Origin of the sequence: Bradyrhizobium sp. G127, assembly GCF_021502575.1 — a bacterium.
In the GTDB taxonomy this organism is placed as follows: domain Bacteria; phylum Pseudomonadota; class Alphaproteobacteria; order Rhizobiales; family Xanthobacteraceae; genus Afipia.
In genome coordinates, this window is the sequence record NZ_JAKFGN010000001.1 from 2,160,789 (window position 1) to 2,276,131 (window position 115,343).

General features: G+C 60.5%; 100 protein-coding genes and 1 pseudogene (1 of these 101 only partly in view). 62 read left to right on the top strand and 39 right to left on the bottom strand.

Annotated elements, in window-relative coordinates; genetic code table 11:
* From LVY71_RS10190 to LVY71_RS10200, 3 genes are all read left to right on the top strand, one after another.
* On the top strand, window positions 1-323 hold the 3' end of the coding sequence (locus tag LVY71_RS10190) for a formate dehydrogenase subunit gamma (protein WP_235100079.1). Its footprint begins 682 nt before the window's first position; the window shows 323 of its 1,005 coding nt (coding positions 683-1,005); its start codon lies beyond the left edge, outside the window; the stop codon is at window positions 321-323.
* Window positions 324-407: 84 nt separating this feature from the next.
* Window positions 408-935 (top strand): molybdopterin-guanine dinucleotide biosynthesis protein B, encoded by a 528-nt coding sequence (mobB, locus tag LVY71_RS10195; RefSeq protein ID WP_235099673.1) that lies wholly within the window; start codon window positions 408-410, stop codon window positions 933-935.
* Between the two features lie 5 nt (window positions 936-940).
* Window positions 941-2,197, top strand: coding sequence for a molybdopterin molybdotransferase MoeA (locus LVY71_RS10200; protein WP_235099674.1), 1,257 nt, complete (start codon window positions 941-943; stop codon window positions 2,195-2,197).
* 6 nt (window positions 2,198-2,203) lie between these two features.
* Here LVY71_RS10200 and LVY71_RS10205 read toward each other — a convergent pair whose 3' ends face one another.
* Window positions 2,204-2,359: a hypothetical protein gene (locus tag LVY71_RS10205; RefSeq protein WP_235099675.1), complete on the bottom strand. Its 156-nt coding sequence runs from the start codon at window positions 2,357-2,359 to the stop codon at window positions 2,204-2,206.
* A gap of 184 nt (window positions 2,360-2,543) precedes the next feature.
* On the opposite strand from LVY71_RS10205, the gene LVY71_RS10210 reads away from it, so the two are divergent.
* The 11 genes from LVY71_RS10210 to LVY71_RS10260 all read left to right on the top strand — a co-directional run bounded on the left by LVY71_RS10210 (window position 2,544) and on the right by LVY71_RS10260 (window position 15,650).
* A complete protein-coding gene (locus LVY71_RS10210; protein WP_235099676.1) occupies window positions 2,544-2,783 on the top strand; it encodes a sulfurtransferase TusA family protein in 240 nt (79 codons plus the stop codon).
* Window positions 2,780-3,157, top strand: coding sequence for a gamma-butyrobetaine hydroxylase family protein (locus tag LVY71_RS10215; RefSeq protein WP_235099677.1), 378 nt, complete (start codon window positions 2,780-2,782; stop codon window positions 3,155-3,157). The genes LVY71_RS10210 and LVY71_RS10215 overlap by 4 nt, the downstream gene beginning before the upstream one ends.
* 179 nt (window positions 3,158-3,336) lie before the next feature.
* Window positions 3,337-5,046, top strand: a complete 1,710-nt coding sequence (locus LVY71_RS10220; protein WP_235099678.1) for an NADH-ubiquinone oxidoreductase-F iron-sulfur binding region domain-containing protein — start codon at window positions 3,337-3,339, stop codon at window positions 5,044-5,046.
* The gene (gene fdhF, locus LVY71_RS10225) at window positions 5,043-7,808 is read left to right on the top strand and encodes a formate dehydrogenase subunit alpha (protein ID WP_235099679.1); all 2,766 of its coding nucleotides are present in this window, start codon (window positions 5,043-5,045) and stop codon (window positions 7,806-7,808) included. Before LVY71_RS10220 ends, fdhF begins: the two co-directional genes overlap by 4 nt.
* Before the next feature lie 418 nt (window positions 7,809-8,226).
* Window positions 8,227-9,000: a FadR/GntR family transcriptional regulator gene (locus tag LVY71_RS10230; protein ID WP_235099680.1), complete on the top strand. Its 774-nt coding sequence runs from the start codon at window positions 8,227-8,229 to the stop codon at window positions 8,998-9,000.
* A gap of 101 nt (window positions 9,001-9,101) precedes the next feature.
* Window positions 9,102-9,902, top strand: a complete 801-nt coding sequence (locus LVY71_RS10235; protein WP_235099681.1) for an ABC transporter ATP-binding protein — start codon at window positions 9,102-9,104, stop codon at window positions 9,900-9,902.
* Window positions 9,902-10,780, top strand: coding sequence for a branched-chain amino acid ABC transporter permease (locus LVY71_RS10240; protein ID WP_235099682.1), 879 nt, complete (start codon window positions 9,902-9,904; stop codon window positions 10,778-10,780). The genes LVY71_RS10235 and LVY71_RS10240 overlap by 1 nt, the downstream gene beginning before the upstream one ends.
* Window positions 10,780-11,820 (top strand): branched-chain amino acid ABC transporter permease, encoded by a 1,041-nt coding sequence (locus LVY71_RS10245; RefSeq protein WP_235099683.1) that lies wholly within the window; start codon window positions 10,780-10,782, stop codon window positions 11,818-11,820. Before LVY71_RS10240 ends, LVY71_RS10245 begins: the two co-directional genes overlap by 1 nt.
* 19 nt (window positions 11,821-11,839) lie before the next feature.
* Window positions 11,840-13,018 (top strand): ABC transporter substrate-binding protein, encoded by a 1,179-nt coding sequence (locus tag LVY71_RS10250; RefSeq protein WP_235099684.1) that lies wholly within the window; start codon window positions 11,840-11,842, stop codon window positions 13,016-13,018.
* 5 nt (window positions 13,019-13,023) lie between these two features.
* Window positions 13,024-13,836, top strand: a complete 813-nt coding sequence (locus LVY71_RS10255) for an ABC transporter ATP-binding protein (RefSeq protein ID WP_235099685.1) — start codon at window positions 13,024-13,026, stop codon at window positions 13,834-13,836.
* 11 nt (window positions 13,837-13,847) lie between these two features.
* Window positions 13,848-15,650 (top strand): AMP-dependent synthetase/ligase, encoded by a 1,803-nt coding sequence (locus LVY71_RS10260; protein ID WP_235099686.1) that lies wholly within the window; start codon window positions 13,848-13,850, stop codon window positions 15,648-15,650.
* 74 nt (window positions 15,651-15,724) lie between these two features.
* On the opposite strand, the gene LVY71_RS10265 is transcribed toward LVY71_RS10260, so the two are convergent.
* Complete coding sequence (locus LVY71_RS10265; RefSeq protein ID WP_235099687.1) at window positions 15,725-16,465, bottom strand: SDR family oxidoreductase; 741 nt, start codon at window positions 16,463-16,465, stop codon at window positions 15,725-15,727.
* A 259-nt stretch (window positions 16,466-16,724) separates the two neighbouring features.
* Here LVY71_RS10265 and pqqA point away from each other — a divergent pair, with 259 nt between their 5' ends.
* The 6 genes from pqqA (at window position 16,725) to pip (ending at window position 21,175) form a co-directional block, all read left to right on the top strand.
* A complete protein-coding gene (gene pqqA, locus LVY71_RS10270) occupies window positions 16,725-16,805 on the top strand; it encodes a pyrroloquinoline quinone precursor peptide PqqA (protein ID WP_100380386.1) in 81 nt (26 codons plus the stop codon).
* A 157-nt stretch (window positions 16,806-16,962) separates the two neighbouring features.
* Window positions 16,963-17,892: a pyrroloquinoline quinone biosynthesis protein PqqB gene (gene pqqB, locus LVY71_RS10275; protein WP_235099688.1), complete on the top strand. Its 930-nt coding sequence runs from the start codon at window positions 16,963-16,965 to the stop codon at window positions 17,890-17,892.
* Window positions 17,889-18,653 (top strand): pyrroloquinoline-quinone synthase PqqC, encoded by a 765-nt coding sequence (pqqC, locus tag LVY71_RS10280; RefSeq protein WP_235099689.1) that lies wholly within the window; start codon window positions 17,889-17,891, stop codon window positions 18,651-18,653. Before pqqB ends, pqqC begins: the two co-directional genes overlap by 4 nt.
* Before the next feature lie 5 nt (window positions 18,654-18,658).
* Entirely contained in the window at window positions 18,659-18,967 is a 309-nt protein-coding gene (gene pqqD / locus LVY71_RS10285) for a pyrroloquinoline quinone biosynthesis peptide chaperone PqqD (protein WP_235100080.1), read from the top strand.
* The gene (pqqE, locus tag LVY71_RS10290) at window positions 18,964-20,181 is read left to right on the top strand and encodes a pyrroloquinoline quinone biosynthesis protein PqqE (RefSeq protein ID WP_235099690.1); all 1,218 of its coding nucleotides are present in this window, start codon (window positions 18,964-18,966) and stop codon (window positions 20,179-20,181) included. Before pqqD ends, pqqE begins: the two co-directional genes overlap by 4 nt.
* The gene (gene pip / locus LVY71_RS10295) at window positions 20,171-21,175 is read left to right on the top strand and encodes a prolyl aminopeptidase (RefSeq protein WP_235099691.1); all 1,005 of its coding nucleotides are present in this window, start codon (window positions 20,171-20,173) and stop codon (window positions 21,173-21,175) included. Before pqqE ends, pip begins: the two co-directional genes overlap by 11 nt.
* Here pip and LVY71_RS10300 read toward each other — a convergent pair.
* The 3 genes from LVY71_RS10300 to otnC all read right to left on the bottom strand — a co-directional run bounded on the left by LVY71_RS10300 (window position 21,159) and on the right by otnC (window position 23,889).
* Window positions 21,159-21,491, bottom strand: a complete 333-nt coding sequence (locus LVY71_RS10300; protein ID WP_235099692.1) for a c-type cytochrome — start codon at window positions 21,489-21,491, stop codon at window positions 21,159-21,161. The two genes, pip and LVY71_RS10300, sit on opposite strands and share 17 nt — an antisense overlap.
* A gap of 104 nt (window positions 21,492-21,595) precedes the next feature.
* Complete coding sequence (locus tag LVY71_RS10305; protein ID WP_235099693.1) at window positions 21,596-22,873, bottom strand: PQQ-dependent sugar dehydrogenase; 1,278 nt, start codon at window positions 22,871-22,873, stop codon at window positions 21,596-21,598.
* Between the two features lie 344 nt (window positions 22,874-23,217).
* Entirely contained in the window at window positions 23,218-23,889 is a 672-nt protein-coding gene (otnC, locus tag LVY71_RS10310; protein WP_235099694.1) for a 3-oxo-tetronate 4-phosphate decarboxylase, read from the bottom strand.
* Between the two features lie 128 nt (window positions 23,890-24,017).
* Here otnC and ltnD point away from each other — a divergent pair, with 128 nt between their 5' ends.
* From ltnD to otnK, 3 genes are read left to right on the top strand one after another with little or no spacing between them, the layout of a single operon-like run.
* Complete coding sequence (ltnD, locus tag LVY71_RS10315) at window positions 24,018-24,929, top strand: L-threonate dehydrogenase (protein WP_502797574.1); 912 nt, start codon at window positions 24,018-24,020, stop codon at window positions 24,927-24,929.
* 28 nt (window positions 24,930-24,957) lie between these two features.
* Window positions 24,958-25,755 carry a 2-oxo-tetronate isomerase gene (gene otnI, locus LVY71_RS10320; RefSeq protein ID WP_235099696.1) on the top strand — a complete coding sequence of 266 codons (798 nt, stop codon included), beginning with the start codon at window positions 24,958-24,960 and terminating at the stop codon, window positions 25,753-25,755.
* The gene (otnK, locus tag LVY71_RS10325; protein WP_235099697.1) at window positions 25,752-27,026 is read left to right on the top strand and encodes a 3-oxo-tetronate kinase; all 1,275 of its coding nucleotides are present in this window, start codon (window positions 25,752-25,754) and stop codon (window positions 27,024-27,026) included. The genes otnI and otnK overlap by 4 nt, the downstream gene beginning before the upstream one ends.
* Window position 27,027: 1 nt before the next feature.
* Here otnK and cynS read toward each other — a convergent pair whose 3' ends face one another.
* From cynS to LVY71_RS10345, 4 genes are read right to left on the bottom strand one after another with little or no spacing between them, the layout of a single operon-like run.
* Complete coding sequence (gene cynS, locus LVY71_RS10330) at window positions 27,028-27,516, bottom strand: cyanase (RefSeq protein WP_235099698.1); 489 nt, start codon at window positions 27,514-27,516, stop codon at window positions 27,028-27,030.
* Window positions 27,517-27,539: 23 nt separating this feature from the next.
* Complete coding sequence (locus tag LVY71_RS10335) at window positions 27,540-28,454, bottom strand: ABC transporter ATP-binding protein (RefSeq protein ID WP_235099699.1); 915 nt, start codon at window positions 28,452-28,454, stop codon at window positions 27,540-27,542.
* A 4-nt stretch (window positions 28,455-28,458) separates the two neighbouring features.
* Window positions 28,459-29,295 (bottom strand): nitrate ABC transporter permease, encoded by an 837-nt coding sequence (gene ntrB, locus LVY71_RS10340; RefSeq protein ID WP_235099700.1) that lies wholly within the window; start codon window positions 29,293-29,295, stop codon window positions 28,459-28,461.
* A 3-nt stretch (window positions 29,296-29,298) separates the two neighbouring features.
* Window positions 29,299-30,681, bottom strand: a complete 1,383-nt coding sequence (locus LVY71_RS10345) for a CmpA/NrtA family ABC transporter substrate-binding protein (protein WP_235099701.1) — start codon at window positions 30,679-30,681, stop codon at window positions 29,299-29,301.
* Between the two features lie 167 nt (window positions 30,682-30,848).
* On the opposite strand from LVY71_RS10345, the gene LVY71_RS10350 reads away from it, so the two are divergent.
* The 4 genes from LVY71_RS10350 to LVY71_RS10365 all read left to right on the top strand — a co-directional run bounded on the left by LVY71_RS10350 (window position 30,849) and on the right by LVY71_RS10365 (window position 39,625).
* On the top strand, window positions 30,849-32,777 hold the full coding sequence (locus LVY71_RS10350) for a sigma 54-interacting transcriptional regulator (RefSeq protein WP_235099702.1): 1,929 nt from the start codon (window positions 30,849-30,851) through the stop codon (window positions 32,775-32,777).
* Window positions 32,778-32,860: 83 nt separating this feature from the next.
* A complete protein-coding gene (locus LVY71_RS10355) occupies window positions 32,861-36,190 on the top strand; it encodes a transglutaminase family protein (RefSeq protein WP_235099703.1) in 3,330 nt (1,109 codons plus the stop codon).
* A 52-nt stretch (window positions 36,191-36,242) separates the two neighbouring features.
* The gene (locus LVY71_RS10360; protein ID WP_235099704.1) at window positions 36,243-38,750 is read left to right on the top strand and encodes a circularly permuted type 2 ATP-grasp protein; all 2,508 of its coding nucleotides are present in this window, start codon (window positions 36,243-36,245) and stop codon (window positions 38,748-38,750) included.
* Window positions 38,747-39,625 carry a transglutaminase family protein gene (locus LVY71_RS10365; protein WP_235099705.1) on the top strand — a complete coding sequence of 293 codons (879 nt, stop codon included), beginning with the start codon at window positions 38,747-38,749 and terminating at the stop codon, window positions 39,623-39,625. Before LVY71_RS10360 ends, LVY71_RS10365 begins: the two co-directional genes overlap by 4 nt.
* Window positions 39,626-39,647: 22 nt before the next feature.
* Here LVY71_RS10365 and LVY71_RS10370 read toward each other — a convergent pair whose 3' ends face one another.
* The 3 genes from LVY71_RS10370 to LVY71_RS10380 all read right to left on the bottom strand — a co-directional run bounded on the left by LVY71_RS10370 (window position 39,648) and on the right by LVY71_RS10380 (window position 41,557).
* Window positions 39,648-40,211: a DUF4189 domain-containing protein gene (locus LVY71_RS10370; RefSeq protein WP_235099706.1), complete on the bottom strand. Its 564-nt coding sequence runs from the start codon at window positions 40,209-40,211 to the stop codon at window positions 39,648-39,650.
* A 151-nt stretch (window positions 40,212-40,362) separates the two neighbouring features.
* On the bottom strand, window positions 40,363-40,599 hold the full coding sequence (locus LVY71_RS10375; RefSeq protein WP_235099707.1) for a DUF6496 domain-containing protein: 237 nt from the start codon (window positions 40,597-40,599) through the stop codon (window positions 40,363-40,365).
* 94 nt (window positions 40,600-40,693) lie between these two features.
* On the bottom strand, window positions 40,694-41,557 hold the full coding sequence (locus LVY71_RS10380) for a class I SAM-dependent methyltransferase (RefSeq protein ID WP_235099708.1): 864 nt from the start codon (window positions 41,555-41,557) through the stop codon (window positions 40,694-40,696).
* 218 nt (window positions 41,558-41,775) lie between these two features.
* Here LVY71_RS10380 and LVY71_RS10385 point away from each other — a divergent pair, with 218 nt between their 5' ends.
* A complete protein-coding gene (locus tag LVY71_RS10385) occupies window positions 41,776-44,601 on the top strand; it encodes a hybrid sensor histidine kinase/response regulator (protein WP_235099709.1) in 2,826 nt (941 codons plus the stop codon).
* A gap of 8 nt (window positions 44,602-44,609) precedes the next feature.
* Here the strand turns inward: LVY71_RS10385 and LVY71_RS22950 are convergent, their stop codons facing one another.
* On the bottom strand, window positions 44,610-45,587 hold the full coding sequence (locus tag LVY71_RS22950; RefSeq protein ID WP_235099710.1) for a zinc-dependent alcohol dehydrogenase family protein: 978 nt from the start codon (window positions 45,585-45,587) through the stop codon (window positions 44,610-44,612).
* Window positions 45,588-45,694: 107 nt separating this feature from the next.
* Between LVY71_RS22950 and LVY71_RS10395 the strand changes: the two genes are divergently transcribed.
* Entirely contained in the window at window positions 45,695-46,204 is a 510-nt protein-coding gene (locus LVY71_RS10395; RefSeq protein WP_235099711.1) for a winged helix-turn-helix transcriptional regulator, read from the top strand.
* Window positions 46,205-46,219: 15 nt separating this feature from the next.
* Here LVY71_RS10395 and fabF read toward each other — a convergent pair whose 3' ends face one another.
* From fabF to LVY71_RS10410, 3 genes are all read right to left on the bottom strand, one after another.
* Window positions 46,220-47,482 carry a beta-ketoacyl-ACP synthase II gene (gene fabF / locus LVY71_RS10400; RefSeq protein WP_349629886.1) on the bottom strand — a complete coding sequence of 421 codons (1,263 nt, stop codon included), beginning with the start codon at window positions 47,480-47,482 and terminating at the stop codon, window positions 46,220-46,222.
* 122 nt (window positions 47,483-47,604) lie between these two features.
* Window positions 47,605-48,798 carry an acetyl-CoA C-acyltransferase gene (locus tag LVY71_RS10405; RefSeq protein WP_235099712.1) on the bottom strand — a complete coding sequence of 398 codons (1,194 nt, stop codon included), beginning with the start codon at window positions 48,796-48,798 and terminating at the stop codon, window positions 47,605-47,607.
* A 186-nt stretch (window positions 48,799-48,984) separates the two neighbouring features.
* A complete protein-coding gene (locus tag LVY71_RS10410) occupies window positions 48,985-49,755 on the bottom strand; it encodes an enoyl-CoA hydratase (protein WP_235099713.1) in 771 nt (256 codons plus the stop codon).
* 165 nt (window positions 49,756-49,920) lie between these two features.
* Here LVY71_RS10410 and LVY71_RS10415 point away from each other — a divergent pair, with 165 nt between their 5' ends.
* The 9 genes from LVY71_RS10415 (at window position 49,921) to LVY71_RS10455 (ending at window position 59,819) form a co-directional block, all read left to right on the top strand.
* Window positions 49,921-50,547 (top strand): TetR/AcrR family transcriptional regulator, encoded by a 627-nt coding sequence (locus LVY71_RS10415; protein ID WP_235099714.1) that lies wholly within the window; start codon window positions 49,921-49,923, stop codon window positions 50,545-50,547.
* A 130-nt stretch (window positions 50,548-50,677) separates the two neighbouring features.
* Window positions 50,678-52,174, top strand: coding sequence for a CoA-acylating methylmalonate-semialdehyde dehydrogenase (locus LVY71_RS10420; RefSeq protein WP_235099715.1), 1,497 nt, complete (start codon window positions 50,678-50,680; stop codon window positions 52,172-52,174).
* Between the two features lie 23 nt (window positions 52,175-52,197).
* Window positions 52,198-53,343: an isobutyryl-CoA dehydrogenase gene (locus LVY71_RS10425; RefSeq protein ID WP_235099716.1), complete on the top strand. Its 1,146-nt coding sequence runs from the start codon at window positions 52,198-52,200 to the stop codon at window positions 53,341-53,343.
* On the top strand, window positions 53,340-54,428 hold the full coding sequence (locus tag LVY71_RS10430) for an enoyl-CoA hydratase/isomerase family protein (protein WP_235099717.1): 1,089 nt from the start codon (window positions 53,340-53,342) through the stop codon (window positions 54,426-54,428). Before LVY71_RS10425 ends, LVY71_RS10430 begins: the two co-directional genes overlap by 4 nt.
* 32 nt (window positions 54,429-54,460) lie before the next feature.
* Window positions 54,461-55,345, top strand: coding sequence for a 3-hydroxyisobutyrate dehydrogenase (mmsB, locus tag LVY71_RS10435; RefSeq protein ID WP_235099718.1), 885 nt, complete (start codon window positions 54,461-54,463; stop codon window positions 55,343-55,345).
* A 9-nt stretch (window positions 55,346-55,354) separates the two neighbouring features.
* A complete protein-coding gene (locus LVY71_RS10440; RefSeq protein WP_235099719.1) occupies window positions 55,355-57,073 on the top strand; it encodes an AMP-binding protein in 1,719 nt (572 codons plus the stop codon).
* A gap of 113 nt (window positions 57,074-57,186) precedes the next feature.
* Entirely contained in the window at window positions 57,187-57,651 is a 465-nt protein-coding gene (locus LVY71_RS10445) for a MaoC family dehydratase (RefSeq protein WP_235099720.1), read from the top strand.
* 15 nt (window positions 57,652-57,666) lie between these two features.
* The gene (locus LVY71_RS10450) at window positions 57,667-58,599 is read left to right on the top strand and encodes an SDR family NAD(P)-dependent oxidoreductase (protein WP_235099721.1); all 933 of its coding nucleotides are present in this window, start codon (window positions 57,667-57,669) and stop codon (window positions 58,597-58,599) included.
* A 5-nt stretch (window positions 58,600-58,604) separates the two neighbouring features.
* Window positions 58,605-59,819 (top strand): TIGR03862 family flavoprotein, encoded by a 1,215-nt coding sequence (locus LVY71_RS10455; RefSeq protein ID WP_235099722.1) that lies wholly within the window; start codon window positions 58,605-58,607, stop codon window positions 59,817-59,819.
* On the opposite strand, the gene LVY71_RS10460 is transcribed toward LVY71_RS10455, so the two are convergent.
* Window positions 59,816-61,636 carry an ABC-F family ATP-binding cassette domain-containing protein gene (locus LVY71_RS10460; RefSeq protein ID WP_235099723.1) on the bottom strand — a complete coding sequence of 607 codons (1,821 nt, stop codon included), beginning with the start codon at window positions 61,634-61,636 and terminating at the stop codon, window positions 59,816-59,818. The genes LVY71_RS10455 and LVY71_RS10460 overlap by 4 nt on opposite strands.
* A gap of 20 nt (window positions 61,637-61,656) precedes the next feature.
* Entirely contained in the window at window positions 61,657-62,124 is a 468-nt protein-coding gene (locus LVY71_RS10465; RefSeq protein WP_235099724.1) for a YaiI/YqxD family protein, read from the bottom strand.
* A gap of 161 nt (window positions 62,125-62,285) precedes the next feature.
* On the opposite strand from LVY71_RS10465, the gene LVY71_RS10470 reads away from it, so the two are divergent.
* Window positions 62,286-63,083: a hypothetical protein gene (locus tag LVY71_RS10470; protein ID WP_235099725.1), complete on the top strand. Its 798-nt coding sequence runs from the start codon at window positions 62,286-62,288 to the stop codon at window positions 63,081-63,083.
* 992 nt (window positions 63,084-64,075) lie between these two features.
* Here LVY71_RS10470 and LVY71_RS10475 read toward each other — a convergent pair.
* Entirely contained in the window at window positions 64,076-66,457 is a 2,382-nt protein-coding gene (locus tag LVY71_RS10475) for a xanthine dehydrogenase family protein molybdopterin-binding subunit (RefSeq protein WP_235099726.1), read from the bottom strand.
* A 206-nt stretch (window positions 66,458-66,663) separates the two neighbouring features.
* On the opposite strand from LVY71_RS10475, the gene LVY71_RS10480 reads away from it, so the two are divergent.
* Together LVY71_RS10480 and LVY71_RS10485 are read left to right on the top strand one after the other, a co-directional pair.
* Complete coding sequence (locus LVY71_RS10480) at window positions 66,664-67,737, top strand: Ppx/GppA phosphatase family protein (RefSeq protein WP_235099727.1); 1,074 nt, start codon at window positions 66,664-66,666, stop codon at window positions 67,735-67,737.
* A gap of 139 nt (window positions 67,738-67,876) precedes the next feature.
* Window positions 67,877-68,566, top strand: coding sequence for an RlmE family RNA methyltransferase (locus tag LVY71_RS10485; RefSeq protein WP_235099728.1), 690 nt, complete (start codon window positions 67,877-67,879; stop codon window positions 68,564-68,566).
* Between the two features lie 6 nt (window positions 68,567-68,572).
* Here LVY71_RS10485 and LVY71_RS10490 read toward each other — a convergent pair whose 3' ends face one another.
* The gene (locus LVY71_RS10490; protein WP_235099729.1) at window positions 68,573-70,036 is read right to left on the bottom strand and encodes a DHA2 family efflux MFS transporter permease subunit; all 1,464 of its coding nucleotides are present in this window, start codon (window positions 70,034-70,036) and stop codon (window positions 68,573-68,575) included.
* Window positions 70,037-70,369: 333 nt separating this feature from the next.
* Here LVY71_RS10490 and guaB point away from each other — a divergent pair, with 333 nt between their 5' ends.
* The 3 genes from guaB to curA all read left to right on the top strand — a co-directional run bounded on the left by guaB (window position 70,370) and on the right by curA (window position 73,846).
* Entirely contained in the window at window positions 70,370-71,866 is a 1,497-nt protein-coding gene (gene guaB / locus LVY71_RS10495; RefSeq protein ID WP_235099730.1) for an IMP dehydrogenase, read from the top strand.
* A gap of 174 nt (window positions 71,867-72,040) precedes the next feature.
* Window positions 72,041-72,664 (top strand): hypothetical protein, encoded by a 624-nt coding sequence (locus tag LVY71_RS10500; protein ID WP_235099731.1) that lies wholly within the window; start codon window positions 72,041-72,043, stop codon window positions 72,662-72,664.
* A 147-nt stretch (window positions 72,665-72,811) separates the two neighbouring features.
* A complete protein-coding gene (gene curA / locus LVY71_RS10505) occupies window positions 72,812-73,846 on the top strand; it encodes an NADPH-dependent curcumin/dihydrocurcumin reductase (RefSeq protein ID WP_235099732.1) in 1,035 nt (344 codons plus the stop codon).
* A gap of 121 nt (window positions 73,847-73,967) precedes the next feature.
* Here the strand turns inward: curA and LVY71_RS10510 are convergent, their stop codons facing one another.
* Window positions 73,968-74,492, bottom strand: coding sequence for a hypothetical protein (locus LVY71_RS10510; RefSeq protein ID WP_235099733.1), 525 nt, complete (start codon window positions 74,490-74,492; stop codon window positions 73,968-73,970).
* Window positions 74,493-74,640: 148 nt separating this feature from the next.
* On the opposite strand from LVY71_RS10510, the gene LVY71_RS10515 reads away from it, so the two are divergent.
* From LVY71_RS10515 to LVY71_RS10530, 4 genes are all read left to right on the top strand, one after another.
* Complete coding sequence (locus LVY71_RS10515; protein ID WP_235099734.1) at window positions 74,641-74,988, top strand: hypothetical protein; 348 nt, start codon at window positions 74,641-74,643, stop codon at window positions 74,986-74,988.
* Between the two features lie 55 nt (window positions 74,989-75,043).
* Window positions 75,044-76,339 carry an RsmB/NOP family class I SAM-dependent RNA methyltransferase gene (locus LVY71_RS10520; protein WP_235099735.1) on the top strand — a complete coding sequence of 432 codons (1,296 nt, stop codon included), beginning with the start codon at window positions 75,044-75,046 and terminating at the stop codon, window positions 76,337-76,339.
* 222 nt (window positions 76,340-76,561) lie between these two features.
* The gene (gene guaA, locus LVY71_RS10525; protein WP_235099736.1) at window positions 76,562-78,157 is read left to right on the top strand and encodes a glutamine-hydrolyzing GMP synthase; all 1,596 of its coding nucleotides are present in this window, start codon (window positions 76,562-76,564) and stop codon (window positions 78,155-78,157) included.
* A 313-nt stretch (window positions 78,158-78,470) separates the two neighbouring features.
* On the top strand, window positions 78,471-79,775 hold the full coding sequence (locus LVY71_RS10530) for a tyrosine-type recombinase/integrase (RefSeq protein ID WP_235099737.1): 1,305 nt from the start codon (window positions 78,471-78,473) through the stop codon (window positions 79,773-79,775).
* Here LVY71_RS10530 and LVY71_RS23040 read toward each other — a convergent pair.
* Window positions 79,705-80,145: a helix-turn-helix transcriptional regulator gene (locus tag LVY71_RS23040; RefSeq protein ID WP_502797554.1), complete on the bottom strand. Its 441-nt coding sequence runs from the start codon at window positions 80,143-80,145 to the stop codon at window positions 79,705-79,707. The two genes, LVY71_RS10530 and LVY71_RS23040, sit on opposite strands and share 71 nt — an antisense overlap.
* Window positions 80,146-80,452: 307 nt before the next feature.
* Here LVY71_RS23040 and LVY71_RS10540 point away from each other — a divergent pair, with 307 nt between their 5' ends.
* Window positions 80,453-80,773, top strand: a complete 321-nt coding sequence (locus LVY71_RS10540; protein WP_235099738.1) for a hypothetical protein — start codon at window positions 80,453-80,455, stop codon at window positions 80,771-80,773.
* A 26-nt stretch (window positions 80,774-80,799) separates the two neighbouring features.
* Here the strand turns inward: LVY71_RS10540 and LVY71_RS10545 are convergent, their stop codons facing one another.
* The 13 genes from LVY71_RS10545 to LVY71_RS10605 form a co-directional block, all read right to left on the bottom strand.
* The gene (locus LVY71_RS10545) at window positions 80,800-82,170 is read right to left on the bottom strand and encodes a BilD N-terminal domain-containing protein (protein ID WP_235099739.1); all 1,371 of its coding nucleotides are present in this window, start codon (window positions 82,168-82,170) and stop codon (window positions 80,800-80,802) included.
* Between the two features lie 7 nt (window positions 82,171-82,177).
* Window positions 82,178-82,696 (bottom strand): hypothetical protein, encoded by a 519-nt coding sequence (locus tag LVY71_RS10550; RefSeq protein ID WP_235099740.1) that lies wholly within the window; start codon window positions 82,694-82,696, stop codon window positions 82,178-82,180.
* Window positions 82,644-83,060 (bottom strand): DUF7665 family protein, encoded by a 417-nt coding sequence (locus tag LVY71_RS10555; RefSeq protein ID WP_235099741.1) that lies wholly within the window; start codon window positions 83,058-83,060, stop codon window positions 82,644-82,646. Before LVY71_RS10555 ends, LVY71_RS10550 begins: the two co-directional genes overlap by 53 nt.
* Window positions 83,061-83,113: 53 nt before the next feature.
* Window positions 83,114-83,632, bottom strand: a complete 519-nt coding sequence (locus LVY71_RS10560; RefSeq protein ID WP_235099742.1) for a hypothetical protein — start codon at window positions 83,630-83,632, stop codon at window positions 83,114-83,116.
* Window positions 83,633-83,745: 113 nt separating this feature from the next.
* On the bottom strand, window positions 83,746-87,168 hold the full coding sequence (locus LVY71_RS10565; protein WP_235099743.1) for an ATP-dependent helicase: 3,423 nt from the start codon (window positions 87,166-87,168) through the stop codon (window positions 83,746-83,748).
* A 2-nt stretch (window positions 87,169-87,170) separates the two neighbouring features.
* Window positions 87,171-87,824 (bottom strand): hypothetical protein, encoded by a 654-nt coding sequence (locus LVY71_RS10570; RefSeq protein WP_235099744.1) that lies wholly within the window; start codon window positions 87,822-87,824, stop codon window positions 87,171-87,173.
* Window positions 87,821-88,606, bottom strand: a complete 786-nt coding sequence (locus LVY71_RS10575) for a hypothetical protein (protein ID WP_235099745.1) — start codon at window positions 88,604-88,606, stop codon at window positions 87,821-87,823. Before LVY71_RS10575 ends, LVY71_RS10570 begins: the two co-directional genes overlap by 4 nt.
* A gap of 213 nt (window positions 88,607-88,819) precedes the next feature.
* The gene (locus LVY71_RS10580; RefSeq protein WP_235099746.1) at window positions 88,820-92,407 is read right to left on the bottom strand and encodes a YhaN family protein; all 3,588 of its coding nucleotides are present in this window, start codon (window positions 92,405-92,407) and stop codon (window positions 88,820-88,822) included.
* A gap of 3 nt (window positions 92,408-92,410) precedes the next feature.
* Window positions 92,411-93,676, bottom strand: coding sequence for a metallophosphoesterase family protein (locus LVY71_RS10585; RefSeq protein ID WP_235099747.1), 1,266 nt, complete (start codon window positions 93,674-93,676; stop codon window positions 92,411-92,413).
* Between the two features lie 28 nt (window positions 93,677-93,704).
* Window positions 93,705-96,314, bottom strand: a complete 2,610-nt coding sequence (locus LVY71_RS10590; RefSeq protein ID WP_235099748.1) for an AAA family ATPase — start codon at window positions 96,312-96,314, stop codon at window positions 93,705-93,707.
* A gap of 206 nt (window positions 96,315-96,520) precedes the next feature.
* Window positions 96,521-100,663, bottom strand: a complete 4,143-nt coding sequence (locus LVY71_RS10595) for an Eco57I restriction-modification methylase domain-containing protein (protein WP_235099749.1) — start codon at window positions 100,661-100,663, stop codon at window positions 96,521-96,523.
* A 49-nt stretch (window positions 100,664-100,712) separates the two neighbouring features.
* Window positions 100,713-101,015, bottom strand: a complete 303-nt coding sequence (locus LVY71_RS10600; RefSeq protein ID WP_235099750.1) for a helix-turn-helix domain-containing protein — start codon at window positions 101,013-101,015, stop codon at window positions 100,713-100,715.
* A gap of 11 nt (window positions 101,016-101,026) precedes the next feature.
* On the bottom strand, window positions 101,027-101,248 hold the full coding sequence (locus tag LVY71_RS10605; protein ID WP_349629881.1) for a type II toxin-antitoxin system RelE/ParE family toxin: 222 nt from the start codon (window positions 101,246-101,248) through the stop codon (window positions 101,027-101,029).
* A 368-nt stretch (window positions 101,249-101,616) separates the two neighbouring features.
* Here LVY71_RS10605 and abiEi point away from each other — a divergent pair, with 368 nt between their 5' ends.
* Together abiEi and LVY71_RS10615 are read left to right on the top strand one after the other, a co-directional pair.
* Window positions 101,617-102,192, top strand: coding sequence for a type IV toxin-antitoxin system AbiEi family antitoxin (gene abiEi, locus LVY71_RS10610; protein WP_235099751.1), 576 nt, complete (start codon window positions 101,617-101,619; stop codon window positions 102,190-102,192).
* Window positions 102,167-103,066, top strand: coding sequence for a nucleotidyl transferase AbiEii/AbiGii toxin family protein (locus LVY71_RS10615; protein WP_235099752.1), 900 nt, complete (start codon window positions 102,167-102,169; stop codon window positions 103,064-103,066). The genes abiEi and LVY71_RS10615 overlap by 26 nt, the downstream gene beginning before the upstream one ends.
* A 198-nt stretch (window positions 103,067-103,264) precedes the next feature.
* On the opposite strand, the gene LVY71_RS10620 is transcribed toward LVY71_RS10615, so the two are convergent.
* The gene (locus tag LVY71_RS10620) at window positions 103,265-103,564 is read right to left on the bottom strand and encodes an HU family DNA-binding protein (RefSeq protein ID WP_235099753.1); all 300 of its coding nucleotides are present in this window, start codon (window positions 103,562-103,564) and stop codon (window positions 103,265-103,267) included.
* Between the two features lie 474 nt (window positions 103,565-104,038).
* Here LVY71_RS10620 and LVY71_RS10625 point away from each other — a divergent pair, with 474 nt between their 5' ends.
* On the top strand, window positions 104,039-106,072 hold the full coding sequence (locus LVY71_RS10625) for a ParB/RepB/Spo0J family partition protein (protein ID WP_235099754.1): 2,034 nt from the start codon (window positions 104,039-104,041) through the stop codon (window positions 106,070-106,072).
* 198 nt (window positions 106,073-106,270) lie between these two features.
* Here the strand turns inward: LVY71_RS10625 and LVY71_RS10630 are convergent, their stop codons facing one another.
* Entirely contained in the window at window positions 106,271-107,146 is an 876-nt protein-coding gene (locus tag LVY71_RS10630) for a hypothetical protein (RefSeq protein ID WP_235099755.1), read from the bottom strand.
* Between the two features lie 580 nt (window positions 107,147-107,726).
* On the opposite strand from LVY71_RS10630, the gene LVY71_RS10635 reads away from it, so the two are divergent.
* Window positions 107,727-108,038, top strand: a complete 312-nt coding sequence (locus tag LVY71_RS10635; protein WP_235099756.1) for a DUF736 domain-containing protein — start codon at window positions 107,727-107,729, stop codon at window positions 108,036-108,038.
* A 66-nt stretch (window positions 108,039-108,104) separates the two neighbouring features.
* Here the strand turns inward: LVY71_RS10635 and LVY71_RS10640 are convergent, their stop codons facing one another.
* Entirely contained in the window at window positions 108,105-108,467 is a 363-nt protein-coding gene (locus LVY71_RS10640; RefSeq protein ID WP_235099757.1) for a hypothetical protein, read from the bottom strand.
* Window positions 108,468-108,876: 409 nt separating this feature from the next.
* Between LVY71_RS10640 and LVY71_RS10645 the strand changes: the two genes are divergently transcribed.
* Window positions 108,877-110,067, top strand: a complete 1,191-nt coding sequence (locus LVY71_RS10645; protein WP_235100084.1) for a DUF932 domain-containing protein — start codon at window positions 108,877-108,879, stop codon at window positions 110,065-110,067.
* A 227-nt stretch (window positions 110,068-110,294) separates the two neighbouring features.
* Here the strand turns inward: LVY71_RS10645 and LVY71_RS10650 are convergent, their stop codons facing one another.
* Window positions 110,295-110,528, bottom strand: a complete 234-nt coding sequence (locus LVY71_RS10650) for a helix-turn-helix domain-containing protein (protein ID WP_235099758.1) — start codon at window positions 110,526-110,528, stop codon at window positions 110,295-110,297.
* Window positions 110,529-110,762: 234 nt separating this feature from the next.
* On the opposite strand from LVY71_RS10650, the gene LVY71_RS10655 reads away from it, so the two are divergent.
* From LVY71_RS10655 to LVY71_RS10685, 8 genes and pseudogenes are all read left to right on the top strand, one after another.
* Window positions 110,763-111,026: a DNA -binding domain-containing protein gene (locus LVY71_RS10655; protein ID WP_235099759.1), complete on the top strand. Its 264-nt coding sequence runs from the start codon at window positions 110,763-110,765 to the stop codon at window positions 111,024-111,026.
* 175 nt (window positions 111,027-111,201) lie between these two features.
* Window positions 111,202-111,396: pseudogene (locus LVY71_RS23045) on the top strand (transcriptional regulator domain-containing protein); the annotation flags it as partial.
* A gap of 82 nt (window positions 111,397-111,478) precedes the next feature.
* Window positions 111,479-111,979 carry a DUF2285 domain-containing protein gene (locus LVY71_RS10660; protein ID WP_235099760.1) on the top strand — a complete coding sequence of 167 codons (501 nt, stop codon included), beginning with the start codon at window positions 111,479-111,481 and terminating at the stop codon, window positions 111,977-111,979.
* 207 nt (window positions 111,980-112,186) lie between these two features.
* Entirely contained in the window at window positions 112,187-112,480 is a 294-nt protein-coding gene (locus LVY71_RS10665; protein ID WP_235099761.1) for a helix-turn-helix transcriptional regulator, read from the top strand.
* A 107-nt stretch (window positions 112,481-112,587) separates the two neighbouring features.
* A complete protein-coding gene (locus tag LVY71_RS10670; protein WP_235100085.1) occupies window positions 112,588-113,052 on the top strand; it encodes a DUF2840 domain-containing protein in 465 nt (154 codons plus the stop codon).
* Window positions 113,049-113,597, top strand: coding sequence for a S26 family signal peptidase (locus LVY71_RS10675; RefSeq protein WP_235099762.1), 549 nt, complete (start codon window positions 113,049-113,051; stop codon window positions 113,595-113,597). The genes LVY71_RS10670 and LVY71_RS10675 overlap by 4 nt, the downstream gene beginning before the upstream one ends.
* Before the next feature lie 35 nt (window positions 113,598-113,632).
* Window positions 113,633-113,962, top strand: coding sequence for a DUF736 domain-containing protein (locus LVY71_RS10680; RefSeq protein WP_235099763.1), 330 nt, complete (start codon window positions 113,633-113,635; stop codon window positions 113,960-113,962).
* A gap of 4 nt (window positions 113,963-113,966) precedes the next feature.
* Entirely contained in the window at window positions 113,967-114,695 is a 729-nt protein-coding gene (locus LVY71_RS10685; RefSeq protein WP_235099764.1) for a lytic transglycosylase domain-containing protein, read from the top strand.
* Window positions 114,696-115,343 lie beyond the last annotated feature (648 nt).

Genomic DNA, 115,343 nt, shown 5'->3' on the forward strand with positions numbered 1-115,343 from the left:
AGGGTATCTTCTGGATCGTGATGATCGGCGGCTTTCTGATGTCCCTGTCCGGCTGGTTCCTGTTGTTTCCCTATATCCCGGCCAATGTTACGGCTCTGCAGTTCTGGACGGTCATCCACGCTGTGATTGCTATGCTCTTTATCGCGGCAATGCTCGCCCACATCTACATCGGCTCGATCGGTATGGAAGGGGCCTTTGATGCGATGGGGACCGGAGAAGTAGATATTAACTGGGCCAAGGAGCATCACGCGCTCTGGGTCGCGGAGGAGCAGGCCAAGGGTCATGTGCCTGCCGGCAATCCGCGGGCCATGCCCGCAGAATAATTGAAGCTTTCGACCAGACGCATATCCCTATAAAGGGGACTGTCCAGCATGGCTGGACAGTCCCTTTGAGTTTCGGAGCGCGACATGAGGGTGATAGGTCTCTCGGGATGGAGCGGGGCAGGAAAGACGACGCTGCTTGCCCGCCTTATTCCGCATCTGACCGCCAAGGGCCTGCTTGTGTCTACGATGAAGCATGCCCACAGTAATTTCGATGTCGATGTTCCCGGTAAGGATTCCTGGCTACATCGGCAAGCCGGAGCCACCGAGGTTCTGGTTTCCTCGGGACGCCGCTGGGCCTTGATGCACGAATTGCGGGGGGCGCCGGAGCCGCCATTCGCCGAGTTGCTGCTGAAGATGTCGCGGGTCGATATCCTGATCGTTGAGGGGTTCAAGGCTAATCCGCATCCCAAGATCGAAGTCCATCGCGCCGCGAATGGCAAGCCGCTGATGTTTCCGAATGATTCAACCATCATCGGTGTGACGGCCGATATTCCGGTTGAAACCGCGTTGCCCTTTGCGTATCTCGACGACATCCCGGCTATCGCACAAATGATAAGCGCGTTAGCGGTGAGGATCGAGGACGTCCTTGCGCATGAGGCCGCAGGAGCCTGACTGCAATGGCGCAGCTTTCGGATGACTGTTTTGCGTTCGGTGGGCCGATGATGTCGGTCGACGAGGCCGTGGCCACCATAGCAGCCCGCGTCAGCGCCGTGACTGAGACCGAATGGGTGGACCTTGCCGAGGCCGATGGCCGCGTTCTAGCGTCCGATGTGAGGGCGCCGCTCGCGTTGCCGCCATTTACCAACTCGGCCGTTGACGGATATGCGGTGCGGAGCGCCGACTTGCCGCGCGAGACGGAGCAGGCGTTTCCAGTGTCGGGCCGTGTTCAGGCAGGATCATTGAGTTCGACGGCGATTGCTCCGGGTGAAGCGATCCGGATTTTCACCGGCGCACCGATGCCTGTCGACGCGGATACCGTCTTCATGCAGGAAGATGTGAGGACGGATGAGACGGGCAAGGTCGTGCTGCCGCCGGGTCTCAAGACTGGCGCCAATGTTCGGCCCGCGGGCGAGGACATTCCGGAAGGTCATTCCGCGCTACTCGCAGGGCGGCAGTTGCGGCCGCAGGACATCGCGCTGATTGCGGCGCTGGGACTGACCCGGATCAGGGCGAAGCGCCGGTTGCACGTTGCCGTATTTTCGACAGGCAATGAGGTGGTGTCGCCCGGCACGCCACGCGGGGCGGCACAACTGTTCGATTCCAATCGCTTCATGCTCACGGCAATGCTGAAGCGTCTCGGATGCGAGGTTCGTGATCTCGGTATTTTGCGCGACGATCGCACATCACTCGCGCTGGCGCTGATGGATGCTGCCGCCCATCACGATCTCATTCTGACATCGGGCGGCGTTTCCACCGGCGAGGAGGATCATGTCAAGGCAGCGGTCGAGAGCGTCGGCACCTTGGTGCTCTGGCGTATGGCGATCAAGCCCGGCCGTCCCGTCGCAATGGGCATCATTGGCGGCACGCCGTTTATCGGGTTGCCCGGCAATCCTGTGGCAAGTTTTGTCACTTTCGCCTACGTCGTCCGTCCGACTGTCCTGGCGCTGACCGGTACCGCTCAGAGAAGGCCGGTGCCGATGCCTGTGCGCGCCGCCTTCAGTTACGCGAAGAAGATCGGCCGCCGCGAGTATGTCAGGGTCAGTTTGCGTGAGGGCGGTGAGGGCATCCTGGAGGCGGTGAAGTTTCCGCGTGAGGGTGCTGGCCTCCTCTCGTCGCTGGTCGATACCGACGGATTGGTGGAACTCGGCGAGGAGGTGGCCACGGTCAAGCCGGGCCAGATGGTGGGATTTCTGGACTATTCGGTTCTGCTCTAACGCAGATCAGCTCGGTCCGATCAGATTATGGCCGGGATCGCCGACGCGAGCTCCACTCGTCGAGAACGCGACGTAGCCAGGCTCCTGGAATTTATTGAGCAGCATGGACACCGCAACGGCCGAGAGCCCGGCGAAGACCAGTGCGACAACAAAAACCCTCATGGCATTCCCCCAGATCATCTGTTCCTGTTACATTTTATGGGCGTTGGAACAGGGCAAGGCAAGCTATCCAGTGTCGCGCTTTAGTCGCACGTATGCGCGTTCCAAAAGACCGTCGATGATGCGCTGCAAAAGACGCCACGAGGGATGCCATTGACGTTGCACAGAGCCTCCGCCATTGAGAGGCATGGCCATGACTAAACTCGATCTGACGGGGCTTAAATGCCCGCTTCCGGTGCTGAAGACACGCAAGGCGCTCAAGACGTTGACCGCAGGCGACCGGCTGGAGGTGCATTGCACGGACCCGCTGTCCGTCATCGACATCCCGAACCTGATCCGCGAGACCGGAGATCACGTCGAAATCATTGAACGCTCCGATAAGCGCATCGTGTTCATGATCGAAAAGACGGATGGAGCACCCGCTTGAGCGGCCCCGCGATCTGGCCAATTGAAATCCGGCTTGCGAAAGACAGACGTTCGCTGACCATCGTGTTCGATGACAATGCGAGTTTCACTCTGTCCGCAGAGATGCTTCGTGTCACCAGCCCCTCGGCTGAGGTGCAGGGCCATTCTGAGGCAGAGCGGAAGACCGTCGGCGGCAAGCGCAACGTCGCAATTTTATCTGTCGATCCTGTCGGAAACTACGCGGTGCGGATCAATTTCGACGACATGCACAATTCCGGAATCTACTCTTGGACCTTTCTGCATGATCTCGGGACCAATGCTGAACGGCGCTTTCAAAATTATCTCGACGATCTCGCCGCCAAGAATCTGAACCGGGACAAGCCCGGCATTCGCTAGCCGCTGTGGCGTCCGGCACCCCGTTTGAGCCGCAGCTGGCGATCCTCTATCGGAACTCCGTTTCATATTGCTAGGAGCCGCGGCAGTCGGTTGTTCTGAGCTAAGACATTGGAATAATTCTTGGCATACTAAATGCCAGAAGCTATCGTAGCTCGAAGCACCGGGAATGAGACATTTGAATGAGCCATAGCGTCCAAAAAGTTCAGCCGTTCGAACATCCGGGCGAGGGTCGCCGGCGCGCAAAATCGACGCCGAAAGGCAGGCAGATCGATCCGCAAGCGGCTGAAGAGATTGAATTTTTGCTTGGCGACCGTCCCCGGTGGCGCGATTTGCTGATTGAGCACCTCCACCTTATTCAGGACAAGTACAACCAGATTTCAGCGGCTCATCTCGCGGCGCTGGCCGACTCGATGAAGCTGGCCTTCGCAGAGGTGTTTGAAACCGCGACCTTTTACGCGCATTTCGACGTGGTCAAAGAGGGCCAGCTGGACCTTCCTCCGCTGACCATCAGGGTTTGCGATTCTCTTACCTGCGCCATGCTCGGCGCGGAAACTCTGTTAAGTGAGTTGCAGAAGAGTGCCGGACCGGGGGTCCGCGTCGTGCGCGCGCCCTGCGTTGGCCGTTGCGATACGGCACCCGCTGCGGAGGTCGGACATAACTTCGTCGATCACGCAAGTGTTGAGAACGTTCTGGCCGCGGCGAACGGCGGTGATACGCACGTGCATCTGCCGAAGTACGCCGACTACGATTCCTATGTGGCCAACGGTGGCTACGCGCTGCTTACGAAGTTGCGTTCCGGTGCGATGACCAAGGAAGATCTGCTGAAGGCGCTCGACGATGCGTCGCTGCGCGGCCTCGGCGGCGCAGGTTTCCCCACGGGCCGCAAGTGGCGTGCCGTGCTGGGGGAACCCGGTCCGCGCCTGATGGCGATCAATGGTGACGAAGGCGAGCCGGGGACGTTCAAGGATCGCTACTATCTCGAAACCGATCCACATCGTTTCATCGAAGGCATGCTGATCGGTGCCCATGTCGTCGAAGCGCCCGATGTCTACATCTACCTGCGCGATGAATATCCGGCGTCGCGCGAGATCATCGAACGAGAGATCGCCAAGCTGCCGCCGGGTGGGCCGGCGCTGCATTTGCGCCGCGGTGCGGGGGCGTACATCTGCGGCGAAGAATCCGCATTGCTCGAGAGCATCGAAGGCAAGCGCGGGCTTCCCCGGCACAAGCCGCCATATCCGTTTCAGGTTGGCTTGTTCGGATTGCCGACATTGATCAACAATGTCGAGACATTGTTCTGGGTGCGTGACATCGTTGAAAAGGGAGCGGACTGGTGGAAGTCGCACGGCCGCAATGAACGTCAGGGCCTGCGCAGCTACTCGGTCTCCGGTCGCGTGAGAAATCCCGGCGTGAAACTCGCCCCGGCCGGTGTCACGGTGCGTGAACTGATCGACGAGTTCTGCGGTGGAATGGCTGAAGGGCATACGTTCCACGCCTATCTGCCGGGTGGTGCCTCGGGCGGCATTCTGCCGGCATCGATGGACAACATCCCTCTTGATTTCGGTACCCTGGAAAAATACGGCTGCTTTATCGGCTCCGCGGCAGTTGTCGTCCTGTCTGACAAGGACGAGGTCAAAGATGCCGCGCTAAATCTAATGCGCTTCTTCGAAGACGAGAGCTGCGGCCAATGCACGCCATGCCGCGTCGGAACGCAAAAGGCTGCGGTACTGATGCAGCAACGAAACTGGAACCGCGACCTGCTCGACGAATTGAGTCAGGCGATGCGTGATGCATCGATTTGCGGTCTGGGGCAGGCAGCTTCGAACCCGCTGACCACGGTTATCAAATACTTCCCTGAGGAATTCGCGCCCAAGGAGGCCGCAGAATGACCAAGATTCAATTCGAGCTCGACGGGAAGATGGTTGAGGCGCAGCCGGGCGAGTCGATCTGGCAGATCGCTAAGCGTGAAGGCACCGAAATTCCGCATCTTTGTTACTTGCCGAAGCCGGATTACCGAGCCGATGGCAATTGCCGCGCCTGTATGGTTGAGATTGAAGGCGAGCGCGTGCTAGCCGCTTCCTGCAAGCGCATGCCGAATGTCGGCATGAAGGTGAAGTCCGCGAGCGCCCGGGCCGTCTCCGCCCGCAAGATGGTGATGGAACTGCTCGTCGCCGACCAACCTGCGCGCGCGACGTCGCACGATCCCGATTCCAAGTTCTGGAACTGGGCTGACAAGATCAATGTCACTGAAAGCCGCTTTCCGGCAAACGAGCGCTGGCAGGGTGATAGCAGCCATCCTGCCATGAGCGTCAATCTCGATGCCTGCATTCAATGCGGACTTTGCGTGCGCGCCTGCCGTGAAGTACAGGTCAACGACGTCATCGGCATGGCGTACCGCAACCATGACGCCAAAATCGTGTTCGACTTCGACGATCCGATGGGCGAGTCCACCTGCGTCGCATGTGGGGAATGCGTGCAGGCGTGTCCGACCGGCGCGCTGATGCCGTCCGCATACCTCGATGCCAATCAGACGCGCGCGGTCTATCCGGACAAGACAGTAGATTCACTTTGTCCATTCTGCGGCGTCGGTTGTCAGGTGACGTATCAGATTAAGGAAGAGAAGATCGTCTACGCCGAGGGGCGCGACGGTCCCGCGAACCACAATCGCCTCTGCGTGAAAGGCCGATTCGGTTTCGACTATATTCATCATCCTCACCGGATCATAAAGCCGCTGGTGCGATTGCCGAATGCCAAGAAGGATGCCAGCGATCAGGTCGATCCGGCCAATCCATTCACGCATTTTCGCGAGGCGTCATGGGAAGAAGCTCTCGATATTGCCGCGAATGGTCTTGCGAAAATTCGCGATACTAAGGGTGTCAAGGCGCTTGCCGGCTTCGGATCGGCAAAGGGCTCGAACGAGGAAGCCTATCTGTTTCAGAAGCTGGTACGCACCGGATTCGGCTCGAACAACGTCGATCACTGTACGCGGCTGTGTCACGCGTCGTCGGTTGCAGCCTTGATGGAAGGTCTGAACTCCGGCGCGGTGTCGGCGCCGTTCGCGGCAGCAGCGGATGCGGAAGTTATTATTGTCATCGGGGCAAATCCGACTGTCAATCATCCCGTCGCTGCGACCTTCATCAAGAATGCGGTGAAGAAAGGCGCGAAGCTGATCGTGATGGATCCGCGCCGGCAGACACTGTCGCGTCACGCTACCATGCATCTTCAGTTCAAGCCGGGCAGCGATGTCGCGATGCTGAACGCAATGCTGCACACGATCATCACCGAGGGATTGACCGACGCGCAATATATCGCCGGTTACACCGAGGGATTTGACGATCTCAAGGAAAAGATCAAAGAATTTCCGCCAGAGAAGATGGAACAGATCTGCGGCATTCCGGCCGAGACTCTGAAAGAAGTCGCCCGCATATATGCGAAGGCAAAATCCTCGATCATCTTCTGGGGTATGGGTATCAGCCAGCACGTCCATGGAACAGACAACGCGCGCTGCCTTATCGCACTGGCGTTAACCACAGGACAGATCGGACGTCCCGGAACGGGCCTTCACCCGCTGCGCGGACAGAACAACGTGCAAGGGGCATCGGATGCGGGTCTCATTCCGATGTTTCTGCCCGATTATCAGCCGGTCGGGCGCACGGATCTTCGCAAACCGTTCGAAAATCTCTGGCACCAGGAAATCGATCCGGTTCGCGGATTGACGGTCGTCGAGATCATGAACGCGGTCCATGCCGGCGAGATTACCGGCATGTACATCGAGGGAGAAAACCCTGCGATGTCTGACCCTGATTTGCAGCATGCCCGCCAGGCTCTCGCCATGCTTGAGCACCTGGTGGTCCAGGATCTCTTCGTGACTGAAACCGCGTTCCACGCCGACGTGATCCTGCCAGCCTCCGCATTCGCTGAAAAGGAAGGCTCGTTCACAAATACCGATCGGCGTGTGCAGATCGCACGTCAGGTAGTCAAGCCGCCGGGTGATGCCCGTCAGGATCTTTGGATTATTCAGGAAATTGCCAAACGAATGGGGCTCGACTGGAATTACGCTGGCCCCGCGGATGTCTTCACCGAGATGACGTATGTGATGCCCTCGCTGAAGAATATCACGTGGGAGCGCTTGGAGCGGGAAGGGGCAGTGACTTATCCGGTCGATGATCCATTCAAGCCAGGCAACGAGATCATTTTCACCACCTGTTTTCCCACTGAAAGCGGCCGAGGCAAGATCGTACCCGCCCGCGTTACGGCGCCGGACGAGATTCCTGACGATGAATACCCGATGGTGCTTTCGACTGGTCGTGTTCTCGAACACTGGCACACAGGCTCAATGACGCGCCGGTCTGAGGTGCTCGACAACATTGAACCTGAAGCAGTTGCTTTCATGTCCCCGAAGGATATGCGGCGTCTCAAGGTATGGCCCGGCGATGTTATTCGGTTGGAAACCCGCCGCGGCGCGATCGAAGTCAAGGTTCGCTCAGACCGGGACGTGCCGGAGAACATGGTTTTCATGCCGTTCTGTTACGCGGAGGCGGCCGCGAATCTGCTCACCAATCCCGCGCTTGATCCGTTCGGCAAGATTCCTGAGTTCAAGTTCTGCGCAGTGCGTGTAGACCGCGCCGAACTTCGCTCTGCTGCAGAATGACATTGCTCGCCCTGCCAGCGAAGTGCGCCATCTCCTTTTCGTAGCAGCACCCTTCCTATTCGGGTGGTGAACCTGGCGATCGCGCTGAGGATTACGTCGGTAATCAGTTCTGCCCAAGCGAAGTTCGTCGGGTAAGCTAGCCGTTCGCGATGCGCGAGGTTGGCAGGTCCTTCTTCCTGCTGACCGTCCGCGACTCAGATCATCGCTGCCGTATAAGCGGGCCGCGCCTGCCGCGGCCGTTAGCGCGGTGTTGCCAGCTAAGGCGGAGCGTGCTTCACCCCATTTGTCGGACAAAGTACCAATTGGGTCTGAATTTGTGCGTCGCACCAGAATTATGCTGCATATCAATTATTTCGGGGCAATTGACGAGGTGATTTTTCACCTCTAGCAATTGTCCGACAAACGACGTCGAGACTTCATGACAGCCGCGTTGCCGAGTTTCACACGTATCGAGGTTGCGCCCGCCTATCAAAAGGTGGCCGACGCGATCGAGCGTGAGATCGTCAACGGCCGGATCAAGCCCAACGACCCCATCGGAACGGAATCCGAACTGGTCCAGCAATTCGGGGTCAATCGCTCCACGGTGCGCGAGGGCATTCGCGTTCTTGAGGAAAGCGGATTGATCCGGCGCGATTCCAGCCGCCGCCTGTATGCGTGCTTGCCGCGCTACAATAAGCTCGCCAGCCGCCTTAGTCGCGCGCTGGTGCTGCATGAAGTGACATTCCGGGAATTGTACGAAACCGCGATCATTCTCGAGATTGCGGCAATGGAATATGCGGTCGATCACGCCACCGACGATGACATCGCGGAGATCGCACTCAATATTGAGAAGACCGAGCAATCCGTCGGCAATCCTGCGGCGTTCGCCGAACTGGACGCGGATTTTCATATCCTGATTGCGAAGGCGTCCCATAACCGCGTGCTGCTGCTCGCGCGGGAGCCTGCGGGTCTGCTGTTTTTCCCGACCACCGAGATGGTGGTCCGCAATGTAGCCGAGGGCATGCCGCGTCTGATCGCCGCACACCATCATCTTCTGGACGCCATTCGAAAGCGCGACAAGGAAGCGGGTCAGGTGTGGATGCGGCGGCATGTCGAGGACTGGCGTCGCGGTTTTGAGCGCGCCGGCAATTCGCTCGATCGTCCGGTCGAGCGCATGTACATGGAACACGCATTGGTGGCGCAGAAGCGATAGGCGCAGGAGCTAAAGAACAAGACCGCAAGAGCGCGAAAAGCGCCGGCAGGGTCAAGGGGGAGTGTCAATTGTCGGGTCTTGCGAAGCCGGATTCTGCCGGCTTGAATATCAGCAGTCTCTCGCTTGCGTTCGGGGGCCTGAAGGCACTGACGAATGTATCGTTCTCGGTCGCGCCGGGAGCGATCACGGCGGTGATCGGTCCGAACGGCGCCGGCAAGACCTCACTGTTCAATTGCATTTCCGGCTTCTATCGCCCTTCGACCGGCGCGATCGAATTCGGCGGCGACGACATCAGCAAATTGCATCCGCCGGCGCGGGCTAAGATGGGGTTGGCACGCACGTTCCAGAACATCGCGCTGTTTCGCGGCATGACCGTGCTCGACAATATCAAGCTCGGCCGCCACGCCCACATGCACACCAATGTGTTCGATGCGTTGTGGTACTTCGGCCGCGCGAAACGCGAAGAGCTTGAGCTTCGCTCCGAGATTGAGCGGCGAGTCCTTGATTTTCTTGAGATGGAACACATTCGAGACCAGCCGGTGGCCTCATTATCCTACGGCTTGCGCAAGCGCGTCGAGCTTGCGCGCGCACTCGCCATGAAGCCGCGCATTCTGATGCTGGATGAGCCGGTGGCGGGCATGAACCGCGAAGAGACCGAAGACATGGCGCGCTTCATCCTTGATGTGAAGGAGGAGTGGGGCGTCACCATCCTGATGGTCGAGCACGACATGGGCCTTGTGATGGATATTTCCGACCATGTCGTTGTATTGAATTTCGGTCAGGTGATCGCGGCCGGAAAGCCTGTGGAGATCCAGAACAATCCGGACGTCATCGCGGCTTATCTCGGCTCCGGCGATGTGGGCGATCTGTCGCGGCGAATCGCCGGCGAGAGGGCGGCGTGATGGATTGGTTGTTCCTGTTCGAAATCGTTCTGTCGGGTCTTGGCTCGGGCGCGCTGCTGGCGCTGACCGGCATCGCTTTCGTGCTGATCTACAAGGCCACCAAGGTATTGAACCTTGCGGTCGGCGAAATGCTGATGCTGTGCGCCTATTTTTTTTTCGGAATGACCGCCGCGCTGGCGTTGCCGGTCTGGCTTGCGATCATCCTGACGGTGATCGGCGGCGGTATTCTCGGCGGCGTCATCGAGCGCATTCTGATCCGCCCGATGCTCGGCGAAAGCCCGATCTCGGTGTTCATGGTCACGGTGGGTCTGAGTTCGGTCCTCATCGGTTTCGTCGAATTCTTCTGGGGCAGCGATCCAGCAACCTTGCCGAACTTCCTGCCGTCGAAGCCCGTCTTCATCGGAAGTGCTTATATCTCGCCGAAGATCGCGGTGAGTTTCGTGGTGGCGACCGTCCTTATTGCGGCGTTCCTTGTGATCTTTCGCACATGGCGCGGCGGCGTGGCGTTGCGCGCCACGGCGACCGATCAGGGCGCGGCGTTTTCCTGCGGCATTAATGTGCCTGCGGTGTTCTCGGTGTCGTGGATCGTTGCCGGCATGGCGGCGGCGGGATCGGGCATTCTGATCGGCTCCATCGGCGGCATCTCGCCGACCATGGGTGTGTTTGGCCTGTCGGTGCTGGTCGCGGTGATCGTCGGCGGTCTGGACTCGATTGCCGGCGCTCTGGTTGCGGGCCTCGCGATCGGCGTCGTCGAAGCACTCGTCGGCACCTATCTCGGCGGTGAATTCAAGCTACTCGTCACCTTCTGTATCCTTGTGGTCGCATTGATGATCCGTCCCTACGGATTATTCGGCACTGTTGAAATCGAGCGACTCTGATGCGTATCGGTGCCGTCCATCAAACCTACGCCCAGGCAGAAGCGCTGCTCGACACCAATTTCCAGCGCGTGATGCTGGCTGCGCTGTTCGCGGCGCTGGTGCTGTTCCCGTTCTTTGCAGATCAATACTGGATCTATCTCGCGTGTCTGGTTCTCATTCACATCGTCAGCACGACTGGCCTCAATATTTTGACCGGCTACACCGGGCTTGTGAGTCTGGGGCAGGCGGCTTTCATGTCGGTGGGCGCGTACACGGTCGCCATTCTGGAAATCCGCGTCGGCACGCCGTTTATCATCAACCTCATCCTAGCCGGTTTCGTCTCGGCGGCTGTCGGCCTCGTCGTTGGCGTGCCGAGTCTGCGGGTGAAGGGGCTTTATCTGGCGATCGCGACCATCGCCGCGTCCTTTATCCTGCATTTCCTGTTCGCCAACGGTCCGGCGTTCCTCGGAGGGACTCAAGGGTTGAGCATGCCGCCAGCACGGCTGTTCGGCTATGATCTTGCGCGGCCATTTCAGCTCTACTGGCTGTTCATGCCGCTGACGGCGCTGTCGGTGGTCGCGGCAGCGAACCTGTTCCGCACCCGGATCGGCCGCGCCTTCATCGCCATCCGCGACCGTGACATTTCGGCGGAGGTGCTCGGCATTCCGCTGCTGAAATACAAGCTGCTCTCGTTCGCACTGTCATCGTTCTACGCAGGCGTCGCGGGCGGCATGTGGGCGTACTTCTTCAGGGTGGTGACGCCGGAAAGTTTCCCGCTGATCTATTCGGTGTTCTTCCTCGCCGCCGTCATTGTCGGCGGCATGGGGACCATTCTCGGCGCGATCCTCGGCGCAATCTTCATGACCATGGTGCCGGAGTTCCTGAAGATTGCGGTATCCTATTTGACTTTCATTCCGAATGCGACGGCGCAATTGTCGCCGATCCGGACGATCGTTTTCGGCGCGCTCATTATCGGGTTCCTGCTGTTCGAGCCGCAGGGCCTAGCCGAAATCTGGCGCCGCGTGCGGCGTTTCTTTCATATATGGCCGTTCAAAAAATGACAAACAGGGAGAAACACCAATGAGAGTCTTTCCAACGCGCCGCAAGGTGCTGTCTTATGCAGCCGCTGGCTGCCTCGCTCTAGGTCTTCAAGCTCCGGCACAGGCCGCCGACGATATCGTCATCGGCGCTTCAATGCCGATGACCGGCGTGTTCGCATTCGCCGGCATCGCGCTCAACAATGCGTTCCAGGACTATGTGAAGATCGTCAATGACGCCGGCGGCATCAACGGCCGCAAGATCAAGTATGTCGCTGAAGACACCGGCTACAAGGTCGACAATTCGGTGGCAGTGTTCAACCGCATCACTAGCCAGGAGAAGGTGAGCCTTTATTACGGCGACTCGACAGCTTTCTCGAAGACCATCAATGCCGAACTGAACCGCCGCGGCGACATCGTTCTCGCGGGGGCATCTTTTGCGTCCGAACTGAACGATCCGAAGAACTTTCCATATCAGTTCATCGCTGGTCCGGATTATTCGGAAATGATCGGCATCCTGCTGGAGTACATCGCCAAGACCAAGCCGGGCGCCAAGATCGCTCTCGTCAACTCCGACACCGAATTCGGGCGCGATCCGATCGTGCCGACCGAGAAGCGTGCGGCTGAACTCGGCTTGAAGATCGTAGAGAAGATCGCAACGCCCCCGACCAGCGTTGACGTGTCCACCGAAGTGCTCAAGCTGCGTCGCGCCGATCCGGACTACACGATCTTCCACGGCTACATTCTGGCGCCTCTGCCGGAATTCATGACGCAGGCCAAGCAGCTTGGCCTCAAGACCAAGTTCATGGGGACGTTCTGGTCGATGGACAACGCCATCTGGGCGAAGTCCGCCGAGGTGGCCGACGGCTTCATGGGCGTGATGCCGTATCGCTATTACTTCGACACCGAAGGCAAATCGCCGATGCTGGAGAAGATCCGGCAGATCCGCCCCGAGTATCAGTCGACCGGCTACATGCAGGGCTTTCTCACCGCGATGCTGATGACCGAAGCTGCCAAGCGCACGCTTGACGCCAAGAAGGATCTCACAGCGGCCAACATGAAGGCCTCGCTGAATTCCATCAAGGATTTCGACACCGGTGGCATCATTGGCGTGCCGATTTCGATTCCCGGAAACACCGTTCCTGTCGGCCGCGTCTATCAATATGACGGCGCTAACAAGACCATGAAGCCGGTCTCCGACTGGATCAAGATCGCGAAGTAACGACAATGACCGCGGAAGCACTTCTCTCCGTCAACAACATCGAGGTCGTCTATAACAAGACGGTCCAGGTGCTCCGCGGCCTGTCGCTGAAAGTCGACAAGGGAGCGGTGGTCGCATTGCTCGGCTCCAACGGGGCGGGCAAGTCGACCACGCTCAAGGCTATCTCCAATCTTCTCGAACTGGAAGACGGCAAGGTCACCACCGGCGAAATCCTGTTCAAGGGAGGCGCCATCTCGCGCTTCGCTCCGCATCAACTGGTGCGGAGCGGACTTTTCCATGTGATGGAAGGGCGCAGGATTTTCGAAGACCTGACGGTGGAGGAAAATCTCACCGCCGCGACCTATGCGATGACGGCGCGCGCGGGCGGCAGGACGCCGTTCGATCTGGTCTACACCTATTTCCCGCGTCTCTTTGAGCGCCGAACCGGACGCGCGGGTTATCTGTCTGGCGGCGAACAACAGATGCTAGCCATCGGTCGTGCGCTGATCGCGCAGCCCGAACTGATGCTGCTGGACGAGCCGTCGCTCGGTCTTTCTCCCAAGCTGGTGGAAGAAATCTTCACCATCATCGCGCGGATCAACCGCGAGCAGGGGGTCTCGATGCTGCTGGTGGAGCAGAACGCGGCAGTGGCATTCGCAGTCTCGACTTACGGCTACATCATGGAGTCGGGCAAGATCGTCACCGACGGGCCGACCGAGCAATTGATCCGCGATCAGGACGTGCGGGAGTTCTATCTCGGCGTTGGTGCCGCCAATGCCGAGACCAAGGGCTTCCGCGGCATCAAGCACTACAAGCGCCGCAAGCGCTGGCTCTCATGAACGAGGTCACCATGACCGAGAGATTTCCGGAACACACGCTGTCGCAGATGCTGCGCGAAAACGCACGCCGCCATCCGGATCGCGTGGCGATCCGGCAGAAAGAGTTTGGCATCTGGAATCCATGTACGTGGCGGGGCTATTACGAGCGCGCCTGCCATATCGGCCTCGGCTTTCGTGCGCTTGGTCTGAGTGCGGGCGGCCACGTGGCCATCCTGTCTGAGAATCGCATCGAATGGGTGCTGGCGCAACTCGGCGCCAACATCATGGACGGCATCGCGGTCGGCGTTTATCCGACCAGCCCGTCGAACGAAGTCGCCTACGTGCTGGCGCATTCGGAATCCGAAATCATTGTCTGCGAAGATCAGGAGCAGGTCGACAAAGTTCTGGAGCGTCGCGACGAATTGCCGAAGCTGCAGCAGATCGTGGTGATCGAAACCAAGGGCATCAGGGATTATCCGCCCGATCAGGTGATATCGTTCGAAACGCTGGAAGCCTTGGGCACGGATTATGAGACGAGCCACGCGGCTTTGGCCGGTGAGATACTCGACCGGCAGTTGCTCTCGCAGATCGCGCTCATCATCTACACGTCTGGTTCGACCGGAAAGCCGAAAGGTGCGATGCTGAGCTACAACAACATTCGCGCGCAGGCCCTCGCCGCCACGGAGCGGCTCGGCCTCGATCAATCGGAAAGCCTGCTGTCCTATCTGCCGCTCTGCCATGTCGCCGAACAGATGACGACGGTGATGGTGCCGGTCTATCTCGGCTCGCTGGTCAATTTCGGGGAATCGATCCGTACCGTGCAGGAAGACCTGCGCGAGGTGGCACCGAGCATGTTCCTTGGCGTGCCGCGCATCTGGGAAAAGCTGCATTCGTCGATCCACATCAAGCTTCTGGAAGCGGGACGCGTCCGGCGCACGCTGTTCGAGCGTGCCTATGCAGCTTGCGAGTCGTTCGCCGAAAAAAATCCCGCCGACAGAACGCTGTCCGAGCGTGTAAAGTTCGGACTGTCCTATTGGCTGATTTTCCGCGCCTTGCAGAACTTCATCGGCCTGCGCGAAACCCGCATCGCCATGACGGGGGCCGCGCCGATCTCGTCGGCGATTGTGCATTTCTTCCGCACCATCGGCGTGCCGCTGATCGAGGTCTATGGACTAACAGAAAGCTCGGGGATTGCGCTCGGGCAGGTGCTGTCCGACCGGCGGGTGGGCACGGTCGGCAGCGGCATTGCCCGCATGGAGACCAGGCTCGGCGCCTCGAATGAGTTGCTCATTCGCGGCGATACTGTGTTTTCAGGATATTATCGCAACGAAGAAGCGACCAAAGCCTCCATCCGCGATGGTTGGCTGCATACCGGCGATGTGGCGGAGTTCTCCGACGGTCACTTCCGCATCGTCGACCGTCTGAAGGACATCATGATCACCGCGGGCGGAAAAAATCTGAGTCCGTCCGAAATCGAGAATACCGTCAAGGCCAGTCCCTTTATTAAAGAATGCATCGTTATTGCCGAGGCGCGGAAATATGTCTCCGCGCTGATCCAGATCGACTACGATCTTGCCGGGAAGTGGGCCGAGGAAAAGGGGCTTGCTTATACCAATTTCAAAAATCTTACCGAGAACGCCAGCCTACGCGATCTGATCCAGTCTGAAATCGACGCGGCGAATGCGCAGCTCGCTCAGGTCGCGCAGATCCGAAAATTTTATCTGCTGACCAAGGAACTCGACCACGACGACGACGAGGTCACGGCGACGATGAAGGTCCGCCGGGCCAATGTTCAGGTCAAGTATCGGGCTGAAATCGAGAGTCTTTACAGGTGAGCCGGGCGGAATCCGCCCGCACTATTACAAGAAGCATGACGGCTGAAAACCATCATGCTTCTTCTTGATGGCATTCAGACGAGGCCCCCATTGGCGCGTAGCACCTGGCCGTTAATCCATCCGCCGTCGGGGCCCGCGAGAAACGACACTGTGCCAGCGATGTCGGCGGGCTGAGCGAGACGTTCGAGCGGCGCCGTTTTCGCCATGCGCTCGATCAGCTCGGGTGATTTGCCGTTGAGAAACAGATCGGTGGCGGTAGGGCCGGGTGCCACGGCGTTGACGGTGATGTTGCGGCCCCGCATTTCCTTCGCAAGGATCGCGGTCATCGTCTCGACGGCGGCCTTGGTCGCGGCATAGATTCCGTAGTTCTCCAGCTTTGTTCCCACAACGCTCGTTGAGAAGTTGATGACGCGGCCGCCCTTGCGCAAATGCCTGGCCGCTTCGCGCAAACCGTTGAACGTGCCTTTCAGGTTAATGGCGATCATGCGGTCGAATGCAGCATCATCGGCATCGGCGAAACTTGCAAGCTGCATGACGCCTGCGTTGTTCACCAGCACGTCCACGCCGCCAAAGGCTGTTTCTGTCACGTTGAACATGCGGCGAACCGCCTCCGGATCGCTGACGTCAGCCTTGACGGAGAGGGCGCGACCACCTGCAGCCTCGATCTTTGCGACAAGGGCCTCAGCTTCAGGCTGGCTGCCGGCATAGTTGATGACAACGGTGAAGCCGTCCTTGGCGAGGCGTTCGGCAATCGCCGCGCCTATTCCGCGCGAAGCCCCAGTCACGATTGCTACCCTGTTGGATTGGTTGGTCATCTTGTTCTCCATGGCCGCTTTGTTCCCCACCGGCTTGCGGGCGCTCAGTTGCCGCAAGACCGCGGCGCTTGCGGCGTTCGTGATGCCCGGTGCGAAGGTGAACGACGCCCTAGTTCCGAGTCTTTTGCGTTGCAGCGAAGTCACGCTTTTGTGGCAGCCGCGCGCGAACTTTACATGACAGGTAAATAGAACTCCGTGTTAGTTTAGGTGTTGATGAGGACATAAGAATCCCATCATCAAAAGGGTAAGGAGACCAACAATGGCCTGGAAGACCCCCAAGATTGTCGAAGTACCGGTCGGCATGGAAATCAACATGTACGCCTGCGCGGTGCGCAAGTAAGCGACACCGTTATCACGCTCGTAGTGGAGTGATCCGGTTTGCGTCAGGAATTCCTCGATCCTAAGAGGTATTCCTGCGCGATGCCGGGTTTGTCTGCGTCTGCGATAAATTCGGCCAATCAATTATCCTCAGCTGGAATCGAGGGCGGAGCCTTCGTATGCGCGTTGTCGTTCTAGGAGCTGCGGCAGGAGGCGGCGTTCCTCAATGGAATTGCAACTGCGGTATCTGCCGAGCGGCGCGCGGTGCGCGGCCGGAGTTGCAGGCGACCCAGGCGTCGATCGCCGTCAGTGCGGACAATGAGAACTGGTTTCTCGTCAACGCGTCGCCCGACCTACGCCAGCAATTCATCGCGACACCGCAGCTTCATCCACGCGCTGGCCACCTGCGCCATAGCCCCATTGCCGGGGTCATCCTGACAAACGGCGAGGTGGATGCCGTGGCGGGTCTGCTGTCGCTTCGCGAGGGCTGGCCCTTCACGATCTATGCTCACCAGCGCGTGCTTTCCATTTTGAAGTCGAATAGCATTTTTAACGTGCTTGATGAGAAGCGGGTGCGCCGGATGCCGATCGAATTCGGAGTGGCGTTCGAGCCCGTGCTGCCGGACGGTTCGCCCTCCGGCCTGGAAATTCTTCCCTTCGCGGCTCCCGGAAAACGCGCGTGGTATCTGGAAGGAATCGCGCATCCGGACGGAGGAGATGGCGACCATGGCGATACCCTCGGGCTGCGGATCGCCGACAAGCGAAGCGGCCAGCATCTGTATTTTCTTGCGGCCTGCGCGGCACTGACGCCCGATCTCAGGCAGCGCCTGCGAGGCGCGCCGCTGATTTTCTTCGACGGGACGCTCTGGAGTGACGACGAAATGATTGCGGCTGGTCTCGGGGCCAAGACCGGGCAGCGAATGGGCCACATGGCGATGTCCGGGGAGGAAGGGGCAATGGCCGCGCTTGCGGACCTAGGGATCGCGCGAAAAATCTTTCTCCATATCAATAATTCCAATCCAGCCCTGCTGCCGGACTCGGACGAGCGCGCTGCTGTCGAGCGGGCGGGCTGGCAAATTCCTTCGGACGGGACGGAGATCGCCTTTTGATTGCAACTAGCGTGTTTGCATTAAAGAAGGGGACGCCGCTCGGCAATGCGGATGAGCTTGAGACGGCCTTGCGTGGCATCGGCGCAACGCGTTATCACAACCTGCATCCATTTCATAAATTGTTGCACGGCGGCAAGCTCAACAAGGGCCAGGTTCAGGCGTGGGCGCTGAACCGCTACTACTATCAGAGTTCCATCCCGATCAAGGATGCGGTGGTGATCTCGCGTTTCCGCGATCGTAACGTTCGCCTGGAATGGCGGCACCGCATTGAGGATCACGACGGCGATGTCGGCACCGAGGGCGGTATCGAGCGCTGGTTGAAACTGACCGAAGGGCTCGGCCTCGACAGTGCCTACGTAGAATCTGCTGACGGCATTTTGCCCGCGACGCGCTTTGCGGTGGATGCTTATGTTCATTTCGTCCGCGACCGGACTCCGCTGGAGGCCATTGCGTCGTCGCTGACGGAACTGTTCGCGCCGAACCTCCACGAGGAACGGATCTCGGGCATGCTGGCGCATTACGATTTCGTTAATCCGAACATCATGAGCTACTTCAAGCGGCGGCTGGAACAAGCCCCTCGGGACGCCAATTTCGCGCTCGATTTCGTCAAACGGAACGCCAAAGCGCCGGAAGAGCGCGAAGCCGTATGCAATGCGCTGATCTTCAAGACCAACGTGCTCTGGGTCCAGCTTGACGCGCTGTATCACGCTTATGTTGATGGCCATGTGCCGCCGGGCGCTTTCGTGCCGGAGCGCGACTGATGGCATTGCGAAGCCGCCGGATCGACATAACTAAGGAAAGTCGGCCGGTGCTAGCGCGGCACGCCAGGCTGAAATTCGATGAGAAGCGGCAAGTCTGGGTGATCCTCGTGCCCGAGAGGGTGCTTGCACCGGACGAGATCGCGGTCGAGATTCTACAACTCTGCGATGGGATTCGCGATGTCGATCAGATCGTCGATGTGCTTGCCGCAAAGTATACCGCCGATCGCGAGATGATTGGCACAGACGTCATGGCGATGCTGCGGGATCTTGCCGAGAAAGGATTTCTCGCAGAGGCACAGGACACGAAGTTATGAGTCCGACGCTAACCGACGCTTCTCCGGTTCATGCCGATTCAGCCGACGGGCTGACGGTGCTTGAGCAGCGCAAATCTCAAGCTGAGACCTTCGGTATTCCACTCGCCGTTCTGGCGGAACTGACGCATCGGTGTCCGCTGCAATGTCCGTATTGCTCGAATCCTGTCGATCTTGAGCGCGGCGGTGAGGAACTGACGACCGATGAGTGGAAGCGCGTGCTGAGCGAACTCGCCGAGATCGGTGTGCTGCAGATTCATTTTTCCGGCGGCGAGCCCACGGCGCGCAAGGATCTGGCCGCGTTGGTCCGGCATGCGACCGATGCTGGTCTGTACACCAACCTCATCACGTCCGGGGTGCTGCTGACAAAAGACAAGCTCGCCGCACTGGCCGATGCCGGGCTTTGCCATGTGCAGATCAGCTTCCAGGGCAGCGAACAGGGCCTCGCCGATCGCGTTGCCGGTTTGAAAAATGCACACGCAAAGAAGATCGAAGCCGCAGGCTGGGCGAGGGAGTTGGGCCTGCCGCTGACAGTCAACGCGGTGATGCATCGCCAGAACCTGTTTCAGCTTGCGGATATCATTCAGATGGCCGTGGATCTGGATGCCGACCGGCTCGAAGTCGCGAACGTGCAGTATTATGGCTGGGCGCTAAAGAACCGCGCAGCGTTGATGCCGACTGTGGAGCAGATCGACGATACATCCCGTATCGTCGAGAAAGCTGAAATACGGCTGAAGGGCATTCTCGCCATCGACTATGTGGTGCCGGATTACTATGCACTGCGCCCGAAGAAGTGCATGGGCGGATGGGGCAGGCAGTTCTTCAATATATCGCCGTCCGGCAAGGTTTTGCCGTGTCACGCTGCCGAAACTATCACCGGCCTTGAATTTGAATCCGTGCGGGATCATTCCATCGCATGGATCTGGCAGAATTCAGAAGCGTTCAATCGCTATCGCGGGACGAAGTGGATGCTGGAGCCTTGCCAGAGCTGTGAATACAGAGAGATGGATTACGGCGGTTGCCGCTGTCAGGCCTTTGCGCTGACCGGAAATGCCGGCAACACTGACCCGGCCTGCGTACTCTCGCCCGCACATGAGCGGATATTCAAAACAGCGATGAGCGAGTCCGAAGGGGACAGCCGCCGGTTCATCTACCGCAATTTTTCTGGCGGCACGCTTGAGTCGGACACATGCGAGGCCGGTCCGCATGGCGCCTGACGCCGCCGATATTGCGACATCCGGCAAGCCAGGGGATCGCTTTGCGCCCCTCACTGCGCAACATCTTGCGGTGGGCGACGGCCACGAAATTTACGTAGAAACTGCCGGCCGCCCTGACGGCATTCCTGCTGTCTATCTGCACGGCGGCCCCGGCAGCGGCTGCCAGCCCGATCATCGGCGTCTGTTCGATCCACTGCGCTTTCATGCGGTGCTGTTCGATCAGCGCGGAGCGGGAAGGAGCCGTCCGAAAGGATCGCTTGAAGCAAACACCCTGCCGCATCTGATCGCGGACATGGAGGTGATTCGCGAAAGCCTTGGCTTCGAGCGATGGCTGGTGGTGGGCGGATCGTGGGGAGCGACGCTGGCGCTTGCTTACGCGCAGGCACATCCGCAACGCGTCAGCGGCATCGTTCTGCGTTCGACATTTCTCGGGACGCGTGAGGAACTGGAAGGCGCATTTCTTGTCAATCTGCCGCGTATTTATCCCGAACTGAGCGATGACTTTCTTGGCTTGCTTCCGGTCACAGAAAGGGACCTGCCACTTGATGCCTATTGGCGGCGTATTCTCGATGCCGATCCGGCGGCGCATGGACCGGCGGCCCGCGCATGGCACGATACCGAGCGCATCCTGTCGGAGCACAAACCCTCGAAAACGCGGCTCGATCTTGCCGCTGTAAACAATGCCTCGCGAGGACTTCCATCGACGCCGTTTATGGAGGCGCATTACTTCCGGAACAACTGCTTCATGAGGCCCGGACAGCTTCTGGACAACGCCGCCCGTTTGAAAGGCATTCCCGGAATTGTAGTTCAGGGCCGTTACGATTTGCTCTGCCCCCCATCGACCGCGCAAGCGCTACTGGCAAGATGGCCCGATGCGAAACTGAAAATGGTCGAGGCCGCTGGCCACTCGCTTTACGATACCGGTGTGAGGGATGCGGTGATCGCAGCCATGGACGATATATCGCAAGCATTCCCGATTAATTCGGTAAAGTGACATCGACCGTCAATCCTGAATACCAAGCGGCCAGATCGGCGATGTCCGCATCGGACAGCGGCTTTGCCACGACGTTCATGGTCTCGTCCTTGCGCTCCTCGGAGCGGAAGGCTTTGAGCTGTTTCTCGAGATACATCGCAGGCGAACCGGCGATATTGGGCGCGACCGGCATTTTGGAAAGGCCGTCGATTCCATGACAGGCCGCACACATCTGCGCCTTCTTGCGGCCTGCCCTGGCATCGGCGGCGTGAACCGCGCCTGTAGAGACAACCAGCACACTGAGGATCAACAAACTGGCAACGCCACGCACGATCATTTCTATTTCCCTTGCGCCATCACGCGACGAAGCCTTGAAGGCAACCGCCGCGAGACGGGTTTGTAACCTGTCTCGCGGCGCGTTCTGAAAAGTCTAGTCGGGATTTACTTGCCGTCGTAGGTGATCCGGTAAAGCGCGCCGGCGAGATCATCTGAGACGAGTAGGGAGCCATCCCTCAGCGTCGCGATATCGACCGGTCGCCCGGTGTATTCTCCGTCCGGCGTCAGCCATCCTGAAGCAAAGACTTCGGTCTTGTCGGCGCTGCCATCTGCCTTGAGCGAAGTGAACATTACGCGCGCGCCGACAGGATCGGTGCGATTCCAAGACCCATGCTGGGCCGAGAAAATGCCGCCACGATATTTGGCCGGGAAAGACTTGCCGTTATAGAACGTCATGCCGAGGTCGGCGGCATGAGCATCCATCTCCACTTCGGGATAGACCACATTGGCGGGTGGCGTATCGGTCTTGTATTCGACAGTGCGGACCTTGCCGCCACCGAAATAGGGAAAGCCAAAGTTCTGTCCCATTTGCGTCGCGCGATTCAGTTCGCCGGGCGGGATGTTGTCGCCCATGCCATCGACCTGGTTATCCGTGAACCAAAGCTGGTTGTTTTTCGGATTGAAGTCCATGCCGACCGAATTGCGAACGCCGCCGGCATAAACCTCGCGGTTCTTGCCGTCCTGATCCATCCGGATGATGCCCCCGATGCCGTATTTCGCAAAGCCGTCGAGCTTGTCCTTTGCCGGCACGTTGAAGGGTTGGCCGAGGGAGATATACAGCTTGTTGTCCGCACCGACGCGACACACCCGCGCAGTGTGATTGAAGCTTTCGTCATCTTTCGGAATCAGCTCGCCTTGCGGAACGACGACCGCCACGGCGATGTCGGGGCTTTCGTAGAAGAATTCGGCCGCGGGGAAGTTCAGAACGCGATTCTGTTCAGCAACGAACAGGAAACCGTCTTTGGAGAAGCAGACGCCATTGGGAATGGTGAAGTTGACCGACGGTGCGAACTCTTTGACCTCTTCCGCAAAGCCGGCCTTGCCGCGGTCCGTAACAGCATAGACCTTACTCTTGCGCGTGCCGACAAACGTTACGACACCCTGCGGCCCCACGGCAATGTGACGAGCATCAGGGACAAGGGCATAAAGGCTGATCTTGAAGCCCGGCGGAAGCTTGATCTTGGCGAGATTGGCCTTGATCGCATCTACTTTGCGGCCAGTCTGCGGCACGGTCGGAATTTCCGTGACGCCGGTTTTCTGAAAGTTGCCGAGTTTGTCGAGATTGTTGTTAGGTGACTGGGCTGACGCCGACATTGCCGATGCGCAGAAAAATGCTGCAACAGCGACCGAATTCAGAGCATGGCGTTTGAAAGCGTAAAACATAGTCTTACTCCTCCCGGGGGGTTAGGCTTTTTGACGTTTTACGAGCCAGAGCCTATCGCAGGTTTGCGCGGACGCAAGACGATCCGGGCGCAAATCATTCTGGCGGCGCAGCATTGAAAAATTTTATCGCGCAATCGTGATTTGCGAGTGCGAAGTAACGAAATCAGCGCATCGCATGCGGCGAGCCGTTCTACCTCATCGGTGTCGTCGGTCGTGTTACTATTGAAGCCGCGAAGCGGGCCTTTCCACGGTCCAACTCGTGGAGTCTCGAGCGTCCAATATGCAGCCATGACGTTTCGTTGATCGCGACCGCCCGTCCCGTGTTCAATTGTCGGGTGTGTTTGTCATTCGGGACTTTTGCCGCCGCCGGAAATCGGCACGGAAACTTGAAACGTTGAAACCAGATCGGCGACCTGTTCTGGCGTGAGCGTGCGCGGGTTCGTGCCCCGCAGCATCAGATAGAGCTTCGCCGTTTCTTCCAGCTCTTCGGTGGCAAAGACGGCCGCTTCCAGCGTGTCACCGGCGACCACCGGACCATGATTTGACAGCAGCACGCAGGAATACTGGCCCGCCAATCCGCGAATGGCGTCGCCCACCGCTGCGTCGCCCGGACGATAATAGGGAAGCAGCGCCGTCGCGCCGCAACGCATCACGTAGTAGGGCGTCAGAGGCGGCAATGCGGCGCGCGGATCGATCTCGGGCAGCATCGACAGCGCGACACAGTGGGCGCAGTGCAAGTGCACAATGGCGCGTGCGGTGCGCCGCGTTTCGTAAAGAGCCGCATGCAGCGGGATTTCCTTGGTAGGCGCATCTCCCGATAACAGCCGATCTGAGGCATCCAGCCGGGAAATCTGTGCCGGGTCGAGGAAGCCCAGCGAGGCGTTGGTCGGCGTGACCAGCCAACCGCCGTCGTCGAGCCGGACGCTGATGTTTCCGGACGATCCCGGGGTCAGTCCCCGCTCGAATAGCGAGCGTCCATAGAGGCAAATCTGCTCGCGGAGCCTGGTTTCGGTCATTCGGCCATCCTTTTGCGGTCGCTTTTCCCACGGTTTCGGGCCTCGCTCAAACGCCATTTTGGCGACGCCGCAAGCCATGCTACCAAGCGGTTAACCGCCCGCCGTCGAATGCGCGGGCACGCAACAAACTGGGGAGTGGCATGCCCGCGGGACGTATTGGAGTTATCGGCCTCGGTTCGATGGGCTTCGGCATGGCGCTGTCGCTGAAGCGAGCCGGGTTCGATGTGGCGGGCTGCGATGTCGCGCCAGATACGGTCGCCAAATGGGTGGCCCAAGGCGGGCGCGGGGCCGCGACTCCGGCGGAAGCTGCCCGCGACGCTGATGCTGTTGTTAGTGTCGTGGTCAATGCAGCGCAGACTGAAACAATCCTGTTCGGCCAGGACGGCGTTGCCGAAATCCTGCCGAAGGATGCCGTCTTCATCTCCTCCGCCACCATGGACCCCGACATTGCGAGGCGTCTGTCGAAGCAGCTTGAAGCGACCGGGCGACATTATCTCGATGCGCCGATCAGCGGCGGGGCGCAACGCGCCGCGCAGGGAGAATTGACCATTCTCGCGTCCGGCAGCAAGGCCGCGTTCGCGAAAGCGCGGTCTGCGCTCGATGCGATGTCGGCGAAGCTCTACGAACTCGGCGACGACGCCGGGCAGGGCGCAGCCTTCAAGATGATCAATCAGCTTCTGGCCGGCGTGCATATCGCCGCCGCCAGCGAGGCGATTGCCTTCGCGGCCAAACAGGGTCTCGACATCCGCAAGGTCTATGAGGTCATCACTGCATCCGCCGGCAACTCGTGGATGTTCGAGAACCGCATGCCGCATGTACTCGACGGCGATTACACTCCGCGTAGCGCGGTGGATATTTTCGTGAAGGATCTCGGCATCATTCAGGACATGGCGCGCACCGCGAAATTCCCGGTGCCGGTCTCGGCGGCGGCGTTGCAGATGTTTCTGATGACATCGGCGGCGGGGATGGGCCGCGATGACGATGCCTCTGTCGCGCGGATGTATGCCAGTGTCACCGGAACCAAGCTGCCCGGCCAATAATCAATCAACAAGAACAGGGAAACGTCCGATGCCCCGCTTTGCCGCCAATCTCAGCATGATGTTCAACGAGGTGCCTTTCCTGGATCGCTTCGATGAGGCGGCGAAAGCGGGCTTCAACGCTGTCGAATTTCTGTTTCCTTACGACTATCCGGCGGAAGAGGTCGGCGAACGGCTGCATCGCAACGGCCTGACGCAGGCGCTGTTCAACCTGTTTCCGGGCGACTGGAGCAAAGGCGAACGTGGTTTCGCCGCTTTGCCGGATCGATTTGCGGATTTGCAGGCCAGCGTGAAGCAGGCGCTGCCTTATGCGAAAGCAACCGGCGTCAAACGCTTGCATCTGATGGCGGGTATCGCGGATCGCGGTGATCCGAAGGCAGTCGAGTCGTTTCGCCGTGGTGTGGCATGGACCGCCGAGGCGCTGGGCAAGGAAGGCCTCGATCTGGTCATCGAACCAATCAATCCGCGCGATGTGCCGGGATATTTCCTCAACGATTTCGATTTCGCCGCCGAAGTGATTGACGACTTGAAGCTGCCTAACCTGAAATTGCAGTTCGACATCTATCACCGGCAGATTGTCCGCGGCGACGTGACCATGGCGCTGCGCAAGATGATGCCGATGATCGGTCATATCCAGATCGCGAGCGTGCCCTCGCGTAACGAACCGGCTGGTGAGGAACTGAACTATCCATTCCTGTTCGATGAATTGGACCGGTTGGGCTACAACGGCTTTATCGGCTGTGAATACAGGCCGAAGGGGAATACCGTCGAAGGCCTCGGCTGGTTCGCGCCCTACGCGGCCAAGGGAAAAGCCGGAGTGCGCGCATGACGCTGGCGCTCGGCTGCATCGCGGACGACTACACCGGCGCGTCCGATCTCGCCAACATGCTAACCCGCTGCGGGTTGCGCACCGTGCAGACCATCGGAGTACCGGACGACGCGCTGGCGATGCCGGAGGTCGATGCCGTTGTGGTGTCGCTGAAAAGCCGCTCCATCGACGCATCGAAGGCGGTAGTGCGATCGCGGGAGGCGGACAAGTGGCTACGGGCGCGCGGCGCGTCGCACGTTCTGTTCAAGATATGCTCGACTTTCGATTCCACCGATGCAGGCAATATCGGCCCGGTGATGGATGCACTGCAGGCGGACTCCCGCGACCCCATCGTGCTGGTGACGCCAGCGTTTCCCGGCACCGAACGCACGGTCTATCAGGGTAATTTGTTTGTAGGTAGCGTACCGCTGAACGAAAGCCCGTTGAAGGATCATCCGCTCAATCCGATGCACGATTCCAATCTGGTGCGGGTTTTGGCGCGGCAGAGCAAGTCCAGGGTCGGTCTTGTCGATCTTGCGACCGTTGCGAAGGGCCCGGACGCGATCCGCGCGCGTCTTACGAAGCTTGCGAAACAGGGCGTCAGTGCCGCCATCATCGACTCGGTGTTCGATCCCGAGCTTGAAACCATTGGCAAGGTGGCGCTCGGTCATCGCTTGTCGGTTGGCGCATCCGGAATGGGGCTTGGTCTTGCGCGCGGTCTCGTCGCATCGGGCAGGGTGAAGGCGATTTCATCCAGCATCGACCAAAAGGCGATCGGCGGCCCGGTGGCCTGTCTCGCCGGAAGCTGCTCGCAGGCAACACTGGCGCAGGTAACGCAGGCCGAGAAATCGATGCCGGTGCTGCGGCTCGATCCAGAAAAGATTGTGTCAGGTGCAGGCGGTGCAGAACGCGCGCTGGCCTGGGCGCGCGAGCACCTTGGCAAAGGGCCGATTCTCATCGCCAGCAGTTCGACGCCCGATCAGGTGGCAACACTTCAGGCCAAGCACGGCCGCGACGCGACGGGTCACGCCATCGAGCAGGCGATGGCCGCGATCAGCGAAGGGCTTGTTGTAGCCGGCGTGCGGCGTCTGGTGATTGCCGGCGGCGAGACGTCGGGTGCCGTGGTCGATCGCCTTGGCATCCCGGCGTTTCTGGTTGGGCCGGAAATCGCCACCGGCGTGCCGGCGCTTCGCTGTGTCGGCTGGAGCCGGGGCGAGGCGGTGATGGCGTTGAAGTCCGGAAATTTCGGCGGTCCGGACTTCTTCAACGACGCCATCCGCCTGATGCCGTGAGCTAGCCTTCCTTGAAGCCGTATTCCTGGTGGTTGCCGGTCGCGCCGTAGTATTTGTACGGCAGGAATTTGCCCGACATTGTGATCTTGACGCGGTCGCCTTTCGGATTGGCCAGGCGTTCCATGTCCATGTCGAAATCGATTGCGGACATGATGCCGTCGCCGAATTCCTCCTCGATCAGCGCCTTCCACGCCGGACCGTTAACCATTACCAACTCATACAAGCGATAGATCAACGGGTCGGTCGGCGGCATCTGCACGCCTTCGCCCCGCATCGGAACTTCGTTGATCATCGCCTGTTCGACCTTGGATAGACCGAACAGTTTGGCGGCGTTCTCCGCCTGCGGCTTGGTGAGTTTCATCTGGCCGAGGATCGCGCCGACCACCAGGACCTCGGAGTGCCCGCCGATCTGTTCGCAGATGTGTTTCCACGTCCAGCCCTTCTCACGCTTGATGTCGAGCAGCTTTTCGGTGAGGTCGGATCGCTTCATTCTCATTCTCCAGTTTTAACAATTTATCGTGCGCTGGCTTGACCGGCTTGCGGCTTGTCCATGGGGGTGTTTGTGGCGACGATCGCCGGTTCTGCGAAGCCCGGACGCACCACCGGCACGTTGCGGGGATCGTGATTATTTGCCGTCTGGGCGAACGTCTTGCTGCGCGTGACCAGGAAATCGATGATGTGGTTGCGCAGTGCATAGTAGTGCGGATGCCGGTGCAGATCGATGCGACCGCGATTCTTCGGCAGGGGATTTTCCAAAACTTCAGCGAGCACCGCGCCGGGACCGTTGGTCATCAGGAAGATCTTGTCAGCGAGATAGATCGCCTCGTCGACGTCATGGGTGATCATGAAGGCGGTCTGGCCGGTCTCCAGGCAGATGCGGCGGACTTCATCCTGCAGCGTGCCACGCGTCAGCGCATCGAGTGCGGAAAATGGCTCGTCCATCAGCATGATCTTCGGCATGATGGAAAGCGCGCGGGCAATGCCGACGCGCTGCTTCATACCGCCGGACAGTTCGGACGGACGCTTGTGCTCGGAGCCGGTGAGGCCGACGATGTCGATGAACTTTTGCGCGTGGGCACGGACCCGCACCTTGTCCCATTTGCGCCATTTTGACGTCACTGCGTAAGCGACGTTGCCCATCACCGTGCGCCACGGCAGCAGCGCGTGGCTTTGAAAGATCACGGCGCGGTCGAGGCTGGTGCCTTCGATGGCTTGGCCATCGACGATGACGGTGCCCTCAGACGGTTCATCGAGCCCGGCAAGGATGTTCAGCACTGTGGTCTTGCCGCACCCGGAATGACCGATCACGCAGCCGAATTCGCCGCGCGGCATCGACAACCATAGGTCTTCGAAAATGCTGGTCGCTACGCCATTCGGTGCGGGATAACGCTTGGCGATGCCTTCGATGGAGATGAATTTCTCGACCATCATCTCACTCCGGGAACGTGACCATGCGCGTGAATCGCGCGAGTATCTGGTCAAGGATCATACCGACAAGACCGATGACGAAGATGGCAATGATCACATTCGTGATCGACAGGTTGTTCCATTCGTTCCAGACGAAATAGCCGATGCCGGTGCCGCCCACGAGCATTTCGGCGGCGACGATGACGAGCCAGGCGATGCCGATGGAGATGCGCATACCGGTCAGGATCGTCGGCGCGGCTGCGGGCAGGATCACGGTAAAGGCACGGCGGATATTGCCGACTTCAAGCGTGCGGGCGACGTTGATCCATTCCTTGCGCACGGCTGAGACGCCAAACGCAGTGTTGACCAGCATCGGCCACACCGAACAGATGAAGATGACAAAGATCGCCGACAGGCTGGAATCCTTGATGGTGTAAAGCGCCAGCGGCATCCATGCGAGCGGGGAGATCGGCTTCAGGATCTGGATAAAGGGATCGAGCGCCTTGCTGAGTAGCGGCGACATGCCGATCAGAAATCCGAGCGGGATGGCGACCAGTACAGCAAGCAGATAGCCGAGCATCACCCGCGCAATGGAATAGCCGAGCTGGATGCCGAGACCCTTGTCATTCGGTCCGTTGTCATAGAACGGACGCCTGATATGTTCCCAGAGCTTTGCTCCGACATCGAGCGGCCCCGGCATCGCCGATTTGCCCTGCGTGGCATTGAGACCCATCAGCTTGGCGTATTCCGGACTCATCGTTGCAACAGCGGATGTGCTGCGCGTGGCGAGATGCCACGCGCCGATGAAGGCCAGGAATATTGCGACCGACACCACCGCGGCGCGGAGCCTTAACGAGGACATGCGTCAGTTCGCCTTCTTGATCTTGAAGCTGCCGAGATACTCTTCTGGCTTGGCCGGATCGAAGGTCTTGCCCATCACGGCGAAGCTCTTTGTCGTGGTGGCCGGCGGCGACATGCCGACATCCTTCATCAGCCTGGCGGTGTCGGTGGAGAGATAGACCTGCTCGGCGACGCCTTTGTAATCCACGTCTCCCTTGATCTGACCCCAGCGCTTCATCTGCGTCATGATCCAGATCGCGAACGATTGCCAAGGGAACGGATCGAAATCGACACGGTTCGGCTGCTGGACGATGTTGCCGAGACCGTCCGCGAAGGTGCCGGTGAGAATTTGCTCAAGCACGATCTGAGGCTGGTTGAGGTAGTTCGCCGGCGCGATGGCTTCGGCGATCTGTTTGCGGTTCTCGGCCTTGTGGGCGAAAGCGGTGGCGTCAATGATCGACTTCAACAACGCGGCGTAGGTGTTCGGCATCGTGGTGACGAACTCCTTCGAGGCTGCGAAGGCGCAGCACGGATGGCCTTCCCAGATATCCTTCGTCAGGATGTGGATGAAGCCGACGTTGTCGTAGACCGCACGCTGGTTCATCGGATCGGGGCCGAGGAAGCCGTCGATATTGTCGGCGCGCAGGTTGGCGACCATTTCCGGCGGCGGCACGGCGCGGATCTGCACATCGGTATCCGGATCGAGACCGTGCTCGGCAAGATAGTAGCGCAAGAGATAGTTGTGCATCGAGTAGTCGAATGGCACCGCGAACTTGAATCCCTTCCAGTCCTTAGGATCACGTTTGTCCTTGTGCTTGAGGGACAATGTGATGGCCTGGCCGTTGATATTCTCGACCGCCGGCATTGTGTAGGGAACCGGGTTCGATCCCGCGCCAAGGGTCAGCGCCAGCGGCATCGGAGACAGCATATGCGCAGCGTCGTACTCCTTGTTGACGGTCTTGTCGCGGATCACCGCCCAGCCGGCGGTCTTGATGACTTCGACGTTCAGGCCGTTCTTGGCGTAGAAGCCCATCGGCGCGGCCATGATGATCGGTGTGGCGCAGGTGATAGGAATGAAGCCGACCTTGAGATCCTTCTTTTCCAGCGGCGCGCCTTGGGCGAAAACTTCGGTCGCGGTCTTCAGCGGGAAGAATTGCGAGACTGCCGCGACGGCGGTGGCCGCACCGACCGATTTCAGGAAGGCGCGGCGCGCGGCATCCTGCGGAAACATTGCGCGCATGACAGCTGAGGCGACTACGCCTTCGTAGCGCTGTTCGTCGCTCTGTGAGCACGCGGGCTGCACCTGAAGCGCGGCCTCGTGTTCCGCTCCACTGGCATGTTGGCCGCACGTGCAGCCGAAAGAGGAAAGCCGGCGGTTGGGATCGAACGGATTGTCGAAGGTGGACATGGAAGCCTCCAGCGTGATGTTTGTGCTCACTACGCAAAGGCTGTGCCACGTCGAATTTTGCTGGATTTCCTGATGTCTTTGCGCCACAGCGGTAACATTGCCGGTTACGAAAATTCGTGGTATACGAAAAATCGTAAGTTAATTACGATATTTCGTAGTGAGGGATGATGGACGCTGCCTTATCCACTGCGCCCCCGAGCGATCCTGGCATGTGGGGCGCGGCCTTCGATTTTGCGGCGGATCCGATGATGCTCGTGGACCCGCACATGGATCGCATCGTCGATACCAACGCTGCAGCTTGCAAGTTACTTGGTTATGACCGCGCGCTGCTGCGGCAGATGAAGATCAGCGCGCTGCACGCCGGGCAGGTGCCGGCGCTGATCGTTTTCACCCAGGCTGTATTCGACAAGGGCTCGTTCTGGACGGCCTCCCTGACGCCCCGCCATGCCGCAGGCAATGAACTCCGTCTGGAATACACCGGCTCGCTGATCCCGCGTGATGGTACGCCGCTGGTGCTGCTGGCGATGAACGATCTCGACCAGCGCCGGCGGCGGCTGGTCGATGCGACGGCGGAGGATCACATGCGCGGCGGAATCGCTGCTTGGCAGCGGGTCGAGCGCGTGTTCCGCGACATCGAACGCGAGAACCAGTTGATTCTGCGTGCGGCGGGCGAGGGAATCTACGGCGTCAATGCGGAGGGAAAAACTACATTCGTCAATCCGGTGGCGGAGCGCATCCTCGGCTGGTCGGCGGAGGAACTGGTCGGCACCGATATTCACTCGACTGTGCATCACACCCATCACGACGGGCGGCACTATCCGCACGAGGATTGCCCGATCTACGCGGCGTTCCGCGACGGCGCGGTGCATCAAGTGAATGACGAAGTGTTCTGGCGCAAGGACGGCACGCCGGTCTGGGTTGAATATACCTCTACGCCTATCCGCGATCGCGGTGTTGTGGTTGGCGCGGTCATCGTATTCCGCGATGTCAGCCAGCGGCGCGAGGCGGACGAGAAGTTGCGTGCGGCACTGTCCGAAGTTGACCAGTTGCGCGAGCGGCTGGAGCAGGAAAACGCTTATTTGCAGGAGGAAATCCGCACCGAGACCAATCCGCGCGGCATCATCGGCCGCACCGCGGCGGTACAGAAGACGCTGCGGCAGGTCAGTCTCGTCGCTCCTACCGACGCCACCGTGATGATTACCGGCGAATCGGGCACCGGCAAGGAACTAATCGCACGCGCCATTCACGAAGCGAGCCAGCGCAGTGATCGTCCGCTGATCCGCGTCAACTGCGCGGCGATCCCGCGCGAACTGTTCGAGAGCGAGTTCTTCGGTCATGTGAAGGGCGCATTCACCGGCGCGCTGCGCGATCGCATCGGCCGGTTTGAACTGGCCGACGGCGGCACGCTGTTTCTGGACGAGGTCGGCGAAATCCCGCTGGAGCTTCAAGGCAAACTGCTGCGTGTGTTGCAGGAGGGGCATTTCGAACGCGTGGGTGAGGAGCGCACGCGCGCCGTCAACGTCCGTGTCATTGCTGCGACCAATCGCGAGTTGAAACAGGAGGTGAGGCAGGGGCGCTTCCGCGAAGATCTCTATTTCCGGCTCAATGTGTTTCCAGTCGAGACCGTGCCGCTGCGCGACCGCCGCGAGGATATTCCGCTCTTGGCGCAGCACTTCCTCACCAGCGAGAGCAAATCCTTCAAGTCGGACCTCCGGCTGTCGGAAGGAGACGTCCGCCGCCTGATGCAATACGACTGGCCCGGCAATGTGCGCGAATTGCAGAACGTGATCGAGCGCGCCGCCATTCTCGCCCAGAACGGCCGTCTGCGGATCGACCTGCCGATCCCGCAGGGCGGAGCCGAGCTCCCCACTGCATCGCGCCGACCCAAAAACGGTGCGCCCGCAGTCATCCTGACCGACGATGAGATGCGGGAGCACGAACGGAACAACATTCTGGCCGCTCTGAAAGCGTCCGGCGGCAAGGTCTTCGGCAAGGACGGCGCAGCGAACCTGCTTGCGGTCAAGCCGACCACGCTGGCATCGCGGATCAAGTCGCTCGGTATTTCGGCACGAAACCTTGATTTGCCAGTGCGTTAGGCAGTCCGTGCCGGTTGTTAGCGCTTGATAGAGGCTTGGTCAGGTGTTCTGCTCAAAAAACAAGCCATCGAGGTTGTTGCGCCGTGTCCATCGCCGTCGCCCTGCATCACGTCACCCACTATAGATATGACCAGCCCGTTAGCCTGGGGCCGCAGGTCATCCGGCTGCGGCCGGCGCCTCATACGCGTACCCGCGTTTCCAGCTATTCGTTGAAGGTTCTGCCCGAGAAGCATTTCGTCAACTGGCAGCAGGACCCGCAGGGCAACTGGCTTGCACGCTTTGTGTTTCCCGAGACGACAAATGAATTCAAGATCGAGGTCGACTTCATCGCCGACATGGCGGTGGTCAATCCGTTCGACTTCTTTGTCGAGCCTTATGCGGAAACTTTTCCGTTTCAGTATCCGTCCGATCTCGCCGACGAACTCGCGCCTTATCTGAAGACGGAGCCAGTCAAGCCATTGCTTGCGCAGTATCTCGCGGGCATTCCACGCGAACCGACCAACACGGTGAACTTCCTTGTCGATCTCAACGCGAAACTGCGCGAGAAGATCAGCTACGTCATCCGCATGGAGCCGGGCATCCAGACGCCTGAGGAAACGCTGCAAAGCGGTGCGGGGTCCTGCCGCGATTCTGCGTGGCTTCTGATTCAGGCCTTGCGCCATCTTGGATTGGCAACGCGTTTCGTCTCCGGTTATCTCATTCAGTTGCGCCCGGACATCGATCCGCTGCAAGGCCCTCGCGAGGTCGAGGCCGACTTCACCGATCTGCACGCATGGGCAGAAGTCTATCTGCCCGGCGCGGGATGGATCGGCTTCGACGTGACGTCCGGCATGCTGACCGGTGAGGGCCATATTCCCGTAGCCGCTTCCCCACACTATCGGACCGCTGCCCCGATCAGCGGCAACGTCAGTTCGGCCAATGTCGAATTCGGCTTCGAGATGAAGGTCACGCGCGTCAACGAAGCGCCGCGCATTACCAAGCCGTTCTCGGATGACTCATGGAAGCGTCTCGACGCGTTGGGCGAGAAGGTCGATGCCGACCTTGCGTCCGATGACGTGCGCCTCACGATGGGCGGCGAGCCGACGTTCGTGTCGCTGGACGATATGGAAGGCGCCGAGTGGAATACATCGGCTGTCGGTCCTACCAAGCGGGGCATCGCCGACGATCTGATCCGCCGTCTGCGCACGCGGTTTGCGCCGGGCGGCTTGCTGCATTACGGGCAGGGCAAATGGTATCCGGGCGAAAGCCTGCCGCGCTGGGCATTCGGCCTCTATTGGCGCAAGGATGGCGTGCCGATCTGGCGCAATCCCGATCTGATCGCGCCGATGGAGGGACCGCGTTCGGCGAAGATCGAGCAGGCGGAGAAATTCGCGGCAAATGTCGCGGAGAAGCTTGGCGTCGATGCGGGGAATGTGCTGCCTGCCTATGAGGATCAGGCGCACTGGTTGCTGAAGGAAAACAGCCTTCCCGGCAATGTCGATCCGAGCGACTCCAAATTAGCCGATCCGGAAGAGCGCTCGCGCATGGCGCAGATATTCCAGCAGGGGCTGAACGTGCCGCGCGGGTTCGTGTTGCCGGTGCAGCGCTGGAACGCGAAAGCCGCGAGCCGCTGGCGCAGCGAGAAATGGAATCTGCGGCGCGGTAATCTGTTCCTGATGCCGGGCGATTCTCCGCTTGGACTGCGGCTGCCGATGAGTTCGCTGCAATGGATTCCGCCGGAGGACTATCCCTATATTGTCGAGCAGGACCCGATGGCCCCGCGCGAGGACTTACCGACGTTCGAGGCCGGTGTTCCGCCGGCCGAGCCGATGACTCAGGCTGCGGTATTCGACGATGGTGCACAGATGGATGGCGCGCCGCGCCAGTTCATTCAGGAGCAACACGCCGGCGGCAAGGGCGGGGTCCGCACGGCGCTGTCGATCGAAATTCGCGACGGCATTCTTTGTGCATTCATGCCGCCAGTCGAGAAGCTCGAAGACTATCTCGAACTGATCGCGGTGGTGGAGGCGACTGCCGAGGATATGAAAATTCAGGTTCATGTCGAAGGCTATGCGCCGCCTTACGATCCGCGGATCGAAGTCATCAAGGTGACGCCGGATCCTGGCGTGATCGAGATCAACATCCATCCGGCGAAGAATTGGCGCGAGATCGTCGATACCACCATCAGCCTTTATCAGGAGGCTACGCACGTCCGCCTCGGCGCAAATCGTTTTCTGATCGACGGTCGCCACACCGGCACCGGTGGCGGCAATCATGTCGTGGTCGGCGGCAGCACGCCTGCGGACTCGCCGTTCCTGCGGCGGCCCGATCTGCTCAAGAGCGTGGTGCTGTATTGGCAGCGCCATCCGTCGCTGTCGTATTTGTTCTCGGGCATGTTCATCGGCCCGACCAGTCAGGCGCCACGCATCGATGAGGCGCGGCATGACGCGCTCTACGAACTTGAAATTGCCATCGCCCAGATTCCGCCGAAAGGCGAGAAGGTCCCGCTCTGGCTGGTCGACCGCACATTCCGGCATCTTTTGGTGGACATCACCGGTAACACCCACCGCGCGGAGATTTGTATCGACAAGCTTTATTCGCCGGATAGTCCGACCGGCCGTCTTGGTCTGGTCGAATTCCGCGCGCTGGAGATGCCGCCTGATGCGCGCATGAGCTTGGCGCAGCAACTCATCATTCGCGCACTGATCGCGAAGTTCTGGCGCGAGCCACAGGATGGCCGCTTCATGCGCTGGGGCACGACATTGCACGATCGCTTCATGCTGCCGTATTTCCTCTGGGAAGATTTCAAGGATGTACTGTCAGACCTGAAACAGGCCGGATACGACTTCGAACCGGAATGGTTCGAGGCGCAGCTTGAGTTTCGTTTTCCCTTGTTCGGCGTCGTGCAGCATGGCGGCGTGACGCTCGAACTGCGGCAGGCGCTGGAACCTTGGCACGTTCTCGGCGAGGAGAACTCCGGCGGCGGCACGGTGCGGTATGTCGATTCGTCCGTCGAGCGCTTGCAGGTCAAGGTCAATGGCTATGTGGAGGGACGGCACGTTATCACCTGCAATGGCCGCCGCCTGCCGATGACCAACACCGACCGTTCCGGGGAGGCGGTGGCGGGTGTTCGCTTCAAGGCATGGCAGCCGTCTTCGGGGCTGCACCCGACCATTCCGGTCCACGCGCCGCTGACCTTCGACATTCTCGATACGTGGAGCGGCCGTTCGCAGGGTGGTTGCGTCTACCATGTCGCCCATCCCGGAGGCCGCAGTTACGAGACAAAACCGGTCAACAGCTACGAAGCCGAGGCGCGGCGGCTGGCCCGCTTTCAGGATCATGGCCATACACCGGGCCAGATCGAGGTGCCCCCGGAGGAACGAACCCTCGAATTCCCCCTGACTCTGGACCTTCGGACCCCACTCCCGCATTGAGGCGACCGCGATAATCAGCGAAGTTGTCGCGAAGGGCAGAAGGCGAGTCGGAATGGCGAATACGGACGGCGGAGAAACGGCGGTGCGGCGGGACCAGCGCGATCTTCTGGATTGCACGCGCGGTTACACGCCGCTGGCCGGAATTCCGGACGAATTTCTCGATGCCAAGGGCGAGCCCCGCGAGGTCTGGACGCGGTTTTTCGATGCTTTCTCCGAGCTTGCTCCGGGCGAGATCGAACGCCGTTTCGCGTCTGCCGACCAGCATATGCGCGAGGCCGGGGTTACCTATCGGGCGCCCGGCGATGCGGCGGACCGGATGTGGCCGCTCAGCCATCTGCCGCTGCTGATCGACGAAGTCGAATGGAAGCAGATTTCGGAAGGCGTCGCGCAGCGGGCTGAATTGTTCGAGCTTATCCTACGCGACTTGTATGGCGAAGGCCGGCTGGTCGCAGAGGGTGCATTGCCTGCGGCAGCCATCGCTGGCAGCGGTGAATATCTTCGCTCGGTTTGCGGCGTGAAGCCGCCCGGCGGCCAATATCTCAATCTTTACGCCGCCGACCTCGGACGAGGACCGGATGGACGCTGGTGGGTGCTCAACGATCGAACGCAGGCGCCGTCCGGCGCGGGCTATGCACTCGAAAACCGGCTGGTGCTGTCGCGCGCTCTGACGAATCTCTACACGTCGATGAATGTCGAGCGGGTTGCGCCGTTCTTCGAAGCCTTCCGCGACAGCCTGCGGGCCATCGCCGATCGCGACGAGCCGCGCATCGCGCTGCTGACACCGGGAACGTCCAACGAGACCTACTTCGAACACGCGACGCTGGCGCGCTATCTCGGCTTCCTGCTGGTGGAAGGCGACGATCTTACCGTGAGTGAGGACCGGCTCCACGTGCGCACCGTGGCTGGGCTGAAGCGGATCGACGTGTTGTTGCGGCGGGTCGACTCGAATTTCCTCGATCCGCTCGAACTCGACGCCCGTTCGATGCTCGGCGTGCCCGGCCTGATCGACGTCATCCGGAAAGGCGGCGTTGCGGTGGCCAACATGCCGGGCTCCGGTGTGATGGAGGCGCGGACGCTGCTCGGGTTCCTGCCGAGCCTGAGCCAGCGGTTCTTCGGCGAAGGCCTGAAGATGCCTCATATCGCGACGTGGTGGTGCGGACAGAAGTCGGCGCGTGAAGAGGTGCTGTCGCGTCTGGATGAAATGGCGATCGAAGGAGCTTACGGCCAGTCCGTGCCCGGCTTTCCCGGCCGTGGTCCGATTGTCGCCGCATCTTTGTCCAAGAAGGATCGGGCGCAATTGGTCGATGCCATCGGCAAGCGCGGCATCGACTATGTCGGGCAGGAGATGGTGCGTCTCTCTACCACGCCGGTATGGGACAACGGGCATATCTCGCCGCGTCCGTTCGTGCTGCGGGTGTTTGCGGCCGCCACGAAGAACGGCTGGACAATCCTGCCGGGAGGCTTCTGCCGTATCGCGGATCAGCCTGACGCCCGTGCCGTCTCGATGGGCGAGGGCGCGCGGGCGGCCGACGTCTGGGTCGTGTCGGAAAAGCAGGTCGCCACCTCAACGCTGCTGCCGCCGAGCGACTCCGTTCGCATCAAGCGCATCGCGGGATGGGTGCCAAGCCGTGCGGCGGACAATTTGTTCTGGTTGGGCCGCTACCTGGAGCGCGCCGAAGCCACGCTGCGGCTGGTGCGCGCACTGGGCGGTGTTTTACGAGAACCCGGCAAGGGCCCGTCGCCAATCCAGCCGGTGGTGGAGCGCATTCAGCGCCTGCTGGTGGCCTGGGGCGCAACAACGCCGTCGGCCCGCGCCAAACTAGCGACAACCGCAGCGCAGGCGCTGCAGGCCAAGGACAAGTTCGGCTCGGCGCTGTCACTGGTCCGCTCCGCGCAACGTACCGCGACGACATTGCGCGAGCGGCTTTCGCCCGATGCTTGGCATGTGATCACCGGTATGGTCGAGCGGTTGTCGGAGAAGGCCGAGGACGACGAAGCCTTGCTCGAAGCTGCCGAATGGGCCTTGCAATCGCTGGCGACATTCGCAGGCCTTGCGCAAGAGAACATGAATCGCGCCGCCGGCTGGCGCTTTCTCGAAATGGGTCGCCGTGTGGAACGCGCGATCAACACTACGCGCTTTGCGCGCCAGTTCGCCTATGATGCCGCGACCGGCGAGGATCTCGACCTGCTGTTGACGCTGGTGGATTGCCAGATCACCTATCGATCGCGTTATCTCGTAGGGCCGCTGTTGGCACCGGTGCGCGATCTCGTCGTTTTGGATTCCTATAACCCGCGCTCGGTTGCGTTTCAGATCGCGGCCCTCAACGAACACATCGCGAGCCTGCCGAGCATGCGCGAAGGCGGCCTGATCGATCCGCCGCATCGTCTGGCTGTGACGCTGCAGGCGGCGATGACGGCAGGCGAAGCGGAAGAATACGATACCAAGTCGCTGTTCGCGCTCGAGCAGGATCTGCTCAATTTGGCGGACGCTATTGGTTCGCACTATTTCCCGCACGGCAGCAGCGCGGCACGCCCGGAGAAGTTGACGGGGTTCGCGTGATCTACGACATCCGTCATGTGACGACCTATTCCTACGAAAGCCCGGTCAGCTTCGCGCGTTGCTCGCTCAGGCTTGAGCCGAGAAGCGGCGACGGCCAGCAACTGATCTCTCACAACGTTGAAATCAAGCCGGTTCCTCTGGAGCGCACGTCGAGGACTGATTTCTTTGGAATTCACACCGAGAGCATCGTGATCGAGACCGCGCATCGTGTGCTTCGCATCGATGCGCGATCACGGGTCGACGTGACACGCACAGCTCCGGTCCGCGAAATGAGTTCACCGCCCTGGGCGTTGGTGCGTGAGGCAGCGTTCGCGTCGAACGGTCTCGCGGCGACAACCCCGGTGGGCTATCTGTTTGCAAGCCCGCTTGTCCCGATCATGTCGCCGATCACGGACTATGCTGCGGACAGTTTTCCGGAAGACGCCGGCATTTTTGCCTCGGCCGCTGATCTGATGCGGCGGATCAACCGCGATTTCGTTTACGACTCCAAGGCCACCGAGATTTCGACGCCCCTGCAAGATGTCTTCGGCAAGCGGCGAGGGGTTTGTCAGGATTTCGCGCACGTTATGATCGCCGGGCTGCGCGGTCTCGGATTGCCGGCAGCTTATGTCAGCGGCTATCTGCGGACCACGCCACCGCCTGGCCGGCCGCGGCTTCAGGGTGCGGACGCGACACATGCATGGGTGTCGGTATGGTGCGGCGAGGAGATCGGATGGGCCGGGTTCGATCCCACCAACGATCTGGTGATCGGAAACGATCATGTCGTTCTGGCCATGGGCCGTGACTACACCGACGTCTCGCCGGTGGATGGCGTCATCGTCGGCTCGCGCAAGCAGAAGCTTGCAGTGGCTGTGGATGTAATTCCAGCAGCTTAGAAGGCCTCTTTAAAACGCCGCATCAGCCCCGATGGCTGCCGTCCGCGCAGAACGAGGCGCGGATATTACAGTCCGAAGGGCTGCGTCCCTCGTTGCGGCAGCGTGCGGAGGCCGCGTCGATGGCCTGACCAAGCGTGGAGCCCTCTGCGGTATATGCGCCCCAGTAGCGGGTGCGCCGTTGCCGCGCCGTATAGAACGCCATCGCGCCGCATTTGGTCGTGGACGATACTTTGCAATCCCGGCCGCCGTTGTTGACGCACAGGGTCAGTGCCCTGGCTTCCGCCTCGTCGCGGGTCGCCTTCTGCCATACGGCTCCCCACGCCCCCCGCGCCGCAAAGCTGATGGCGGCCCACTGTTCGGCGGGAGGTTTGGGTTTCAATGACTCAAGCCTTATCTTGGCGAGCGGCGCGAACGTACCGTTGGGATACTTGTCGAGATAGGCAACGATCTCAGCGGGATTCCGCGAGTCTTTCACCGAATTCCAGAACGTAATCTCTGTGCTGACCTCCGTCTGTGCGAGGCCGGCTGCGGGCTGCACAGATATCGCAGCCGCGAGCGCCAGCGCGCAACAGATCCTCCGTAACATCTCTTGGCCCCGTTCCGGATTTTGCGCGCAGACTAAAAGCCGGATGGGAGCTTGTCGAGCAGCGTAGCCGTGGTTCGGGTGGATAACCCCAATATCGCTCGGGATAGTCTCAAAAAGTGCAATCTCGCCGGATTTGGTTCGCGCGTTATCGTTATGAGGTGGCTCGCCTTGCTTTCTTTGCCTTTTTGGTTTTGCGGGATTTCTTCGCAGACTTCTTCGCGGGTGCTTTTTTTCCTTCCTTGCGCGCTTCTGAAAGGCCAATCGCGATGGCCTGCTTCCGGCTCTTGACGGTCTTGCCCGATCGTCCGCTTTTCAGCGTGCCTTTTTTGCGCTTATGCATCGCACGCTTGACCTTCTTTGCAGCTCCCTTGGAATATTTCCGCGCCATGATCCTCTCCGCAGTTCATGATCGAACACGAATAAGCGCAGAGCGCATCGATATGTTCCACTGCGGCGTTGACCACCGCGATGAGTACTCCGGGCTATCGGCCGTTTACTGCGGTCACGATCCAGATCGAGCCGCCGAGAGAAACGGAATTCCCGTTCAGGTGCGACCTCAGCATCGACCGGATCGACTCTGTTGCTGCCGCGATCTTGTCGGGCGGCTGACCGTCAAGAGCGCGGCTGGTGGGACCGATGGCGAGTATGGATTCGATTGCGGCTTCAAGCCCACGGCCGGTGGCGATATCGAGCAACAGGTCGACCCGCTCCATTGCGATGTTCATGAACCCCGCCTCACCAAGGATGCGATGAACCCGCTCTTCGCTGGCAAAGGCGAACGGACCGGGATCCTCCGGCTTTACTTCAGGCAATTTCGGCACGTGCTTGTAGGCTTCCTGCAAGCCGAGCATCATCCACGGATTGTCGCGCGGCGTGCGCCAGCAGGCGAATGCAAGCCGACCGTCGGGGCGCAGGGCCTTGCGCATATTGGCGAACGAAACGGAGGGCTGGGCGAAGAACATGACGCCGAAGCGAGAAAACAGCAGGTCGGTGTTAGCCGGCGCAAAGGGATAGACCGTGGCATCGGCCAGCACGAATTCCACCGGTTCGCCAAGGGGCGTCAATTCACGCGCGCGGCTCAGCATCGGCTCCGAAATATCGATGCCACTGACGTGTCCGCCTGGGCCGACTCGCTTGGCCAGGTCGAAGGATGTCGATCCGCAGCCACAGCCGACATCGATCACAGCCTCGCCCGTCTTGACCTTGGCGCGGTCGATCAGGACCTCAGACACAGGGGCCAGCACTATATCTTGAAGCTGCTGCCTGTCGGTCCAATGCCGGCCCCCGGCACCGTTCCAGTAAGCGATCTGATCGGCATTGCGGTCATCCACGGCAGGCAAGGTCATTGGGATCTCCGTTTTCTACATTCCGTCTTAAGCCACGCGGACGGGGCTGAACAGGAAGCCCCAGCCATGCGAGGGGTCTTCTCCCGCACGGTCTTTCGAGGATATTTCATATAATTGAAGAACCTTTGGAACCATTTGATCGTACCGGCGTTTTCCGCCGTTAAGGCAGGTGTTTCAGCTGGCCGGAATCCCGGACCGCCGCGCCCAAAAGACCGAAAATGCTCGATACCCATCGCTCAATGGCGCCGGATTTCCTGACCGGGGGCGGCGAAATGGGCGCGCTGATGCGTGCGCACGATTGGGCCGCTACGCCCCTAGGCCCCCCGGACAACTGGCCGCAAAGCCTGCGGACGTCGATTCGCATCCTGCTTAATACCAACCATCCGATGTTCATCTGGTGGGGCCCGGAGCTAATCCAGTTCTACAACGATGGCTATCGCCGGACGATGGGGCCGGAGCGGCATCCGAGCGCGCTGGGTCAGCGGGGCCGGGAGTGCTGGGACGAAATATGGCACATCATCGGCCCGCAGATCCAACAGGTCATGAGCGGTGGCGGCGCGACGTGGCATGAAAACCAGCTTGTACCCGTGACGCGCCACGGCAGGCTGGAGCCGGTCTATTGGACCTATGGGTTCAGTCCCATCGATGACGGAGACAAGATCAGCGGTGTCCTCGTTATCTGCCGCGATGTCACCGAGGATTATCTTGCGTCGGTTGCGTTGCGCGAGAGGGAAAGCGAACTCGCCCGCGTGCAGCAGATCGGCAAGATCGGCGGCCTGGAAGTTGATCTGCGGAGCGGTTTCCGCAACCGGCGGTCTCCGGAATACCTGATTATCCACGGCCTGCCTCCGGATGCGTCCAACGAAACCCACGAGGACTGGGTTCGCCGCATTCATCCTGAGGATCGCGAAGCCACCGAGAAACAGTTTCGCGACGCGGTGAAGGGAGATGTACGAGACTATACCGCCAGATACAGAATCATCCGGCCGAGCGACGGGCAGGTGCGATGGATCTCGGTGAAGTCGGTTATCGAACGGGACGAGGCGGGCAAGGCCATCCGTCTGGTCGGCGCTCATACCGACGTGACCGAGCAGATCACCGCCGAGAGGGCGCTTCGTCAGAGTGAGGAAGAGTTTCGGACATTGGCAGAGGCTTTGCCGCATCATGTCTGGACGGCCCGGCCTGACGGGCAGCTCAACTGGTTCAATCCGCGCGTCTATGAATATAGCGGCGCGACCGGCGACGAACTGATGGATCAAGGCTGGGGGCGGATGGTTCATCCGGACGACGTTCCGGCGGCAACCGCGGCATGGGCGCAGGCCATCAGAACCGGAAAAGCCTACGAGATCGAATTTCGCCTGCGGCGGGCGGATGGCGCGTTTCGCTGGTTTCTGGCGCGCGCTGTGCCTGCCCGCGATGAAAACGGCAAGATCGTTCGCTGGATTGGCACCAACACCGATGTGCACGACCAGAAAACCACCGAAGCTCAACTGGCTGCACTGAACGCGACACTTGCGGAGCGCGTTCGGGAAAAGACCCGCGAGCGGGATCGCATTTGGAATGTTTCTCAGGATCTTCTACTGGTAGCCGATATCGATGGAACGTGGCGCAGTATTAATCCGGCATGGACCGCGACGCTGGGCTGGAGCGAAGCGGAACTCTTGCACAAGACGTCGGAATGGCTTGAACACCCTGACGACCGGAAAAAGATAGATTCTGAGCTTGGTCATCTTGCTCAGGGTCGACCGACGATCCGGTTTGAAAATCGCTTCCGCCACAAGGATGGCTCCTATCGCTGGCTGTCCTGGACCGCCGTTCCCGACGAGAGGAAAATATATGCTGTTGCCCGCGATATTACTGCGGAGAAGGATGCATTCGAGCGCTTGAAATCCACCGAGGAGGCGCTGCGCCAGTCGCAGAAGATGGAGGCAGTCGGGCAACTCACGGGCGGCATCGCGCACGACTTCAATAATCTGCTGACCGGAATCATAGGCTCGCTCGAACTGATGAAGATACGGCTGGCAAAGGGACACACCGACAATATCGAGCGCTACATCGATGCCGCGACGACATCGGCGAACCGCGCAGCCGCGTTGACGCATCGGTTGCTTGCGTTCGCGCGGCGACAGCCGCTCAGTCCAAGATCGATCGACGCCAATCATCTGATCGGCTCGCTTGAAGATCTTCTGCGCAGGACGATCGGCGAAATCATCGATCTCAAGATCCAGACGTCGAAAAAACTGTGGAGCACGCTTTGCGATCCCAATCAGTTGGAAAGCGCGCTGCTCAATCTTGCGATCAATGCCCGCGACGCGATGCCGAGCGGCGGCCGCTTGACAATTCGGACGTCGAATGCCCGTCTTGACGGTGTGCTCTCCAACAATCCCGCGCTGTCTCCCGGTGACTATATTTGCATCGACGTGGCGGATACCGGCACGGGAATGGCCGCGGATGTCGTCGCACGCGCTTTCGATCCGTTCTTCACGACGAAGCCTATCGGGCAAGGAACAGGCCTTGGCCTATCAATGATCTATGGCTTCGCCCGGCAGTCCAATGGTCACGTTATGATTGACAGCACGCCGGGGGCCGGTACGTCGGTCAGGATTTATCTGCCCCGCCATGATGGTGATGCCGCAGAGGAGCCGATGTCGTCCGGTTCGCCCGGCAAAAATCGTGCATCAGGCGAGACAGTTTTGGTCGTCGAGGACGAGCCGGTGGTTCGCGGCGTCATTACTGAGATGCTGACGAACGAAGGCTACCGGATCATGGAAGCAACCGACGGGCCGTCAGGCCTCCAAATCCTCAATCAGGAAATCCGGATCGACCTGCTGGTCACCGACGTTGGTATGCCGGGAATGAACGGCCGCGAATTTGCGGATTATGCGCGCGAGGTGAGGCCTGATCTCAGGATTTTGTTTGTCACCGGCTACGCACAGAGCGCAGCCATGGCCAAGGGCTTCCTGAAGCCGGGCATGGAGATGATTACAAAACCCTTCGATGTGGAGAAATTCTCGCAGCGGGTCCGCGAGATGGTTTCGCGCTAGCTGCTTCGTCAGCCGCCCCTGAACAAGACTTTGCCGGCGTTTTTTGCGGCATGCGAGATGGCAGTTTTCGACTCTGAGAGCGGATAAGTCGCCGCGACCGGAGTAAAGATCGTTCCGTCTGCGATCCAGCCGGCCATCTTCTTCTGAACGTCAACAACGCGCTCAGTCGTATTTTTGTTGAACCAGTTGAATAGCCAGAACCCTTTCAGGGTCAGATCGCGAAAGACATTCGGTGCAGTAAAGAAAGGGCCGGGTCCGCCGCTCATCACGCCGAAGGCGACCAGTGTGCCGCCGTTTGCGAGACAGTCGTTGACAGCCATCAGGCCAGGACCGCCGACACAATCCAGCGCCAGCATGATCTTCGCTTTCCCGGTTGCTTCGGCAACGCGTTTCGTCAGATCCGGTCCTTCGACCAGAACAACATCAGCACCGAGTTTCTTTAACTCGTCGATCAGTTCAGGGCGGCGCACCACGCTCACCGTATGAATGCCCATCTGTTTTGCGATGGCAATGACCGCGCGGCCTACTGCGGAATTACCGGCGGTCTGCAGAACCCAATCGCCCTTCTTCAGTGACACATACTCTGTCAGGAGGAGATACGCGGTCGGCGGATTGACCATCAGCATCGACAACTGCTGCGGGTCCGCACGTTCGGGCAGGGCGAAAAGTCCGTCGGCGTGTACCTTGCTTCGCGTTCCCCAGGTTGGCGTGCCACGTGGATAGAGCACACGGTCGCCTTCCTTAATTCTTTTGACTCCGCCGCCGACTTTCACCACGCGCGCGACGCCTTCCGCGCCGACCGGTGCTGGCGGTTTCGGCTTGACGCCGTAAAGCCCGCGCATCAGCACGAGGTCGGAGGGGTTGATCGGTGAGAACTCCATATCGACTACAAGTTCGCCGACATCCGGCGCGCCGGGGTCGGGAAGGGGAACGGTTTCGACGACATCCCAAGGCTTTCCAAATGCATTGATCTGAACGCTTTGCACGATGCCCTCCCGGTTTCGCTGACTTGCAGCCTGATGATCAGACGCGTATGGTTAGTTCGATAAAGCAACTAGTCTGTTATAGCAACTAAATGAAGGAAATGACTGCCATGCGCGAGCCTGCTTTCGGCCAGCTGAATTGCTCGATCGCACAGTCGCTGGCGATGCTTGGCGATGCCTGGGCTCTGTTGATCCTGAGAGATGTGCTAAGGGGCGTCAGGACATTTGAAGGGTTTCAGCGGTCACTCGGCATTGCGCGGAATACGCTGACCGACCGGCTGCGGCATCTCGTCGAGGAAGGAATGCTCACCCAAAACGATGTCGGCAAGCGCGGAACGCGATTCGAGTATGTTCCGACGCAGAAGACGAGGGAGTTTCAGGTCCCCCTTATGGCGATCATGCAGTGGGGGGATCGGTGGGTCGTGGGACGAGGCAATGAGCCGGTCGTGGCAGTCGACCGCGACAGCGGGGCCGCGATCGCGCCGCTGGTGGTGCGCACGACGTCCGGTCGGGCCGTTACTGCCGATGGCCTGATGTACAAACCCGGTCGGGGCGCAACGGCGCTGACGCGTGACTATCTCACCGCGAGGAACAAGAAGCTGGCGCGCACGTCCCCCTGACGGCGGCTCAACGGCCTACCACGCGCGGAACAGGACGCTCGCATTAACGCCGCCAAACCCAAAGCCGTTCGACAGCACATGCTCGATGGCCATCGGCCGCGCCGCACCGCGCACGAGGTCGATGCCTTCAGCAGCCGCATCCGGATGATCAAGGTTGAGCGTTGCCGGCGCGATCTGGTCGCGCAGCGCCAGCACCGAGAAGATGGCCTCAAGCCCGCCCGCCGCACCGAGAAGGTGGCCGGTGGCGGATTTGGTCGAACTCACCGCGACGCCGCCTTCGGCGCCGAACACGGCCTTGATCGCAGCAAGTTCGCCATTGTCGCCGACCGGGGTCGACGTAGCGTGGGCGTTGAGATGCTGTACCTCAAGGGGAGAGATTCCGGCTTGCCTGAGCGCGATTTCAATGGAGCGCCGCGCGCCGTCGCCGTCTTCCGGGCCTGCGGTCATGTGATAGGCATCCGATGTTGTGCCGTAACCAACGAGTTCGGCGATCGGTGTCGCGCCGCGGCCAAGTGCGTGATCGAGCGTTTCGATGACGAGAATGCCTGCGCCTTCACCCATTACGAAGCCGTCGCGGTCCTTGTCGAAAGGCCGCGATGCGCGCTGCGGCTCATCGTTGAAGTTGGTCGAGAGCGCGCGGGCGGCGGCGAATGCACCGAGGCTGACACGGTCGATGCAGGCTTCCGCTCCGCCGCATACGGCCACGTCCGCTTCGCCAGCAAGAAGCATGCGCGCGCCGTCGCCGATGGCCTGCACGCCTGCGGCACATGCTGTCACCGGCGCGCCCAGCGCGCCCTTGAAGCCATGCTTGATCGAAACTTGCCCGGCAGCGAGATTGACCAGAAACGATGGCACGGTGAAGGGAGAAAGCCGCCGCACGCCGCGTTCATCGGCGGTGCGGACGGCATCGACGATTGCAGGAAAACCGCCGATGCCTGATGCGATGATGGTGGCGGTACGTTCGCGCGAACGGGCATCGTCCGGCTTCCATCCTGCCTGTGCGAGTGCTTCATCCGCCGCCATCATGGCAAATTGGATGAAGCGATCCATTTTCTTCTGATCCTTCTTCGGGATCGCCCGATCGGGATCGAATCCGAATTCAGGATCTTCCACCATGTCAGGCACGGTACCGCACGCTTTCACCGGCAGGTCAGCCGCAACATTATCTGACAAGGCGCGGATGCCGGACTGCCCTGCAATCAGCCGCGACCAGTTGCCTTCCACGCCGACTCCAAGCGGCGAGACTGCACCCATTCCCGTGACGACGATGCGTCGTATGGAGCTGTTCCGTTTCACGATCTCACCACAGGTTGACGAGGGACGACGCAGCCGCTTGTTGCGGTATGCGACTTACGACGCCGGCGGAACGAGCCGCCGGCGCATTGCAAGTTGGTGCGGCGTCAGTTGAGCTTGCGCTCGACCGCGATGGCGGTTGCTTCGCCGCCGCCGATGCACAGCGAAGCAATGCCGCGCTTGACGTTATTCTTTTCCATTGCATGCAGGAGCGTCACGATCAGCCGGGCACCGGTTGCGCCGATAGGGTGGCCGAGCGCACATGCGCCGCCGTTGACGTTGAGCTTGTCGCGTGGAATTCCGAGATCGCGCGCAGCCGCCATCGGCACGACTGCGAAGGCTTCATTGATTTCGAACAGATCCACATCGCCGACGTTCCAGCCGATCTTCTCAAGCAGTTTGCGGATTGCGGGAATAGGAGCGGTGGTGAACCAGTCCGGAGCCTGGCTGTGAGTCGAATGGCCTTTGATTTCGGCGAGGATCGGAAGGCCGTCGCGCTCGGCGATCGAACGCCGGGTGAGCACGAGCGCGGCAGCGCCGTCGGCATTCGCCGAGGAGGCCGCGGGAGTGATGGTGCCGTTGGCGCGGAATGCAGGCTTGAGATTTGGAATCTTGGCGGGATCGACCTTCAGCGGATGCTCGTCGTTCTCGACCACGCGCACGCCAGCTTTCTCCTTCACGGAAATGGGTGCGATCTCTTTCTTGAACGAACCGTTCTGAACCGCGTTGCGCGCACGCGTCAGCGTCTCAATGGCATAGTCGTCCTGGTCCTTGCGGCTGAACTGATAGGCTTCAGCAGCGGCTTCGCCGAAATCGCCCATGGATCGGCCGGTCTCATAGGCGTCCTCGAGGCCGTCCATCAGCATGTGGTCAATGATGCGGTCGTGACCGACGCGATATCCGCCGCGGGCCTTTTGCAGCAGGTAGGGCGCATTGCTCATGCTCTCCATGCCGCCCGAGACCACAATCTCGGCGGAACCTGCATTGATGATGTCGTGAGCCAGCATGGTGGCCTTCATGCCGGAACCACATACCTTGTTAATGGTGGTGGCACCCGTGGCGTCCGGCAATTTCGCGCCGCGCGCCGCCTGACGGGCGGGAGCCTGACCTTGTCCCGCGGGAAGAACGCAGCCCATGAAAACTTCATCGATTCGCTCCGGCGACAGTTTCGCCCGCTCAAGTGCCGCGCCGATGGCATGCGAGCCGAGATTGTGCGCGCTGAACGAGGACAGGTCGCCCAGAAAGCGGCCAAGGGGAGTGCGAACTGCGGATACGATGACGACGGGATCGGACGAAGACATGCAACTCTCCTGGTGCACGGACGGAGCCTGACCGTGGTTAGATGACAGGTATCATATGAAGTGACGCGGAAATTGCAATCCGCGGCGGGACAATAAAGGCATGAATCGTACGCGGACAAGCGAGGATGCGTTTAAAACAGCCTGGCATGCCAATCTCGCATGAATTATTCTGCTGTGACGGATGAGTTATTTTGGTCTGTCGAGAAATGTCTGCATGTGACGCTGCGGTTCGCCGGTCAGGAACGATTTCCCGAATACGGCGACACTGAGGTTTATGGATTCCGTGAGCGGAAGTTCCTCCCACTGGCGCAGCAACGCCTTCTGGCTGCGCATGGCTTCAGGGCCGCATTTGGCGATTGCCTGCGCCACGGCTGCGATCGCGGAATCGAGATCGCCCTCGTGCACCACCTGATCGACCAGTCCCCAGTTCAATGCGGTCTGAGCATCGATTGTGGCCGCGGTCAGGATCAGCCAGCGGGCGCGGCCCCATCCGATCAGTCGCGGTAACAGCGCCGCGTGAATCACCGAGGGGATGCCGACCTTGACTTCCGGCATGGCGAACTTCGCGTCCTGCGACGCAATTCGCAAATCACATGCTGCGGCAAATTCGAGTCCTCCGCCAAGGCACCAGCCGCGCAGGCGCGCGATCACCGGCGCGGGAAATTGCCGTGCGGCTTCGCAGAGGTCGCGCAGGCCGGTAATGAACTTTTCTGCGGAGGCCTGATCCAGCGTCGCCATCTCTTTGATGTCGGCGCCGCCGATCATGCTTTTCTCGCCGGTGCCCCTGATAACAAGAACGCGAATGTCGCGATCTTTGGCAAGCTGCTCCAGTTCTTCCCGGACGCCGCGGATCACTGCCGAATTCATGATGTTGAGCGGACCGGCGTTGCAAATGGTCAATTGTGCAATGCCGTTCTCGCCGCGCGTCACGGTGCAGTAGTCGTTGATCGTTTGCATTGTACGGGAGCCTGGCGTTTGCAGTTGCGAAGAGATTGGAGTGATGGTGCGCGATGAGTTGTGCTTCGTCAAATACCGTGCATGGCAGCTATTTCCGGCTCATTGAGTCCGTTTCGTCAGGCGAAATGTGTTATTATATGATCTGGGACATCTGATGAGGCGGCGATGCGTTATTCAAAGGACCATAAGGCCGAAACCCACGAACGGATCGTAAAAAACGCATCCGTGCGCTTGCGCGAGGGGGGGGCCGCGAGTATCGGCGTCGCCGATTTGATGAAGGAAGCGGGACTCACCCACGGGGGGTTCTACGCCCACTTTGATTCGCGCGACGCGCTGATCGGAGAAGCGTTTACCCATGCCATGGACCAGACGGTGAAGCGGTGGCGCAAGCGGGCCGAGGAGGCGCCAGAGGGTAAGGAGTTCGAATCCATCGTCAACCGCTATCTGACCACGCAGCATCGTGATGACGTCGGCAATGGCTGCGCGTTGCCGTCGCTGGGAGCCGAGGTGCTGCGCGCGGATTCCAGGACGCGGAAGGCCATCGCGACGAAGCTCGAAGAGATGATCGATATCATTTCCGAACAGATGCCGGCGCAGTCGACCAAGGCCGCGCGGCGGGAAGCCATCGGAGCGCTGGCCACGATGATGGGGGCATTGCTGCTGGCGCGTATGGCTGGGACGGGGGAATTCTCCGAAGAAATTCTGGCCGCCGGTCGGCAGAGTGTTTTGCAGAGCGGCGCATCGGCAACGCCTCGGACCAAGAGGGCAAAGTCGGCAGCCGCCCGGACCTGACGGGCTGAAGCCGTCTTAAAATCAATGCTGTTCTTTGCATTGAGCGCCACCGTGCTGTGCGCAGAACCCCGTTCCAATGCTCCCCGCGACAGTCTATCCTTCTCAAAACATACGCTTTTGGAGGATACGCATGCGTACGATCGGGCATTTCGTCGGTGGCCGCGAGGTCAAGGGCACATCAGGGCGCTTTGCGGACGTCTACGAGCCGATGACGGGCGAGGTCCAGGCCCAGGTGGCGCTGGCGACCAAGGCTGAATTGCGCGCGGCGGTGGAAAACGCCAAGGCGGCGCAGCCCGATTGGGCGGCTACCAACCCGCAGCGCCGCGCCCGCGTCATGATGAAGTTTCTCGAACTGGTGCAGCGCGACTACGACAAGCTCGCCGATCTCTTGGCGCGCGAGCACGGCAAGACGGTTCCCGACGCGAAGGGCGACATTCAGCGCGGCCTGGAAGTGGTCGAGTTCGCCTGCGGCATTCCCCACCTGATGAAGGGCGAATACACCGAGGGCGCGGGTCCCGGCATCGACATCTATTCCATGCGGCAGGCGCTTGGCGTTGTCGCCGGCATCACGCCGTTCAATTTCCCGGCGATGATCCCGATGTGGAAGTTCGCGCCGGCGATTGCCTGCGGCAACGCCTTCATCCTCAAGCCCTCCGAGCGTGATCCCGGCGTGCCGATGGCGCTGGCGGCTTTGATGATCGAGGCCGGCTTGCCGGCGGGTATCCTGAACTGCGTCAACGGCGACAAGGAAGCGGTGGACGCGATTCTTGATGATCCCGACATCAAGGCCGTCGGCTTCGTCGGCTCGTCGCCGATCGCGCAATATATTTATGAGCGTGCGGCGCAGACCGGCAAGCGCGCGCAGTGCTTCGGCGGCGCCAAGAATCACGCCATCATCATGCCGGACGCCGATATGGACCAGACCGTCGATGCGCTGATCGGTGCGGGTTACGGCTCTGCCGGCGAGCGCTGCATGGCGATCTCGGTTGCGGTGCCAGTGGGCAAGACCACGGCTGATCGCTTGATGGAAAAGCTCATTCCGCGCGTGGAAAGCCTCAAGATCGGCCCTTCGACCGATCCGTCGGCTGACTTCGGCCCGCTGGTGACGAAGGCGGCGCTGGAGCGCGTCAAGGATTATGTCGAGGTCGGCATCAAGGAAGGCGCCAAGCTCGCTGTTGATGGCCGCGGCTTCAAGATGCAGGGCTATGAGAAGGGCTTCTACATGGGCGGCTGTCTGTTCGACAACGTCACCAAGGATATGCGCATCTACAAGGAAGAGATTTTCGGACCGGTGCTCTCGGTGGTGCGTGCCAAGGACTATAACGAAGCTCTGGCGCTGCCCTCGGACCACGACTACGGCAACGGCGTGGCCATCTTCACCCGCGACGGCGACGCGGCGCGCGACTTCGCGGCGAAGGTCAATGTCGGCATGGTCGGCATCAATGTGCCGATCCCGGTGCCGATTGCCTACTACACGTTCGGCGGCTGGAAGAAGTCCGGCTTCGGCGACCTCAACCAGCACGGTCCGGATTCGGTTCGCTTCTACACCAAAACCAAGACCGTCACCTCCCGCTGGCCGTCTGGCGTCAAGGACGGTGCAGAGTTCGTCATTCCGACGATGAACTAAGCCAAGCAACCAGCGAGCGCGCCATGCAATTCGCCCTGACCGAGGATCAAATCGCGGTTCGCGACATGGCGCGCGAATTCGCCGCGGAAAAGATCGCGCCTTTTGCACTGAAGTGGGATGAGGAAAAATTCTTCCCCGTCGACGTGATGCGCGAGGCGGCGGCGCTTGGTATCGGCGGCATCTATATCCGCGACGATGTCGGCGGCTCGGCGCTGACGCGGTTCGATGCGGCGCTGATCTTCGAGGCGTTGGCCACCGGATGTCCGACCGTGTCGGCTTTCATTTCTATCCACAACATGGCGGCGTGGATGATCGATGCCTATGGCTCGAATGCGCAGCGGCAGAAGTGGTTGCCGCGTCTGTGTACGATGGAGTTGATCGCAAGCTACGCGCTCACCGAGCCGGGCGCGGGGTCTGACGCAGCCGCGCTCTCCACGCGTGCCGTTCGCGACGGCGATCACTATGTTCTCAACGGTCAGAAGCAGTTCATCTCCGGGGCGGGCACCAGCGATCTCTATGTCGCCATGGTTCGAACCGGTGGCGAGGGTGCTGGCGGTGTTTCGACGCTGGTGATCGAGGGCGACACGCCGGGCGTTTCGTTCGGCGCCAACGAACGCAAGATGGGCTGGAACGCGCAGCCGACTCGTGCGGTGATTTTCGAGAATGCGCGCGTGCCGATTGCCAACCGGCTCGGCGATGAAGGTATCGGTTTCAAGATCGCGATGGCCGGTCTTGATGGCGGCCGACTCAATATTACCGCGTGTTCGCTCGGCGGTGCGCAGTCGGCGCTCGACAAATCGCTGGCTTACGTGAAGGAGCGCAAAGCGTTCGGAAAACGGCTGGATGAATTTCAGGCGTTGCAGTTCCGTCTCGCCGACATGGCGATCGAACTGGAAGCCGCGCGCACGTTCCTGTGGCGTGCGGCTGCCGCGCTCGACCGCAAGGATCCCGATGCGACGATGTTATGTGCGATGGCCAAGCGGTTCGGAACCGATGCAGGCTTCGAGGTTGCCAATCAGGCGCTGCAACTGCATGGTGGTTACGGCTATCTGGCCGAGTACGGAATTGAGAAAATCGTGAGAGATTTGCGCGTGCATCAGATCCTTGAGGGAACCAACGAGATCATGCGCGTGATCGTCGCGCGCAAGATGATCGAGGGTGCGCGATGAAAGCCGCCAGCGCGGCGACGGACGTGGCCGGCAAGGATGTGATCGTTTGCCGGGAAGGCGCAGCCGGAATCATACGGCTCAACCGTCCCAACGTCATCAACGCGCTGACGCTGGAGATGACGCGCGGCATTGTGGCGGCGCTTGATGCCTTTGAAGCCGACCCCGGTGTGTCGCTGGTGTTGCTGGAAGGCGCCGGCGAGCGCGGTCTCTGCGCCGGCGGCGACATTCGCGGGCTTCATGACAGCGCAAAAGCCGGCGGCGATCTTGGTCCGGTGTTCTGGCGTGAAGAGTACATCCTGAACGCGCGCATCCCGGAATTTCCAAAACCCTACGTTGCCTACATGGACGGTCTGGTCATGGGCGGCGGCGTCGGCGTGTCGGCTCACGGCGCGCATCGTATCGTGACCGAAAAGACCAAAATGGCGATGCCGGAAGTCGGTCTCGGCTTCTTCCCGGATGTCGGCGGGACCTGGCTACTGTCGCGCGCGCCGGGCGAGATCGGGACCTATTTCGCGCTCACGGGACTGCCGATGAGCGGCGCGGACGCCGTTTATGCCGGAGCAGCCGACGTCCTGATCGCATCGCACGATTGGCTTGCGGTTCGCGATGCATTGGCCAACGCGCCGCTGCAGGCGAAAAACAAGGACGTTCGGGCCATTCTTTCCCGCTTTGCAACAACCAATATTCAGGCACCCATTGCGCGTCATCGCGGGGTGATCGATCAAGCCTTCGTGCACGACACAATGGAAGCGATTGTCGGGGCGCTGAAGCAGGACGCGTCTGAGTTTGCGGCAGCCACGCTGAAGGCGCTTTTCGAAAAGTCGCCGACCGCGCTGAAGGTGACATTGGAATTGCTCCGCCGAGCGCGCAGCTCCAAATCGCTCCGGGAATGTCTGATCCGCGAATACAACGCGGCGCTGACCGTTTTCACCAGCGGTGAATTTGTCGAAGGCGTTCGTGCTGCGATCATCGACAAGGACCGCAAGCCGAAATGGTCTCCGGCGCGGATCGAGGATGTGACGCCGGACATCGTCGAGAAGTATTTTGCGCCGAACAGCAGATACAAGCTCGTCTTTCCGAACTGACGATTCAGAAACAACAATATCGAGGGCAGGATATGGCTAACATCGCATTCATCGGTCTCGGTAACATGGGCGGACCCATGGCAGCCAACCTCGTCAAGGCCGGGCACAAAGTCACGGGTTTCGATCTGGTCCAGGCTTCAAAGGATGCGGCCAAGGCTGACGGTGTTACCGTCGCGGCGAGCGCAATCGATGCGGTGAAGGGGGCGGAAATCGTTATCACCATGCTGCCGGCTGGCAAGCATGTGCTTGCCGTCTGGAAGGAAGTTATTCCCGCAGTCGGCAAGACCGCGCTGATGATCGATTGCTCGACCATTGATGTCGAAAGCGCGCGTCTCAGCCACGCGCATGCAGCCGAACATAATCTGCCGTCGATCGATGCGCCGGTGTCCGGCGGCACCGGCGGCGCGAAGGGCGCGACGCTGACGTTCATGTGCGGCGGCGAGGATTTCGCTTTTGCCGCAGGCAGGCCTGTTCTGGAGAACATGGGCAAGAAGGTCGTGCATTGCGGCAAGGCGGGCGCCGGACAGGCCGCCAAGATCTGCAACAACATGATCCTCGGCATTTCGATGATCGGCGTATCGGAAGCCTTCGCGCTCGGTGAGAAGCTCGGCCTGTCGCACCAGGCGCTGTTTGATGTGGCGTCGACCTCGTCGGGACAGTGCTGGTCGTTGACGACATATTGCCCCGTGCCTGGGCCTGTTCCGGCGTCGCCCGCCAACAATGAGTACAAGCCCGGTTTCGCTGCAGCCTTGATGCTGAAGGATCTGCGTTTGTCGCAGGAAGCCGCAAAAGCCGCTGGCGCTGCTACCCCACTCGGCGCGCATGCCGAAAGCATTTACGATGCTTTCGAGAAGGCTGGCCATGGCGGCGTGGACTTTTCAGGCATCATCAAGCATGTGCGCGGGCTGGCGAAATAGGATCGGTTGATGACGACATTCCAGGATGCGCGCACGTTCCTGCTGAAGCATCGTACCGATTACGACAGGGCCGTAGCGGACTTCCGCTGGCCGGACGAGAAACAATTCAACTGGGCGCTCGACTGGTTCGATGCGGGGCTTGCCCGCAACGCGGAAAGTCGCGACCGCACCGCGCTGTGGATCGTCGACGCGGCCACCAATACCGAAACGAAGCTGACATTCGCCGCGCTGTCGCGCCGCTCCAACCAGACCGCGAACTTTCTGCGCGATCTTGGCTTGAAGCGCGGTGATCATCTGTTGCTGCTGCTCGGCAACGTCGTGCCGCTGTGGGAAACCATGCTCGCCGCCATGAAGCTCGGCGTCATCGTGATCCCCGCCACCACATTGCTGACGGCGGACGAGTTGCGCGACCGGCTTGATCGCGGCAAGGCCAAGGTCGTCGTCGCGACACAGGATCAGGTCCCGAAGCTCGAAGGTTTGGGTGGCGAGGGCTTCACCAAAATTGTTGTCGCGGCAACGTCTGAACACGCAGGCTGGCGCAAGTTCGAGGACGCGGCAAACTATCCTGACTCGTTTACGCCTGATGGCGTGACGCAAGCCGACGATCCGATGCTGCTCTATTTCACGTCCGGCACGACAGCGAAGCCGAAGCTCGTGCTGCACAGCCATCGCAGTTATCCGGTCGGCTCACTCTCCACCATGTACTGGCTCGGCCTTCAGCCCGGCGACGTTCACCTGAACATCTCCTCGCCGGGGTGGGCGAAGCATGCGTGGAGTTGCTTCTTTTCGCCGTGGAATGCAGGCGCGACTATTTTCATCTGCAACCAGCCGCGCTTCGATGCCAAGGGTCTGCTTGCGACCGTGGCGCGGTGCGGGGTGACGACATTGTGTGCGCCGCCGACGGTGTGGCGGCTGTTCATTCAGGAGCGGCTGGCGGACTACAAAGTGTCGATCCGCGAGGTTTGCGGCGCAGGCGAGCCGCTCAATCCCGAAGTAATCGATCAGGTCAAGGCCGCCTGGGGTCTGACCATCCGCGATGGCTATGGCCAGACCGAAACCACTGCGCTGGCGGGCAACTCGCCGGGGCAGCCGGTCAAGATCGGATCGATGGGGCGCCCGATGCCCGGCTATACGGTGCGCGTGACCGATGCCGACGGCAAGCCGGCGAAGGAAGGCGAGGTGCGCCTCGTACTCGGCGTTGATCGCCCGGCGGGGCTGATGCTCGGCTATCAGGGCGAGGATGGCAAGCCGACCGGTGCGGACGGTGATGTCTACCAGACCGGCGACGTGGTGTTCCTCGACAACGAGGGCTATCTGACATTCGTGGGCCGCTCGGACGACGTGTTCAAATCGTCCGACTACCGCATCAGCCCGTTCGAGCTTGAAAGCGCGCTGCTGGAACATAACCTTGTGGCTGAGGCGGCGGTGGTGCCGACACCGGACCCGATCCGGCTGGCACTTCCCAAGGCTTATGTATCACTGGTGCCGGGCGTCGAGCCGACGCGCGAAACCGCGCTGTCGATCTTCCAGTATGTTCACTCGCGCCTCGCGCCGTTCAAGCGCATCCGGCGGATCGAACTGGTGACCGAATTGCCGAAGACGATTTCCGGCAAGATCCGTCGTGTCCAGCTTCGTCGTCTCGAACACGACGACGATCGCAAGGACCCTTTGCGGGGCAGGGAATTCCGCGAGGAGGAGTTTCCGGAATTGCAGAGCAGCCCGCGCTAGACCCATCTGCGCTGCATGCCAGAGGGGACAGAAGCAAGATCATTTTTTGCTTGGCCCGAACCCTGTTCTGTGGAATGTGCCTTCCAGTTCGAATTCGAAACGGGAGACGGCGGATGGGCGTTGCGATGGACCGCGAGGACTTTGTCAAACTCGTCGGCAGCGAGCTTGGCGTCTCTGAATGGCATACTATCGATCAGAAGCAGATCGACGCCTTTGCGGACGCGACCGAAGATTTCCAGTTCATCCATATCGATCCAGAGCGCGCCAAGCGCGAAACCCCATTCGGCGGGACTATTGCGCACGGTTTCCTGTCGCTCTCGGTTCTGCCCAAGATGGCCTACGCGACAATGCCGACGCTGAATGGCGCGTCGATGTCGATCAACTATGGCTTCGACAAGATCAGGTTTCTGACCCCGGTTCGCGCCGGCAAGCGTGTGCGTGCCCGATTTGTGCTGTCCGAGGTGACCATGAAATCGCCCCAGGAACTGCTGGCCCGCACGGCAACCACGCTTGAGATCGAGAACGAGCCGAAACCCGCGCTGGTCGCGGACTGGCTCGGCATGCACTTCTTCGCCTAATTAGGGAACACGATCATGGCAATCAGATTCGATGGACGCGTTGCGGTCGTGACCGGCGCAGGTGCAGGCCTTGGGCGCGCGCACGCGCTGGGGCTTGCGAAACTCGGCGCGCGCGTGGTGGTCAACGACATGGGGGCTGCTCGCGACGGCAGCGGCGGTTCGGTTAGTCCGGCGGAAGCCGTCGTCGAGGAAATCCGCAAGGCGGGCGGCGAGGCGATGGCCGACGGCGCCGACGTCTCGAACTTCGCGCAGGTCCAGGAGATGGTTGCGAAGGCCACCGCAAAATGGGGCAGCGTCGATCTGATGGTCGCGAATGCCGGAATTCTGCGCGACAAGTCCTTCGGCAAGATGGAGCCGGATGATTTCGCCAAAGTCATCGCCGTGCACCTCACCGGCACCTTCAACTGCTGCAAGGCGGTGTGGGACGGCATGCGCGAGCGCAACTTTGGCCGCATCGTCGTCACCACGTCGTCGTCGGGCCTGTTCGGAAACTTTGGTCAGGCCAACTACGCAGCGGCGAAGGCCGGCATGGTCGGCCTGATGAACGTGCTTGCCGAGGAAGGCCGCAAGACCAACATCAAGGTCAACACGATTTCTCCGACGGCGGCGACGCGCATGACCGAAGGCCTGATCGGTCCTGAAATTCTGGCGCTGATGAAACCCGAAGCGATCACCCCTGCGGTTCTCTATTTGCTCAGCGAAGACGCGCCGACCCGCACCATCATGGGCGCAGGCGCAGGCTCGTTCGCGGTCATCAAGGTCGTCGAGACCGAAGGCCTCAACCTTCCGCAGGATCAGTGGACGCCGGACGCCATCGCGGCGAACTTTGCGAAGATCGGCGACATGTCGACCGCGCGCGATCTCGGCGGCGCATTCTTCCAGACGTTCAAGTACGTCGAGCAGGCCGCAAAGGCAGCGGGCATCAAGCTGCCGCCGATGGGCGGTTAAGTACCTTGGATGTTGCCGTCATCGGCGCCGGTCCTGCGGGGCTGATGGCGGCTGAGATTCTGGCCAAAGGCGGCGCGCAGGTCACGGTCTACGACCGGATGCCGTCGGTCGGCCGAAAGTTCCTGCTTGCCGGACGCGGCGGTCTCAATCTCACCCATAGCGAGCCGCTCGATCAGTTTCTTGCGCGCTATCGTGAGGCGACGCGCTATCTGCGGCCCGCCATCGAGGCATTTCCGCCGGACGCATTGCGGGCATGGAGCGATAGCCTCGGCCAGCCGACATTCGTTGGATCGAGCGGGCGAGTTTTTCCCCACGCCTTCAAGGCATCGCCGTTGCTGCGTGCGTGGCTGCGCCGTCTGGATCAACTCGGTGTCGAGTTCGCGCTTCGTCATCGGTGGACGGGATGGAATGCGAAGGGCGATCTGCAATTCGAGACCTCCAACGGCTCGACATCGCTCAAGCCTGACGCGACGATCGTCGCGCTTGGCGGTGCAAGCTGGCCGAGGCTTGGCGCAGATGGCGGCTGGACCGATATTCTGGGCGCGAAGGGCGTCGGCATCGCGCCGTTGCGCCCGGCCAATAGCGGATTTCGCGTGACGTGGTCCGATCTGTTCCGCGATCGTTTCCAGGGCGAGCCGTTGAAAAGCGTGGCGCTGTCGTTTGGCGACAGTGTCGTGCGCGGCGAGGCGACGATCACGCGCGACGGCATCGAGGGCGGTGCGGTCTATGCGTTGTCCGCCCCGTTGCGCGATGCCGTGCTTGCAAGCGGCGAAGCTGTTCTCCGCGTTGCGCTCAGGCCGGATCTTGTTCATGCCGATCTCGTCACGCGCCTGAGCGCGCCGAGAAAGAAGCAATCGCTCTCGACCTTCCTGCGCAAGCAACTGGGTCTGTCGTCTGTCGGCGTCGGCCTGCTTCAGGAGGCGACCATCGCGTCTGATCTGCTGCCTTCGACAATGTCGCCGGACCAGCTGGCGACATTCATCAACGACGTTCCGGTCAAGCTGACCGGCGTTGCACCGCTGGAGCGTGCGATTTCGACGGCGGGCGGGATTTCTTTCGCTGAGATCGACACGCATTATATGCTGCGCAAATTGCCGGGCGTGTTTGTGGCCGGTGAGATGCTGGATTGGGAAGCGCCGACCGGCGGTTATCTGCTGCAAGCCTGCTTCGCGACCGGCGCAGCGGCCGGGCGAGGGGCACTGGACTATCTGAAGCGCTAGACCCCGCTCTCGATTTCCTCACGCAGCATTTCCAGTTGGAGCCACTTTTCCTCGGCGTCGTCGAGTTCCGCCTGCGCCTTGGCAATCGCAGCGGACGCGGCGTCAAACCTCTTGCGATCCTTGGCATAGAGTTCCGGATTGTCGAGCAGCTTCTGCTGTTTGGCGATCTCGGCCTGGAGCTTCGCCATTGTCTTGGGCAGGGTTTCCAGTGCGTGTTTCTCGTTGAAGTTGAGGCGGCGCTTCGCGGACGAGGCCACCGGTGCCGCTGTCCCCTTGACTTCTTTCGGCTTGTCGGCGGCGGCAGTGTCCAGTGCGCGTTGCTTCAGGTCCGCGCCGCGCTGCGCCAGCATGTCGGAATAGCCGCCGGCATATTCCGCCCATTTTCCGTTGCCTTCCGGCGCGATCACCGAGGTCACCACGCGGTCGAGGAAATCGCGATCATGGCTGACGAGAATGACGGTGCCCTGATAATCACCGAGCATTTCCTCCAGCACATCGAGAGTTTCGAGATCGAGGTCGTTGGTCGGCTCGTCCAGCACCAGCACATTGGATGGCTTGGCCAGAGCGCGCGCCAGCATCAGCCGTCCGCGTTCGCCGCCGGACAGAACTTCAAGCGGCGTGCGGGCCTGCTCGCTGCTGAAAAGAAAGTCCTTCATGTAGCCAATGACGTGCTTCGGCGTGCCGTTGACCATGATGCTGTCGCCGCGGCCGCCGGTCAGCGCATCCGCCAGCGTCGACTTCGGATCGAGGCTCTCGCGGTGCTGGTCGAGCGTCACCATCTCGATGTTGGCTCCGAGGCGGATGGTCCCGGTGTCGGGCGCGTCGGCGCCGGTCAGCATGCTGATGAGCGTGGTCTTGCCGGCGCCGTTGGGGCCGACGATGCCGATGCGGTCGCCGCGCGCCACGCGGATGGAGAAATCGTCGACGATCTTGCGCTCGCCATAGGATTTGCCGATGTGCTTGGCCTCGATGACAAGCTTGCCGGAGGTCTCGGCTTCGGCGGCCGCGAGGCTGGCCTTGCCGGCGGTGCCGCGATAGTCGCGGCGCTGCTCGCGCAGCGCGAACAGGTTGCCGAGGCGCTTGACGTTGCGCTTGCGCCGTCCCGACACGCCGTAGCGCAGCCAGTGTTCCTCGGCGACGATCTTGCGGTCGAGCTTGTGCTGGTCGCGTTCTTCTTCCGCCAGCACCTCATCGCGCCATTCCTCGAACGCGCTGAAACCTTTCTCGATGCGGCGGGTCTGGCCGCGGTCGAGCCAGACGGTGACGCGCGACAGATTGGAGAGGAAACGGCGGTCGTGGCTGATCATCACCAGCGCGCTGCGGCGGCTCGCAAGTTCGCCTTCCAGCCATTCGATGGTGGTCAGATCGAGATGGTTGGTCGGCTCGTCCAGCAGCAGGATGTCGGGCGAGGGCGCGAGCACCCGCGCCAGCGCCGCGCGGCGCGCTTCACCGCCTGAGAGATTGGCGGGATCCTCGGTACCGGAGAGGCCGAGTTGCTCCAGCAGATACTGTGCCTCATACGGCTCGTCGCCGGGATTGAGACCGGCCTCGACATAGGCCAGCGTCGTCTGGAAGCCGTCGAAATCCGGTTCCTGCGGTAGGTAGCGGATGGTCGCGCCGGGCTGCACGAAGCGGCTGCCCTTGTCCGCCTCCACAAGCCCCGCGACGATCTTCAGCAGCGTCGATTTGCCGGAGCCGTTGCGGCCGATCAGGCAGACGCGTTCGCCGGCGGACACCGCAAGCTCGACGCCGGCCAGCAGCGGCGTGCCGCCAAAGGTCAGCGCGATGTCTTTCAACTGGATGAGGGGAGGCGCCATGTCGTCGGGGTACTCTTGTTCTATTTCTGTTGCGCGCGCTGGATGCGGCGAATGGTCTGGTCGAGGGCCGAGAGGAACGCGGAGCGGTCCTTGGGTGAATAGGAGCGCGGCCCGCCGGTGATTTCGCCGCTGGAGCGCAGATCCGTCATCAGGTTGCGCACCGCCAGCGTCATGCCGATGCTCTCTTCGGAGAACGGCTTGCCGTTCGGCGCGATCACGTCCGCACCGGCCTTCACGCAGCGTGCCGCCAGCGGAATGTCCGAGGTGACGACGATATCGCCCTTTTGCGCGCGTTCCGCAATCCAGTCGTCGGCGGCATCCATCCCCGAACCTGCGGCAATCCGCTCGATCAGCGGATCGTTCGGCACGCGGATGAAATTGCCCGCCACCACGCTGACCGGCAGATTATGGCGCGCGGCGACACGATAAATCTCGTCCTTTACCGGGCAGGCGTCGGCGTCGACATAGATGCGGGTCGTCTGGGTCAAGGCTGTTCCGTATTCGTTTGCGCTGCTGGTAGCCTAGCTACGCCCAAATGGCGAGCGAAAGGCGCGGAAACCCGATTGCGAGGCATGCGCCGGTACGGCTTGTTTTCGCGTCCGCTTTGCGGTCCATTTGGGCCAAGAAACGTAGCAATTCGAGGAAACCGATGACCGCGCCCAAGCCCTACAGCGTCCACGCCTACAATCTCGCCAAGAACTCCGAAAACAAGATGCACGACGATTCGGTCGCGCGCCGCTTCGGGTTTCAGGGGGGACTGGTGCCGGGCGTCGACGTGTTCGCCTATATGACGCATATGCCGGTGGCGAAATGGGGCCGGGCCTTTCTGGAGCGCGGGCTGATGGATGGCCGGTTCTTCAAGCCGGTTTATGACGGCGCGATGGCGGAGGTGACTGCGGAAGAAACCGCAGATGGCCTCGCGATCAAGGTCGAAAGCCGCGGCGAATTGTGCGCCACCGGCACCGCGTCGATGCCGTCCGATACGCCGAAGCTTTCGCTGGATGATTTCCAGAGTGCCGCGGTCGTGGGCAAGATCGCGCCCGCCGATGAAAAGTCCTACGCCACCGGCAAGTGGCTCGCGATTCCGCCATTCACGCTCGGCGTAGAGGGTTCAGCGGACTATTTGCGTGACGCCCGTGAAACCGATCCGCTCTATGCCAATGAGAAAATCGTCCACACCGGCATGCTGCTGCGGACCATGAACTGGGCGCTGATGGAGAACGCCGTTCTCGGTCCCTGGATTCATGTCGGCAGCACGATCCGTTACCTTGCAACGGCAGCGGTCACCGATGAACTCACCGTGCGCGCGAAAGTCACCGGCAATTACGAACGCAAGGGCCACAAGTTCGTGGAACTGGATGGCGTGATCGTCGCCAACGGCTCCAGGCTGATTGGGCATTGCCAGCATGTGGCGATCTATCAGCCGCGCGAGGCGATGGCGGCGTAGCTCGTCGCGCACAAGGTTTGCCTTATTTGCTGATCGTCATGGCCGGGCTTGACCCGGCCATCCATCTTTTTCGGCAAATGCATTTTACAAAGTGCGATGGATACGCGGGTCAAGCCCGCGTATGACAATCGCGGGTGTTGAAGCGTCCCGCTTCATCTGGAACTCCCGATTCAATTTTCAGACAGCCACTTCCATTCGCGCACGCGCCATCGTTCTCGCGCATCGCGCGAGTTGCGCTTGTAGTTTCCCCTCCCAACAATGAGGGGCATGGGGCGCCGCGAGGCGCACCTTGTCTTCGTTTCGCTTCCGGCATCCGCTTGCGAGGCGGTATTTCTCCGGAAGCGCATCGCCTTGCGGCGCTCCATTGCGGCGATTTTGGGCGTGAGGACCGCACTTCCGGGTCAGGACGGGCGCGGCGCGCCTTGATCCGGCGGGATTTCTCCGCCTTCATCCTGTCCTCGTCCAGCCGCTGACGGCAGAGCCACGTAGTTGGCCCGGACGGTGACCCCAGCCTCCCGGGCATGTTGTGTGCGAGACACACGCGCAGGCGCCGCATCCTGCTCCGCTTGACGAACGCCCTCGAGAAGCGCCCCTCACGAACAGGACGGGTCCAACTTAAGCGCGGTTTGAAAGGCGGGGATTTGTATCCCCATCACGAAATGTTTCGGTACTCGCTCGATATTATTGCCGTCATTCCGGGGCGCGCGTCTTCGCGCGAACCCGGAATCCACCGCTGCTGACAAAGCCATAACAAAGAGGACTGGATTCCGGGCCTGCGCGTGAAGAACGCGCATCTCGGAATGACGAGTGCTTAAACGTGCATCGCAGGTGTCCCGGGCGCGATGCAGCGCGCAGCGCTGCCTCGCAGAACCGGGACCGTTACAGATCGGGATGCGTAACGGCCCCGGCTCAGCAGCGCACCACTTGCGTGATGCGCTGCGTCCGGGGCAGGGTTTTGTGCCGATTGCGCGATTCAATCGCCCGCACCGCAGTCACGCGGTGGCTGTCTTCGCCTTGCGGCCGTCCTGAATCGCGCGCCAGACCTTCTCCGGCGTAAGCGGCATGTCGATGGTGGTGACGCCTTCATCCGACAACGCATCGAGCACCGCGTTGACCAGCGTCGCGAGGCTGCCGGCGCAGCCGGCTTCGCCGCAGCCCTTGGTGCCGAGCGGGTTCGAGGTTGCGGGCGAGGGATGGTTGCCGAGCGTCATCGACGGAACGTCGCCCGCGCGCGGCAGCGCGTAGTCCATGAACGATCCCGTCACCGGCTGGCCGTTGTCGTCGTAGGTCACGCATTCCATCAGCGCCTGGCCGATGCCCTGCGCGACACCGCCATGAATCTGGCCGGCCACGATCATCGGATTAACCACGGTGCCGAAGTCGTTGACGCCGCTGTAGCGGACGATCTGCACAACGCCGGTGTCCGGATCGATCTCGACCTCGGCGACATGGCAGCCGTTCGGGAAGGTCGAGGGAACGCCCTGCGCGGTGTGATCGACATCGAGCGACGACGGCGTGCCCTCCGGCATCTTCGTATCCCGCAATCTGGCGGCCAGATCCATGATGCCGATGCCGCGGTCGGTGCCGGCGATGGTGAATTGCCCATTGGCGAATTCGATGTCGCCTTCGGCGGCTTCCAGCACCTGCGCCGCGGCTTGCTTGCCTTTCTCGATGACCAGCTTCGAGGCTTCGACAATGGCTGTGCCGCTTGCCATGATCGAGCGCGAACCGCCGGTGCCGTTGCCGGTGTGAACGATGTCGCTGTCGCCCTGCGACAGCCTGATAGCGTCGAACGGCACGCCGAGCTGCGCCGCCAGCACCTGCGCGAAGGGTGTGGCGTGGCCCTGGCCGTAGTCGAGCGTGCCGGTGATGAGCCGCACCGTGCCGTCGGCCTCGAACACGATCTTGCCGAGTTCGGGATTGGGCGGCGCGGTGATTTCGAGATAGGAGCCGACGGCGATGCCGCGCAGCTTGCCGTGCTTGCGGCTTTCCTTCTTGCGCCTGGCGAAGCCTGCGAGATCGGCCTGTTCGATCGCCTTGCCGAAGACGGCGGGAAAGTCGCCGCTGTCGTAGGTGAGGCCGTTTGCTGCGGCGTAGGGGATTTGCGCGGGCTTGATGAAGTTGCGCTTGCGCAGTGTCAGGCGGTCGATACCCATTTCATCGGCGGCGCGATCGATCAGCCGCTCCATGAAGTAGTTGGCCTCGGGCCGCCCCGCGCCGCGATAGGCGCCCATCAGCGTGGTGTTGGTCAGCACGCATTTGATATCCACGCCGATCAGCGGCGTGCGATAGACGCTGTTGATGTTCTTGGCGATGTTGAGAGATAGCGGCAGCGGTGCGACGCCGGTGATATAGGCGCCGAGATTGCCATAGCCGCGCACGCGCACGCCGAGGAATGAGCCGTTCGCGTCAAGCGCGAGTTCGCAGTCCACGTCCTGCGCGCGGCCGTGGCTGTCGGACAGGAAACTCGTGGATCGCTCGTCGGTCCATTTCACGGGAAGGCCGAGTTCGCGGGCGGCATGCAGGATGCAGACGTATTCGGGATAACTGGTGTTCTTCATGCCGAACGACCCGCCGACATTGCGCGTCAGCAGATGAACTTTGTCGTTCGGCACGTTCATCGTTTTCGCCAGTGAGGTGCGGTTGCCAGCGACGCCCTGCGTCGGCACCTCGATGGTGAAGCGCTGCGTGGTCTTGTCGTAGCTCGCCAGTGCGGCGCGCGGCTCCATCGCCACCACCGCAAGGCGGGTGTTGACGATGCCGAGGCGGGTAACGTGCGCGGCCTTTGCGAATGCGGCATCGAGCGCCGCATCGTCACCGGAATGATAGTCGAGCGCGACGTTGTTCGGGATGTGATCGTAAAGCTGCGGCGCGCCGGGTTTCGCTGCATCCTCGGCGCGGGTGACGGACGGCAGCGGGTCGATGTCCACCACGACGGCTTCGCCGGCCTCGCGCGCCTGCGCCAACGTCCGCGCGACGACGAAGGCGACGGGATCGCCGACGAAGCGCACCTTGTCGGTCATCAGCGGCAGCCGGTCGGTCTGAAACAGCGGCGAGCCGTCGCGGTTCTTCATCGGCAGGCCGCAGGTGAAAGGATTGTAGCCGGCGCGCGCGAGGTCCTGTCCGGTCCAGACGCCGAGCACGCCCGTCATCGCGCGTGCGGCCTCGACGTCGATGTTTTTAATGACGCCGTGGGCGTGGCTGCTGCGGACGATCCAGGCATAGACCTGACCCGGAAGGCTGAGGTCATCGGTGTAGGTTCCCTTGCCCCGCACCAGCGTGTCGTCCTCCTTGCGGCGGACGGGCTGTCCAACCCCGAATTTTTGCAGTGCGACATCGTTTTCGGCCGAGAGGAGCGACGGGTGATCGAGCATGAAAAATCCGCGGGAAATCGGGTTATGGCGGCGTAAAACCGCGCCGCGGCCTCGAACAGGCCGGTCCGTCGAACTTAAGAGCTCGGAATCGGGGTCACAATGGGCGATTGGGTATGCTGCGGTTGCGCCCGGCACGTACGCTGTTAAACTTTATTTGAACAGGATTGCCGCGCCGCCGGAGATGGCGGCGGCAGAGATGGATTTACATGAACGAGGACGTGCGGCTGCACGGCGGCTCCGGGCCGCGTGTGAGCCCGTCAGGATCGGAAGCGAGGGAGGCGCTGAACGGTGACCACAGTCACGTTCACGGCATCGCTGCGGCCTATGCCGCGCTCGATCTCGGCACCAATAACTGCCGCCTGCTGATTGCGCGCGTCTCCAACGACGGTTTTCGCGTGATCGACTCGTTTTCGCGCATCATCCGGCTGGGCGAGGGCATCTCGACCACCGGCCGCATCAGCGACGCGGCCATCTCACGCGCGGTCAGCGCCCTGGGCGTGTGCGGGGACAAGATCCGCGCCAAGGGCGCGAAGCGGCTGCGCACGATTGCGACCGAAGCCTGCCGCGCAGCCGACAACGCCGACGCCTTTCTCGATCTGATCGAGCGAGAGACCGGCATCAAGCTCGAAGTCATCGATCGCGAAACGGAATCGACCCTGGCGGTGATCGGCTGCACGCCGCTGCTCGATCCGAGGGCCAAAGGCGCGATCCTGTTCGACATCGGCGGCGGCTCGACCGAAGTGGTGCGGATCGAACGGCCGGCGGACAGCCCGCATGCGCCGCCGGTAAAGGGTCCATGGACCTCCCTGCCGCTCGGTGTCGTTACACTGGCGGAGAAGTTCGGCGGCACTCATGTGACGCGGGAATCCTACGGCGCGATGGTCGACGAAGTCGCAGGCCATCTCGCACCGTTCGCCGCCCGGCACGGCCACGAACTGTCCGACATGCATCTTTTGGGAACGTCGGGCACTGTGACCACGGTCGCAGGCATTCACCTCGGGCTTTCGCACTATGACCGGCGCAGGGTGGACGGCTTGTGGATGAGCGACGCCGAGATGGACCGCGCCATCGCGCGGCTGCTCGACATGACCTATCAGGACCGCGCGCAGAATGCCTGCATCGGCACCGAGCGCGCCGATCTCGTGCTGGCCGGCTGCGCCATTCTGGATGCGATCCGCGCGGCGTTTCCGCTGCCAAGGCTGCGGGTTGCGGACCGCGGCCTGCGCGAAGGCATGCTGGTCGAGATGATGCGGGCCGACGGCGCGATCCAGGCCTCCTGAGCCCCGATTCAGATGTCGTGACGGCGCGGTGAAAACGTCGTAAGGGGTGCGCTTGGCGCGCTTATTTTGATTTGGGCATGAGCCGTTCCGACAACCGGTTCCCACTTTTCGGGAATCATGCCCCTGGAAACCAGCTCTTATGGCGAAAGACACCACCGGCCGGCTGCATGTAACCGTGAAGAGCGGCGGCAAGCGCAAGCTGTCGTCGAAACTCTGGCTGGAACGTCAGCTCAACGATCCTTACGTCATGCAGGCAAAGCGTGATGGCCTCCGCTCGCGGGCGGCCTACAAGCTGCGTGAAATCGACGACAAGCAGCATTTCCTCAAATCGGGTCAGGTGGTGGTCGATCTCGGTGCGGCTCCCGGCGGATGGAGCCAGATCGCCGCCAAGCGCGTCGGCTCGGTGGAAGGACGAGGCAAGGTCGTCGCTATCGATCTTCTCGAGATGCCGGAACTTCCGGGCGTCACCTTCGCGCAGATGGATTTTCTCGACGACAAGGCGCCGGACAAACTCCGCGCGATGATCGGCGGCGGCGCGGATGTTGTGATGTCGGACATGGCCGCCAACACCACCGGGCATCGCAAGACGGATCAATTGCGCATCATCGGTCTGGTGGAGAATGCTGCGGCCTTCGCCTGCGAAATCCTCAATCCGGGCGGCACGTTTCTGGCGAAGGTGTTCCAGAGCGGCGCGGAAGCGGATCTATTGGCGCAGCTCAAGCGCGACTTCACGACGGTGAAGCATGTGAAGCCCGCCGCCAGCCGGCAGGATTCATCGGAGCGTTATGTGCTGGCGCTCGGATTTCGCGGCTCGAACGTTCCGCAATAGGTTTGCTTATCCGAGCTTCTGGTCGCGCGCGTCCTGGGTGGATTCCGCCGCGGCGGCCTCCGGCGCCTTCGGGCCCTCCATGATCGCAACCTTGTGGCCGGAGATTTCGTTGCCGGCATCTTCGGGCAACTTCCAGAAGGAATAGGCCGAAGCTGCGGACAGGAGCGCGACGATCACGAAGGCCGGCCAGAAATCGTTCGCGCTGAGTTCGGTGGCATGGTTCACCGCCATCGTCGCTTCGACGGCGAATGCGCCGACTGCGACGCCGGCCGAGATCGCAAGCTGCTGATTGACGCTCATCAGCGTGGTGGCGCGGCTCATTTCGTCAGGCGTCACTTCGGCATAAGCCAGCGTGTTGATCGAGGTGAATTGCAGCGAGCGGAAGAAGCCGCCGACGATCAGGATGATCATGATCAGCAGGAGCGGCGTCGCAGGCGTAAACAGCGCGCAGGCCGCGAGGAAGAACGAACTCACCACCGCATTGATGACGGTGATCTTGCGGAAGCCGAAGGTGCGGATGATCCGTGCCGCCAGCGTCTTCATGCCGAGCGCGCCGAGGGCGGAGGCAAACGTCACCAGTCCGGACTTGAACGGTGAGAGGCCGAAACCGATCTGCATCAGCAGCGGCAGCAGGAACGGCAGCGCGCCGATGCCGAGGCGGTACAGGAAGCCGCCGGTCAGGCTGGCGCGCAGGGTCTGGTGTTCCATCAAGGTGAAGTCGAGCACCGGCGAGGCCGTGCGTTTGGCGTGACGCAGATACAGACCCATGCACAGTGCGCCGCCGACAATCAAACCGACCACGATGGGCCACGGCAGCAGCCCCAGCCCGGCCACCGAGAGACCGAAGGCGAGACCGGCGAGTCCCAGTCCCGCCAGCACGAGGCCAACGAGATCGAAGCGTTCCGGATTCTCGCTCTTGATCGGGTCGATATATCTCTGCGCCATCCAGATTCCGAGCAGGCCGATCGGAATGTTGATGAGGAAGATCCAGTGCCAGGAGAAATAGGTGGTGATGAAGCCGCCGAGCGGCGGACCGATCACCGGGCCGATCAGCGCCGGCACCGTGACCCACGCCATGGCGTTGACCAGCGCGCTCTTGTCGATGGAGCGCAGCAGCACCAGCCGACCGACCGGCGTCATCATCGCGCCGCCGACGCCCTGCAGCGTGCGCGCGATCACGAAGTCTGTCACCGAAGATGAGATCGCGCATCCGATCGAGCCGACCATGAACACGCCGATGGCGACGCTGAACACCGCCCGCGCACCGAAGCGGTCGGCGGTCCATCCGCTGGCCGGAATGAAAACCGCGAGCGACAGCAGATAGGACGTGATCGCGAGCTTCAGCGTCAGCGGGCTGGTGCCGAGGTCGGCGGCGATGGCGGGCAGGGATGTCGCAATGACCGTCGAGTCCATGTTCTCCATGAACAGGGCGCAGGCCACGATCAACGGTATCAGACGTTCCTTCTGCATCGTCTCGGCTTTGTGGAAAAATATCGGGAAACGGCGGGTTGGTCGCAACCAGCCGCTTCCTCAGATAGGCCAGTCTTGGGAAGAAGGGTCAATAAACTCGTCGTGAGGCGACCCGTTCCGAAACAGGCCGCTCGTAGAGGGCCTTTTGCAGGTGTCCCATGCGGAAAAACCGCTGAATTCCGCGCGAAATGCTTTGAAACGTCATTGGGGCATGCTATCGACCACCGCCAACCCCATTGATGGGCTTCGATTCGAGCGGCGTACCAGCGATCGCTCGATTTTGCACATCCTGAGGTTTTTATCGCAGCCACGGGCTGCCGAACGGAGTTGGCAATGGCAATCAGGCAGTTGGGTCAGGGTATTCGCGAAGCATTCACGTTCGACGACGTGCTGCTGAAACCAGGCCTGTCCGATATCCTGCCCTCCGACGCTGACGTCCGCTCGCATCTGACGCGTTCGATCCCGCTCAACATTCCGATCATCGCCTCTGCGATGGACACGGTTACTGAAGCCAGCATGGCGATCGCGATGGCGCAGGCCGGTGGTATCGGCGTGATCCATCGCAATTTCGAAGGCGACGGCCAGGCCGCGCAGGTTCGCCAGGTCAAGAAATTCGAATCCGGCATGGTGGTGAATCCGCTCACCATCGGCCCGGAAGCCAAACTGGTCGATGCGCTGACGCTGATGAAGGATCACGGCATCTCCGGCGTTCCGGTGGTGACCGGCGCTGGTCCGGGCAAGCCCGGCAAGCTGGTCGGTATTCTCACTAACCGCGACGTGCGTTTCGCCACCGACCCGGAGCAGAAAGTCTCCGAACTGATGACGCATGAAAACCTCATCACGGTGAGGGAAGGCGTCAGCCAGGTCGAAGCCAAGCGGCTGCTGCATCAGAACCGCATCGAGAAACTGCTGGTTGTCGATGAGCAATATCGCTGCGTCGGCCTGATCACGGTGAAGGACATGGAAAAGGCGGTGGCTTATCCGCTGGCTTCCAAGGATGCGCAGGGGCGTTTGCGTGTCGCCGCTGCTACCACGGTCGGAGACGCGGGCTTTGCGCGCACCGAACGGCTGATCGAGGCGGGAGCGGATGTCATCGTCGTGGATACCGCGCATGGCCATTCGTCGCGCGTGCTGGAAGCGGTCAACCGCATCAAGCGGCTGTCGAATGCGGTGCAGGTGATCGCCGGCAACGTCGCCACCACCGAAGGCACACAGGCGCTAATCGATTCAGGCGCGGACGCCATCAAGGTTGGCATCGGTCCGGGCTCGATTTGCACCACGCGCATCGTCGCGGGCGTCGGCGTGCCGCAGCTCACCGCGATCATGGATGCGGTCGAGGCCGCGAAGAAGGCGAACATTCCGGTGATCGCCGACGGCGGCATCAAGTATTCCGGCGATCTCGCCAAGGCGCTCGCCGCCGGCGCCGATGTCGCGATGGTAGGCTCGCTGCTGGCGGGCACCGACGAGACGCCGGGTGAAGTGTTTCTCTGGCAGGGCCGCTCGTACAAGGCCTATCGCGGCATGGGCTCGGTCGGCGCGATGGCGCGCGGCTCGGCCGACCGCTATTTCCAGCAGGACATCAAGGACACGCTCAAGCTGGTGCCGGAAGGGATCGAGGGGCAGGTGCCTTACAAGGGGCCGGTCGCCAACGTGCTGCATCAGTTGGCCGGTGGTCTTCGTGCTGCGATGGGTTATGTCGGCGCCAAGGACATCGAGGACTTCCACGCCAAGGCGGAGTTCGTCCGCATCACCGGCGCGGGCCTGCGTGAGAGCCACGTCCACGACGTCACCATCACCCGCGAAAGCCCGAACTATCCCGGCGGAGCCTGAGCGCGGCCGTCCAATTTTAGCCTCAAGGACGGGCAAAAACGCGGTATCGTTGAGCGGCCCTCATGCCGCGCGAACGCGTGCGGCGCTCATATTGCCGCGCGAATCTTCCCAAGTTCATTGCACCGGCAGCAAATCCGGCCGCGACGCTTCCAAACCTCAGAGAAGAAAAACATCATGGTTGACTGGACAGACGACAGGATTGCCGCGCTTTCGGATCAGGACCTGAAAAATCTGCTGGCCAATGCCGAGCGGAAATCGGTCGCCGATATTTCCGAGAAGTGCAGGGCGGAGATGGAGAAGCGCAATGCGCTGAAGCCGCGCAAGGCGTCGAAGCCGCGTTCCGAATTGAAAGAGTTCGAACATGAGGTGTCCGCGCAGCTTGCCGAGGTCGGCAAGGAGGTGGCCGCCAAATACGATCTGTCGGAAGAAACCGCGAAGGCGAAGTCCGAGGGCGTCAAGGGCTTCAAGGCGCACCGGCTGCTCGACTCGAAAGGCTATGCGAAGCTCGGCGGTATGCAGCGCGACGGTTCGGTCGCGATGGAGCGCTACATTTCCTATCGCCGCGGCGACAGCACGGTCTATCTCGGCGTGTTTCTGTTGAAGGACGCGCCGGCGGAAGACCACGAGTTTCATGTGATCGCGCCGAAGGCGTTTCTCGATGGCGGCAAGCCTGTCGCCGAAATTCGCCCGTCCGCGACGGACAAGCAGAAGCAGCCCGCTGACAGCGGCCTTTCCTTCAAGGATCTGCCGAGCGCGGCGGCAGCCTTCGACAGCGCGCTGGCGAAAATGACCGCCTGACGAGGCGGTGCTCGCCGGACTCAATTTGTTTTAAACGCTGGAAGCTTAGCATGGATGCCATGCCGCGACGGACCCGTCGCGCGCCATGGTCATGCGGCTCTCTCTCGGCTAAATACGCTCACGTCCATAAAAAGCCGAGGAAACCCAATGTCACAGTCAGCCAAGCGTATCGTGCTCGCGTCCCGTCCTGTCGGCGAACCGAAGCCAAGCGATTTCCGTCTCGAAGATTATCCGGTCCCGACGCCGGGCGACGGGCAACTCCTGCTGCGCACCATCTGGCTGTCGCTCGATCCTTACATGCGCGGCCGCATGAGCGACGGTCCGTCCTATTCGGCGCCGGTGCCGATCGACGGCGTGATGGAAGGCGGCACCGTCGCCGAGGTCGTGGCGTCGAACAATCCGGGCTTCGCCAAGGGCGACATCGTGCTCGCGCATTCCGGCTGGCAGCAGTATGGGCTGTCGGACGGCAAGGGACTGCGCAAGGTTGACCCGAAGATCGCGCCGATCTCCACCGCAGTGGGCGTGCTCGGCATGCCGGGCATGACCGCCTACACCGGTCTGCTCGAAATCGGCAAGCCGAAGGCCGGCGAAACCGTGGTGGTTGCGGCTGCGTCCGGCGCGGTGGGTTCTGCGGTCGGCCAGATCGCGAAGATCAAGGGCGCGCGCGCTGTCGGCATCGCTGGCGGCAAGGACAAGTGCGACTATGTCAAGAAGGAGCTTGGCTTCGACGATTGTCTCGATCATCGCGATCCGGACCTCGCGGCCAAGCTGAAGGAAGCGTGCCCGAAGGGAATCGACGTGTATTTCGAAAACGTCGGCGGCAAGGTGTTCGAGGCGGTGTTTCCGCTGCTCAATCCGTTCTCGCGGATTCCGGTGTGCGGCCTGATCGCGGACTACAACACGATTTTCGGCAAGGACACGCCGGTGCCGAAGTGGGCCAACTCGATCATGCGCGCCATTCTGGTGAAGCGCCTGAATTTACGTGGCTTCATCGTCAGCGATTTCGCCGACAAGTTTCCCGACTTCATTCGCGACATGCCGCAGTGGCTCAAGGAAGGCAAGATCAAGCACAAGGAGTTCGTCACCGAAGGCCTCGAGAGCGCACCGGCGGCGTTCATGGGCCTGCTCAAGGGCGCGAACTTCGGCAAGCAGCTTGTCCGCGTCGGGCCTGACAAGGTGTGAGTTTTCCCACGCTCACGTCACCTCGCCGCAAGGCGAGATGACGTGAGGTGGAAAATTGTTTCGTGATTGAAATGCGGCGTCGCCCAAATGGTTCGGTGATGAAATTTGCTGAACCGGTGCATCACAGCACGCGGTAACGGATGGCAAAGCTGTCGTCCGGCGCTGCCTGCACAACTCCCGGGCGTGCGCCCGGAGCGATGCGATCCACCATGTGCCACGGGCCGAATTCGTTTGACGGACTGGGATTCGGCGGCAGCCGCAATTTGAAGGCGCGTTGCGCCTGGCCGGGCAGGCTGAGCACGACCATGCGCTCGGTGGTGCGGAATTTGAGCGGTACCGAACCGCGCAGCACCGCGCGCCCGTCCTCGGTCGCGAGCAGGTCGCCGTCCAGTTGCGCCAGCGTCTGATTGAGGTCGGTGAGCAGTTCGACCTGCGCCTCGCGCTTCAGGTCGCCTTTTGCGACCGCCGACGGCAGCCGGATTTCGAATTCCACCGCAGGCGCCTTGGCCATCAGTCCGAGATGGCTCAGCGCGGCGCTGCGCAGGCTGAACGCGCCGGCGGCGATCGCGCCCGCCATCAGAACGATGCCGAGACCGCGAATTGCGATACGGCGCAGGGTTTTGACGCTGCCTGTCCTGTCAATCATCTCAGCACCCGAACGTGGTCCACGATCCGTGAATGGAACTTTCTGACCATTGGTCGCTTGATGGTCAGGGCAGGTTCAAAGGCATGGGCGGCTTAAAACAGTCGGCTCCCGCGGACCGGCGCTTCTATTTCAGGCTGGGGTATTTCACATGATGATTCAGATGATCCTGCTGCCGACATTCGTACTTGTCGGCCTGACCTTTGCGCTGCTGTTCTGGCGGGGACGCGACGGGGCAAAACCCGCAGCGGACGGCGACTGGTTCGCCTATCACCTTCATGCGCTGTTCTATGTTGTGGTCGTGCTGGCCATCCAGACGCGCCATGCCGACCTGATCATGGTGCTGCTGGCATGGGTGTTCGTCGTGCTGCAGATCTTCCAGGCCGGGTTTCTGGTCACGGCGGCGAACTCCCGGGGCTCGCTGTTCTTCATCTCGGGAGCGTTGGTTCTTCTGGCCATGTGGCTGTATTTCGCCATCCGCGTCTTGTTTCTGATCTGAGGGGCGGTTAGGTCAGGCATCTGTCTTCTGACCCTGCACGCCCTGAAAGTCCGCAATGACGCCTGCCGCGCGGCTGTCCGCAGCCATCGAGATTCTGGAAGCCATTGACGCGCAGCGCATCCCTGCGCCCAACGCGTTGAAGGACTGGGGCACCGCGCATCGCTTCGCGGGATCAGGCGACCGCGCCGCGATTGCGGGTCTGGTATTCGACGTGCTGCGGCGGCGCGCTTCGTCAGCCTGGTTGATGGATTCCGACACGCCGCGCGCGCGGCTGCTCGGGATGCTCAAGCTCGAACGCGGCCTTGATGCCGGCGCTGTTGCCACGCTTTGCGACGGCGGGCGCTTCGCGCCGGAGCCGCTGACCGAGGCCGAGCGCGACGCGCTGACCTCGCGGACACTGGACGATGCGCCTGCGCATGTCGCGGGCGATTATCCCGAGTGGCTCGATTCTCAACTCGCTGCCGTGTTCGGTGATGTGCGTGTGGCTGAAGCTACCGCCATGGCGAGCCGCGCGCCGCTCGATCTGCGGGTCAACACGCTGAAGGCGAAGCGCGAGAAGGTACTGGCCTCGATGGCGCATCTCGGCGCGCGAGCGACGCCGTGGTCGCCATGGGGACTGCGGATCGATCTCGGCGCCGATGCGCGCAATCCCGGCATTCACTCCGAGGAAGATTTCATCAAGGGTGGCGTCGAGGTTCAGGACGAGGGCTCGCAGCTTGCCGCATTGCTCACCGGAGCGAAGCCCGGCGAGCAAGTGATCGACATGTGCGCTGGTGCCGGCGGCAAAACGCTGGCGCTGGCGGCGATGATGCAGGGCAAGGGGCGGCTGATCGCGACGGATCACGATAAGCGGCAACTGGCTCCGATTCACGAGCGGCTGTCGCGCGCCGGCATTCACAACGCCGATGTGCGCACGCCGAAAGGTCCCGACGACACGCTGTCCGACATCAAAGCGTCCGCCGATCTCGTGGTGATCGATGCGCCGTGCACCGGCACCGGCACGTGGCGTCGCAATCCGGATGCGAAATGGCGGATGCGCCCCGGCGCGCTGGAGGTCCGCGTCAAGGACCAGATCGCGGTGCTGGACCGCGCCGCCTCGCTGCCGAAACCGGGCGGGCGGATCGCCTACATCACCTGTTCGGTTTTGCCGCAGGAGAATAACGAGCAAGTGAGGAGCTTCCTGAGCCGTCACCCGGAATTCACGGTGGTGCCGCCGTCGCAGGTGGCCGCCGCGCTGTGGGACAAGGCTGACGATTTCACCGCCGCCACGATCCAATCCGACGAGGGGCTGCTGATGACCCCGCGCCGCACTGGAACGGATGGGTTTTTTGTGGCGGTGTTGAAGCGGTAACCAAGTCAAGGCTCGTCATCCTGCGGTGCGAGCCGCGCGTAGCGCGCGAGCCTCGAAGGATGGCCGGGCCACGATGGCGCCGCGGCTATTCGAGGTTCGTAAGGGCTCGCTCCTCAGAGTGACGGCGACCAGCCCGCAGCCCGCCCCAAAACCTGCCGATAAGGCGGTTTTTGCAGGTGTTTCGGGGTTGCGACTCCGCCGCCTGTCGCGTATTTCCTGTCCATGACAGCACACAGCCAGACCGTTCCAGCGACCCCCGATGTGGCGGCCGCTCATGAGAAGATTCTCATCGTCGATTTCGGCTCCCAGGTGACGCAGCTCATCGCGCGGCGTGTCCGCGAAGAGGGCGTTTATTCCGAGATCGTGCCATTCCAGAAGGCCGAAGCCGCTTTCAAGACGATGCGGCCAAAGGCCGTGATCCTGTCCGGTGGACCGGCCTCCGTGCTGGACGAGGACGCTCCTGCCGCGCCCCTGTCGATCCTGACTGCCGGCGTGCCGGTGCTCGGCATCTGCTATGGCGAGCAGACCATGGCGCAACAGCTCGGCGGCACGGTCGAGGCCGGTCACCATCGCGAATTCGGCCGGGCGCTGATCGAGGTGACTGACAACTGCGCGCTGTTCGAGGACGTCTGGAAGATCGGCGAGAAGCACTACGTCTGGATGAGCCACGGCGACCGCGTGACCAAGTTGCCGGACGGCTTTCGCGGCGTGGCGAAAGCGCCGGGTTCGCCGATCTCGGTCATAGCCGACGACAAGCGCAAGTTCTATGCGATGCAGTTTCACCCCGAGGTGGTGCATACGCCGGATGGCGCGAAGCTGATCCGCAATTTTGTCCGCAAGGTCGCGGGGCTGACCGGGGATTGGACCATGCGCGCGTTCCGCGAGGAAGCGGTCGAGAAAATCCGTGCGCAGGTAGGCTCAGGCAAGGTGATTTGCGGCCTGTCGGGCGGCGTCGATTCATCCGTGGCCGCGATCCTGATTCACGAAGCGATCGGCGATCAGTTGACTTGCGTGTTCGTCGATCACGGCATGCTGCGCAAGGACGAGGCGAAGACCGTCGTCGATCTGTTCCGCCACCACTACAACATTCCGCTGGTGCACGTTGATGCGTCGAAGACATTCCTCAGCGAACTCGACGGCGTCACCGATCCGGAAGTGAAGCGCAAGACCATCGGCCGCCTGTTCATCGATGTGTTCGACGAAGAAGCCAAGAGGATCGGCGGCGCGGATTTCCTCGCGCAGGGCACGCTCTATCCCGACGTGATCGAGAGCGTGTCGTTCACCGGCGGACCGTCTGTCACGATCAAGTCGCACCACAATGTCGGCGGTCTGCCCGCGCGCATGAATATGAAGCTGGTCGAGCCGTTGCGCGAACTGTTCAAGGACGAGGTGCGTGCGCTGGGCCGCGAACTGGGTCTGCCGGACGTGTTTGTTGGCCGTCATCCGTTTCCGGGACCGGGACTCGCGATCCGCTGTCCCGGCGAGATCACGCGCGAAAAGCTCGACATCCTGCGCGAGGCCGATGCGGTCTATATCGACCAGATCCGCAAGGCAGGCCTCTACGATACCATCTGGCAGGCCTTCGCGGTGCTGCTGCCGGTCAAGACCGTCGGCGTCATGGGCGATGGCCGCACCTATGAATATGTCGTTGGCCTGCGCGCGGTGACCTCGACCGACGGAATGACCGCCGACTTCTATCCGTTCGACATGAAATTCCTCGGCGAGACGGCAACGCGTATTATCAACGAAGTGAAGGGCGTCAACCGCGTGGTCTACGACGTCACCTCGAAGCCGCCTGGCACGATCGAGTGGGAATGATTTGACGTCTCGCGCTGTCAATCGCCGTCTTTCGACATAATCCCATAAGAAACTGAAATATCAAGGAAATTCTATCGAAATGGATCGCGTTCTATCGCGGGCTAGCGGATTGCCTCGGCGGCACGGGCGACGGTATCGATTTTTGGCTTCTCGATCTTCCGGCCGATACCGTCAGGCGGTTTTGCCCAGTGAAATCGTAGAAAGCAACATAAGCCATTGAAAATAAACAAGAGAAATATGAACTTGACGGTATTGGATTTGACGGTAAAAATCCCTCGCAAATGAACATACGTTTATCTTCGAGGGCCTTGGCATGCTCACGGATTTCGCGCTTAAGCAATTGAAGCCTAAAGAGAAAATCTACAAGGTCGCAGACCGTGACGGTATGTACGTCGCGGTGGCCCCCACGGGCCAGCTTACATTCCGCCTTGACTATCGTCTCAATCGTCGGCGCGAGACCCTGACCATCGGGTCCTACGGCCCGGATGGACTGTCACTGTCCAAGGCGCGGGAACGCTGCATTGAGGCTCGAAAGGCCGTAGCGGAGGGACGCTCCCCGGCTCACGAGAAGCAGCGCGAGAAACGGCGGCTCGCCGGCAGCGAAACGTTCGGCGCCCTTGGCAAGCGTTGGCTGAAAGACGCCGGTATGGCGGAGAGTACCCGCGCCATGCGCAAGGCGGTCTTCGATCGCGATATCTACCCAACTTGGAAGAACCGCCGCCTCACCGAGATCACGCCCGATGATCTGCGAGCACTCTGCACCAAGGTGAAAGATCGGGGCGCACCCGCCACCGCGATTCATGTGCGTGACATCGTCAAGCAAATTTACGCTTTCGCGATCCTGCATGGCGAGAAGGTTGCCAATCCCGCGAGCGAAGTTGCTCCGGCCTCCATCGCGACGTTCGTGGCCAAAGACCGCGCCCTGTCGCCAGCCGAAATCCGTATCGCGCTGGCGGAGCTTGAACATGTGCCAACACTTCCGACGATCCGGCTTGGCCTGCGGCTGATCCTCCTGACAATGGTGCGCAAGAGCGAGCTCCTTGACGCAGTCTGGGATGAGGTGGATTTCGAGAATGCCGTGTGGAGCATTCCCAAGGAGCGCATGAAACGCCGCAAGCCGCACAACGTCTATCTGTCACGTCAGTCGTTCGATATCTTGATCGCGCTTAAGACCTGCGCCGGCAACTCACGATACGTCCTGCCATCACGCTATGACGCCGATGCTCCTATGTCGCGTGCTACCTTCAACCGCATCACCACGGCCGTTGCAGAGCGCGCCAAGACGCAAGGTCTTCCCTTGGAGCCATTCACCGTTCATGACTTGCGCCGTACCGGTTCGACGCTTCTCAATGAACTTGGCTTCAATCGCGATTGGATCGAAAAGTGCCTTGCGCATGAGGAGGGACGCGGTTCGCGTGGCGTCTACAACAAAGCCGAGTATGAGGCGCAGCGTCGCCATATGCTGCAAGAATGGGCCGATGCGGTCGATGCTTGGGCGAGGGGAGAAAAGCACACGCCGACGCTGTTTCCGTCATCGGTACCATTGCTCAGTCCAGGGCTTGTGGTTTCACCGGCCGGGTCTTCCGCAACCGGACGTCAGGAGCGGGCGCCAACTTGATCCGCGCGGCGTCAGAGGCAACACGGCGTTGCTCGATCCAGGCCTCGACTTCGGTAAGATCCCATACGACGCACCGCGATGTGAGATAGAAGCGGCGGGGAAATTCCCCGCGTTGTTCCATCTCGTAAATGGTCGTGTCTGCCAGCGGCACGATTTGCCGCAGCTCCGGGCGCCGAATAGCCCGCCCTAAGTGTGGGGGCTTCTGTGGAGCCGATGGTCGCGACGACGACTTCTCGTCGTTGCGCGTAAAGTGCGTGCCGTTTGCGTGAAACTCGGCTTTCTTCGAAGACGCTACAGGACTTTGTCGTGACGACCTCCGGACCATGCGATTTCTCCACGCCAGGTTCTTCCGAAGAATGGACCGGGACATCGTGGCAAATAAATAGAACTGTTGCCGCTGGGGTTCGGCCGGATAGGATGGCGCACAAATAGGACGGTCCGGTTGGAAAGCCGGCGGGATCAGGTTCTCACGGTCCTGATGTGATTGGGCAGAGAGTTTTTTGAAACCAAATAGTTAGATAGGGGTCGTGTGCAAATCCTGTGCACGCACGTTCTACTATTCTTTCTCTTTCGTTCTTACGAAATTTCTCGCCACGACCGCCGACACGCGCCCGATTGCCATCGGTCGTCGTTACACGACCTAAGATGTCCTCAGCGAAACGCCGGCACGAAATCGCTTGAACCAATACGGTCCATACGGCGATGTGCGTCACAAGGTCTTTGCGCATAAAGAAATTACGGATGCGACACAGGTTTCGGCGCTGTTCGCCAAGACGAAAATCCGGGAGATGCAGCGGATGATGCTATTTTTGCATTCTCTCCACGGCGCGTTGTGGCAGTTGTTCGTGAATGGAAACAAGCCGATCCTGCGCCCGCGCAAAGTTTCTGTTGACCGCATACGCAAGAGGGGCACCGCGAGTGGACGCAGCAATGCCGTTCACGAACGCATAGTTCAAGAGGCGGAAGCATTTCTAAGGGCCGCCGCGAACAAGAAATAAGACTTGCGAAAAGTGGCTTCGTCCGATCAGGGCGTCACCAACGCGTAGCCCGGATTCAGAGAGCCAAAATCGTTTTTCGTCAGCACAACCGTGCGGTATTCAGGAAATTTGAGATCGAGGTCGATTAGTTCGTGCACGGGACCGCCGTGCAGAAGCCGAAGCAGTTCTGCGATCGCAAGCGTAGCGGCCGCTGCCCCGACGAAGGGCGCGCCGACTGCTTTTCCCGCGAGCAGCGTGACGCCGCAACGGTCGAGCTCGCCTTTGTCGAGCATCTGCGTGTAGGCGGGCCGGTCCGGAAGTTGTTCACCTTGGAAATCGGCCTTCCAGATTTGCGCGGCGGACCGGGACGCGGGAAGCGTGTGTAGGCGCAAAGCGCGAAAGTCCTGATGGCCGCGGCCCAATCCAGCCTCCACGACGAAGTCGAAGCCCACCTGATCGAGCGCCTGCCGTCCGAGGCTGTTGTCCAGACCGCATAGCGCTGCTGTGGGTTCGCCACGTTGGCGCGAAAATGATGCGTCAAACAAGCGCTCCTGAATGCTGGTAATGAACCCGCGGCGTTCGGCCCATGCAGCCATGCTTCTGGTCTTCATCTGGCCAATCAAATTGGCGTCGGAGAGGATCGAGGTGCTTTCGGTGGATGGGGTGATGATGTCCACGTCTTGCAATAGGAGACGCAGGTCCGTGGAACGCGCGTAGGGAAGCAAACCGAGCGCCCACATATAGGCCTGGCCTAGATGACCCAGACCAATCAGCCACAGATGTGAGGGGAGCAGACGAAGCTCGGGCTCGTCGTTCTGCACCGCAAGCCAGTCGCAATCGGGTGCGGGATTCCACAGCGACAAACCGACGGCGCGGCGTCCCGCCATACCCGTTTGGCCGGAGACGTAAAGAAAGGCCTCGTTGATGGCCAGGGACGCTGCGAGCATGGGTGCTAGCGGCATGACCGAGACGGGCGGCGGGGCCGCGTTGAAATGCGCGGGCACGATTCCGCCACGCCATCCCGAAAAGACCGCGCGAACGTGGAACGCGGTTTTACGGGCACCGGGCACTCCGCCGAATTCTATGAGGGGTATGTTATCGGGAACGGCCCCAATGCTGGCGCCCAAAGCAACAACGGCCTCGGCCAAAGTCTTGCCGAATGGCATGGGGACATGAAGAGGTACGCCCGGCTGCAGCGAAACTGTGACGCCGCCCAAAAAAACGCGCCGGGCGAGCGCCACAGCAGTCATAAGCGCGGCTTGCTGGTGGGGATCGCGCACGCCCACGTCGTCGATGCGCAGAGCAATGCGATATCCGGCGAACATCGCCTGTGCTTCGGTGATACTCGCGGCTGCCCCGCTATCCAAGGCGTGCTTGACGAGACGATGCAGCTTGTCGGCTGCGGTGAATGCGGTCATGGTGGCTTTACACTCCGATATGAAAGAAGCTGCGGCGGCCGGCGGACGGGATCGCGTGCCAGTTTTTGCCGCCGAGGTACCGGTAGATTCCAACGACCTCTGTGCTGACCGGCGCGCGCGCGAAGTTCGGGAGAATGAGCGCGACGTGGCCGGCGCGGGAGATCATCGGGTGGTCTTGGTCCGACGCGCTTTGATAGGACGCTCCGGGGTGGACGTGCACATCAGCGACGACGCTCAAACCGCGGCGTTTGCAGATGTCCCAGAGGGTGCCGAAATGCCGACCATCAAACCTGACAATGCCAGTGTCGAGAGCGTGTGGATCGAGGTCATCGTAGAGAACAAAATCGACAATCCGTGCTTTGCCGTCCCAACGGTAGCCGAGCAGGAAGGCCCCGCTTTCGCGGCTGGCGCCGCGGCCACGCTCGCGAAGCTGGGCGACAAGCCGCCGCCAGAGGAACCACGAACAGGAAAGTTCATGCTGCGGCGCTATGAGGCGGCGAATAATCCCCGCAATTGAGAAGTTCATGCACAAGCTCCAGGTATTGGTTGATGCCGACGGCGGGCCGCCAGATTTTTGAGGGCAGCTCGTTGCGCCAGTTGTCATGGCCAACGATGCTTTCGCGATCACAGGGCAGGTAAAGCGCGGTTCCATTTTTCCAGTCCATCCGGAACACAGTGCCGAGCCGCCCGCCATTGCTGCGCGGCCAGCGGTTGAAAGGAAGGATCGTGTCCTTGTCCGGATCCCACGGTCCGCCGGTTGGCGGCTGCTGCGGGTATCCGGCGCAGTTGAGGCGCAGAACGAACTGACGCCCGTCCTTGGCCGTGACCGCGATCAATACGAACGGCCAGGCGATCTTGCCGACGCGCCAGCGGCCTTCGGCCTGCGCCAAGCGGAACGCGGGCTTTCCAATGTCGGCATGGAAAGCCCGCTCGTCCGGCAAGCTCATGCCGGATCTCCGTTAGCGTCGCAGGCGCCATTGACGCGCTCGTTGGGGACGAGGTCGAACTCGATGCGGCAGTCCGGACAAGATGCTATGGCCCCGAGATGGGTTCCGGGGTCCGGGCGATCCTTGGTCCCCGAAATCTGCAACACGTGCTCGCCGGCTTCCTGCGGCGTCATGCCGAACTTGTGGATGGCCGCCCACTGCTTGACGCGCGCGATCGTTGCGCCAGGACCGAACTTGTGGTGAACGGTCTCGCCGTTGAACGTCACGCCCACCGCGACATGCGCGCAGCGGTGAAGATGGACCTTGATGCCGACAGGACCGACATGGTCGCGCAGGAAGCACTTTTCATCCACCGGCTCATCGCGGTCTTCGAGATACAGCATGGTTTCTTGCTTGAGGCCGTGCTTCTCGATGATCGCGAGCTTGATTACCGCGAACGTGTGATCGTGGTCGGCCTCGAAATGCGCGATCTCGCGGATTCCTTCGGCCTGATAGAAGACGTCAATTTTGGTCATGTCAGTGGCACTCCTTGGGGGATCAGGAGTGCCCGGCCCCTTTGCCGAACTCCGTCCCTTCACTAGTTGATCGTGAAAGGAGGGGGTGCCCGGAAAGGCTCAGACGAAATTGTTTAGGAGATCGCCAGCGGCCCCCGAGGCGCAGCCGGACAGATGAAAAAATGCGGGCACCTAGGGCAGGTGACGGGATCGATCTTGGGCGGGAATGCCCCGGCGTTAATGCCGCCAAGCATTTCATCAGTTTCGTCGCGGCGGTTATTGAGCTTCGTGGCGGTGATCGACACGGCCTCCATGGTCTCGTCGGTCAGATGAAGCGCTTCGACTTGAAAGGCGCGCCCATAGTGTGCGGCGCCGGCAAGCTGGTAGAGCGTGTATTCGAGCCCGTCGTATTCCTGCTGCGTGCGATAGCCGGTGCGGATGCGGCGCAGAATGACTGTGCCATCCGGCAGCTCTGCCATTTCGTTCGGCTCGACGACCACGCGGCCATTCGTGAAGTCGATGGCTAGCGGTTCGGATTTGCGGAAGCGGCGGCCGGCACCTGAGCTCACCAGCGCGCCGACCAGGCGCGAGGCAAGCCTTCGGTAATCTGGAGCGAAGGCATGATCTTTTGGGCCACGCGTCTGCCAAACATTCTCAAACGTGGCTTCGGCTTCAGCGAGAGTGGGCTCCGCTCCAATTCGTGTCTCGGCGAGCCACCGTATGACTTCATAGATGCAGTCGTGGGTGCGGGAGAATGCCGTCATTTTCCGGGCAGAGCCGAGCCCCAGGACATGCGTGTAGAAAAACCGCCTTGGGCATTTTTGGTAAAGCTCCAGCCGCCGATCCGTGATGGCCCAATCTGCGGCATAGGTAATCTTGATCGGGGTAGGGCGGGGTGCGTCTGGGGGCAACGGAATTTTCGGAGGCGTTGCTGTCTCGTGGATGAGATGCCGGGGAATTTTGGCCAGCAACACGGAGGGAGAACGTTTGTTACCGTTGGGCTGGAAGCAGGGTTGATAGAACCGCAGATAGGTGCGGGCGCGCGACACCGCGACAAAGAACAGGCATTCCTCTTCTTGTGCATGTGACCGTTTGGCTTCGTCCGATACGCTCAAGCGTCCCGCGCCGGAAATCAAACCAACCGGCGGCGGGCAGCGTTGCCCGCGATATGACGAGGGAAAACTTGCCTGAGTCATGCCAGGCAGGTGTACGGCCTCAAACTCCAGACCCTTGCTGCCGTGGACGGTCATGAGGCGAACCGCATCCATATGCAGCGCCGCGGTGGGCACCTGACGCAGATCGCGTTCTTCGGCAAGAAGAACCAACTGGCGGACACGGTCGAGGGTGCGCTGAATTGGCAAGCCGAAGCTGACCGGGCTCTGTTCGCGGAGAAAGTTGAGAAACTGCCAGACAGCAACGTTCCGCATACGCGCTGAGACACTGGCGGCAGACGCCATCTGGCGCCCGGTATCGGTGCGGTCGAGAAGGTAGCTGGTGAGAAATTCCCACGCGTGACTATTCGAACGCAGACCTTTCAGATCTTGTGCGAGTCGGGTGAATCCATCGACAGCGTCCTTAGATAGTCCGGCGATGCGCGGAAGTTCATCAAGCCGTTCCAAAACCAGACCGCGCTCTTCGCGGTAGTGACGGATCGCCGCGTGTATGTCTTGAAGTGGCACGTGGTAACGCGGCAACGAGGCCACACGAATGAGCGCATCACCGAATGGGTCAACAGCAAGACTCAAAAGGGCGAGTAAATCGCGGACTTCATCGCGCTCGAACAGGCTGCCAAGATGAAGCACCGGAATGCCGCGGATCTCCAGGGCGGCAGCAATTTCGTTCAGGCGGCGGTTTGTCCGGCAAAGAACGGCTTGGTTGCGCAAGGGAACACCCTTGGCCTCCAATTCCCGAACACCGGCCGCGATGCCCTCTTCTTCGTCGTCATCATTCTGGAACCGACGTAGGTCTGGAATTTCAGGTCCGGCTCCGCGATCCGCTGTCAATCTCAGAGACAGCATCCCCTCGGACGCTCCCATGTGGGGTGCAAGCGCGCTAAAGGCGTCGATGATCTGCTGGATCGAACGGTAGCTAATTTCCAACTGGTCAATAGCGGCGGTCGGGTATTCAGATTTAAATGCCGCCATATTGATCGAAGACGCACCGCGAAAACGATAGATCGACTGACGCGCATCGCCAACAACCCAAAGCCGTTTACCGTCGCCGGCCAGGGCTTTGACGAGACGGACGCTGGCCCGGTTCACGTCCTGATATTCGTCAACTAGGACGTGACGGTGACGTAACTGGATGGCGGTCCGAAGCGCGGGGTTGCTTTCGAGTAATAAAGTTGGACGCATGATCAGATCACCGAAATCGACGGCGGCATGATCTCTCTTGGCTTGCTCGTATCGTTCGTAGATGTCGGCGACTTCAAGGCATTTCTGCGCGGCTTCAATGTCGTCGTCGCCCGCCGCGGCGGCAAGCATGGCTTTCGCAAGTTTGCGATAGTCTTCGACGCCGACGAGTTCATCCTTGGCGCGCGAAATGGCGCTCAGGACTTCTTTGAGAACCAGGGCCGGATCCCAGAGGTTGCGGTAGTGCACGAGCGGGAGTGTCGGAAGGATTTCCTCCAGAACGGCAATAGCGTCGCTGCGATCAAACAGCGCCGGGTCAGCCGGTAGATCGAGCTGATCGTAGTGACGACGCACCAAATCGAGTCCAAACGCATGGAACGTACCTATCCAGATTTGCGGCGCTTTGTCGGGTGCAACCGCCGCGACGCGCTCTGCCAGTTCTCCGGCTGCGCGGTTGGAAAATGTGAGGACGAGAATCGAGCTCGGATCGATGCCTTCCGCCAGAAGCGAAAGGATTCGTTTGACCAATGTTTTGGTTTTCCCTGTGCCGGGCCCCGCCTGAAGCTGAAATGGGGCTCCACGGTGCGCAGCGGCGCGGTCTTGTGCCTTGTCGTCCTGGGGCGCGCGGGCGTGAGCAACGTCCTCTGGGCTTTCTGCCGGCGCGGGCAGAAGCACCTCATCAAGAATTTGCTGCCGGACAAGCGGGATTGGAAGGTCGAGTTGCTTGGCAATCGCCGACGCAGAAAGCGCCTCAGTGACAAACATTTTACGCGCAAGCGCACGGGGAAAAAGAAACTCTCGGGCAAAGACATTGGCTTGAAGCTCGCGCCTTTCATGGGCGCCATAGTCTTCAACGCGTTGCAACCCGACGGGTGCGGATTCCGTTGATCGCGTTGGATCAACGTCATGCGCGGTGCATTTTGATGATCCGGTATGAATGCAAACGTGACCAATCTCGTGGGCGATGACCAAGGCGCGTGCGCCCGGTTCGCCGGTATCTTCCGCAAAGATTGTGCCGCTCTGCTCGTCAAAAACAGCGCGCGCGCCTTTCAAAGCGGGATCGCCGGTCGGGAGCCAGGCAAGTTCCAGTTTTAGATGGGCGACGGCCGCCTGAGCGAGCTCCATCGGCTTGCAGGGAGCATCTTTGCTCACAAGCGCGAAATGGAGGCGGGTGGCCGCATCGCGAACTGGTTCAAACGCATCCATAATCAGTCTCGAAACGACAGCAGGTGCCGCTGTTGATCCTGGCTCAACCCCGAATTTTGCACCGCGTCTTCAAATGATTGCCGGGGCTGTGTGCTGGGTTTGCCGTCGGATTTGTAAAACTGACGCGATATCGCAGCTTCCTGTGGTGCGCAAAGGTGAGTTTCAATTACGTCGAATGGCTCTTCTATTTCTTCAGCAACATGTCTGCGAAATCTCCCCGGAATCGTTGCAGGGTCGATTTGCCGATCACGCAGCTTGGAAAGCAGAACGGTGTTTACGTTCAGCCGTGACGCAAGCGCGCGAAAGCCCTCTCGGTCCAGCGCAACAAAAGGGTTTACTGCCGCGGCGGTCGCCATACGGGCGCTCGATCGCCCCGTCGATTCCTGCTGGACTTCAAACAGGCGATTCTCGAACCGGCTCATCACACGAGAAACGACCGGACTGACGGCATCCGGATCGGCCGGAACGTCGAATTCATCGTCATCATGCAACAGAGCATCGACGGCCAGTTCGACAGCAAACTCGGTAAGGGCGTCGGCATGCTGAGGGTAGCGCCGAACGAACTCATCCAGCAGTTCGGCGTCAGGAACAGACTTCGCCAGCGACATGGCATACATGGCGTCGTGCACGGGCGTATTGGTGATGGTCTCGATCATAGGTCCTCCTTGAAAGTCTTGAGGCGCTTGTCGGCGCGCTTCAGCCGATAACGGATGGTGCGACCCTCGACTTTGCAGATTGTCGCCGCGGTCCGTTTGTTGGGGTCGGTGGATTCTTCGTCGTAGCCAATGATGCGGCACAGAACGACCGCTCGCTTTTGGTCAAGCGGGAGGTCGTTCACGGCACGCAAGACTTGCGGTAGATAGGTGCTGTCTTCCTGCGCGCCGTTGATCCTGGCCATCGAGGACAGGCGTCCAAGCATTTCGTCGTCAAAGGCTGGCTCGCCATCATCACCGATGGAGTCGGGGAGGTCGATCAGTTCTTCCCGATGCGATATCTCAGCGCGCACGTGGTTGATGCGAAAGCTGCGAAAGGCGCGGCCGAACTTGCATTCGTAGTAATCAAGCTCGGTTTCGTGGCCCTCCATTCCATCTTCCGCGAACATTAGCCCCAGATTGCTCAGAATTTCTTCCCTAATCGCTTCCGCATTGCGCATCCGGCCATCGGGCACGGTTTTCAACAGGTTGGCCTCGCACCGGATAATGAGCGGCGGCACGAGGGCGCTTGCGGCACGTCTATCGCCGCGGCTTATGGCGTCCCGGATCAGGTGGACGAGGCATTCGGGCGGAAGATAGTCTTTGGAACGGTTGTCGGTTACGCGGGCGCGTTTCAGCAACGTGCCCAGATCCTGGCCAAGCGCCTCGTCAATTTTCGATTCAATGCCCGGCGGTCGCGTGTATGGCTCGCCCTTCTCAGTCTTTCGGATCAATGGACGTGCCATATCGCCCCCTTTCAGCAGCGGGTTGCCGGGCGTCCGTTCTATGGCCCGCCCATACATGTAGATCGGAGCGGGAGGGGGCACCCGGAAAGCCAAAGCTGAAAATATTTTCGATCATAGAGATTCAGTAAAAGATATGATATAACAATAGCTTATAATAGAGTGATAATGTATCTTACGACAAAACACTTTAGGATCAGGGCAGGGCGCCATCTGCTAGGACGCCGCGGCTTGGCGACGGATTCGCGCGGCTTCCGGCCCTTCAAGACCTGGCCCCACGATATGTGCCGGTAGCGATACCGAGAGCGCCGTTGTGCCAAGCGCTTTTTTTGCAACGTCCAAAAGGTGCTGATGATGCGTGAAGAACAGAACTTGCGTTTTTTTGGCGAGCTGGCCTAGCACCTGAAAACCGGCGGCTGCGCGATCGTCGTCGAAATTGATGAAAAGGTCATCCGCGACGAACGGTAGCGGTGCCGCATGATCGAGATAGTCCTCAACGGCTGCCACCCGCAGAGCTAGATAAAGTTGGTCCGCTGTACCTGTGCTCATGCCGGATACCGGCACACGCCCACCGTCTGGGCGAATGCCAGCTAAGTGCACATTATCTTGCTGGTCGAATTCAAGCTGGAGAGTTTCAAACGATCCGCCAGTTAGAATGGCGAAAAGTTCGCCCGCGCGTTTCAACATCGGCGCCTGCTTTTCACGGCGATAACGATCGATGGCCCACTGAAGCAACAACGTTGCGGACCGGAGGCGGACATATCGTTCGGCGATTTCCTTGATTTCGGCTAGCGCTGCCTGTCGATCGGCCGCGTCTCGCACCGCGCGATCATCACCACCAACGGCTTCAAACTCCCGCCTACTATTAGTTCGGCTCTCGCGCACCTCCATGATCTGACTGCGAAGTTCTTCTAATTCCTGAGTAACTACCTGTTCTCGCGCGCTGATTTGATCGATGTCGATGGTGGCGCACTCATCGGCTAGGTCTGCAACTGACAGGCCGTCGCCGTCCTGAGAGAGCTGTTCTGTGGCATTGTTGTACTCTGCCTGCAATGATCGCAGACGATCCGATTGCTCAATAGCAGCGCGAAGTTCGTCGGTCGTTGAAACACCCGCCGCCTTCTGAAACCGATCGATGATATCGCGGGCGTCACGACGGGATTCTTCACATTCATCTGCTCGCTTCTGCAAGCCAGCGTGAGTTAATTCGTTTGCTGCTACCAGATCGCGAATTCGAGCGCCATCTGCGGAAAGGCGCTCTAGATTAAGCACGGCGTCTTCCGCGTCGATTCCCGCCAATTGCGGAGCAATGGCCTGGACCATTTCCGTCACGTCATTTTCAAATGCGCTTATATCGCGCTCGATTTTTTCAATCCGCTCATGGCGCAGATCATTAATCCTGCCCGCGACTTCCCTCAAATCGTCAATTGCATTGATTTGAGCGTCAGCGGTTTCCGGTGTTGACGTTGTTGGCAGGTGAAGTGCTTTGAGTGCCGCCGCCCATTGAGCGTACCATTCGGTCGATTCCAAATTGGCTTTTTCCAGAATCTTTTGCTTGCGATTTGCGTCATTGGTGGCCTTACGCAAGGCCTCCTCAAGGTCGCGCTTGGATTTAGCAGTATTTTCGTGTTCCCGCTCCACGCCGGTCGCCGACTCGATCACAACATGAAACGGCTGTTCGGCAAGAAAAATTGAATCAATACTCAAGGCATCAAGCTCGGCCCGCACCAGCGTTTTCGCCTCAGCCTCTTGTTGACGCAATGTTGCAGCTTTTTTATCAGCCACAAGGCGCTGTTCAATCAGGGTAAGTATCTCTGCACGAACCCGCAGCCATTCGATCATGTCGTCGGGGTCTAGTGGCTCTATCAGTGTGGGAGACCACATTGTCTTCCATTCAGCGGTCAGGGCCTCGGCCTCAGCCGAAATTGCCAGCTCTTCCGCGTTCAATGTCTCCAGCAGGTCTTTCTGTTCGTCAATCTGACGTGTGATCACGACCAGGCGAGCGGCAGCCTCAGCTTTGTCGAACCGTTTGTCGGCTGCTTTATCGGCATCCAATACCGCGGCCTCATAGGCGTCTGGGAGTTCAGCGCCCTTAGTGAACGCCCGAACTTCTTCCTTTGGTATCGCGGTGTCACTCACATACCGACGGCGGATGATTGACCAGCCTGCGTCGCGATGTTCCCGAATATGCTGAAGGTCGTCGGGAGCGATGACGTGTTCAACAGAAGTGATCCGCTCGTAGGCTTTCTTGTGCCGCGTCAATTCCTGGTCGGTCGAGCGAATGCGCTCCCGGCATGTTTTAAGTCGCTGTTCCAGATTCCGGCGCGCATCACGGTGCGCTTGAATAGAATCCAAAGGTGGCACGAGGACTGATGCCAGCGTCTCTTCGTCTTTAATCTCGGGTTTCAATGATTTGAGGCGGCGCTCGCCCGCTGCCAGCGCATTGTGGACCTCGATATCAGCGTTCGCGATACGAGCGCCGATATCGCCCATGTCGCGGGTCGCCCTAATCACCGCGGCGAGCTTTGAAATATCAACCGCCGCGCCCAATGCGTCAATCTGCGCCTTCAGATCGGACGATCTTTCCTGCGTCTCTTCGGTAGCCGCTTTGGCATTTTCCACCGCGACAAGCTGCTCTCCGCGCTTATTGAGCAAGGTGCGGACACTCGCAACCTTGGAGCGTGCGGGAATGAGCGCAATAATCTGGTCAATATTGTCCGTCTGCCATTCCAGTTCAGCAGCGAACCGTTTTAGGCTCGCTTCCGCACTCGCCAATTCTGCGAGGCGCTTGGGTAGATCCGTTTTGCCGGCGCGGACTTGTATTCGACGTTCATGTAGCTGCCGGATGTCGTCGGAGCGTATCAAGAACGCGTCATCGTAAGTAAGCGTGCTGCGCTCATTTCGAAGCATCTCAATCTGTTCGGTCAGCGTTGCAATGCGTGTAGCGGCATTCGTATCGTCCGCTGCTGCCTTCTCCAAAAGTACTGATGCATCCACGGGCAGAGCGATGATTTCCCCCAGCGCTTGAATGGCGGCGCCCGTCTCTGATCGCTTGCGCACATCCCGACACACGCGACGTATGCGGGTGAGTTTTCGGAGCTCAGAGGCCTTAGCCTCAATTTCCCGTTCGATGGTTTCATAAGTCTCACCGGCAGAGTCAAAGGCGTCTTTTAGTTCCTGCCATTTGCTCGCCGTCACGATGTGATCTCGCAGGGAGCTTTCAGCCGCCTTCAGTCTGTCTTCTGCCTGAAAGTATTTTCGATGCGCTGCTCGGCGAGAAGCCCATAGTGCGTCGGCCTCAGATTCCATTGTTTTGAGACGTTCGCGCAGACCCACAATGCCGGCGCCCGCTGAAAAGAGCATCTGACCGACGTCATCCCGCGCCTCAAGTATTTCCTTGCCGCCCTGCCGAAGCCGCTCATGGTCAAGGCTAAACATGCGGGTATAAAAGCGGCGATCCGCACCCGCGATAAATGACGCGAGTGCCCCGTCACCTGCCGGGAACGGGACTTCGTCTTCTGAGAGGAGCGTGTCTTTATTGCCTTTCCGGCGGCGGACATTCAGTGAGTGGCCATCGTTCTCCAAAATCGCGCCCACGCGCATTGCGCCGTAATCATGCAGAAAGTTGCGTGGAGAATTGGAAGGGATGCCGAATAGCAGGTCTTCGATGGCAGCCATCGCAGTGGACTTGCCGGCCTCATTCGGCCCGAGCACGATCTGAATATCGGGCTGACCCGACGGCAGGTCGATCGACGCATCGGTGAAGTGGCCGTACCGGAGAAGGTTTAGGCGGCGGATACGCATGGACTAGACCCCCTCCGTCGCAAGCCGCGCCGTGAGGTAATCGCCGACTTGGGCAATTAAACTTACGTAATCGCCGTCGATAGCTGCCTTGAGAATGACGTCCTCTACGTCGCCACGGACATCGTGCGGCAGCTTTCTGACCAGGTCGCCAAGTTCGGATTCGAACTGCGCACGAAGGGTAGTGTCTTCGGCGGCGCTGCCAATCATTCGTTGGAGGTCGCCCAATGCGTCCATCCGGAGCGCCGTCGAGCTGGGATCAATTGTTGAGACTACGACGCGCTCGATCCACGCGGCTTCGTCGCCAATCCCCAGGGCTGCGGCCCGTGCTTCGGCAATGAGATATTCTTCTGACGCCAAAAGTTGGCCGTGGATCTCCGTCCGTCCCGTTAGTTCGATACGGCAGGCGAGCAAGCGCCCCTCAGATTCGCTTGCGACCTGATGCTCAATCGCTTTGCGGATGGCGTCTATGGCGTCGTTTGTGTGTGTACAGTGATCCACCGTCACCACCAGATGGACCCAGCGAACCACATCCATGTGAAGCGGGGAAATATCGACGACTTGGCGATCTTCCACGGTGACTAGGCTGGCGGCCTTTTGGCCGGTCTCGCGAATATGCCGACCCTGTAGGTTACCGCAGAATACAATGTGCGGTCGCTCATGGAGAACGGCTGCCTGATGGACATGCGCCAGCGCCCAATAATCGTAGCCCTTATTAACGAGCTCATCGAGCGTGCAGGGCGCATAGTTGGCGTGCCCTCCCATGCCGCCGAGTCCGGTATGAAGCACGCCGATATTGAATAGGCCACCAATCAGCGCGGGATAGGCCGGCACTAGATCGTCGGTGACATCCCGTTGCTTGAAGCTTTGCCCGTGAAGCGCGACAGAAAGATCGTCCCTTCGAAACGTCTGAGGCTTTCTTGCGGAGAAAACATTCACGTTCTCTGGCAGGACGAGACGGCGCGTAATCTGGCTCTCCGCATCATGATTGCCGTAGAGCAAGAATACGCCGATGCCAGCTTTGGCGAGTCGGCCCATTTGTTTGACGAAGAACAAGCCTGTGTGATAGTCGCGCCAGTCGCCATCGTACAAATCTCCGGCAATGATGATGAATGCGACTTCCTCTTCGATAGCGCGGGTTATGAGATTGTGGAATGCTGCGCGGGTCGCGGTTCGAATACGGTCTGCTGCTGCGCCGTCCTGACCGCTAAGTCCCTTAAGTGGACTGTCGAGGTGGATGTCACCGGTGTGAATAAAGCGAAATGAATTCAACAGAAGCACTCCTTCGACATTAAATCAGTTACACGCTTGGCTTGTTAGGCTTTGCTCGTTTAATGAGGTCGTTCACCTTGGCGATCATGTCCTCAAAAATCTTGGGTTCGGGTGGCGCGCCTGCCTTTTCCTCGGTGTGGCTATGGCCCTCAATAAAGGCGGACAGCTCTTCAAAGGTGCTGATGATGTCGGTGATCAAACCGTCCTGCCAATTAATATTCTTGAGCCCGGTAACGATGATCCGATCGCTCCAGCGGTTCACGACCTGTTTGAGCAACAGGTAGGGAATTATCTCCTCGATCGTGCGGCGCAACTCGCCCATGCCACGCTGGATGAGAGCGAGGCGTTTCGAGCCTGACGCGGACTTCGCTTCGGCCAGCGTCTTTTGCGCCTTTAGCGTGGTGCGGTACTGCGGCGTGGTCGCCGGACAGTCATCCAACGAGATTTGCCCCGGGTGTCCGTCTGCGTCTCTTTCGACCCAATGTGTGAGCGGTTCGATATCGGCATCTGTTGCGGCCGCGGCAAGCATGGTGAGAAACACGAGGTCATGCGTAAAAATTATGACTTGGCGTATTTTTGCTTCTTCCGCGAGGCGTTTTGCAAAGCGCTCCTTTCGCTGATGATCTTGCGAAGTTACAGGATCGTCAAGAATTATGCCTGCGTTGGCAGGGTTGAGGCCAACTTCGGTCATAAAATCCGCGAGCGCGACAGCGCGTTGCTCGCCTTCGCTAAGAATCTTGTCTGGGCTATGCCCACCCTTGATGCCTAGCCATCGTACGGTTTGACCGCTTTGCCCTTTCGTTCGGAATTCGACTGGAAGGTTACAATCCAAAAGGTCGCATTCGGCGACAAGACGTTCGCGATAGCTTTCAGCGATGACGGTGCCGAAGAGCTCGGTTTCCTTGTCTGTAAGCGGTCGAGGGTTCAAGCTGCGGCGGGGTGCGGCTGAAGCTGTTTGAATCCAGACGCGGTCAGCGACAAATTTTTCGATTTCAGGCAGGAGTTGTTTCAAGACCTGCCGATGGCGAAGCGCAATGCGCTCCGCCTCTAAGACTTTAAGTGCATCTTCGATCTTCTGTCCGCGAAGCCTAACGATGTCGGCATCGATACGAGCAATCAATGCTGGTAAGGCGACCGGGGTCTCGCTGGCCGTGGCCGAAGGTACCTCACCGGCAACGTTTTCGAGGGTCGTTACGATATCTGCGCGGCTTTGCTCGGCTGCGGTGACGATCGAAATGATTTGTTTTGCCAGTGCTGGGTCGAGGCGAGTGATATGCGCATGAACTGTTGTATCGGCAGAGAAGAAGTCCAGGCGCATCGCCTTAAGAGCTTTGACGCTTTTATCGAGTGCTGCGCTCGCAGCTTCTGCGTCACGCCGTGAATCGCTTGCAAGAAATCCCCAGAAGCGACGAATGAGGGCGGCCGATGGCGGATCGAGAGGCCGATGGCATAGCAGGCAATGCTCGTCATCTCGTGGATAATCGGCATGCTCTAACTTGCCCAGCGCATGCGCCGCTGCAAGAAAGCCCTCCCATTCAGGCGATCCTATGCTTTTGAAAAAATCCTGCTTGAATGACTCAGATCCTTGTTCTGCAACGACGCGGGCTTTGGCGATAAAATCTGCAAGTTGGGAACGGTATGGCGCGCGTTGTGTTTCACTGAGCGGAGCAAGATCGGCGGTGAGGCGTGTTTGCAGACCGGTAATGTCGCGCTTGGCGTCCTCAAGCTGTTTGATGGCCGCGGCAACTGATTGGGATTGAAGATCCGTAATTTGGCGTTGCACTTCTTCGAGCCGCGCTGTTTCGGTTTCGCCGAAGGTCGCCAGGCTCCGCAACTTTCCGACATCGGTAGTGGCACTCAACGCGCCAACAAAAAGCGAAACCTCACTTTCCGGGGCGACAAAACTTTTGACAAAAATGTTCTCCCCGTTTCGACGTTCGATATCGGCCGTAAGTTTGGCACCAATCAGCCCGTAGACCCGGGCTATCTCAGGAAATACATCGAATCCTGCTGGCTTAAACCCTAGAGGGCTCTGATCGACCAGGTGCTTTCGGGCTACGGTCGTATCGAAGACGGCAATTCTCCGAAGCTCCTCGTGCTCTACAGCGCCGTCAAAAGTGAGCAACTGCTCCGCACCCGATCCGTCGGTGATACCAATTTCAGCGGCCAGCTTTTGGTCCGAACCTTGCTCGTAGATGTTAGGCAGGATCGGATGTTGCGTGCGGCTGAAACACGCATTCGATAGGAGACGAGCAAAGCCGCTTTTGCCCACGCCATTACCGCCGTAGATGACGGTGAGCTGCGGTGAAAAGGTCAGCTCGGCTGTTGACGGTAACGCGTTAACAGCGTGCAACTTGCCGATGCGTGTGAGACGGACCGGAGCAAGCGCCGCGGAAGCGGGCCGGCCGGTAATTGCAGCAGGCACCTCGATTGCGGGATTGGGAGCGTCGGCAAGACCAGCATTGTGGAGGAAAAGTGCGTAGGCCTGATCGACGTGAGCGTCGGAGAGACGCCCGAGGCGGACGGCAATTCCAAGCACGAAGCGCTGGTAGGGCTGGAAGGTTTGTGCCCAGCCATCGAGTTCCTGCCATATCGATTTAGGCGGAACTTTTGCAGTAGCCTTTTTGGGCGCGGCCATGTTTCCCCTCCGGTCGCAGGCCGTATTCCAGTGTGGGGCTCTGCAAATTCACGCGAGGGTAGCAGATGTCGAACATAAAGGGAACGTTGGGATTATTCGCCCGTCCCTCCGGGAGGGGGCTCAGACACACTAAAGCTAGGGTTGAGGGCGCCAAGTTGTATTCCGGGGTACAGCTTCCCCGATTTGGGCAGCCGGGTTCCGCCTAGTTATTCGACCTCCTCGTCGTCATGCATTTCAACTCCGGGAACCTCAATTAAGCCGGTCGGCGTGAATGGCATACGCGGGGGTGCCGAGCGCCAAAGCAGGGCGATCTCCTCCGGGGATAGACCGTAAGCCACATTCACAATGTCAGAGATGCTGCCTTCAAGCTGTTTGATTTCCACGCGAGATGCGATTGCTGGCGCGACGGTAGTTTCGTATTCGCGCTTTAGCTCGCTGATTTCCGATGCAGTCAGCTTGCGGCCTTTCTCCAACCCGCCCTTGACCGCCTTGATGAAATCATCAAACGACAAGGCGCTTGGATTTCTGAGCGCCGCGGACCCGCGCTCGATTCCAAATTCTTGATGAAGCCATTCCCGGATACTGTTATCGGCGACCGATACGCGGTTTACGGTGTCGATCAGATCGCTGACGGTCGTTTTCAGGGTGTCGTTTTCGAGAAGTGATTTAGCGATGGGCAGTTCTGCAATTTTGACCTGATCATTGGAGAGCGCCTCATCCTTCATATGGATGAAGTGCCGCCAGCCGTACCACCACATCAGCGGGGAATTCAGAATGCCCAAAAGCGCCAGATTGTCTGCGCCGAAGAAGTACGTTTTGTTATTTCCGTAGACTTCCTGATCTTCGAATGTGTAGCGAGCATAGAATTGGATTGCTTGATAAATGAATTTAGGACTCGCGAAGAGATCGTAGTACGCGCAAGGTCGCAGCTCCCACCAAAATTTCCCTTGGTCTTCTCGATGTTTGAGCCCGCGCTTCTTGCCGGTCTTAGGGTCCGTATAGTCTTCGAAGCGCTTCATCCGTTGAAACAATGACGGATAGGTAGCCTGAAATACCTTTTCGGCTTCGGCATCGTCTTTGCCGGACCAAGGCCAGATGAAGTCCGAACTAGATTTCAATAAAATCATGAACTGTGTCTTAACAGGTGACCGCCAGCGGCGAATATCCTGGCCCCTCAAGTACGGTTTGATTATTGAGGCGCACGCCGGATCTAAGGCGATAAGTTTGGCGTGCTCATCTGCGTCAATTAGAAAGGCCTGATTGAGACCCGTCTTGATACCGTTGACGGGGAGCCGGGGGATAACGCTTTTAAGTGGCGTTCCTTGTGCTTTAATTTTTATGAGAAGCGCGGCAACTGCGGGCGGCTCAAGTGCCCACGGATCTTTGGTGAAGTAACTGCGTGGCAGTGCGTATGTGGCTTTTGCCACAGCTTCGTCGAGTCCTTTTTCAGGAACGTCTTCGCGGGGAATAACGCAAACACTGGTTTCGACAGGCGCATCGCCGCCGGTCGGCTTTCTGACGACAATGACAGAGGGGAATACGTCGGCATCTGGGAAGAATTTTTTAGCGTGACCGAAGTCGGCGACGAATTCGATCCAAGCTTTCTTGTCAAATAAGTCGCGAAGCCCGTCCGCATAACCAACGCGCATCCATTTATTAGTGACAACGTAGGACAGACGACCACCCGGACGCAGAAGCTTGAGCCCCTGCTCATAGAAATATACGTAAAGGTCAGCGGAGCCATCATACGTTGCGGCGAACGCCCGCTTCAAGGCCGGCTTGTATTCTTTGATTAGCTCTTGGCGAACGTAGGGCGGGTTTCCAATGACGGCGTCGAACCCGCCATTTAATTCCACGCTCTCCCATTGTTTCCAAACACCGGGAAAAGAGACTTGCCAGTTTTGAAAACGTTCGCGGCCGATAAGCTCGCGGGATCTGGTGAGAAGGCCCGCAAACTGTTCGGCGGTCGCGACGATCTTCGGCGGAAGGCGGTCGATGACATCCTTGGCTTCTGGGTGACCCATGCCGGCGTCAGATGGGCCGAGTCTGATCTTTCCGCGAGATACGTCGAAGGGGTCGCCAAATTGTCCGTCAAGCCAAGCGCGGATTGCCGTTTCATCCGCCTTGTCGAGCTTTTGCCAATCCAGGGCATAGAGGGTGTTGATGAAGGTGTTTAACGGCTGCGTTTCTTGCTCGATGCCGTCAAATAGAGTCTTTGACTCATGTACTTCAGCGATATCGACGTCGGTGACACGCTCAAGCTTTCGCATGGCGACGGCTTGCGCCGTGGCTTTTTTCATCGGCTCGTTGAGCAGGAGTTGGCCGCCCCATTTCGTGGAGCGATCAAGCGCTTCGGAAATCCAGTAACCAAATAAAGAATTTCCGCAGCGAAGATGGTGATCAAGGAATGACAGCGGTGCGCCAACCGTGAACGTGTGAAGCCAGAGGGCGACCTTTGCCAACTCTACAGCCATCGGATTGCGGTCTACGCCGTAAATGCATCGCTTTAAAATCGTCCGGCGAATGATATGCCGATCGTCCAGGTGCTCGATAACGAACGGCCATTTATGTTGTGTGGCTTGCTTGATGATGTCCTGTCGGGTTGCCTCGATGCTGTTGAGCACAGGGGACCGATAGGGTTTTTCAGACCAATCAACAACTGACTCTGATTCAGCAATGGCAGTAAGCACACGGTCGGCCAGCCAATCGACAAGGCTGACCAGAAAATGGCCTGAACCCATAGCGGGGTCGCAAATCTTGAGATCGAGGATAAGGCTTGCCGGGTCTAAGCCCTGCAATTCGGCATGGCGGATGTCTACGCCTCGTTTGTCTTTGCCAAGCTCCTCGGCGCGGTCGCGAAACGCTTGAAGCCGCTCTTGAACGAACGGCCCGATTGATTTGTCGATGATGAGAGAGACCAGGCTGTCAGGGGTGTAATAGCTGCCTGATTCATGGCGGGCGGTATCGTCGATGTGGACAGCGACAACTCCGCCTTCAAAGCGAAGATCGTATTCGAGTGTGCGCTCGTAAATGGTCCCTAGCTGCTGAACGGAGAGATCGCGGTAATTGATATACCGTGCCGCGCCATCCTCTTCCCGGTGAGAGAGGCCATAAATAAGGGCTGAGACGATGTCGTCGGGAAGCTGGACCCGGTCGAGCAGCGGAGCGCTATCTTTGGAAAAGAGCCCGCCGTTGTAAGGCGGGATGCCGAGGTCATCGTCGCCCTCGGCGATTGCTTTAAAAACGGCCGACAGTTTCGGCCAATAGATCAACATCGACGAAGACAGCGTCTGCTTTTTGGCAATACGTTCCGCGATATCAAAGCGCATCGTCGTGAGCGAGTAAGACTTGTACGGCTCCCGTTGGTCTGGAAGCAGGTCGCGGTCCTCGGCATAAACCACAAACAGCAAACGATAGAGAAAGATGAGCGCCGCTTGCCGGACCTCGTCGAGATAGGTTCGATCGACGGCGGCGGGCGGTTTGGGATCATGTTTGGCGATAGCCGCTACAAGTTTCGGGAACAGGTCGCCGAAAACGAGTTTTGACAGGTCTTTAGTGACCTTTTCTTCCCAGGACTTGCCCGCCTCACGCGAGATGTCGTGAAAGGTGCGGGCGCCCTCGAACGGGAGAAAGGCTGGCCGGCCGAACATCAAAATGAACAAACGCAGTATGCGATCGGGTGTGAGTCGGGCGTCAGCGAGATCCAGAAGATTCAGTTCGTGATGCGGAAGCTCAAGGGCTTTGGCGAGATCGACTTCAAAATAGTCTTCTGAAACGGAGAGGGCGCCTTGAAAGTAGAGGCGCCAAACATTTCCGTTTGTTAAAATGCCAAGTCTGACCTTGTTGTTCGTTTGAACATCGACGCGGCTCAAATACTGGAGCATCTGCGTCGATGGGACGCCTTCCTCGCTTGGATCTTTTTTATCGGCGCGGTCAAGCGCGCGGCTCCAGCGCTTCGCTTCAAGAACCGCCAAGCCATGTTGGAAGCGTTTCCACTGTTGTGCCTCGCCGACCGCCAGTGACTTCGCGGCGGAGTCGCCAAAGAGCAACGCGTCAGGAACTTGTTTGCGGCCCTTCTGTGAGAGGATTTGCTGAACCTGATAATCGGCCCAACCGAGCGCTTCGAGAACCGGATAGATAAATTCTTTCTCAGTCTCGGCTTCGTTGGGCTTGGCGATTTTGAGAAAGTTTTTGGCAATAGCGCTCAAGCACTGTTTCAGCGCCGCCACACTCTTATCGTCGAGGGTTTTCCATTGCTCAGTGCGCTCTATACCTTCGAGAAGGTAGTCGCGTGTGAACAGATTTCCTGAAATCACGAAGTCGCCCTTTTTTATTTTTGTGGCACGCATCGGCTCTGTAAGAAATCAGAGCCATGCGATCTTTGGATTACGGAAAGGGCTAGATCAATTCGAGCCGCAACGAGCGTCCCACCATCTTTGCCGCCCGTTGCAGCGTGTTGATGGTCACATTCCCGTCCTTGGGATCGAGAAGCCTGGTGATTTGGCTCCGGCTGGTTCTCATGCGCACCGCCAGTCGGGCGCGCGATAAATTGCCCTTCTTCATGGCTTCAGCAATTTGCCAGGCCAGTGTTTCCTTGATGGCGACGGCTTCGAACTCATTGAGTTTGCGATCCGCGACCAGGAAGTCATCAAGGGTATTGAGTTTGGCCGAGCTGCGGGCCTTCTTTGTTTTTTTCGCCATGTCAGACTCCTTTAGGATTCAAATTCACGTTTGCGCGCGAGAGCCAGCTCCTCTTCCGGCGTCTTTTGGGTCTTCTTAATGAACCCGTTTAGCACCACGATCCGCTCTTGATGCACGCTGAACAAAACGCGTGCGATCCGATGGCTTGGAAGGGGTGTGCGTACCTCCCACAAACCGTCACTCAGCGGCCGGCATAACGGCATGCCAATCGGCCAGCGGTACTGAACGCGCATCAAGTCCTAGCCGATGGCATTGCGATCCCCTCGTCCAGATCGCGAAGCCAATTGCGTACAACCTCGACTCCGCCTGGTGTCCGGTAGAACACGACAAGAATCTTCCGGGGCCGGTCACCTGCCATCATGCCCTATATAATGTACATGCACCATATAATGTCCATAGCTGGCTAGTAATTCCTAGTGGGGTGGGGCGTTTCGGGCCGTTGCCCGTCGTCCATCCTCGATCGTGTCAGCTTCCTCGATGTGGGAGCCTTCCGCCAGGCGCTCCCGCGGAGGCAGACTTGGGACGCGAGACGGTGCCGATCCCTCGAATTCTGCTATAAATAGGCTTGCAGTTATCACATTTGATAACTACAATATGACTTATGAAGCGGCGAGACCTCGACGAGAAGCTTGACCAGGCCGATGTTGCCGGCGTCTGGGCCTTCACCCCCCCCAGCTTTTCGGCGCTGATGGGTGGCGTCGACCCAGCTTACCTCAAACTGATGATGAAGCGGCTCTCGGACCAGGGGGCGCTGATCCGCGCAGCGCGAGGCGTTTATGTCAACCCCCATGCCCGGTCGCGGCCGGCGGATGCTCGGCGCGGTCTCCTTCGCTTCCTGCGACCGCGCGAGATCAACTACATCAGCCTGGAATCCAAACTTTCGGAGGCAGGGGTCATCTCGCAGATTACGACCGCCCTGACCTGCATGACGACCGGATCGCCTGGGCGGTTCGAAACGCCTTGGGGCGCGGTGGAGTTTACCCATACAGATCGTAAGATCGAGGTCGGGACCGAAGTTGTCGTTCAGGATGACGGAATGCTGGAAGCCACGATCCGCACCGCCGTTCGCGACCTGCGGCGTGTCGGCAGAAACCTCGACCTGATTGACGAAGAAATTCTTGCCGACGCCATTTCGGAGGAAGAGAGCCTAGATGAGCAGCAAAGCGGGCGGGCTTAAGAGCGCGATCGACGCCTTCATCCAACGCCGCGGGATCGAAGCGGGCATGGACCAGAACTTGATGAAGGAGGCCATCCATCTTCATCTCTTGTCCGCGCTGTCCGAAGCGGGCGTCCTTCAGCATGTCATCTTTCAGGGTGGAACTGCTCTGCGCCTTTGCTATGGCGGCGAGCGCTACAGCGAAGACCTCGATTTCGTATGCGGCAAGGCGGGCGCCTATCTGAAAGACGTCGAGTTTGACGCCCTCGTTGATAAGGCGCTCGAAACCACGAAGCGAACTCTGCAGCGCGACTTCGACATTGATGCCGCGCAGATTGCTCTGAAACGTCCAGCACAGCCAGAGCTCGTCAAGGGAAGTGACGTCAATGTCGCCGCATGGCAGATCGTGGTGCCGGTCAACCCGACGCCCAAGACGCCGAAGTCGCGCATTAAGATCGAGTTCGCCAACGTCCCGTCCTACGACTCCAAGCCACTGACGGTTAGTGCAACGCCGGGCCTGGTGCAGATTCAAGATGTGATCCTCAACGCCGAAACCCCAAATGAGATCCTGGCGGACAAGGCAGTCGCGTTGACCGCAAGGGCGGCTCTCAAATTCCGCGATGTGTGGGACGTCTGGTTCCTCGTCAACAAGCTCGGCGCGACACCCGATCGCGAGATGGTTCTGAAGAAATTCGCCGATTACGGCACCGCCGATATTGCGGTCAAGGCAAATGCCCGTCTCGACGAATTGGCAAAAGACGCGACAGCGACGGCGTTCTATGCCGAGATGAAACGCTTCCTCCCGTCGGCACGGGTCGCACAGATGTCGCAAATGAATTTGCAGCGCGCGATGCTTTCGGACAGCGCCGATCTTATTCGAAAGACTGTTGTGTAAGAGCATCGAAGAAGAGTGATCTGGATCTGATTGACCAATACCGGATCGAGGCCAACAAGCGAAAGAAGGATACCGAAAAACGGCGGGTCGAATTGGAGCATCCTCCCAAAGCGACTGTGTTGTAACTCAGGCATAACTGGTGCTGAGCTGCAGAGAGCCACTCGCCAGAAGGCGAGCGGCTCCATCGCAGGGTGTCTTTTACACCGCGTCCTTCGCAGCCTTGACCGGACGTGCCCTGACGATCTTGCGCGCAGGCTTCGCTTTGAAGGTCATCGCCTCGCCCGTGAAGGGGTTGGTGCCTTGGCGGGCCTTGGTGGCGGGTTTCTTGATGACGACGAATTTGGCAAAGCCAGGAACGAGGAACACGCCGTTCTTCTTCAGCTCCTTGTAGCCGATTTCAGCGAGCGTCTCGATAACGCCTTTAACGTCCTTCTTGGCCACTTCGTTCTTGGTCGCAATCTGTTCGATCAACTGCGATTTCGTCATCTGCGTTGCCATCGTGGCTCCTGTGATTCGTGAAGCGGCAAGCATAGCCGGTGGATCCATGAAAATCAGGGACTTCCGGCATCGCCGCTGGCGGCAAACGTTCTCGCGAACCTGGATGACGCAGATTCATGTGGCGTCACCCTGCGAGTCTGGCAGTCGGCTGCGCTGAAGCCCCGCGAACTGCGGGTCTTCACCCTGCGGGCGTCCATCCCTGACGCAAATTGGTCCAATGCTGAAGCACTAAGGGCTCCGCCCTCGCGCGGGCAAGGGTGAAGTCCCGGCCAGCGCCGGGACCGGCCGGGGTGGTCTCCCCAGCCTTCCGCGCGGAACGACAATCACCGCGGCGTCACCACTGACATCCGCTTGTGCAGGCCGGGTGATCCCCCTCCACCCCGGCCGCCCTTGCCCTTGCTACCCCGGTCTCGCCGACGGGCAGGGGTGCAGCGCAGCGCTGCGCTTGCACCCCAACCCAAAAGGAGAACGATCATGTCTGCCAAGAAAATTGAAACCGTCGTGGAGAGCGGCACGGAAATCTTCGTTCCGCTCAACAAGCTCAAGAAGTCTCCGAACAACGCCCGCAAGATGCCGCACAGTGAGGCGTCTATCGAGGCCTGCGCGGCCAGCATCGCCGCCAAAGGCATCCTGCAAAACCTCGTCATCGAGCCGGAGGTGGACGCGGACGGTGCGGCGACCGGGTTCTATTTCGTCACCATCGGCGAGGGCCGCAGGCTGGCGCAGCTTTTGCGCGTCAAGCGCAAGGAGATCAAAAAGACCGAACCGATCCGCTGCGTCATCGACACCACTAACGATCCACACGAGATCAGCCTCGACGAGAACGTCACCCGGGAAAACATGCACCCCGCTGATCAGTTCGAAGCATTCAAGAAGCTGGCGGAGGAACGCGGTTGCGGCGCGGAAGAAATCGCCGCCCGTTTCGGTGTCACGCCGCATGTGGTGCGGCAGCGGCTGCGGCTGGGCGCGGTGTCACCCAAGCTGATGCAAATCTACCGCGAGGGTGATCTGACGCTCGACCAGTTGATGGCCTTCGCCATCACCGAAGATCATGCCCGGCAAGACGCCGCCTATGAGCGGCTGTCTTATAACCGTGATGCCAGCACCATCCGCCGCATGCTCACCGAGGCCAATGTCGCCGCCACGGATCGCCGCGCGATCTTTGTCGGGGCGGAGGCCTACGCGGAGGCGGGTGGCAGCATCCTGCGCGATCTGTTCACCGAGGATCGCGGCGGCTATTTCGAGGACGTGGCGCTGCTCGACCGGCTCACCATGGAAAAGCTGGAACGCACGGCGACCACCTTGCGTGAAGCGGAAGGGTGGAAATGGGTGCAAGCCTATCTCGACTATCCGCACAGCCACGGTCTGCGCCGGTCCTATCCGCAGCCGGTGGAATTGTCGGCGGACGAGGCCGCCGCTTATGACGCCGCGCAGGCGGAATACAACAGCCTGTCGGAACAATACGAAAGCGCCGAGGAACTTCCCGACGATGTCGATGCGCGGTGCGGGGAGCTTGAAACCGAAATGGAGCGGATCGACGCCAAGCGTCAGGCTTACGATCCCGACAACATCGCGCGCGGCGGGGCCTTCGTGATCCTCAATCATGACGGCGCCTTGCGGGTCGAACGCGGCTTCATCCGGCCCGAGGATGCGAAACCGGAAACGACGGAGGCCAACGGCGATGGCGAGGCCGGTCACAGCGTGACCCATGATGGTGAGATCATCGCAGACCGCGATCTGGATCATCACGGAACCGATGCGGACGACGAGGATACCGAGAGCGACAAGCTGTCGGACAGTCTCGTGCGCGATCTGACGGCGCACCGCACCCTCGGCCTTCGCCTGGCCTTGAGCGACCAGCCGGAGGTTGCCATCGTGGCCGTCACCCACACGCTCGTCGCGCAGATTTTCTATCGCGGCGCGGACGCCCATGTTCTCGACCTCCGTCCGATCAGCACTGTGCTGGCCGGGCATGCGGATGGCATCGAGGACACGCAAGCGGGGAGGACGTGGACGGATCGCCACGCCGGGTGGGCGGCGCAGATGCCGCGCGACGTGGCCGACCTGTGGACGTTCATCGTGGCGCTCGACCACGATAGCCGCATGGCGTTGTTTGCGCATTGCGTCGCGTTCACGGTGAATGCGGTGAAGCTGCCGCATGAGCGCAAGCCGCGCACCATGGCGACGGCGGACACGCTGGCAGACGCCGTGTCGCTCGACATGACGGCACATTGGACGCCGACGGTGCGGACCTATCTCGGTCGCGTCACCAAGGCGCACATCCTCGCCGCCGTGCGGGAAGGGGCCAGCGATGAGGCCGCCGTCCGGATGGCCGACATGAAGAAGCAGGCAATGGCGGAAGCCGCCGAACAGCTTCTTGTCGGAACCGCGTGGCTACCTGCGATGATGCGGACACAGCCCGTCGTGCAAGCGAGCGACGGGCAACCGCAGGCGCCGGGTGTCACCGAAGGCAATCATGCGGAGGCTTATTCCGACGCTGCCGAGTGACCGGCATGGCCGGGTCTGCCACGGTGGTCCCGGCTTGCTGTCATGCCATTGTTGAAAATTTCGGCCGCGCGCCGCCGGGCGCGCGGCCGAAACCACGATCCAATTGCCCCAACAAGCGCGAGATCGACGGACGAAACACGGGATATCTGCATTTTGCCGGGCGATGACAGCTCTTCTTCAAGGACGAAATACACGCGCTTATCGTTGGGACGTTCTTTGCGAAGGGCGAACGTCAAAGTCACCGAGCGGTGGCTCGTGCAGTCTTGTCGAGGGAACCAAACTGCCATCCAATTCTTCGCGAAATTTGTGCCAAGCCACTCCGAGATTATCGACGAAATCCGTAAGTCGGGTGCCCGCGCGTCGATATCCTGGGAGCCAGAGCGACCGAGCCACGCCATCGCCCCCGACAGGGTGGTAGAGATTTGCGGTCATATAGATGACCCCATCAATATGACTGTCTTTCATCGTCGCACTCAGTTCTCGTGACATGAAATGGATCAGCTCTATGGGCGAAGAGGCGAGATTGTTTTCGTTAGAAATGATCACCAGCCCCAAAGCATCCAAACGTCCAAGCTGTCGCTTGGTCGCGGCGATCTGATGGTTTGCCTTCCGCAATGTCTTCCGAATGTGGTTCAAAGACTTCGCAATGACGCCTTGAGCAACTGCACGGGGCAGGGGAATCTCGCGAAAGGCGATTTGCAGCGCCTGTTCTGCGGAATAGCCAAGACGCTGGCAGACAGACAGAAAACGCTTGTTGAGTTGCTCCTGGTCGCTCGGGTCCGTGTAGAGGCATTTCAACTCGGCAATGACGTCGTCGCTCGAAAAGTAATAATCGGCATTCAACGCCATGTGCGGCGCATCCGGGATCAAGTCGCGCACAACGGTGCCGCCGCGAAAGGTTCTCACGAACCGCGCGAACTCCGCTTCCATCTCGATGAATTTCGGCTCAGCGCCGGACATTCCGGTTTTATCCCGATTTGTTTGACCAGCCATCATTACCACGAGAGCGCTGGTTTCAGCGTCTGAAATATCCCACAGCACAAAACGCGCGTCGCCATGTTGCGCCCCGGCCACCGGACCGCCGGCGGCGCGCTGGGACCGCGTCGATGCTGTTGCACGCCTGCGATGAGCGTCTGTCTGATCGACGCCTGCACAGTGCAGCGAGATCGGGCCAGGACGCAGCGCGTTGTCACGTGACGTCGAGTCATCGGCTGGATCACGCAGGTTTTTTGGGCAGGCAGCGCCACCGGCGACACGCGGAGATGCTACGGGATGCCATCGTTTGCTGGGTCGCGTTTTCACCGTCGTCGATGCGCGCGCATGTCGTTGCATGATCGGTGCGGTCTGGCTCTTGCGCCGGCACGACGGCAGCCATGGTCGTCTCCATTGGTCCGTTCACGGGCGCGGACCCCACGCAACCTCGAAGGGGCGGATCAAGCCCGAGGGACGGCTGCGCCTCGATCGCCTTCCCGCAACGGCTCCGTCGGCTTTTTTCCCCTGCCGCCAAGCGGCGGCATTCCTCGCGAGACAAAAAAGCCGTCTGCCGCCGTCCTCCGCTGCGCTGCGGGCCTGACGGCTGCGGGCCGATCGCTCCCGGGCCAGGACCGCCATCGAGGCCGCGATGGCGCGGCCCGACAACAGAACGGAGACCACCATGGCTACCATCGGAACCTTCACCGCGTCGGACAACGGCTACACCGGATCGGTCAAGACGCTCACGCTCAACGTCAAGGCGAAGTTCGTCGCGACCGAGAAGGACAACGACAAGGCGCCCGATTTTCGCATCTTCGCTGGTGCCACCGAGTTCGGCGCTGCCTGGAAAAAGACTGCGCAGACGACCAACCGCGAATACCTCTCGGTCAAGCTCGACGATCCGAGCTTCCCGGCGCCGATCTACGCCTCGCTGGTGAAGGGCGAGGGCGACGACAGCCACACGCTGATCTGGTCGCGCCGCAACACCGACTGATCCGGCCGGATCGAAGCGCCCCGCCTCTTCGGAGGCGGGGCGTTTTTCCGCGCGCGTGAAGCCAAGCTAGTAAGAAAAGAATGGATCGTTCTTCTGGTGCGTGCGGCAGGTTTCAAAGCGCGAGGACTTCGTCCATTTCGGCTCCGGCACTTTCTGTTTGTCCGACCTGACGAACACGTCGGCCATCTGGGTGATCACCCGCTTCTCCAACGTGATCTTGATACCGATCTCGTGCTCGGCAGCAGCTTGCGCGCGATCGAACGCATCACGCACAGCAGCTTTGGTTTGAAAGAGACCCCACAAAGTCGTGTTTGTCAGGCGCGACAGTTTCTCGCCGGTTTTATAGACGTAAATGAGACCCTCGGCCTCCGCACACGACGCGAAAGCACGATAGGGCGATGGCGTCGTCGCCTTAAGATCGTAGGTCATCAGGTACTCGACCACGCGGAAAATCCCTTCAATCAATAATCACACCGAAATCGTCATGCACCATAGTCGGACAGTCATGGGTGCGCCAAGGGAAAGCGCAGCGGCGATGGCGGTCTCTCACGCTTTGGAGTGAAAGTCGCTAAGGGCTCCGCCCTCGCGCGGGCAAGGGTAAAGCGCCGAAGCCGGCGCCGGCCGGAGCGGTTTCCCCGGTCTTCCGCGCTGTCGAGGATGTTCATAACGGCATTGTCGTCAGGCGCGTGCAGACGCGCGCAATTGCGCGCCCCTGCGGGCGGGTGATCCCCCTCTGCTCCGGCCGCCCTTGCCCTTGCTACCCCGGTCTCGCCGACGGGCAGGGTTGCAGCGCAGCGCTGCGCTTCAACCCAAGCCCACAGGAGAATGACCCATGACCATGATAACCCTGACCCAGAATGAGCAGCCTGTTTCCAGCGGCTTTCGCGTGGACGTCTCGCGCGGCGAACGCATAGGCCGTGTTTCGTCGGAATGGTTTTCCCGCCCCGATGACGAACGCTATCTCGATCTGACCAATCTCTATGACGCGGTGCGCCGCCGCGCCGACCGCGCGCAGGCCCGCACCGTAGAGAGCCGCGCCGTAAGGGTGGAGGCGAGCCGCGACAATGCGGAGCGTCTTGCGCTCATCGTGCCGGGCCGCGATGAACCCGTCGCGCCGACGCATTGGAGCTTTGGACAATTGTGCAGCCTTGTCGGCGCGCCATCGTCTTACATGCGCCAGCTTCCCGCGCCGTTAGCCGGGATCAATCTGCAACATGGCTTGCTGTCGCATCGCGCCGAACTCGTGAAAACACTGGAGGCCGACGACGGTCGCGTCGAATTGCGCGCCGTGACCGGCCCCGATTATGGTCGCATCTGGGATCACGAGCTTGTCGCCGCCGTGATGAAAATCGCGGGCAACGGGACCGGGGACACGCGATGGAAGGTGCCGGGTGTGCTGGATTGGGCGACCATGACGCACAACCCGTTCGTGGACATCACCAACGACACCACGACGCTCTATGCCAGCGACCGCGACGTGTTCCTGTTTCTGGTGGACGACACCCATCCCATCGAAGCAGGCCGTTTGCCGGACGGATCGCCGGATGTGTATTTCCGGGGGTTCTATTGCTGGAACAGCGAGGTTGGATCGAAGACGCTCGGCATCGCGTCGTTTTATCTGCGCGCCGTGTGCATGAACCGCAATCTGTGGGGCGTCGAGAACTTCGAGGAAATCATCATCCGGCATTCGAAATTCGCCGCGCAGCGTTTCGCCCACGAGGCCGCACCCGCATTGACGAGCTTCGCCAATTCGTCGCCCGCGCCGTTCATCGCCGGGATCAAGGCCGCGCGGGAGCGGATTGTCGCCCGCACCGACGACGACCGTGAGACGTTCCTGCGCAAGCGCGGCTTTTCCAAATCGGAGACGGCCAAGATCATCGACACCGTGTTGAACGAGGAAGGCCGCCCGCCGGAAAGCCTGTTCGATTTCGTGCAGGGTCTTACCGCCCACGCCCGCACCAAAACCCATCAGGACGCGCGCCTCGATCTTGAAGGGAGGGCCAAGAAATTGCTGGAACGCGCTGCTTAAGGCACCGGCTGCGTCGCCGTTTCGCGGCGGCGCAGCCTCTTTTTGGAATCGATATCGCGTCGGCCGATCCGCTGTGGCGGATCGGCCGGGCGCTGTCGCGCCGTTGCGCGCCGGGCCTGCGGCCCGGCGCGCGGATCGACACGACCCACTATGATCACAGCCTTGATGGTCCGACAGCTCAGATGATCCGATCATGGCCACGACCGTGACTGGCACGGTCACCTTTGCTAATTCTTGGCCCGCGACGGCTTCGATGCGCGCCGGAGCAGCGCATCCGGCTCGACACCGAGCACCTCGGCCAATTTACCGACCATGTCGATGGTCGCGGCGTAAACGCCGCGTTCGAGCGAACTGATATAGGTGCGGTCGACGTCCGCTTCATGCGCCAACGCCTCCTGCGACAGCCCCTTGGCGTGCCGGGTCCGGCGCAGGTTGCGGGCGAACACCTCTCGAATCTCCATTCGAAAAGTGTTCGTCTTGTAGGGTATTTCACTACGGAGTATACTCGACAAACCGATCCTGTTTACCTCCTGGAATCCGACGGAATTCGGAGGCAGACGGGACGCGGACCTCTTGACGATTTGCGGTAAAAGCCGGGCGACCTGTTAATGGCCCAAAAACTGTCATCGGTCCGAAGCAAGAGTGCCGTATTTTGCGGTAAGAATGTCGACAGATGACTGGCGCGAGTTTTCGCCATGACGAAAATTACCTTTGACGACCATCCCCCCGACCTGCCGCATGTCACGCCTTACGACGAGCGGCACCTCAAGACCTACCTTCGGCTGCTTGATGCCGATGAGGAGGGGGCCGACTGGCGTGAGGTCGTGCAGGTGATTTTCGGTCTCGACGCGGAACGCGAGCCGGATCGCGCGCGTAGCGTGCATGACAGTCATCTTGCTCGCGCACGATGGATGACCAAGGCCGGATATCGTGACCTGCTCAAACCGCCATTTCAATGAGTTGAGTAGGCGACGTTTTTCAAAGCACCGCGCCTATTCCATCACCTTTCGCTGATCACGGTATTGCAACACGCGTTGCAGCGGCGGCGACTTCTGCGCGTGACGACACTTCCAAATACTCGGCGACGGGGAGGGGCATGCCTTGCTTGAGGCTGAGTAACGCTGGAGTGCTCGCATGCCGGATGATGAAAGTTGGCGGTCGCACGACGCGACCGCTTATCTCGATCGTGTGCAACGTGCGGGTTTCGCCTGGGAGTTCTTGCGGCGCAATCCCGACTACCGTCAAGACTACGAAGACATGAGCCGCGATGCGGCGAGTGGAACCACCATCGCGCTGGAGGCAGCCCTTGCGCTGTCCCAGCGTTGGGGGTTGAGTTTTCCCGTGCGACCCCCGGCAACGCAGCGACCGCTCGCTGGTCTTGTGGGAATTCAATGCGCTCCCGGCTGCGGTGATGCTGACGACGGCGCCGGTCGGGACCGCGTCCACAATCACGCTCGATCGGATTCCATCGTCACTCACCATAGAACGCGAAGACGGCCGCCACATCTTGTGGCGGGAGGCGAGCGACGAGCAGAGGATCTGGATTCTTCCCGATACGAACCCATCCGCTCCGATCGCCGCCGTTATCCCATTCGATATGCACGTGGCGCAGCGCGTCGAAGCCGTCCTTCACCTTTGGCATGGTCTGACGGATGCTGCGGTGCGCCCGGTTGCCTCGCCCCTGACGGAACAGCAGCGCCGCCGCATGATCTTGATGCTGAGGGCGCTTGACGGTCATCAGCAACAGGTAACCTACCGCGACCTCGCCGCCACGCTGCTTGATCCGGATGTGCGGACCCAGAGCCGGCGCGACTGGCTGACCTCATCGTATCGGTCGCAGATCATCCGGCTGGTCAAAGACGCCGTCGGTCGGATGCGGGGCGGCTACCGCGACTTGCTCATCGGCCAATAACCGCTGCATTGGCCATCCATCCTACAACGCTGGGCGACAACGCCCGGCGAACGCAGCGCTGCGTTTGCGCGTCCTTCGCAGCGACGAGGGGGATGGACAGAAACGACAGTCGCATCTTCGGCATCCTTGTCTACGCCTGAAATTCGCAATCGTGCGCCCGACGCGCCGTCGATCCCCGATGGCAGCCGAACCACACCGGGCGCATTCATGGCTGACAACCCTGCCAATTCGCAGCAACGCTATTTGCGCACCACCGAGGCGGCGCGGTTCCTCGGCCTGTCGGGTCGCACGCTGGAAAAGCACCGCACCTACGGCACCGGGCCGAGCTATCGCAAGCTCGGCGGCCGTGTCGTTTATGCTCTCGAAGACCTGCAGGCTTGGGCCGACATCGGTCTGCGCCAGTCCACGTCCGATCAGGGCAAGGGCGTCGTCCATGCCGCCAAACCCGTGAGCGGCCTAGGTCCGCTGGTCGGCGGCCGGTCCCCGGTGAGGCGATCATAGCCATGATCGTGCGCCGACCAGCCTCCGCAGAAACCGCGCGCGGCGAGTCACCGGGTTTACTGCATGGCACGCCCGCGCCGTGCGATCCGAGGACCACGCATCTCGCAATCGACACGCTGACGCATGTCGAATTGACCTGGCAAGCAAAACGCGTCGAGCACCGCATCCGGTTTGGTCATCCCGTCGCCACCGCGCGGCTCGATCGTCATCGCCGCCGCGTGTCATTCGCACCTGGTGCTATTTTCGCCGTCATGCGCTGGGCGGCCAATGACTTCGGCACCGTGCAGTCGCAGATCGACATCCTCCGCGCGGTCCAGACGGAAGAGTCTTTCACGACGGTGCCGCTGGTGCAACCGGGTGGCTTCATTCTGCTCACGATCTCCGGTTGGCCGAAAGTCGCGCGGGTCTTGCAGGCGATCGACGGTGTCGAGGCGCTCGGCATCGACCCCGCCGACGCTGCGCCCGAACATTGGCATCACATCCACAACCGCCTCAGCGTTGGCGATACGCCGCGCACTTACACGATGACGCGCCATAAGGCATGGCTCAAACGGCGGCGAGTTGCGCCATGACACCTCGCGCTGGCTATACCCTCGCTACGTCACTCGCGGTCGCAAGTCTGCTCGCGACCCTCGGCGCGAACTCACCGCCGCATTATATCTGGAATCTCACGCCGAGCGTACCGCTCGGCCTTTACGCGGTGCAGTCGCCAGACCGTCTCTATGTCACCATGCTGGTCGTGGTGACGCCACCGGAAGCGCTGGCGACGACGTTGGCGGAGGGCGGCTATCTGCCGCGCGGTGTGCCGCTCCTCAAACGCATCTTCGCCCTTTCCGGGCAGACCGTCTGTCGTTTCGGCGTGCACATCAACGTTGACGGCATTGCAGCCGCGCCGGCGCGCGAGCGCGATCTGCGCGGCCATCCGCTGCCGGTCTGGCAAGGCTGCCGACTGATCGCCGATGACGAAATCTTCCTCATGAATTGGGACGAGCCCGACAGCCTCGACGGCCGCTATTTCGGTCCATTGCCGCGCAGCGCGGTCACCGCGCGCGCGATGCCGGTTTGGACCGACGAAGAAGGCGACGGCCGCTTCATCTGGCGCGCCCCGACGCAATGACACTTCGCTTTACCCACCCAGCAACGGAGACCATCATGGCACAGATCGGCACCTTCACCCGCACCGTCGATGGATACACCGGGACCATCCGGACCCTTACGCTCAAACGCGATGTCATCATCATCGTGCCGGCGATTGCCAGCGAAACCGACAACGCGCCGAATTACCGCGTGCTTGCCGACGACGTCGAAATCGGAGCAGGGTGGAAGCGCACCGGAGACAAGGCTGGCGATTATCTCTCGCTGCTGATCGACGATCCATCATTCGGCCAACCGATCCGCGCCAACCTGTTCCAGGTGGTGAGCGGCGGTGACACATTCCATCTGATCTGGACCCGTCCATCACGTCGCGCGCCGCGCGAGTGAAACGGTGGCGCCGCTCGCGAAGCCGCTGCGCGTTGCCGTGATCGTCACCGCATCGCTTGCGGTCGTCATTCCCTTCAGGGCCCGCTGCGAGACCGCGTCGGCGCGTGTCGCCGACGCGGTCGAGCCGTGGTCGCAATTCGTCAGCGAAGCAGCCGAGCGCTTCGCGATTCCCGCGGCATGGATACGCGCCGTGATGCGGATCGAGAGCCACGGCAACGTCAAAGTCGTCTCGCCAAAGGGCGCGGTCGGGTTAATGCAGATCATGCCCGCCACTTACGCCGAACTGCGCGAGCGCTATGCGCTCGGTGCTGATCCCTACGATCCGCACGACAACATCGTCGCCGGTGCTGCCTACCTCCGTGAAATGCACGACCGCTTCGGCGCGGGCGGATTCCTGGCCGCTTATAATGTCGGCCCGGCCCGCTACGAAGACCACCTTGCGACAGGCCGTCCGTTGCCCGACGAGACCCGTAACTACGTCGCATCGCTGGCGCCGCTGCTGCCCGACGCACAATCTGGCGACAACGCGATCGTAGCCGGCGAGTTGCACACCTGGCGCGGAGCGTCGTTATTCGTCTCGCGGCCTCAGCGCAAATCCTCGGACACGCGGTTGTCGCTCACGCCGCAGTTATCCCCCGTTGGACATGACCGCGGTGCTGTCGATCTGTCGGCGCTCACGCCGCTTCCCGGCGGCTTGTTCGTCAAACAAGTGCCTGCACCCACCAAGCCATAATCCCATCCCGTCATTTTCGTGCTTTCTCGCGCAATCGCATAAGTCAGGCTGGAGTTGCTGAGAACGCCAGCAGACGAGCGGAGGACGGCAAGATTAAAGCAAACGGTGCCCTTCGGTGCCCGTTTGCAAAAAAGCGTTGTCTGCACATTGGTTAGCACGAGGTAGAGCATGCGGGCGAGATCGTAGCGATGTGTGCTTCAGCAATTTGATGAATGATCTCAACGCTCGGAGCGGTACCGCTCCATATTTGCTGTTTCGCGACCACCTCTTCGCGACGCCGTCGCAACGATAGGGGCGGCGATCGCTGCGCCGCCGATCTCCTGTATTTGCGCGCGCCGTTACGACGGTCGCTTAAACAGTCTTGCGCCTTGCTGTCGTGTCCGCATTCTTGCTCGCATGAGCGACGAAGCCTCCGACTTCCGTATCCGCACTGGCCGTATCGGTAATCGCGGTACCCGCGCCGGCGGACGCCCACGCTCCTTCATCGATCAGGTGCTGAAAGCATCTGCCAAGGCGAACGGCGCCGCACTGACACCGGCGCAATTCTCAAACCGCAGGCGCCGCGGTCCCGGCGCGGTGTGGCCTCGGAAAGGGAAGTGTTCTCGCATCGGCCGCGGGCAGGCCGCAGCTGACCGGCTGAAGCGTGCT

Bases quoted from the DNA above. Each gene is read 5' to 3' on its own strand.
- LVY71_RS10565 (WP_235099743.1), bottom strand. From the start codon at position 87,168: ATGGATGCGTTTGAACCAGTTCGCGATGCGGCCACCCGCCTCCATTTC.
- LVY71_RS10560 (WP_235099742.1), bottom strand. From the start codon at position 83,632: ATGACCAAAATTGACGTCTTCTATCAGGCCGAAGGAATCCGCGAGATC.
- LVY71_RS10590 (WP_235099748.1), bottom strand. From the start codon at position 96,314: ATGGCCGCGCCCAAAAAGGCTACTGCAAAAGTTCCGCCTAAATCGATA.
- LVY71_RS10600 (WP_235099750.1), bottom strand. From the start codon at position 101,015: ATGGCGAAAAAAACAAAGAAGGCCCGCAGCTCGGCCAAACTCAATACC.
- pqqB (WP_235099688.1), top strand. From the start codon at position 16,963: ATGCGCGTTGTCGTTCTAGGAGCTGCGGCAGGAGGCGGCGTTCCTCAA.
- LVY71_RS10640 (WP_235099757.1), bottom strand. From the start codon at position 108,467: ATGACCTACGATCTTAAGGCGACGACGCCATCGCCCTATCGTGCTTTC.
- LVY71_RS10595 (WP_235099749.1), bottom strand. From the start codon at position 100,663: ATGCGTGCCACAAAAATAAAAAAGGGCGACTTCGTGATTTCAGGAAAT.
- LVY71_RS10470 (WP_235099725.1), top strand. From the start codon at position 62,286: ATGACCGCGCCCAAGCCCTACAGCGTCCACGCCTACAATCTCGCCAAG.
- pqqA (WP_100380386.1), top strand. From the start codon at position 16,725: ATGGCCTGGAAGACCCCCAAGATTGTCGAAGTACCGGTCGGCATGGAA.
- mobB (WP_235099673.1), top strand. From the start codon at position 408: ATGAGGGTGATAGGTCTCTCGGGATGGAGCGGGGCAGGAAAGACGACG.
- LVY71_RS10255 (WP_235099685.1), top strand. From the start codon at position 13,024: ATGACCGCGGAAGCACTTCTCTCCGTCAACAACATCGAGGTCGTCTAT.
- LVY71_RS10205 (WP_235099675.1), bottom strand. From the start codon at position 2,359: ATGAGGGTTTTTGTTGTCGCACTGGTCTTCGCCGGGCTCTCGGCCGTT.
- otnI (WP_235099696.1), top strand. From the start codon at position 24,958: ATGCCCCGCTTTGCCGCCAATCTCAGCATGATGTTCAACGAGGTGCCT.
- LVY71_RS10655 (WP_235099759.1), top strand. From the start codon at position 110,763: ATGACGAAAATTACCTTTGACGACCATCCCCCCGACCTGCCGCATGTC.
- LVY71_RS10485 (WP_235099728.1), top strand. From the start codon at position 67,877: ATGGCGAAAGACACCACCGGCCGGCTGCATGTAACCGTGAAGAGCGGC.
- pqqE (WP_235099690.1), top strand. From the start codon at position 18,964: ATGAGTCCGACGCTAACCGACGCTTCTCCGGTTCATGCCGATTCAGCC.
- LVY71_RS10620 (WP_235099753.1), bottom strand. From the start codon at position 103,564: ATGGCAACGCAGATGACGAAATCGCAGTTGATCGAACAGATTGCGACC.
- LVY71_RS10660 (WP_235099760.1), top strand. From the start codon at position 111,479: ATGCTGACGACGGCGCCGGTCGGGACCGCGTCCACAATCACGCTCGAT.
- fdhF (WP_235099679.1), top strand. From the start codon at position 5,043: ATGACCAAGATTCAATTCGAGCTCGACGGGAAGATGGTTGAGGCGCAG.
- LVY71_RS10425 (WP_235099716.1), top strand. From the start codon at position 52,198: ATGCAATTCGCCCTGACCGAGGATCAAATCGCGGTTCGCGACATGGCG.
- guaA (WP_235099736.1), top strand. From the start codon at position 76,562: ATGACAGCACACAGCCAGACCGTTCCAGCGACCCCCGATGTGGCGGCC.
- LVY71_RS23040 (WP_502797554.1), bottom strand. From the start codon at position 80,145: ATGTCCCGGTCCATTCTTCGGAAGAACCTGGCGTGGAGAAATCGCATG.
- pip (WP_235099691.1), top strand. From the start codon at position 20,171: ATGGCGCCTGACGCCGCCGATATTGCGACATCCGGCAAGCCAGGGGAT.
- LVY71_RS10375 (WP_235099707.1), bottom strand. From the start codon at position 40,599: ATGGCGCGGAAATATTCCAAGGGAGCTGCAAAGAAGGTCAAGCGTGCG.
- LVY71_RS10520 (WP_235099735.1), top strand. From the start codon at position 75,044: ATGACGCCTGCCGCGCGGCTGTCCGCAGCCATCGAGATTCTGGAAGCC.
- LVY71_RS10510 (WP_235099733.1), bottom strand. From the start codon at position 74,492: ATGATTGACAGGACAGGCAGCGTCAAAACCCTGCGCCGTATCGCAATT.
- LVY71_RS10480 (WP_235099727.1), top strand. From the start codon at position 66,664: ATGAACGAGGACGTGCGGCTGCACGGCGGCTCCGGGCCGCGTGTGAGC.
- LVY71_RS10335 (WP_235099699.1), bottom strand. From the start codon at position 28,454: ATGGTCGAGAAATTCATCTCCATCGAAGGCATCGCCAAGCGTTATCCC.
- LVY71_RS10605 (WP_349629881.1), bottom strand. From the start codon at position 101,248: ATGCGCGTTCAGTACCGCTGGCCGATTGGCATGCCGTTATGCCGGCCG.
- LVY71_RS10350 (WP_235099702.1), top strand. From the start codon at position 30,849: ATGGACGCTGCCTTATCCACTGCGCCCCCGAGCGATCCTGGCATGTGG.
- LVY71_RS10345 (WP_235099701.1), bottom strand. From the start codon at position 30,681: ATGTCCACCTTCGACAATCCGTTCGATCCCAACCGCCGGCTTTCCTCT.
- LVY71_RS10635 (WP_235099756.1), top strand. From the start codon at position 107,727: ATGGCTACCATCGGAACCTTCACCGCGTCGGACAACGGCTACACCGGA.
- otnC (WP_235099694.1), bottom strand. From the start codon at position 23,889: ATGACCGAAACCAGGCTCCGCGAGCAGATTTGCCTCTATGGACGCTCG.
- LVY71_RS10230 (WP_235099680.1), top strand. From the start codon at position 8,227: ATGACAGCCGCGTTGCCGAGTTTCACACGTATCGAGGTTGCGCCCGCC.
- LVY71_RS10665 (WP_235099761.1), top strand. From the start codon at position 112,187: ATGGCTGACAACCCTGCCAATTCGCAGCAACGCTATTTGCGCACCACC.
- LVY71_RS10210 (WP_235099676.1), top strand. From the start codon at position 2,544: ATGGCCATGACTAAACTCGATCTGACGGGGCTTAAATGCCCGCTTCCG.
- LVY71_RS10220 (WP_235099678.1), top strand. From the start codon at position 3,337: ATGAGCCATAGCGTCCAAAAAGTTCAGCCGTTCGAACATCCGGGCGAG.
- LVY71_RS10370 (WP_235099706.1), bottom strand. From the start codon at position 40,211: ATGTTACGGAGGATCTGTTGCGCGCTGGCGCTCGCGGCTGCGATATCT.
- LVY71_RS10410 (WP_235099713.1), bottom strand. From the start codon at position 49,755: ATGCAAACGATCAACGACTACTGCACCGTGACGCGCGGCGAGAACGGC.
- abiEi (WP_235099751.1), top strand. From the start codon at position 101,617: ATGAAGCGGCGAGACCTCGACGAGAAGCTTGACCAGGCCGATGTTGCC.
- mmsB (WP_235099718.1), top strand. From the start codon at position 54,461: ATGGCTAACATCGCATTCATCGGTCTCGGTAACATGGGCGGACCCATG.
- LVY71_RS10240 (WP_235099682.1), top strand. From the start codon at position 9,902: ATGGATTGGTTGTTCCTGTTCGAAATCGTTCTGTCGGGTCTTGGCTCG.
- otnK (WP_235099697.1), top strand. From the start codon at position 25,752: ATGACGCTGGCGCTCGGCTGCATCGCGGACGACTACACCGGCGCGTCC.
- guaB (WP_235099730.1), top strand. From the start codon at position 70,370: ATGGCAATCAGGCAGTTGGGTCAGGGTATTCGCGAAGCATTCACGTTC.
- LVY71_RS10570 (WP_235099744.1), bottom strand. From the start codon at position 87,824: ATGATCGAGACCATCACCAATACGCCCGTGCACGACGCCATGTATGCC.
- LVY71_RS10395 (WP_235099711.1), top strand. From the start codon at position 45,695: ATGCGCGAGCCTGCTTTCGGCCAGCTGAATTGCTCGATCGCACAGTCG.
- LVY71_RS10440 (WP_235099719.1), top strand. From the start codon at position 55,355: ATGACGACATTCCAGGATGCGCGCACGTTCCTGCTGAAGCATCGTACC.
- cynS (WP_235099698.1), bottom strand. From the start codon at position 27,516: ATGAAGCGATCCGACCTCACCGAAAAGCTGCTCGACATCAAGCGTGAG.
- LVY71_RS10245 (WP_235099683.1), top strand. From the start codon at position 10,780: ATGCGTATCGGTGCCGTCCATCAAACCTACGCCCAGGCAGAAGCGCTG.
- LVY71_RS10430 (WP_235099717.1), top strand. From the start codon at position 53,340: ATGAAAGCCGCCAGCGCGGCGACGGACGTGGCCGGCAAGGATGTGATC.
- LVY71_RS10680 (WP_235099763.1), top strand. From the start codon at position 113,633: ATGGCACAGATCGGCACCTTCACCCGCACCGTCGATGGATACACCGGG.
- LVY71_RS10360 (WP_235099704.1), top strand. From the start codon at position 36,243: ATGGCGAATACGGACGGCGGAGAAACGGCGGTGCGGCGGGACCAGCGC.
- LVY71_RS10415 (WP_235099714.1), top strand. From the start codon at position 49,921: ATGCGTTATTCAAAGGACCATAAGGCCGAAACCCACGAACGGATCGTA.
- LVY71_RS10305 (WP_235099693.1), bottom strand. From the start codon at position 22,873: ATGTTTTACGCTTTCAAACGCCATGCTCTGAATTCGGTCGCTGTTGCA.
- LVY71_RS10515 (WP_235099734.1), top strand. From the start codon at position 74,641: ATGATGATTCAGATGATCCTGCTGCCGACATTCGTACTTGTCGGCCTG.
- LVY71_RS10385 (WP_235099709.1), top strand. From the start codon at position 41,776: ATGCTCGATACCCATCGCTCAATGGCGCCGGATTTCCTGACCGGGGGC.
- LVY71_RS10450 (WP_235099721.1), top strand. From the start codon at position 57,667: ATGGCAATCAGATTCGATGGACGCGTTGCGGTCGTGACCGGCGCAGGT.
- curA (WP_235099732.1), top strand. From the start codon at position 72,812: ATGTCACAGTCAGCCAAGCGTATCGTGCTCGCGTCCCGTCCTGTCGGC.
- LVY71_RS10550 (WP_235099740.1), bottom strand. From the start codon at position 82,696: ATGAACTTCTCAATTGCGGGGATTATTCGCCGCCTCATAGCGCCGCAG.
- LVY71_RS10380 (WP_235099708.1), bottom strand. From the start codon at position 41,557: ATGACCTTGCCTGCCGTGGATGACCGCAATGCCGATCAGATCGCTTAC.
- LVY71_RS10545 (WP_235099739.1), bottom strand. From the start codon at position 82,170: ATGACCGCATTCACCGCAGCCGACAAGCTGCATCGTCTCGTCAAGCAC.
- LVY71_RS10650 (WP_235099758.1), bottom strand. From the start codon at position 110,528: ATGGAGATTCGAGAGGTGTTCGCCCGCAACCTGCGCCGGACCCGGCAC.
- LVY71_RS10200 (WP_235099674.1), top strand. From the start codon at position 941: ATGGCGCAGCTTTCGGATGACTGTTTTGCGTTCGGTGGGCCGATGATG.
- LVY71_RS10645 (WP_235100084.1), top strand. From the start codon at position 108,877: ATGATAACCCTGACCCAGAATGAGCAGCCTGTTTCCAGCGGCTTTCGC.
- LVY71_RS10250 (WP_235099684.1), top strand. From the start codon at position 11,840: ATGAGAGTCTTTCCAACGCGCCGCAAGGTGCTGTCTTATGCAGCCGCT.
- LVY71_RS10475 (WP_235099726.1), bottom strand. From the start codon at position 66,457: ATGCTCGATCACCCGTCGCTCCTCTCGGCCGAAAACGATGTCGCACTG.
- LVY71_RS10675 (WP_235099762.1), top strand. From the start codon at position 113,049: ATGACACCTCGCGCTGGCTATACCCTCGCTACGTCACTCGCGGTCGCA.
- LVY71_RS10420 (WP_235099715.1), top strand. From the start codon at position 50,678: ATGCGTACGATCGGGCATTTCGTCGGTGGCCGCGAGGTCAAGGGCACA.
- LVY71_RS10500 (WP_235099731.1), top strand. From the start codon at position 72,041: ATGGTTGACTGGACAGACGACAGGATTGCCGCGCTTTCGGATCAGGAC.
- LVY71_RS10265 (WP_235099687.1), bottom strand. From the start codon at position 16,465: ATGACCAACCAATCCAACAGGGTAGCAATCGTGACTGGGGCTTCGCGC.
- LVY71_RS10575 (WP_235099745.1), bottom strand. From the start codon at position 88,606: ATGGCACGTCCATTGATCCGAAAGACTGAGAAGGGCGAGCCATACACG.
- LVY71_RS10445 (WP_235099720.1), top strand. From the start codon at position 57,187: ATGGGCGTTGCGATGGACCGCGAGGACTTTGTCAAACTCGTCGGCAGC.
- LVY71_RS10625 (WP_235099754.1), top strand. From the start codon at position 104,039: ATGTCTGCCAAGAAAATTGAAACCGTCGTGGAGAGCGGCACGGAAATC.
- LVY71_RS10530 (WP_235099737.1), top strand. From the start codon at position 78,471: ATGCTCACGGATTTCGCGCTTAAGCAATTGAAGCCTAAAGAGAAAATC.
- LVY71_RS10490 (WP_235099729.1), bottom strand. From the start codon at position 70,036: ATGCAGAAGGAACGTCTGATACCGTTGATCGTGGCCTGCGCCCTGTTC.
- LVY71_RS10405 (WP_235099712.1), bottom strand. From the start codon at position 48,798: ATGTCTTCGTCCGATCCCGTCGTCATCGTATCCGCAGTTCGCACTCCC.
- LVY71_RS10260 (WP_235099686.1), top strand. From the start codon at position 13,848: ATGACCGAGAGATTTCCGGAACACACGCTGTCGCAGATGCTGCGCGAA.
- ntrB (WP_235099700.1), bottom strand. From the start codon at position 29,295: ATGTCCTCGTTAAGGCTCCGCGCCGCGGTGGTGTCGGTCGCAATATTC.
- LVY71_RS10580 (WP_235099746.1), bottom strand. From the start codon at position 92,407: ATGCGTATCCGCCGCCTAAACCTTCTCCGGTACGGCCACTTCACCGAT.
- LVY71_RS10460 (WP_235099723.1), bottom strand. From the start codon at position 61,636: ATGGCGCCTCCCCTCATCCAGTTGAAAGACATCGCGCTGACCTTTGGC.
- LVY71_RS10300 (WP_235099692.1), bottom strand. From the start codon at position 21,491: ATGATCGTGCGTGGCGTTGCCAGTTTGTTGATCCTCAGTGTGCTGGTT.
- LVY71_RS10615 (WP_235099752.1), top strand. From the start codon at position 102,167: ATGAGCAGCAAAGCGGGCGGGCTTAAGAGCGCGATCGACGCCTTCATC.